The sequence below is a fragment of the Arthrobacter sp. ISL-85 genome (genome assembly GCF_018613675.1).
Lineage (GTDB): Bacteria > Actinomycetota > Actinomycetes > Actinomycetales > Micrococcaceae > Arthrobacter.
In genome coordinates this window covers 1-113,443 of record NZ_JAGGPQ010000024.1, presented here as the reverse complement: position 1 = coordinate 113,443, position 113,443 = coordinate 1, and the positions used below count along the sequence as shown (strand labels likewise).

The 113,443-nt window shown below is 65.7% G+C and carries 106 protein-coding genes, 7 tRNA genes, 1 other RNA gene, 1 pseudogene and 1 riboswitch (1 of these 116 cut by a window edge); of the genes and pseudogenes, 78 read left to right on the top strand and 37 right to left on the bottom strand.

Translation table 11 applies throughout. The features are described 5' to 3' along the window. The 6 genes from J7I84_RS17760 to aceE form a co-directional block, all read right to left on the bottom strand. On the bottom strand, positions 1-635 hold the 5' portion of the coding sequence (locus J7I84_RS17760; RefSeq protein WP_214945855.1) for a beta-ketoacyl synthase. Its footprint begins 601 nt before the window's first position; only the first 635 of its 1,236 coding nucleotides appear in the window; the start codon lies at positions 633-635; its stop codon lies beyond the left edge, outside the window. A 174-nt stretch (positions 636-809) separates the two neighbouring features. Next, on the bottom strand, positions 810-1,055 hold the full coding sequence (locus J7I84_RS17755) for an acyl carrier protein (protein ID WP_214945854.1): 246 nt from the start codon (positions 1,053-1,055) through the stop codon (positions 810-812). 77 nt (positions 1,056-1,132) lie between these two features. Then, entirely contained in the window at positions 1,133-2,194 is a 1,062-nt protein-coding gene (locus tag J7I84_RS17750) for a beta-ketoacyl-ACP synthase III (protein WP_214945853.1), read from the bottom strand. Beyond that, positions 2,191-3,120, bottom strand: coding sequence for an ACP S-malonyltransferase (locus J7I84_RS17745; RefSeq protein ID WP_214945852.1), 930 nt, complete (start codon positions 3,118-3,120; stop codon positions 2,191-2,193). Before J7I84_RS17745 ends, J7I84_RS17750 begins: the two co-directional genes overlap by 4 nt. An 88-nt stretch (positions 3,121-3,208) precedes the next feature. Next, positions 3,209-4,453, bottom strand: coding sequence for a CdaR family transcriptional regulator (locus J7I84_RS17740; protein ID WP_214945851.1), 1,245 nt, complete (start codon positions 4,451-4,453; stop codon positions 3,209-3,211). Between the two features lie 188 nt (positions 4,454-4,641). After that, positions 4,642-7,383, bottom strand: a complete 2,742-nt coding sequence (aceE, locus tag J7I84_RS17735) for a pyruvate dehydrogenase (acetyl-transferring), homodimeric type (protein WP_214945850.1) — start codon at positions 7,381-7,383, stop codon at positions 4,642-4,644. A 427-nt stretch (positions 7,384-7,810) separates the two neighbouring features. Between aceE and J7I84_RS17730 the strand changes: the two genes are divergently transcribed. From J7I84_RS17730 to J7I84_RS17710, 5 genes are all read left to right on the top strand, one after another. Continuing rightward, positions 7,811-8,230 carry a DUF3052 domain-containing protein gene (locus J7I84_RS17730; RefSeq protein WP_214945932.1) on the top strand — a complete coding sequence of 140 codons (420 nt, stop codon included), beginning with the start codon at positions 7,811-7,813 and terminating at the stop codon, positions 8,228-8,230. After that, positions 8,227-8,721, top strand: coding sequence for a peroxiredoxin (locus tag J7I84_RS17725; protein ID WP_214945849.1), 495 nt, complete (start codon positions 8,227-8,229; stop codon positions 8,719-8,721). The genes J7I84_RS17730 and J7I84_RS17725 overlap by 4 nt, the downstream gene beginning before the upstream one ends. A 6-nt stretch (positions 8,722-8,727) precedes the next feature. Continuing rightward, positions 8,728-9,648, top strand: a complete 921-nt coding sequence (locus J7I84_RS17720) for an NAD-dependent protein deacetylase (RefSeq protein WP_214945848.1) — start codon at positions 8,728-8,730, stop codon at positions 9,646-9,648. Positions 9,649-9,746: 98 nt separating this feature from the next. Then, positions 9,747-9,822 (top strand) — tRNA-Val (locus J7I84_RS17715). 100 nt (positions 9,823-9,922) lie between these two features. Then, positions 9,923-10,213, top strand: coding sequence for a hypothetical protein (locus tag J7I84_RS17710; RefSeq protein ID WP_214945847.1), 291 nt, complete (start codon positions 9,923-9,925; stop codon positions 10,211-10,213). A 190-nt stretch (positions 10,214-10,403) separates the two neighbouring features. Here the strand turns inward: J7I84_RS17710 and J7I84_RS17705 are convergent, their stop codons facing one another. Next, the gene (locus J7I84_RS17705) at positions 10,404-11,129 is read right to left on the bottom strand and encodes a FadR/GntR family transcriptional regulator (protein ID WP_214945846.1); all 726 of its coding nucleotides are present in this window, start codon (positions 11,127-11,129) and stop codon (positions 10,404-10,406) included. A 200-nt stretch (positions 11,130-11,329) separates the two neighbouring features. Here J7I84_RS17705 and gndA point away from each other — a divergent pair, with 200 nt between their 5' ends. After that, the gene (gene gndA / locus J7I84_RS17700; protein WP_214945845.1) at positions 11,330-12,766 is read left to right on the top strand and encodes an NADP-dependent phosphogluconate dehydrogenase; all 1,437 of its coding nucleotides are present in this window, start codon (positions 11,330-11,332) and stop codon (positions 12,764-12,766) included. Between the two features lie 81 nt (positions 12,767-12,847). Here the strand turns inward: gndA and epsC are convergent, their stop codons facing one another. From epsC to msrA, 3 genes are all read right to left on the bottom strand, one after another. After that, a complete protein-coding gene (gene epsC, locus J7I84_RS17695) occupies positions 12,848-13,432 on the bottom strand; it encodes a serine O-acetyltransferase EpsC (protein WP_214945844.1) in 585 nt (194 codons plus the stop codon). Between the two features lie 39 nt (positions 13,433-13,471). Continuing rightward, positions 13,472-14,407: a cysteine synthase A gene (gene cysK / locus J7I84_RS17690; protein ID WP_188572526.1), complete on the bottom strand. Its 936-nt coding sequence runs from the start codon at positions 14,405-14,407 to the stop codon at positions 13,472-13,474. A gap of 65 nt (positions 14,408-14,472) precedes the next feature. Further along, complete coding sequence (gene msrA / locus J7I84_RS17685) at positions 14,473-14,997, bottom strand: peptide-methionine (S)-S-oxide reductase MsrA (protein WP_214945843.1); 525 nt, start codon at positions 14,995-14,997, stop codon at positions 14,473-14,475. 100 nt (positions 14,998-15,097) lie between these two features. On the opposite strand from msrA, the gene J7I84_RS17680 reads away from it, so the two are divergent. Further along, positions 15,098-16,021, top strand: a complete 924-nt coding sequence (locus J7I84_RS17680) for a Nif3-like dinuclear metal center hexameric protein (RefSeq protein WP_214945842.1) — start codon at positions 15,098-15,100, stop codon at positions 16,019-16,021. A 60-nt stretch (positions 16,022-16,081) separates the two neighbouring features. Beyond that, entirely contained in the window at positions 16,082-16,819 is a 738-nt protein-coding gene (locus J7I84_RS17675) for a zinc ribbon domain-containing protein (protein ID WP_214945841.1), read from the top strand. Between the two features lie 27 nt (positions 16,820-16,846). Here J7I84_RS17675 and J7I84_RS17670 read toward each other — a convergent pair whose 3' ends face one another. Further along, entirely contained in the window at positions 16,847-17,611 is a 765-nt protein-coding gene (locus J7I84_RS17670) for a YaaA family protein (protein ID WP_214945840.1), read from the bottom strand. Between the two features lie 57 nt (positions 17,612-17,668). Here J7I84_RS17670 and rnpB point away from each other — a divergent pair. The 5 genes from rnpB (at position 17,669) to J7I84_RS17645 (ending at position 21,593) form a co-directional block, all read left to right on the top strand. Next, an RNA gene (gene rnpB, locus J7I84_RS17665) (RNase P RNA component class A) lies at positions 17,669-18,057 on the top strand. 45 nt (positions 18,058-18,102) lie between these two features. Beyond that, a complete protein-coding gene (locus J7I84_RS17660) occupies positions 18,103-18,636 on the top strand; it encodes a TspO/MBR family protein (RefSeq protein WP_214945839.1) in 534 nt (177 codons plus the stop codon). Positions 18,637-18,906: 270 nt separating this feature from the next. Further along, positions 18,907-20,385 carry a glyceraldehyde-3-phosphate dehydrogenase gene (locus J7I84_RS17655; RefSeq protein ID WP_214945838.1) on the top strand — a complete coding sequence of 493 codons (1,479 nt, stop codon included), beginning with the start codon at positions 18,907-18,909 and terminating at the stop codon, positions 20,383-20,385. Positions 20,386-20,458: 73 nt separating this feature from the next. After that, positions 20,459-20,668 (top strand): hypothetical protein, encoded by a 210-nt coding sequence (locus J7I84_RS17650; RefSeq protein ID WP_214945837.1) that lies wholly within the window; start codon positions 20,459-20,461, stop codon positions 20,666-20,668. 127 nt (positions 20,669-20,795) lie between these two features. Then, on the top strand, positions 20,796-21,593 hold the full coding sequence (locus tag J7I84_RS17645) for an HNH endonuclease family protein (RefSeq protein WP_214945836.1): 798 nt from the start codon (positions 20,796-20,798) through the stop codon (positions 21,591-21,593). Positions 21,594-21,615: 22 nt separating this feature from the next. Here the strand turns inward: J7I84_RS17645 and def are convergent, their stop codons facing one another. The 3 genes from def to orn all read right to left on the bottom strand — a co-directional run bounded on the left by def (position 21,616) and on the right by orn (position 23,148). Then, positions 21,616-22,188 carry a peptide deformylase gene (gene def, locus J7I84_RS17640; protein WP_214945835.1) on the bottom strand — a complete coding sequence of 191 codons (573 nt, stop codon included), beginning with the start codon at positions 22,186-22,188 and terminating at the stop codon, positions 21,616-21,618. A 128-nt stretch (positions 22,189-22,316) separates the two neighbouring features. Next, positions 22,317-22,389: transfer RNA gene (locus J7I84_RS17635), tRNA-His, on the bottom strand. Positions 22,390-22,518: 129 nt separating this feature from the next. Beyond that, entirely contained in the window at positions 22,519-23,148 is a 630-nt protein-coding gene (gene orn / locus J7I84_RS17630; protein WP_214945834.1) for an oligoribonuclease, read from the bottom strand. 156 nt (positions 23,149-23,304) lie between these two features. On the opposite strand from orn, the gene mptB reads away from it, so the two are divergent. Beyond that, on the top strand, positions 23,305-24,861 hold the full coding sequence (gene mptB, locus J7I84_RS17625; RefSeq protein ID WP_214945833.1) for a polyprenol phosphomannose-dependent alpha 1,6 mannosyltransferase MptB: 1,557 nt from the start codon (positions 23,305-23,307) through the stop codon (positions 24,859-24,861). A 6-nt stretch (positions 24,862-24,867) separates the two neighbouring features. On the opposite strand, the gene J7I84_RS17620 is transcribed toward mptB, so the two are convergent. Continuing rightward, on the bottom strand, positions 24,868-25,575 hold the full coding sequence (locus tag J7I84_RS17620) for a DNA alkylation repair protein (RefSeq protein ID WP_214945832.1): 708 nt from the start codon (positions 25,573-25,575) through the stop codon (positions 24,868-24,870). A gap of 80 nt (positions 25,576-25,655) precedes the next feature. Here J7I84_RS17620 and J7I84_RS17615 point away from each other — a divergent pair, with 80 nt between their 5' ends. Then, positions 25,656-26,558 carry an aldose 1-epimerase family protein gene (locus J7I84_RS17615; protein WP_214945831.1) on the top strand — a complete coding sequence of 301 codons (903 nt, stop codon included), beginning with the start codon at positions 25,656-25,658 and terminating at the stop codon, positions 26,556-26,558. Here the strand turns inward: J7I84_RS17615 and J7I84_RS17610 are convergent. Together J7I84_RS17610 and J7I84_RS17605 are read right to left on the bottom strand one after the other, a co-directional pair. Continuing rightward, on the bottom strand, positions 26,555-27,298 hold the full coding sequence (locus J7I84_RS17610; RefSeq protein ID WP_214945830.1) for an alpha/beta hydrolase: 744 nt from the start codon (positions 27,296-27,298) through the stop codon (positions 26,555-26,557). The genes J7I84_RS17615 and J7I84_RS17610 overlap by 4 nt on opposite strands. Further along, complete coding sequence (locus tag J7I84_RS17605; protein ID WP_214945829.1) at positions 27,298-28,392, bottom strand: LacI family DNA-binding transcriptional regulator; 1,095 nt, start codon at positions 28,390-28,392, stop codon at positions 27,298-27,300. The genes J7I84_RS17610 and J7I84_RS17605 overlap by 1 nt, the downstream gene beginning before the upstream one ends. 167 nt (positions 28,393-28,559) lie before the next feature. Here J7I84_RS17605 and J7I84_RS17600 point away from each other — a divergent pair, with 167 nt between their 5' ends. From J7I84_RS17600 to J7I84_RS17590, 3 genes are read left to right on the top strand one after another with little or no spacing between them, the layout of a single operon-like run. Then, positions 28,560-29,729, top strand: a complete 1,170-nt coding sequence (locus J7I84_RS17600) for a Gfo/Idh/MocA family protein (protein ID WP_214945828.1) — start codon at positions 28,560-28,562, stop codon at positions 29,727-29,729. Beyond that, positions 29,729-30,943, top strand: a complete 1,215-nt coding sequence (locus tag J7I84_RS17595; RefSeq protein WP_214945827.1) for a dihydrodipicolinate synthase family protein — start codon at positions 29,729-29,731, stop codon at positions 30,941-30,943. The genes J7I84_RS17600 and J7I84_RS17595 overlap by 1 nt, the downstream gene beginning before the upstream one ends. Then, entirely contained in the window at positions 30,940-31,779 is an 840-nt protein-coding gene (locus J7I84_RS17590; RefSeq protein WP_214945826.1) for a sugar phosphate isomerase/epimerase, read from the top strand. Before J7I84_RS17595 ends, J7I84_RS17590 begins: the two co-directional genes overlap by 4 nt. A 105-nt stretch (positions 31,780-31,884) precedes the next feature. On the opposite strand, the gene xylB is transcribed toward J7I84_RS17590, so the two are convergent. Both xylB and xylA read right to left on the bottom strand, forming a co-directional pair. Further along, positions 31,885-33,303 (bottom strand): xylulokinase, encoded by a 1,419-nt coding sequence (gene xylB, locus J7I84_RS17585; RefSeq protein WP_214945825.1) that lies wholly within the window; start codon positions 33,301-33,303, stop codon positions 31,885-31,887. 3 nt (positions 33,304-33,306) lie between these two features. Beyond that, complete coding sequence (xylA, locus tag J7I84_RS17580) at positions 33,307-34,494, bottom strand: xylose isomerase (RefSeq protein ID WP_214945824.1); 1,188 nt, start codon at positions 34,492-34,494, stop codon at positions 33,307-33,309. Positions 34,495-34,643: 149 nt separating this feature from the next. On the opposite strand from xylA, the gene J7I84_RS17575 reads away from it, so the two are divergent. Continuing rightward, on the top strand, positions 34,644-35,870 hold the full coding sequence (locus tag J7I84_RS17575; protein WP_214945823.1) for an ROK family protein: 1,227 nt from the start codon (positions 34,644-34,646) through the stop codon (positions 35,868-35,870). A gap of 89 nt (positions 35,871-35,959) precedes the next feature. Here the strand turns inward: J7I84_RS17575 and J7I84_RS17570 are convergent. Next, a tRNA-Arg gene (locus J7I84_RS17570) sits at positions 35,960-36,032 on the bottom strand. Positions 36,033-36,239: 207 nt separating this feature from the next. Between J7I84_RS17570 and J7I84_RS17565 the strand changes: the two genes are divergently transcribed. The 3 genes from J7I84_RS17565 (at position 36,240) to ettA (ending at position 39,271) form a co-directional block, all read left to right on the top strand. Beyond that, positions 36,240-36,791: a single-stranded DNA-binding protein gene (locus J7I84_RS17565; RefSeq protein WP_214945822.1), complete on the top strand. Its 552-nt coding sequence runs from the start codon at positions 36,240-36,242 to the stop codon at positions 36,789-36,791. A 175-nt stretch (positions 36,792-36,966) separates the two neighbouring features. Further along, positions 36,967-37,527, top strand: a complete 561-nt coding sequence (locus tag J7I84_RS17560) for a DUF6993 domain-containing protein (protein ID WP_214945821.1) — start codon at positions 36,967-36,969, stop codon at positions 37,525-37,527. 61 nt (positions 37,528-37,588) lie between these two features. Then, the gene (gene ettA, locus J7I84_RS17555; RefSeq protein ID WP_214945820.1) at positions 37,589-39,271 is read left to right on the top strand and encodes an energy-dependent translational throttle protein EttA; all 1,683 of its coding nucleotides are present in this window, start codon (positions 37,589-37,591) and stop codon (positions 39,269-39,271) included. A 90-nt stretch (positions 39,272-39,361) separates the two neighbouring features. On the opposite strand, the gene J7I84_RS17550 is transcribed toward ettA, so the two are convergent. Continuing rightward, positions 39,362-40,282: an acyl-CoA thioesterase II gene (locus tag J7I84_RS17550; protein WP_214945819.1), complete on the bottom strand. Its 921-nt coding sequence runs from the start codon at positions 40,280-40,282 to the stop codon at positions 39,362-39,364. Positions 40,283-40,346: 64 nt separating this feature from the next. Here J7I84_RS17550 and J7I84_RS17545 point away from each other — a divergent pair, with 64 nt between their 5' ends. After that, positions 40,347-41,006, top strand: a complete 660-nt coding sequence (locus tag J7I84_RS17545) for a hypothetical protein (RefSeq protein ID WP_214945818.1) — start codon at positions 40,347-40,349, stop codon at positions 41,004-41,006. Between the two features lie 43 nt (positions 41,007-41,049). Here J7I84_RS17545 and J7I84_RS17540 read toward each other — a convergent pair whose 3' ends face one another. Both J7I84_RS17540 and J7I84_RS17535 read right to left on the bottom strand, forming a co-directional pair. Continuing rightward, positions 41,050-41,508: a globin gene (locus J7I84_RS17540; RefSeq protein WP_285291240.1), complete on the bottom strand. Its 459-nt coding sequence runs from the start codon at positions 41,506-41,508 to the stop codon at positions 41,050-41,052. Position 41,509: 1 nt separating this feature from the next. Further along, positions 41,510-42,193, bottom strand: coding sequence for a mechanosensitive ion channel family protein (locus J7I84_RS17535; protein ID WP_214945817.1), 684 nt, complete (start codon positions 42,191-42,193; stop codon positions 41,510-41,512). A gap of 66 nt (positions 42,194-42,259) precedes the next feature. Here J7I84_RS17535 and J7I84_RS17530 point away from each other — a divergent pair, with 66 nt between their 5' ends. Next, entirely contained in the window at positions 42,260-43,258 is a 999-nt protein-coding gene (locus J7I84_RS17530) for an NAD-dependent epimerase/dehydratase family protein (protein WP_214945816.1), read from the top strand. On the opposite strand, the gene J7I84_RS17525 is transcribed toward J7I84_RS17530, so the two are convergent. Continuing rightward, positions 43,255-43,728 carry an OsmC family protein gene (locus J7I84_RS17525; protein WP_214945815.1) on the bottom strand — a complete coding sequence of 158 codons (474 nt, stop codon included), beginning with the start codon at positions 43,726-43,728 and terminating at the stop codon, positions 43,255-43,257. The genes J7I84_RS17530 and J7I84_RS17525 overlap by 4 nt on opposite strands. Then, complete coding sequence (gene pepN / locus J7I84_RS17520; RefSeq protein ID WP_214945814.1) at positions 43,725-46,298, bottom strand: aminopeptidase N; 2,574 nt, start codon at positions 46,296-46,298, stop codon at positions 43,725-43,727. Before pepN ends, J7I84_RS17525 begins: the two co-directional genes overlap by 4 nt. A gap of 171 nt (positions 46,299-46,469) precedes the next feature. Between pepN and J7I84_RS17515 the strand changes: the two genes are divergently transcribed. From J7I84_RS17515 to J7I84_RS17505, 3 genes are all read left to right on the top strand, one after another. Then, positions 46,470-47,504: a hypothetical protein gene (locus J7I84_RS17515; protein WP_214945813.1), complete on the top strand. Its 1,035-nt coding sequence runs from the start codon at positions 46,470-46,472 to the stop codon at positions 47,502-47,504. Positions 47,505-47,576: 72 nt separating this feature from the next. Next, positions 47,577-48,071: a ribose-5-phosphate isomerase gene (locus tag J7I84_RS17510; RefSeq protein WP_018761584.1), complete on the top strand. Its 495-nt coding sequence runs from the start codon at positions 47,577-47,579 to the stop codon at positions 48,069-48,071. Continuing rightward, complete coding sequence (locus J7I84_RS17505) at positions 48,071-49,030, top strand: DNA-formamidopyrimidine glycosylase family protein (protein ID WP_214945812.1); 960 nt, start codon at positions 48,071-48,073, stop codon at positions 49,028-49,030. Before J7I84_RS17510 ends, J7I84_RS17505 begins: the two co-directional genes overlap by 1 nt. A gap of 159 nt (positions 49,031-49,189) precedes the next feature. On the opposite strand, the gene J7I84_RS17500 is transcribed toward J7I84_RS17505, so the two are convergent. Next, a tRNA-Gly gene (locus J7I84_RS17500) sits at positions 49,190-49,263 on the bottom strand. Positions 49,264-49,394: 131 nt separating this feature from the next. Here J7I84_RS17500 and J7I84_RS17495 point away from each other — a divergent pair. The 6 genes from J7I84_RS17495 (at position 49,395) to J7I84_RS17470 (ending at position 54,598) form a co-directional block, all read left to right on the top strand. After that, positions 49,395-49,469, top strand: a tRNA-Pro gene (locus tag J7I84_RS17495). Between the two features lie 79 nt (positions 49,470-49,548). Further along, the gene (tig, locus tag J7I84_RS17490; protein ID WP_214945811.1) at positions 49,549-50,961 is read left to right on the top strand and encodes a trigger factor; all 1,413 of its coding nucleotides are present in this window, start codon (positions 49,549-49,551) and stop codon (positions 50,959-50,961) included. Positions 50,962-51,194: 233 nt separating this feature from the next. Beyond that, entirely contained in the window at positions 51,195-51,818 is a 624-nt protein-coding gene (locus J7I84_RS17485) for an ATP-dependent Clp protease proteolytic subunit (protein WP_285291241.1), read from the top strand. A 37-nt stretch (positions 51,819-51,855) separates the two neighbouring features. Next, positions 51,856-52,515 carry an ATP-dependent Clp protease proteolytic subunit gene (locus tag J7I84_RS17480; RefSeq protein ID WP_138606612.1) on the top strand — a complete coding sequence of 220 codons (660 nt, stop codon included), beginning with the start codon at positions 51,856-51,858 and terminating at the stop codon, positions 52,513-52,515. 174 nt (positions 52,516-52,689) lie between these two features. Beyond that, positions 52,690-53,970, top strand: coding sequence for an ATP-dependent Clp protease ATP-binding subunit ClpX (clpX, locus tag J7I84_RS17475; RefSeq protein ID WP_214945809.1), 1,281 nt, complete (start codon positions 52,690-52,692; stop codon positions 53,968-53,970). Positions 53,971-53,983: 13 nt separating this feature from the next. After that, positions 53,984-54,598 carry a DsbA family protein gene (locus J7I84_RS17470; protein WP_214945808.1) on the top strand — a complete coding sequence of 205 codons (615 nt, stop codon included), beginning with the start codon at positions 53,984-53,986 and terminating at the stop codon, positions 54,596-54,598. A 357-nt stretch (positions 54,599-54,955) separates the two neighbouring features. On the opposite strand, the gene valS is transcribed toward J7I84_RS17470, so the two are convergent. Beyond that, positions 54,956-57,577, bottom strand: coding sequence for a valine--tRNA ligase (gene valS, locus J7I84_RS17465; RefSeq protein ID WP_214945807.1), 2,622 nt, complete (start codon positions 57,575-57,577; stop codon positions 54,956-54,958). Positions 57,578-57,649: 72 nt separating this feature from the next. On the opposite strand from valS, the gene J7I84_RS17460 reads away from it, so the two are divergent. Further along, complete coding sequence (locus tag J7I84_RS17460; protein WP_214945806.1) at positions 57,650-58,030, top strand: DUF488 domain-containing protein; 381 nt, start codon at positions 57,650-57,652, stop codon at positions 58,028-58,030. Between the two features lie 18 nt (positions 58,031-58,048). After that, positions 58,049-58,807: an SDR family oxidoreductase gene (locus J7I84_RS17455; RefSeq protein ID WP_214945805.1), complete on the top strand. Its 759-nt coding sequence runs from the start codon at positions 58,049-58,051 to the stop codon at positions 58,805-58,807. On the opposite strand, the gene J7I84_RS17450 is transcribed toward J7I84_RS17455, so the two are convergent. Further along, the gene (locus J7I84_RS17450; protein WP_214945804.1) at positions 58,804-59,823 is read right to left on the bottom strand and encodes an endonuclease/exonuclease/phosphatase family protein; all 1,020 of its coding nucleotides are present in this window, start codon (positions 59,821-59,823) and stop codon (positions 58,804-58,806) included. The two genes, J7I84_RS17455 and J7I84_RS17450, sit on opposite strands and share 4 nt — an antisense overlap. Before the next feature lie 373 nt (positions 59,824-60,196). Here J7I84_RS17450 and ileS point away from each other — a divergent pair, with 373 nt between their 5' ends. The 4 genes from ileS to ndk are packed head-to-tail and all read left to right on the top strand — an operon-like array spanning position 60,197 to position 65,877. Then, on the top strand, positions 60,197-63,580 hold the full coding sequence (gene ileS, locus J7I84_RS17445; RefSeq protein WP_214945803.1) for an isoleucine--tRNA ligase: 3,384 nt from the start codon (positions 60,197-60,199) through the stop codon (positions 63,578-63,580). Positions 63,581-63,583: 3 nt separating this feature from the next. Next, positions 63,584-64,942 carry a folylpolyglutamate synthase/dihydrofolate synthase family protein gene (locus J7I84_RS17440; RefSeq protein WP_214945802.1) on the top strand — a complete coding sequence of 453 codons (1,359 nt, stop codon included), beginning with the start codon at positions 63,584-63,586 and terminating at the stop codon, positions 64,940-64,942. Positions 64,943-64,944: 2 nt separating this feature from the next. Next, on the top strand, positions 64,945-65,409 hold the full coding sequence (locus J7I84_RS17435; protein ID WP_214945801.1) for a DUF4233 domain-containing protein: 465 nt from the start codon (positions 64,945-64,947) through the stop codon (positions 65,407-65,409). A gap of 51 nt (positions 65,410-65,460) precedes the next feature. Beyond that, positions 65,461-65,877, top strand: a complete 417-nt coding sequence (gene ndk, locus J7I84_RS17430; RefSeq protein ID WP_159631802.1) for a nucleoside-diphosphate kinase — start codon at positions 65,461-65,463, stop codon at positions 65,875-65,877. Between the two features lie 141 nt (positions 65,878-66,018). Here the strand turns inward: ndk and J7I84_RS17425 are convergent, their stop codons facing one another. Beyond that, complete coding sequence (locus J7I84_RS17425) at positions 66,019-66,687, bottom strand: vitamin K epoxide reductase family protein (protein WP_214945800.1); 669 nt, start codon at positions 66,685-66,687, stop codon at positions 66,019-66,021. Positions 66,688-67,126: 439 nt separating this feature from the next. Here J7I84_RS17425 and J7I84_RS17420 point away from each other — a divergent pair, with 439 nt between their 5' ends. The 15 genes from J7I84_RS17420 (at position 67,127) to mctP (ending at position 82,884) form a co-directional block, all read left to right on the top strand. Continuing rightward, positions 67,127-70,549, top strand: a complete 3,423-nt coding sequence (locus J7I84_RS17420; protein ID WP_214945799.1) for an Rne/Rng family ribonuclease — start codon at positions 67,127-67,129, stop codon at positions 70,547-70,549. 162 nt (positions 70,550-70,711) lie between these two features. Continuing rightward, positions 70,712-70,808, top strand: a riboswitch (TPP riboswitch). Between the two features lie 7 nt (positions 70,809-70,815). Further along, entirely contained in the window at positions 70,816-72,336 is a 1,521-nt protein-coding gene (gene thiD / locus J7I84_RS17415; RefSeq protein WP_214945930.1) for a bifunctional hydroxymethylpyrimidine kinase/phosphomethylpyrimidine kinase, read from the top strand. A 264-nt stretch (positions 72,337-72,600) separates the two neighbouring features. Beyond that, entirely contained in the window at positions 72,601-72,909 is a 309-nt protein-coding gene (gene rplU / locus J7I84_RS17410) for a 50S ribosomal protein L21 (protein ID WP_214945929.1), read from the top strand. Positions 72,910-72,970: 61 nt separating this feature from the next. After that, positions 72,971-73,234 (top strand): 50S ribosomal protein L27, encoded by a 264-nt coding sequence (gene rpmA / locus J7I84_RS17405; RefSeq protein ID WP_009372867.1) that lies wholly within the window; start codon positions 72,971-72,973, stop codon positions 73,232-73,234. A gap of 117 nt (positions 73,235-73,351) precedes the next feature. Beyond that, positions 73,352-74,941: a GTPase ObgE gene (gene obgE, locus J7I84_RS17400; RefSeq protein ID WP_214945798.1), complete on the top strand. Its 1,590-nt coding sequence runs from the start codon at positions 73,352-73,354 to the stop codon at positions 74,939-74,941. Next, positions 74,931-76,076, top strand: coding sequence for a glutamate 5-kinase (gene proB, locus J7I84_RS17395; RefSeq protein WP_214945797.1), 1,146 nt, complete (start codon positions 74,931-74,933; stop codon positions 76,074-76,076). The genes obgE and proB overlap by 11 nt, the downstream gene beginning before the upstream one ends. 26 nt (positions 76,077-76,102) lie before the next feature. Beyond that, positions 76,103-77,485: a glutamate-5-semialdehyde dehydrogenase gene (locus tag J7I84_RS17390; protein WP_214945796.1), complete on the top strand. Its 1,383-nt coding sequence runs from the start codon at positions 76,103-76,105 to the stop codon at positions 77,483-77,485. 79 nt (positions 77,486-77,564) lie between these two features. Beyond that, the gene (locus J7I84_RS17385; RefSeq protein ID WP_214945795.1) at positions 77,565-77,804 is read left to right on the top strand and encodes a hypothetical protein; all 240 of its coding nucleotides are present in this window, start codon (positions 77,565-77,567) and stop codon (positions 77,802-77,804) included. Then, positions 77,749-78,474: a nicotinate-nucleotide adenylyltransferase gene (gene nadD / locus J7I84_RS17380; RefSeq protein ID WP_285291239.1), complete on the top strand. Its 726-nt coding sequence runs from the start codon at positions 77,749-77,751 to the stop codon at positions 78,472-78,474. The genes J7I84_RS17385 and nadD overlap by 56 nt, the downstream gene beginning before the upstream one ends. Positions 78,475-78,481: 7 nt before the next feature. Further along, entirely contained in the window at positions 78,482-79,711 is a 1,230-nt protein-coding gene (locus tag J7I84_RS17375) for a hypothetical protein (RefSeq protein WP_214945794.1), read from the top strand. Between the two features lie 42 nt (positions 79,712-79,753). Then, positions 79,754-80,155, top strand: coding sequence for a ribosome silencing factor (gene rsfS / locus J7I84_RS17370; RefSeq protein ID WP_214945793.1), 402 nt, complete (start codon positions 79,754-79,756; stop codon positions 80,153-80,155). A 114-nt stretch (positions 80,156-80,269) separates the two neighbouring features. Further along, positions 80,270-80,342, top strand: a tRNA-Ala gene (locus tag J7I84_RS17365). A 200-nt stretch (positions 80,343-80,542) separates the two neighbouring features. Next, a tRNA-Ala gene (locus J7I84_RS17360) sits at positions 80,543-80,615 on the top strand. 221 nt (positions 80,616-80,836) lie between these two features. Further along, positions 80,837-81,211, top strand: a complete 375-nt coding sequence (locus J7I84_RS17355) for a DUF3311 domain-containing protein (protein ID WP_214945792.1) — start codon at positions 80,837-80,839, stop codon at positions 81,209-81,211. Further along, on the top strand, positions 81,208-82,884 hold the full coding sequence (gene mctP / locus J7I84_RS17350; RefSeq protein WP_214945791.1) for a monocarboxylate uptake permease MctP: 1,677 nt from the start codon (positions 81,208-81,210) through the stop codon (positions 82,882-82,884). The genes J7I84_RS17355 and mctP overlap by 4 nt, the downstream gene beginning before the upstream one ends. Positions 82,885-82,942: 58 nt before the next feature. Here the strand turns inward: mctP and J7I84_RS17345 are convergent, their stop codons facing one another. Continuing rightward, a complete protein-coding gene (locus tag J7I84_RS17345; RefSeq protein ID WP_214945790.1) occupies positions 82,943-84,304 on the bottom strand; it encodes a class I SAM-dependent methyltransferase in 1,362 nt (453 codons plus the stop codon). Positions 84,305-84,350: 46 nt separating this feature from the next. Between J7I84_RS17345 and J7I84_RS17340 the strand changes: the two are divergent. The 6 genes and pseudogenes from J7I84_RS17340 to J7I84_RS17315 all read left to right on the top strand — a co-directional run bounded on the left by J7I84_RS17340 (position 84,351) and on the right by J7I84_RS17315 (position 91,094). Next, positions 84,351-85,432, top strand: a pseudogene (locus tag J7I84_RS17340) (FAD-dependent oxidoreductase). A gap of 50 nt (positions 85,433-85,482) precedes the next feature. Beyond that, positions 85,483-86,655 carry a class I SAM-dependent methyltransferase gene (locus J7I84_RS17335; protein WP_214945789.1) on the top strand — a complete coding sequence of 391 codons (1,173 nt, stop codon included), beginning with the start codon at positions 85,483-85,485 and terminating at the stop codon, positions 86,653-86,655. Positions 86,656-86,824: 169 nt separating this feature from the next. Then, positions 86,825-88,024, top strand: a complete 1,200-nt coding sequence (locus tag J7I84_RS17330) for an ROK family transcriptional regulator (protein WP_214945788.1) — start codon at positions 86,825-86,827, stop codon at positions 88,022-88,024. 6 nt (positions 88,025-88,030) lie between these two features. Continuing rightward, on the top strand, positions 88,031-89,383 hold the full coding sequence (locus J7I84_RS17325) for an extracellular solute-binding protein (RefSeq protein WP_214945787.1): 1,353 nt from the start codon (positions 88,031-88,033) through the stop codon (positions 89,381-89,383). Between the two features lie 50 nt (positions 89,384-89,433). Then, positions 89,434-90,267: a carbohydrate ABC transporter permease gene (locus tag J7I84_RS17320; RefSeq protein WP_214945927.1), complete on the top strand. Its 834-nt coding sequence runs from the start codon at positions 89,434-89,436 to the stop codon at positions 90,265-90,267. Then, on the top strand, positions 90,264-91,094 hold the full coding sequence (locus tag J7I84_RS17315; RefSeq protein ID WP_214945786.1) for a carbohydrate ABC transporter permease: 831 nt from the start codon (positions 90,264-90,266) through the stop codon (positions 91,092-91,094). Before J7I84_RS17320 ends, J7I84_RS17315 begins: the two co-directional genes overlap by 4 nt. Here J7I84_RS17315 and J7I84_RS17310 read toward each other — a convergent pair. Next, entirely contained in the window at positions 91,091-91,288 is a 198-nt protein-coding gene (locus tag J7I84_RS17310) for a hypothetical protein (protein ID WP_251046755.1), read from the bottom strand. The genes J7I84_RS17315 and J7I84_RS17310 overlap by 4 nt on opposite strands. A 134-nt stretch (positions 91,289-91,422) precedes the next feature. On the opposite strand from J7I84_RS17310, the gene J7I84_RS17305 reads away from it, so the two are divergent. From J7I84_RS17305 to metE, 8 genes are all read left to right on the top strand, one after another. Then, complete coding sequence (locus tag J7I84_RS17305; protein ID WP_214945784.1) at positions 91,423-92,430, top strand: MoxR family ATPase; 1,008 nt, start codon at positions 91,423-91,425, stop codon at positions 92,428-92,430. Between the two features lie 7 nt (positions 92,431-92,437). Continuing rightward, positions 92,438-93,337: a DUF58 domain-containing protein gene (locus J7I84_RS17300; protein ID WP_214945783.1), complete on the top strand. Its 900-nt coding sequence runs from the start codon at positions 92,438-92,440 to the stop codon at positions 93,335-93,337. Beyond that, on the top strand, positions 93,327-93,794 hold the full coding sequence (locus tag J7I84_RS17295; protein ID WP_214945782.1) for a hypothetical protein: 468 nt from the start codon (positions 93,327-93,329) through the stop codon (positions 93,792-93,794). Before J7I84_RS17300 ends, J7I84_RS17295 begins: the two co-directional genes overlap by 11 nt. After that, positions 93,794-94,939, top strand: a complete 1,146-nt coding sequence (locus tag J7I84_RS17290; RefSeq protein WP_251046765.1) for a vWA domain-containing protein — start codon at positions 93,794-93,796, stop codon at positions 94,937-94,939. The genes J7I84_RS17295 and J7I84_RS17290 overlap by 1 nt, the downstream gene beginning before the upstream one ends. Next, the gene (locus tag J7I84_RS21640) at positions 94,936-95,121 is read left to right on the top strand and encodes a hypothetical protein (RefSeq protein ID WP_251046754.1); all 186 of its coding nucleotides are present in this window, start codon (positions 94,936-94,938) and stop codon (positions 95,119-95,121) included. Before J7I84_RS17290 ends, J7I84_RS21640 begins: the two co-directional genes overlap by 4 nt. Further along, positions 95,118-95,855: a hypothetical protein gene (locus J7I84_RS17285; RefSeq protein WP_311381161.1), complete on the top strand. Its 738-nt coding sequence runs from the start codon at positions 95,118-95,120 to the stop codon at positions 95,853-95,855. Before J7I84_RS21640 ends, J7I84_RS17285 begins: the two co-directional genes overlap by 4 nt. Positions 95,856-96,179: 324 nt before the next feature. Further along, positions 96,180-97,136 (top strand): methylenetetrahydrofolate reductase, encoded by a 957-nt coding sequence (locus J7I84_RS17280; RefSeq protein ID WP_214945781.1) that lies wholly within the window; start codon positions 96,180-96,182, stop codon positions 97,134-97,136. A gap of 61 nt (positions 97,137-97,197) precedes the next feature. After that, complete coding sequence (metE, locus tag J7I84_RS17275; protein ID WP_214945780.1) at positions 97,198-99,540, top strand: 5-methyltetrahydropteroyltriglutamate--homocysteine S-methyltransferase; 2,343 nt, start codon at positions 97,198-97,200, stop codon at positions 99,538-99,540. Positions 99,541-99,562: 22 nt separating this feature from the next. Here metE and J7I84_RS17270 read toward each other — a convergent pair whose 3' ends face one another. The 3 genes from J7I84_RS17270 to J7I84_RS17260 are packed head-to-tail and all read right to left on the bottom strand — an operon-like array spanning position 99,563 to position 101,793. Next, entirely contained in the window at positions 99,563-100,279 is a 717-nt protein-coding gene (locus J7I84_RS17270; RefSeq protein WP_214945779.1) for a DUF4386 family protein, read from the bottom strand. A gap of 44 nt (positions 100,280-100,323) precedes the next feature. Continuing rightward, a complete protein-coding gene (locus J7I84_RS17265) occupies positions 100,324-100,830 on the bottom strand; it encodes a DUF2004 domain-containing protein (RefSeq protein WP_214945778.1) in 507 nt (168 codons plus the stop codon). 45 nt (positions 100,831-100,875) lie between these two features. Further along, positions 100,876-101,793, bottom strand: coding sequence for a LysR family transcriptional regulator (locus J7I84_RS17260; RefSeq protein ID WP_214945777.1), 918 nt, complete (start codon positions 101,791-101,793; stop codon positions 100,876-100,878). Positions 101,794-101,890: 97 nt separating this feature from the next. Here J7I84_RS17260 and J7I84_RS17255 point away from each other — a divergent pair, with 97 nt between their 5' ends. The 9 genes from J7I84_RS17255 to J7I84_RS17215 all read left to right on the top strand — a co-directional run bounded on the left by J7I84_RS17255 (position 101,891) and on the right by J7I84_RS17215 (position 111,475). Continuing rightward, positions 101,891-103,288 carry an FAD-dependent oxidoreductase gene (locus J7I84_RS17255; protein ID WP_214945776.1) on the top strand — a complete coding sequence of 466 codons (1,398 nt, stop codon included), beginning with the start codon at positions 101,891-101,893 and terminating at the stop codon, positions 103,286-103,288. Further along, complete coding sequence (locus tag J7I84_RS17250) at positions 103,285-104,016, top strand: DUF1365 domain-containing protein (RefSeq protein ID WP_214945775.1); 732 nt, start codon at positions 103,285-103,287, stop codon at positions 104,014-104,016. Before J7I84_RS17255 ends, J7I84_RS17250 begins: the two co-directional genes overlap by 4 nt. Beyond that, entirely contained in the window at positions 104,013-105,386 is a 1,374-nt protein-coding gene (locus tag J7I84_RS17245; RefSeq protein WP_214945774.1) for a class I SAM-dependent methyltransferase, read from the top strand. Before J7I84_RS17250 ends, J7I84_RS17245 begins: the two co-directional genes overlap by 4 nt. A gap of 517 nt (positions 105,387-105,903) precedes the next feature. After that, positions 105,904-106,149, top strand: coding sequence for a glutaredoxin-like protein NrdH (gene nrdH / locus J7I84_RS17240; protein ID WP_214945773.1), 246 nt, complete (start codon positions 105,904-105,906; stop codon positions 106,147-106,149). A 103-nt stretch (positions 106,150-106,252) separates the two neighbouring features. Continuing rightward, positions 106,253-106,723 carry a class Ib ribonucleoside-diphosphate reductase assembly flavoprotein NrdI gene (nrdI, locus tag J7I84_RS17235; protein ID WP_214945925.1) on the top strand — a complete coding sequence of 157 codons (471 nt, stop codon included), beginning with the start codon at positions 106,253-106,255 and terminating at the stop codon, positions 106,721-106,723. A gap of 20 nt (positions 106,724-106,743) precedes the next feature. Beyond that, positions 106,744-108,864, top strand: a complete 2,121-nt coding sequence (gene nrdE / locus J7I84_RS17230) for a class 1b ribonucleoside-diphosphate reductase subunit alpha (protein ID WP_214945924.1) — start codon at positions 106,744-106,746, stop codon at positions 108,862-108,864. A gap of 97 nt (positions 108,865-108,961) precedes the next feature. Next, positions 108,962-109,936: a class 1b ribonucleoside-diphosphate reductase subunit beta gene (gene nrdF, locus J7I84_RS17225; protein ID WP_214945772.1), complete on the top strand. Its 975-nt coding sequence runs from the start codon at positions 108,962-108,964 to the stop codon at positions 109,934-109,936. Positions 109,937-110,269: 333 nt separating this feature from the next. Then, positions 110,270-110,662, top strand: a complete 393-nt coding sequence (locus J7I84_RS17220; protein WP_251046752.1) for a hypothetical protein — start codon at positions 110,270-110,272, stop codon at positions 110,660-110,662. 84 nt (positions 110,663-110,746) lie between these two features. Continuing rightward, positions 110,747-111,475 (top strand): PspA/IM30 family protein, encoded by a 729-nt coding sequence (locus J7I84_RS17215; RefSeq protein ID WP_214945771.1) that lies wholly within the window; start codon positions 110,747-110,749, stop codon positions 111,473-111,475. A gap of 317 nt (positions 111,476-111,792) precedes the next feature. On the opposite strand, the gene J7I84_RS17210 is transcribed toward J7I84_RS17215, so the two are convergent. The 3 genes from J7I84_RS17210 to J7I84_RS17200 all read right to left on the bottom strand — a co-directional run bounded on the left by J7I84_RS17210 (position 111,793) and on the right by J7I84_RS17200 (position 112,941). Next, positions 111,793-111,951: a hypothetical protein gene (locus tag J7I84_RS17210; protein WP_214945940.1), complete on the bottom strand. Its 159-nt coding sequence runs from the start codon at positions 111,949-111,951 to the stop codon at positions 111,793-111,795. Between the two features lie 491 nt (positions 111,952-112,442). Next, complete coding sequence (locus J7I84_RS17205; RefSeq protein WP_214945770.1) at positions 112,443-112,601, bottom strand: hypothetical protein; 159 nt, start codon at positions 112,599-112,601, stop codon at positions 112,443-112,445. Positions 112,602-112,725: 124 nt separating this feature from the next. Continuing rightward, positions 112,726-112,941, bottom strand: a complete 216-nt coding sequence (locus J7I84_RS17200) for a hypothetical protein (protein WP_214945769.1) — start codon at positions 112,939-112,941, stop codon at positions 112,726-112,728. Between the two features lie 234 nt (positions 112,942-113,175). Here J7I84_RS17200 and J7I84_RS17195 point away from each other — a divergent pair. Further along, positions 113,176-113,443: helix-turn-helix domain-containing protein (locus tag J7I84_RS17195; RefSeq protein WP_311381163.1), on the top strand; the 268-nt coding region annotated here is incomplete at its 3' end.

Sequence of the window (113,443 nt, the reverse complement as noted above, 5' to 3'; positions counted from 1 at the left end):
TCGTTCCGGCGGGACAGTGCCTGCATCGAGGCAAATGCCGCCAGCGGCATAGGGTGGATGGCAGCCTCGGCGCCACCGCACATCACCACGTCTGCCTTGCCGGAGCGGATGAGCTCCAGACCGAGGTGCAAGGCCTCGGTGCCTGAGGCGCAGGCAGAGACTGGGGTGTGGGCGCCGGCGCGGGCACCGAGGTCCAGGCTGACGGCCGCTGCCACGCCGTTGGGCATCAGCATGGGGACAGTCATGGGCAGGACCCGGCGTGGGCCCTTTTCCTTCAGGGTGTCCCAGGCGTCCAGCAGGGTCCAGACACCACCAATGCCGGTTGCAAAAGCAACGGCCAGCCGGTCCTGGTCAAATTCCGTGATGCCGGAATCGGCCCAGGCTTCCCTGGCAGCGATGACGCCGAACTGGGTGGAGGGATCCATCCGCTTGGCTTCTACACGGCTGAGTACATCGAGGGCCGGGGTGCTGCACCGGGCGGCGAAGTGGACGGGGAGTTCGTACTTGGCTACCCAGTCGTCCTCCAGGGTGCGGGCACCGGAGACCCCTTTGAGGGCGTTGTTCCACATAGTGGGTACATCGCCGCCGATGGGTGTGGTGGCACCCAGACCGGTAATGACTACTTTGCGTGTCATGGGATCACTCTTTCTTCGGTGGGGAGTCCGCCTGCGCCTGCCGCGGGGTCCCGCACATCTTGTAATCGGCCAGTCCCGGTCGGGGTTCTGTGCCGGATAAATGCGGCGGGCTGCCGGTCCGGTCAATCCGGACCGGCAGCCCTGCCAAGCCGTGTGACGGCGAAAAGCCTGGGACTAGGACTGTGCTCCGGAGATGAAGCTGACAGCGTCGCCGACAGTCTTGAGGTTTTTGACCTCTTCGTCCGGGATGCGAACGCCAAACTTTTCCTCGGCGTTGACCACGATGGTCATCATGGAGATGGAGTCGATGTCCAGGTCCTCGGTGAAGGACTTGTCCAGCTCGACGGCCTCCGGGGCAAGTCCGGTTTCTTCGTTGACGATTTCAGCCAAGCCGGCCAGGATCTCTTCGTTGCTAGCCATTGGTGGCTCCTTTTCTTGTATTGCCGGCAGGGGCTGCCGGAAACGGTCCGGGCCGCGGTTGCGGCCCTTGGGCGTATCTAGGGAAGGACAATTACCTGTGCGCCGAAGACCAGTCCGGCACCGAAACCGATCTGCAGGGCCAGCCCGCCGCTCAGTCCAGGGTTCTCCTGCAGGAGCCGGTGGGTTGCCAGCGGGATGGAGGCAGCAGAGGTGTTGCCGGCCTCGGCAATGTCCCGTGCCACTGTAACCGTCTCGGGCAGCTTCAGCTTCTTCACCATCTCGTCGATGATGCGCATATTGGCCTGGTGGGGGATGAAGGCCACCAGGTCTTCCGCCTGGATGCCGGCCGCATCGAGAGCCTGCTGGGCCACCTTGGCCATCTCCCATACAGCCCACCGGAACACCGTCTGGCCGTCCTGGCGGAGGGTGGGGTACAGCTCCTGGGCTTCTTCCAGCAGTGCAAGGTCGCCGGTGGAGTCTGACTGCCGGGCGGCCAAACCGAGGTCGCGGACGTCAAGCAGGGACCGCGTCATGCCGATGGCGTCCCACTTGCTGCCGTCCGAGCCCCATACCGACGGTGCGATGCCCGGGGTCTCGGAGGGTCCGATGACGACCGCGCCGGCGCCATCGCCCAGGAGGAAGGAGATGGTGCGTTCCCGGTTGTCGATGACATCGGAGAGCTTCTCCGCTCCAACCACCAGCACATACTTCGCCGCGCCGGACCGGACCAGTGCATCGGCTTGGGCAATGCCGTAGCAGTAACCGGCGCAGGCAGCTGATATGTCGAAGGCGGGCGCCGGGGTGGCGCCGATCCGGTCAGCCAGGCTGGCCGCGGCGGAGGGAGTGGCGTAAGGGTGGGTCACGGTGGAGACAATGACTGCACCGAGCTCCGAGCCGTCAATGCCGGCCTTCTCCATGGCCTCCCGGGCAGCGCCCTCAGCCATGTCGATCACGCTGACGTCGGCCGCGGCGCGGTGGCGGGTCACGATGCCGGTGCGCTGGCGGATCCACTCGTCCGAGGAATCGATCCACTGGCACACATCTTCGTTGGTGACGATGACGTCCGGCCGGTAGGCACCGAGGCCAAGGATACGGGTGTGCTCCTGGATGGGAGCCTGTTTCAGCGTGGGAACGCTCATGCGTTGCCCTCCAGTTCTGCGAAGAGCGCCAGTGCGGCGGACAGGTCATCAGGGGTTTTGACAGCAACGGTTTTGACTCCGGGCATGCCGCGTTTGGCCAGGCCGGCCAACGTGCCGGCCGGTGCCAGTTCGATCACGCCCGTGACTCCCCGCTTCACCATGGCTTCCATGCAGAGGTCCCAGCGGACGGGGCGGGACACCTGGGCGATCAGGCTTTCGACGGCGGCACCGCCGTCGGTGACTTCGCCGCCGTCGTAGTTCGACAGCAGGGGCACCTTGGGGGCAACCGGGTTCAACTGCGGTTCCAGGGCCTTGAGCGCGGTGACGGCGGGCGACATGTGGCTGGTGTGGAACGCGCCGGCCACCTTGAGTGGGATGACCCGGGCCTTGGCGGGCGGGTTCTCGGCCAAGGCCTTCAGTTGCTCGAAGGTTCCCGCAGCCACCGTCTGGCCGGCACCATTGACGTTGGCGGGGGCAGCGCCGGCTGCCTCGATGGCGGCCAGCACCTCGGCTGGATCGCCACCTACAACGGCGCTCATGCCGGTAGGCGTGACAGCTGCCGCGGCGGCCATGCTGTTGGCACGCTCCCGTACGAACGACATGGCTTCCTGTTCGGTCAGCACCCCGGCCAGGGCTGCTGCGGTGATCTCACCCACTGAGTGGCCCGCAAGGATCACCGGGAGGGAGTTGAGCTCGACGTCAAAGAGGGAGGCCGCGGTGACAAGCCCGGCGGCAACAATCAGGGGCTGCGCCACGGCAGTGTCCTTGATGGTCTCCTCGTCGGAAGTGGTTCCGTGGGCAATCAGGTCGATGCCTGCGATGTCGCTCAGGGAGGCCAGCTGGCCTGCCACCGACGGAAGTTCCAGCCAGGGGGCCAGGAAACCCGGGGTCTGTGAGCCCTGTCCAGGGCAGACTATTGCAAGCACTTAACCAGCTTTCCAAATTACTGTGTGATCCAGCGGTGTTTCTCCACACCAAGCTCACGGGGTCAGGTTGTAGGAAGTCTACAATGCCTCACGCCTGGTTCCGGGACGCCTGCCGCTCCGTGGCGGGCTTCGGCGGGGCTGAAAGACGGCCCACCACCAGGGCTGCCTGCAGTACGAACGCTTCCCGGGGCAGCAGGGGATCCCAGCCTGTCACGTCGCAGACCCGCTTCAACCGGTAACGCACCGTGTTGGCGTGGACGAAGAGTTCCCGGGCCGTCGCCTCCAGTGAATGCCCCAGTTCCAGATAGGTGCCCAGAGTTTCCACCAGGCCGTTGGAAGCCGCCAGAAGCGGACGGTAGATGTTCTTCACGAGGGAGCGCCGCGCCGCGTCATCGCCGGATATCACCCGCTCCGGAAGCAGGTCGTCAGCGGCCACGGGGCGCGGTGCGGACGGCCACGCGCGGGCCGCTGTGAGCCCGGCGAACGCCGATTGGGCAGATCCGCTGGCCTCCAGGAGCGAACTGGCCTCGGGGCCGTAGACGACGGGCCCGGGGGCGAACATGTCGCTCAGCTTCACATAAGCGGTTTCGCGGTCCTGGACCCCGCCCAGGATCAGGATCAGCCGGTCGCCCTGGATGCCCACCAGGGCATCCTCGGCGTAACGTCCGGCCATCCGCCGCAGTTCACTGACATAGCTGGCGCTGGGTTCGGACGGTGAATTCCCCACCATCACCGTGAAGCGCTCCTGTGCCTTCCAGCCCAGCGCCGCAATGCGGGAACGCAGGGCGTCAGTGTTTTCGCCGCGCAGGATCGCGTCCACAATCAGGGCTTCGAGCCGGGTGTCCCAGGAACCACGGGACTCGGCTGCGCGCGCGTACACGTCTGCGGCGGCAAAAGCGACTTCCCGCGAGTAGCGCAGCACAGCTTCGCGCAGGGATGGCTGGTCCGCTTCCGGGGCGATGACCGGAACCTGGTCCTCCACCACCTCCACCACGATCCTGATCAGCTGCAACGCCTTTTGCAGGCTGATGGAGCGGGTCAACTCCGTGGGGGCGGTCCCAAAAACGTCAGTGAGTATCCAGGAGGGCGAGCTGGGCCGCTCATACCAGGTGACGAAAGCCGCGATCCCGTTTTGCGCCACCATCCCCAGCGCCGACCGCTCGTCCGCGCTGAGCCGGCTGTACCAGGGCAGCGACTGCTCAAGCTTGCGCATGGTGGTCGTGGAGAGCTGGCCCACGCTGGCGCGGAGATGCTTGAGGGTTTCGGACTTCTCCGGCGTGACCTTCGGCGGGGATGGTTTCCGCTTCGAGGACTGGCTGGCTGGTGCTGGCATTCTTTGAGCATACGGCCACTGCCGCACAAGCTCCATTTGTGCGAAGGCTACAACACGCCTTGTCGCGGATCACAGCGTGCGCACGTCCCGCGTGCTGTCCATTCCCGCACAGGACGACGGCGGCCCTCACCTTGTGGGGTGAGGGCCGCCGTCGTGTAACGCTGCTGGTTCCGCTTACAGCCGGAAGGCTAAGCTTCGCCTCCGGCGTTGCCGGTGGTGCCGGCATTGACGTTGAGCAGCTTGTACTTCTCGATCGCCTTGACCGGGGCGTCAACATCCACCTCGCCGCGGCGCGCCAGCATTTCAAGGGCACGGACCACGATGGAGTGGGTGTCGTTTTTGAAGTAGCGGCGGGCTGCTGCGCGGGTGTCGGAGAAGCCGAAGCCGTCGGCGCCGAGGGTGGCGTATTCGTTGGGGATGAATTGGCGGATCTGGTCGGGGACGGCTTTCATGTAGTCGGAGACGGCGACGATGGGCCCGGTGGCGCCTTCGAGTTGCTGGGTGACGAAGGGGACGCGGGCGGGTTGGCCGGGGTTGAGGAAGGCTTCTTCTTCGGCGGCTAGTCCGTCGCGGCGCAGTTCGTTCCAGGAGGTGACGGACCAGACGTCGGCGGAGACGTTCCAGTCGTCGGCCAGGATCCGTTGGGCTTCGATGGCCCAGGGTACGGAGACGCCGGAGGCGAGGATCTGGGTGCGGGGACCGTCGATCTTTGCCGGGGCGAGCAGGTAGATGCCTTTGATGACGCCTTCGACGTCGAGGTTTTCGGGTTCGGCGGGCTGGATGATGGGTTCGTTGTACACGGTGAGGTAGTACATGACGTTTTTGTCGGTGGAGTTTTCCCCGTACATGCGTTCGAGGCCGGAGCGGACGATGTGTCCGATTTCGTAGCCGTAGGCGGGGTCGTAGGTGAGGACGGCGGGGTTGGTGGAGGCCAGCAGGGGGGAGTGGCCGTCGGCGTGCTGGAGGCCTTCGCCGGTGAGGGTGGTCCGTCCTGCGGTGGCGCCGATGATGAAGCCGCGGGTCATTTGGTCTCCGGCGGCCCAGAACGCGTCGCCGGTGCGTTGGAAGCCGAACATGGAGTAGAACACGTAGACCGGGACCAGGGGGACGCCGTGGGTGGCGTAGGAGGTTCCGGCGGCGGTGAATGCTGCCACGGCGCCGGCTTCGTTGATGCCGGGGTGGATCAGCTGGCCGGCGGGGGATTCCTTGTAGGCCAGGACCAGGTCCCGGTCCACCGACAGGTAGTTCTGGCCCTTGGGGTTGTAGATCTTTGCGGTGGGGAAGAACGCGTCCATGCCGAAGGTGCGGGCTTCGTCCGGGATGATCGGGGCGATGTGCTTGCCGAAGCTCTTATCCCGCATCAGGTCCTTGAGGAGCCTGACGAACGCCATGGTGGTGGCGGCCTGCTGTTTGCCCGAGCCGCGTTTGGCTACCTCGTAGGATTTGGCCTCGGGCAGCGTGATCCCGGCGTGGGTGTCGCGGCGTTCCGGGACGGATCCGCCCAGGGCGGCGCGGCGCTCCATCATGTATTTGATTTCCGGGGCGTCGTTACCGGGGTGGTAGTACGGGGGCCGGTAGGAGTCCTTCTCGAGCTGCTCGTCGGTGACCGGGATCCGCAGGTGGTCGCGGAACTTCTTCAGGTCATCGAGGGTGAGCTTCTTCATTTGGTGGGTGGCGTTGCGGCCCTCGAAGTGCGGGCCCAGGCCGTAGCCCTTGACGGTGTGGGCGAGGATGACGGTGGGTTTGCCCTTGAATTCGGTGGCGGCCTTGTAGGCGGCGTAGACCTTGCGGTAGTCGTGGCCGCCACGTTTGAGGTTCCAGATCTGGTCATCGGTGAGGTCCGCGACGAGGTCTTTGGTCTGCGGGGTTTTCCCGAAGAAGTGTTCGCGGACGAACCCGCCGGATTCGGCCTTGTAGGTCTGGTAGTCCCCGTCGACGGTTTCGTTCATGATCTTCACCAGGGAGCCGTCGGTGTCGCGGGTGAGCAGGTCATCCCATTCCCTGCCCCAGACGACCTTGATCACGTTCCAGCCCGCGCCGCGGAAGAACGCTTCGAGTTCCTGCATGATCTTGCCGTTGCCGCGCACCGGCCCGTCCAGGCGCTGGAGGTTGCAGTTGATCACGAAGTTCAGGTTGTCCAGGTTCTCGTTCGCGGCGAGCTGGAGCAGGCCCCGGGATTCGGGTTCGTCCATTTCGCCGTCGCCCAGGAACGCCCAGACCTGCTGGTCGGAGGTGTCTTTCAGGCCCCGGTTGTGCAGGTAGCGGTTGTTCTGGGCCTGGTAGATCGCGTTCATCGGGCCGATGCCCATGGACACGGTGGGGAATTCCCAGAAGTGCGGCATCAGGCGGGGGTGCGGGTAGGAGGACAGGGCGTGGCCCTGTCGGGACTTTTCCTGCCGGAACCCGTCCAGGTCTTCCTCGGACAGGCGGCCTTCCATGAACGCCCTGGCGTACATGCCGGGGGAGGCGTGGCCCTGGAAGAAGACCTGGTCCCCGCCGCCGGGGTGGTCCTTGCCGCGGAAGAAGTGGTTGAAGCCGACCTCGTACAGGGTCGCGGCCCCGGCGTAGGTGGAGATGTGCCCGCCGACCCCGATATCGGGCCGCTGCGCCCGGTGCACCATGACCGCGGCGTTCCACCGCATGTACGCCCGGTACCGGCGCTCGAATTCCTCGTTGCCGGGGAATTCTGCTTCCTGGTCCACCGGGATCGTGTTCACGTAATCGGTGGTGGTCACCATCGGCACCCCCACGCTCTGCGCGCCCGCGCGCTGCAGCAGGCTCCGCATGATGTATTGGGCACGCTCGGTGCCCTGTTCCCTGATCAACGCATCCAGGGACTCAACCCACTCGGCAGTCTCTTCCGGATCACGATCAGGCAGCTGGTTAGTCAACCCGCTGAGGATATGGGAGGTATCTTCTCCTGCAGCCACGTCCAACCTCTCTTTGCGCGCATGAATCGGCGCACTCAGGCCAGGCAGGGTGACTGCCCGGCGTATATACGCCGTGTGCGACGTATCGGTTACAACAGCCCGGTCATGTGTGCCGGGCAGCTTCCTAGCGCTCCTATGTCTGCACGGAGTCACAAGGTTCTCGTCCCGCAGGCATAGTTGTCACCAGCCACTCTAGCCTTGACGGCAACACGATGCGTAGCTGCGGTCCGGGTGCTGCAGTTGTATTTCGTTCGTCATACTGGTTGTGTGGCGAAAAGCCCCTGCGACCGCCACGCTGCGGCCCGATGTGACGCAGAATATGGGCGGTCCGAGGGGCGGCAGCTTGAAGCGCGGGCACAAAGGGTGTTGGCTTGGGGGTAATGGAAATCACTATGCACACCGCATGTATGAGGTATTGGAGGAACACGTGAGCGAGGCCGACGCCGCCACTTCGGTAAATGTGGCGGAAAAATTGGGTTTCAAAAATGGGGATCTGATTCAGGAGTTCGGTTACGACGACGACGTCGATTTCGACTTGCGTGACGATATTGAGGACTTCACCGGGTCCGAGATGCTTGACGAGGAGGACCATGAGGTGGCGGATGCCGTCATCCTCTGGTGGCGCGACGGTGATGGCGACCTGGTTGACAGCCTGATGGATTCCCTCACTACCCTGAGTGAAACCGGCGTTGTGTGGGTACTCACCCCCAAGTCCGGGCGGAGCGGCTATGTTTCCCCTGCGGAAATCCAGGAGGCTGCTCCCACAGCCGGCCTGCACGTCACCACGTCAGCTGGAGTGTCAAAGGACTGGAGCGCCGTCCGCCTGGTCAGCAGGAAGAACAAGTGACGGCAGCGGTTGATGCCGCCTCCGCTGCTGTTCCCGCGCTGGGCGCTGCGGCGCCTGATTTTGAGCTTGCCAACCAATACGGCGAGCCGGTAACACTGTCGTCCTTCCGGGGGCAGAACGTGGCGCTGGTCTTCTATCCCTTTGCGTTCTCCGGCATCTGTACCGGTGAGCTGTGCGAGATAAGGGACAACCTGGGCATGTTCGAGGATTCGAACGCGGTTGTCCTGGCAGTGTCCGTGGACAGCAAGTTCAGCCTCCGGGCCTACGCGGCGCAGGAAGGCTACACCTTCGACCTCCTGGCCGATTTTTGGCCCCATGGGGCGGTCGCCAGTGCCTACGGCGTGTTCGACGCCGACAGCGGCATGGCAAAGCGGGCCACCTTCATCATCGGTGCTGACGGAAGGATCCGTTACAGCGTGGTGAACCCCCGCGGCCAGGCGCGCGACTTCAGCGAATACCGCACCGCCCTGGCGGACCTGAAGCAGGCCTGAGGAAGCATGGCGGGGCAACGGCGGGGAACAGGCCTTACCGGCTTCGCCAGCATGCCCCCGGTAGCCCCTGCTCCGCCGACAGGCAGTGACCTCGAGGTCCTGCTCCGGATCCGGGACCTTCTGGCCGGCGCCCCCTTCGCCCTGCTGACGGGCGCCGGCCTCAGCACCGACTCGGGTATTCCGGACTACCGTGGTCCGGATTCACCGCCCCGTTCGCCCATGACCTACCAGGAGTTCGTCCGGGACGCAGCCAACCGGCGGCGTTACTGGGCCAGGAATCACATCGGCTGGTCCCACATGCGGCATGCGGAGCCCAACCAAGGCCACTATTCCGCCGCCGAGCTGGAGCGCCGGGGCTACCTCACCGGCCTGATCACCCAGAACGTTGACCGCCTGCACCAGGACGCCGGCAGCTCCAACGTGGTCGATCTTCACGGCAGGTATGACCAGGTGATCTGCCTGGACTGCCGGCGGACGTACTCACGGCGCCTGCTGGCCGGTGTTTTTGAGGAGCTCAACCCGGGCTTCCTGGAGCGGGCAGCGGCCGGCGGGCTGGTGGAAATGGCGCCGGACGCTGACGCCACCGTAGAGGACCAGGAGCTCATTGACAGCTTTGTGGTGGCAATGTGTCCTGCCTGCGGCGGAACCCTCAAGCCGGACTTCGTCTACTTCGGCGAGAATGTGCCCAAGGACCGGGTGGAACGCTCGTATGCAATGGTGGACCAGGCTGCGGCCCTGGTGGTAGCCGGTTCGTCGCTGACTGTCATGAGCGGCCTGCGGTTCGTCAGGCACGCGGCCAAGGAATCCAAGCCCGTGGTCATCATCAACCGCGGAGCCACCCGCGGCGATGAAAAGGCAACCATCAAGCTTGAAGCCGGGGTCAGCCAGGCATTGGACTACCTCGCTGCGGAACTTCCTTCCCTGTAGGTCAAGCCTCCTATTCCATGGATTCGCCTTTCCGGTCCACAGTCGGGTAGAGTCTATGTTCGTTGGTTACGGCGGAACGGCCGGAAACCACGCGATTTGGGTCTTTAGCTCAGCTGGTAGAGCGCCACGTTTACACCGTGGATGTCATCGGTTCGATCCCGGTAGGACCCACCAGGACTAATCCCCGTTGCCCCGTCTTATGGCGGAGGTGGCGGGGATTTTTTGCTGTCCGGCTCCTGGCGTGATTGTCGGTGCCTTGCCTTAGCTTGCAGGAATGGAACACGTCATAGTGCACACAGACAGCGACGGAATGCCGACGGCGGTGCTGAGCCGGGGCAGGGAATGGGCGGTGGGTGCCCAGCCGGTGAGATGGTTCGAGCGCATCAACTGGTGGGAAACCAGCCGCCGGATGCCCAAGGGCGCCAGTGGTGTGGACGTCGAAGTCCTGCAGGTGCAGGTCAGGCTGGGCAACAATGACAGATCTGCCCTGACCACCATGTATCTCCAGCGGGACGGTGTGGGTGGCGGTTGGCGCCTGAGGGAACCTGTGGCGGGTGCAGCCTAGGGGCTGGGCACCGTCCGTTTGCCCGGGCCTTGCGCCCGGCCCCGGAAAACCGGGGCATTGGAAAACCCTCCACCGCGACTATTGGGGGATGCCGCGGTGGAGGGCCTGGGATGAATATACCGTGAACTCCCGGAAACAAAAAGTCATTCGTCGTCACCAGTCCACGCGGCGCCTCAGCTTGAGCTGACGCTCACTGCCGCACGGGAATGAAGACCCGCGGCTGCTCCGTCCAGGTGTCGGCCATCTGCGACATGGTGCGCCGCATGATCCGGTCGGAGGCCTCACGTGCGGACACGGCGTCACCCCGTGCGATCGCTTCGGCCACATCCTCATGCCACTGCAGGGCGGTCTGATGGGGGTGGTCGGGCATCAGGCCATGGACGGTGCGGCCCGTCAGGGTTTCGGCCACCTGCCCCATGAGGTTGGCGAACATCTCGTTTCCGGAGCCCGAGAGCAGCAGCGAGTGGAAGCGGATGTCCAGCTCCAGGAAGCGCGCAACTTCGCCGTTGTTTCCAGCCTCCCGCATGGCACGGGCAACGTCCACGAGCTCCATCCGCAGCGTTGCCGGAGCGTTCTGCGCGGCCAGTTCGGCGGCGGCGGGCTCCACTGCAGCGCGCAGTTCGGCAAGGGAACGCAGCTGGGCGCCGCGTGCGGCGCTGGCCAGCCTCCACCGGATGACCTGGGGATCGAAGGGATTCCAGCGGCTGGCCGGCAGCACCCTGATGCCCACCCGCTTGGTGGTTTCCACCAGGCCCAGGGACTGCAGGACGCGCACCGCTTCCCGGATCACCGAACGGGATACCTGCAGTTCATCCTCCAGCTGCTCCGCGAGCATGACGTGGCCCGCGGGGAGATCCCCCGAGATGATGCGCGTGCCCAAATTGTCGATGGCACGATGGTGGAGGCTGCTGGTCATGCTGCTAAGCCTAGTTCTTGCCACGTGCCTCGTTGGCAGCAGCCCTGCACTGGCACCGACACAAACAGGCCCATTACATGGCCGTTACTTTCGCGTCACACCGAGAATATATATGCTTTATTCCGGACCCCTGATCTGCCCCGGCGACTTCCCGCCCGCCGAAGCCGGCAGCCGGGGCAAACAATGAATTGGAGTAATTGATGTCTGCACACATCGGTGTCACCGGCCTCGCCGTCATGGGCGCCAACCTTGCCCGCAACCTGGCCCGCAACGGATTCACGGTGGCCCTGCACAACCGGTCCGTGGAGAAGACGGACGCGCTGCTGGAAAAGCACGGTTCCGACGGTGACTTCATCCGGACGGAAACCCTGCAGGAACTGGTTGACTCCTTGGAGAAGCCGCGCCGGGTTCTCATCATGGTCAAGGCCGGCAAGCCCGTGGACTCGGTCATCGAGCAGCTCGAGCCGCTGCTGGAACCCGGCGACATCATCATCGACGCCGGCAACTCCCACTATGAGGACACCCGCCGCCGGGAAGCCGCCCTGGCCAAGAAGGACCTGCACTTCGTCGGCGTCGGCGTATCCGGCGGCGAGGAAGGTGCGCTGAACGGTCCGTCCATCATGCCCGGCGGTTCCAAGGAGTCCTACAAGGCCCTCGGTCCGTTGCTGGAAAAGATCTCCGCAAAGGTCGACGGCGAGCCCTGCTGCGCCTGGATCGGCACCGACGGTGCTGGCCACTTCGTCAAGATGGTCCACAACGGCATCGAATACGCCGACATGCAGGTCATCGGCGAGGCCTTCGACCTGCTCCGGTCCGGCGCCGGCATCGAGCCCGCCGAACAGGCAAAGATCTTCTCAGAGTGGAACAAGGGCGAGCTGTCGTCCTTCCTGATCGAGATCTCGGCTGAGGTCCTGGGCCATGTCGACGCCAAGACCGGCAAGCCGTTCGTCGACGTCGTTGTTGACGCCGCGGGCCAGAAGGGCACGGGCCGCTGGACTGTCATCTCCGCCCTGGAACTGGGTTCGCCGGTCTCCGGCATTGCCGAGTCTGTCTTTGCCCGCGCACTCTCTTCCCAGGCCGCACAGCGCAAGCTGGGCCAGGAACTGCTGGCCGGCAACGAGGCAACCGTGGACATCCCGGAGACGTTCGTCGAGGACGTCCGCCAGGCGCTGTACGCCTCCAAGCTGGTCTCCTACGCCCAAGGCCTGGACATGCTCACCTCCGCAGCCAAGGAATACGGCTGGGACCTGAAGCTGGACGAAATCGCGTCCCTGTGGCGCGCCGGTTGCATCATCCGCGCCGAGCTCCTCAAGGACATCACCCAGGCCTACGCCGCCGACGAAAAGCCGGCAAACCTGCTGTTCGCCCCGGCATTCACCAAGGCCATCGCCGACGCCCTGCCGGCCTGGCGCCGCGTCGTAGCCACCGCCGTCCAGCTCGGCATTCCCGTGCCGGTGTTCTCCTCATCGCTGGCGTACTACGACGGCCTGCGCCGCAAGCGCGTGGCTGCCGCCCTGATCCAGGGCCAGCGCGACCTGTTCGGCGCCCACACCTACGGCCGCGTCGATACCGAAGGGACCTTTCACACCCTGTGGGGCGAGGACAAGTCCGAGGTCGAAGCAGTGGACACGCACTAGCACCTGCTGCCGCATAACAAAGGCGGGCAGGTCCCCGGTGCCCCGGGGACCTGCCCGCCTTTTGCTGTTCCTGCTAAACCATCAGATCCGGTACTCGATGTCGTATTCGGCCGGATCCACTGCGGGCTTGGTTTCCCGTTGCGCATCACGGTGCCGCCACTTCGCCGGAACCCCGGTGATGATCGACTCCGGCGGTGCATCCTTGACCACTACGGCGTTGGCCCCCACGGCGCTGTCCCGGCCAATGGTGATGGGTCCCAGGATCTTGGCGCCGGCCCCGATGGTCACACGGTCGCCGATAGTGGGGTGCCGCTTGATCCTGGCCAGTGAGCGGCCGCCGAGCGTCACTCCGTGGTAGATCATCACGTCCTCGCCGATCTCGGCGGTCTCGCCGATCACCACACCCATGCCGTGGTCGATGAAGAAACGGCGGCCAATGGTGGCCCCCGGATGAATCTCAATGCCGGTCCACGACCTGCCCAGCTGCGACAGCAGCCGGGCCGGGAAACGAAGCTGCGGGTTCTGCCACATGCGGTGCGTCAGCCGGTGGATCCAGATGGCATGCAGCCCGGAATAGGCGAAAAAGTTCTCAAAAGAACCTCGAGCCGCCGGGTCATGGGACCGGGCGGCGTCGAGGTCTTCCTTCAGTCTTGCGAAAAAGCCCACAAAGTTCTTTCTACAGGAAACAGGCGGACGGCGGAGTGATCAGCCGCGGATGTCGTCATAGAGCACGGTGGAGATGTAACGCTCACCGAAGTCGCACACTACAGCCACAATCAGCTTGCCTGCGTTTTCCGGGCGCTTGGCCAGCTCAAGGGCCCCCCAGACGATTGCGCCGGATGAGATGCCGCCCAGGATGCCCTCCTTGATGCCGAGTTCGCGGGCTACGCGGACCGAATCCTCGAGGGTGGCGTCCAGCACTTCGTCGTAGACATTGGTGTCCAGCAGTTCGGGGATGAAGTTGGCGCCCAGGCCCTGGATCTTGTGCGGGCCGGGGGCGCCGCCGTTCAGGATGGCGGAGTCCTTGGGCTCCACGGCCACGATCTGGACGCCGGGCTTGCGTTCCTTCAGGACCTGGCCGACGCCGGTGATGGTTCCGCCGGTGCCGATGCCTGCGACGAAGATGTCTACGGCGCCGTCAGTGTCGGCCCAGACCTCCTCAGCAGTGGTCTTGCGGTGGATCTCCGGGTTGGCTTCGTTGGCGAACTGCTGTGCCCAGATGGAGTTCTCGGTGTTGGCAACGATTTCCTGGGCCTTTTCCACTGCGCCGCGCATGCCCTCGGAGCCCGGGGTAAGCACAATCTCGGCGCCAAACGCACGCAGCATGACCCGGCGTTCGGTGGACATGGTCTCGGGCATGGTGAGGATGACCTTGTATCCGCGCGCGGCACCCACCATGGCCAGGGCGATGCCCGTGTTGCCGGAGGTGCCTTCAACGATGGTTCCGCCGGGCTTCAGCGCGCCCGACTTTTCCGCGGCGTCGATAATGGCGACGCCGATGCGGTCCTTGACGCTGTTGGCCGGGTTGTAGAACTCCAGCTTCACCGCAACGGTGGCATCCAGCCCCTCGCTGAGCCGGTTCAACCGAACCAGCGGGGTCCCGCCGACCAGCTGCGTTACATCGTCATAGATCCGTGCCATGTACATACGCCTATCTCTAAGGGGTGGATACTGAGGTCAGCCTAACGAGGCCGCGTAACGGTGGGCTAAGCGTTAAGCCATGCAGAGTAATATTTCCGGGCTTTGGCCAGCTTGGGGTTGATGATCACCTGGCAGTATCCCTGCTCCGGGTGCTTGGCGTAGTAATCCTGATGGAATTCCTCCGCCACATGGAACCGCGGCAGGCGGCTGACCTCGGTAACGATGGGATGCGACCACAGCGCCTGGTTGCGGTCGATCGCCTCCTCAAAGAGGATCTTTTCCTCGGTCGTCTCGTAAAACATGGAGGAACGGTACTGGGTGCCCACGTCGTATCCCTGCCGGTTCAGCGTGGTGGGGTCATGCAGGGCGAAGAACATGTCCAGGACAACTTCCGCCGGGATGATGTCCTCATCGAAGGTCACCGCCACAACTTCGGCGTGGCCGGTGGTTCCGCTGCAGACCGAGTAGTAGTCCGGGTGGGGATCGTGCCCGCCGGTATAGCCGGACACCACCGAGGTGACACCCTTGGTTTTCTGGTAGACCGCGTCGAGGCACCAGAAGCACCCTCCGCCAAGAACAAAAGTTTTCATGACCTCTTCAATGGTTGACGGCGCCGGAAGATTCCCCGGCAGTGCCGCCGCAGTACCGCAAACTGCGGCGGCGGCAAGCCAATGGGGTAAAACTAAGACTATGGAACCTGTGGACACCGACGTTACCGGCCAGGCAGAACACGACGGCGAAGCCTCCTCCGACACGCCGGCTGCGGCCGGTTCCGCCGATGCCCCCACATTGGCCGAACTGCTCCTTGCCGTTGAGGAGCTTTGGCCCGAATCCCTGGCGGAGACCTGGGACGAGGTTGGGCTGGTGGCGGGCCACCCGTCCGCCCCTGTCTCCAAAGTGATGTTTGCGGTGGATCCCACTTTGGAGGTCATTGAGGAAGCGGTCGGGTGGGGAGCAGAATTGCTCATCACCCACCACCCACTGCTGCTGAAGGGCGTCACGTCCGTGGCCGCCACCTCTGCGAAAGGCAGGGCGGTCCACCGGCTCATTGAAGCGGGGACGGCACTGCTGACCGTTCACACCAACGGGGACTCCGCCGTCGGAGGTGTCTCCGATGTCCTGGCCGATGCCCTGGGCCTCCAGAACGTCGCCCCCCTCACCGTTGCGGCGAACGGACTGCCGGAGGAAGGTATTGGGCGCGTGGGCGACCTCGCGGATGCCATGAGCTTGGGCGACTTCGCCGCGCGGGTATTCGGGATTCTTCCGTCCGTCGCGGGAGGCGTGCGTGTCTCCGGCGACAAGGATGGGCTGGTGCGGCGCATTGCGGTGTGCGGCGGCGCCGGGGATTCGTTGTTCAATGAGGTGCGGGCCAGTAACGCCGACGTTTACGTCACCGCGGACCTTCGCCACCACCCCGCGTCGGAAGCGCGTGAGGCCGCCCTCAACGGACGGCCATACCTGGTGGACGTTTCGCACTTTGCCAGCGAATGGCTTTGGCTGCCTGCCGCGGCCGCGGCCTTGGGCAACGTCCTGGCCGACCAGGGCCACGACGTGGAGATCCTGGTCAGCACCACCAACAGCGATCCGTGGGATTTCATCCTCACTCCGGGCTAGAGTGAGGAAGCGCCGGTTCGGTGCCCGGCTCTGGCCGGAAGGGATCTAGCGGAGGTAAAAGTGGCCAAGGCAGCACCGGCGGAACAGTTGAAGTTGCTCGAACTGCAAGGCCTTGATGCCAGGTTGAAGGGCCTCACCAACCGCCGCCGCACGCTGGAGAACGATCCCCGCATCAAGGACCTTGAGGCCGCCCTGTCCGTCGCCAACGGTGAACTGGGCGCAGCCAAGGTGGCCGTGCACGACGCCGAGGCCGCGCTGAAGAGGGCGGAGGCCGACGTCGAACAGGTTGCTTCACGGATCGGACGCGACGAGGCCAGGCTTAACAGCGGCACCGGCCTGTCCAAGGACCTGGTGGCACTGCAAAAGGACATCGCATCGCTGAACAAGCGGCGTTCCGACCTTGAGGACGTGGAACTGGAAGTCATGGAGCGGCTGGACTCGCTGCGGGAGCGGCAGGCGGCCCAGCAGCAGATTGTCGATGACATCCAGGGGTCTTTTGGAACCATCAGGGCGGAACTTGATGCGGCCCTGGCCGAGGTGGAAACGGAAGCATCAGGGCTTCGTACCCAACGCGCCGAGTTCGCCGCCGGGCTGGACTCGGGCATGGTGGCGGTCTACGAAAAGACCCTGGCCAAGCGCGGAGTCGGCGCGGCGCGGCTTTTCCACGGCACCTCGGAAGCCTCGGGCATGAAGCTCAGCCCCGGCGACCTCGCCGAGATCAAAGCGGCCGCTGCCGACGACATCGTCTTTTGCCCGGACTCGGGCGCCATCCTGGTCCGTTCCGACGAATGGGCCTGACTGGCCGTTGGAACACAGGCGTGAAGATCAGCCCGGCAGGATGATGTTGAGGGCGTGTGGCTTGCGGGCGGTGCCCGGCACAAGTTCGGCCTCCCACTTTTCGCGGGCAGCCTTCAAAAGGTCCGACGGCGCGGTCGGGGCTTTTCCGCGGCGCACCAGCAGGTGCCGCGCCAGTTCGCCCCTGGTGTGCTTGGCGAAGTGGCTCACCACTTTGCGCACGCCGCCGGCCTCGGTAAGGACGTTCACGGAAACGGTCTGCTGCGGCGGCGGCGCCCACGCCGCAGCATAGGTGCTGGACCGGCAGTCAACCAGCAGGTGTTCCCGGACAGCGGCACGCAGGGCGTCGCCAAGCTGTGCCTTCCAGAACGAAGCCAGCCGGCCGACGTCGGGCAATGCCGTAGCCATGGACAGCCGGTAGGCGGGGACGCTGTCGCCGAAGCGGATGGCCCCCCACAGTGCCGACACCACCAGAACTGACGCATCCGCCTTGCGCCGCTGGGCCGGCGTGAGGCTCCGGTAACCCAGGGCGTCATACAGGACGCCCGAGTAGATGCTGTGCGCCGGGGCCGCCGGCTCGGCATGCAGGCGGGTATTGCGTTCGACGTCTTCACGCAACGAGGCTCCGACCCCCAGCAGGGCAAGGGCATCCCGGTGTGAGCTGACTGTTCCGAGGGCCTCGAGGACCTTGGCGCGGTACGGGTTGAGCTCAGGGAAGCTCAGGGAGGGCCAGTCGACGGCGGGGCCGCGGAGCGCGGGCGTCTTGCCTTCGGAAGGGGGAAGCAGAATCAGCACCGTCCGATCCTACCGGCGACAAAAGTGGCCGGCAGCGCCGGTAGACTGGGACCCGGATGGGACAGCCAGACGGCCGCGCGCCACGCAAGTGGCTCGAGGAACGTCCGGGCTCCGCAGGGCAGGGTGGTGGGTAACGCCCACTCGGGGTAACCCGCAGGCCAGTGCCACAGAAAACAGACCGCCTGCATTTCCGGCCCCGGGCCGGGAAGGGCAGGTAAGGGTGAAACGGTGGTGTAAGAGACCACCAGCTTCCCGGGTGACCGGGAAGGCTAGGTAAACCCCACCCGGAGCAAGGCCAGACAGGACACGATCGAGGGCTGCCCGCCCGAGTGTCCGGGTAGGCCGCTGGAGGGTGCCGGCAACGGTACTCGTAGATGGATGGCCGTCGCTCCCTTGCCGGTAACGGCGGGGGAGAACAGAACCCGGCGTACCGGCTGTCCCATCCACATACCGCGTTTGACCACCGGGCTTTGCGTCGGGGATCCTGAACCGTGCCCGTAATTCCCGAATCCCGCCCCGCGGCCGCAGCGGGCATTCCCGGCACCCGGTCACAGTGCGTTGCCCTCGCTGGATTCCTGGCTCTCTCCGCCCTTGCGTGGGTGCTCTCCTCGGTACCAATCATCCTTAACTCCGGCGGCTGGTACGCAGGCTCGTTGAAAGCGCCGTGGATGCCGCCGTCGTGGATGTTCCGGACCATCTGGCCGGTGCTGTACGCCGGCGTCGCAGCAGCCGCGTGGCTGGTGTGGCGCAAAGGCCGCCTGTCCGGGGGCGCCCTTGCCGGCTATGTGCTTCAACTGCTGCTTAACACTGCGTGGCCGGTGACCTTCTTCGCCCTCTACCCAATGCTTGGAGTGGTGGCCCTGTGGGCTGCCTTCGCGGTCGTCTGCGCCCTCACCGCAACCCTGGCATTCCTGATCCTGCGGTTCGGTCCGGTGGACACCGCCGCCGGATACCTGGTGCTGCCCTACTTTTCCTGGCTCGTGTTTTCCGCCACACTGAACCTGTATTCCGCAATGCACAACTGACGGGCAGCAGCCTCGGCTAAATGCGTCCGTCCTGGCGTGTGAGTGATTTCACGCACCGCAAGCGTGTTCCCTGCGACCGGCCAAATTAGAATGGATTCCGGACGCAGGAGTTCTACCGCCGAAAGTTGCGTTCGCAGCCGGCGGTTTTTCTTTGCACGCGCTCCAGGCGCCTGGGGGCCATCCCTGCAGGCGCTGGTGCCCCTGGACATCATCAGGTGGCCTACATCTGTGTACGAAGACGTACACGGCTGAACCGAGGAAGGTATTTCTGTGAGCCAGACGTCTGATTCTTGTCTTGATACGTGGATGGGCCGGGAGGCCCTCGCCGAGGCCATGATCCCGGTGATCGGCAGGCTGTACCGCGATAACAACGTGGTGACCAGCATCCACGGCCGGAGCCTGATCAACAAGTCCACCATGAACATCCTCAAGGCGCACCGGTTCGCCCGCCGGATGAGCAAGGACGAACTGCTCCTGGAGGACACAGCGCCCCTGCTGAACACGCTGGCGGGACTGGAGTTGGGTGCCGCGGCGATCGACATCGCCCGCCTGAACCAGAAGTTCAAGGAAGAAGGCAACGGCGCCACCCTGGAGGAATTCCTCCGCGAAGAGCTCGCCGAGATCGTGGGCAAGCGGGGCGGCGATGACCGCACCAGTACCGACGTCGTGCTCTATGGCTTTGGCCGCATCGGACGGCTCCTGGCCCGCATCCTCATCGAAAAGGCCGGCGGTGGCCACGGCCTGCGCCTGCGCGCCATCGTGGTGCGCCGCGGGTCCGACAACGACCTCTCCAAGCGCGCCAGCCTGCTGCGCCGCGACTCCGTCCATGGGTCCTTCGAAGGCACCATCCGGATCGACGAGGCCGCCAACACCATCACGGCCAACGGCGTCCAGATCCAGGTCATCTACTCGAACGACCCCGCCACCATCGACTACACGGCCTATGGCATCAACAACGCCCTGGTGGTGGACAACACTGGCCGCTGGCGCGACGCCGAAGGCCTGTCCCAGCACCTGCAGAGCAAGGGCGTGGCCCGGGTCCTGCTGACCGCACCGGGCAAGGGCGACCTGAAGAACATCGTCCACGGCATCAACCACCGCGACATCGCCGACTCGGACAAGATCGTCTCCGCGGCGTCCTGCACCACCAACGCCATCACCCCGGTCCTGAAGGCTATCAACGACAAGTTCGGCGTGGTCCACGGCCACGTAGAGACCGTCCACTCCTTCACGAACGACCAGAACCTGATCGATAACTTCCACAAGGGCGACCGCCGCGGCCGTTCGGCTGCTCTGAACATGGTCATCACCGAAACCGGTGCCGCCAAGGCAGTGGCGAAGGCCCTGCCCGAACTCCTGGGCAAGCTCACAGGCAGCTCCATCCGCGTCCCTACCCCGGACGTCTCACTGGCCATCCTGAACCTCACCCTTGAAAACGGCACCACCAAGGACGAGGTCAACAACTACCTGCGCGAAATGTCGCTGCACTCGGACCTGCGCAAGCAGATCGACTACATCGACTCGCCAGAAGTGGTCTCGACCGACTTCGTCGGATCCCGCCGTGCCGGCATCGTGGACGGCCTGGCCACGGTGTCCACGGACAAGAACCTGGTCCTCTACGTCTGGTACGACAACGAGTTCGGCTACAGCTGCCAGGTGGTTCGCGTCATGGAGGAGATGGCAGGCGTGAACCCGCCATCGTTCCCTGCCAAGGAAAGCGCCGCCGCCCTGGCCGCTATCGCTGTCTAACGATCCGCGCACGTCCTGCGAATTCCCGGCTGATTCTCTGGAATCAGCCGGGAAACGGGACCACACTGGTGGCATGGACAACGAATCGACCCTTCAGCACGAAACCACTCTCGAGCACGCACTGGACGTGGCCAAGGCCAACCATAAGGAAGCCGTGCGGCTGCTCGAGCGTGCCCGGGCCGCCCACAAAACCGGGGACGTCAGCGATGAGAGGGTGCGCCAGCTCGAGGGACTGCTGGCCATCGCGGAAGAAGACCTTCGAAGGGTTACCCGGGAACAGTAGCCCAACGGCAGCTGTCAGGCCCTTGTGACCCATCACTCGTCCTCAACAGTGTGGATATCAGCGGCCGGGCTTGCCCTTTGTTCTAGGCTCTGGGGGTGCCTGACTTTCCCTTTCCGGCGGCAACCCCGTGACCGTCAGCTGGTCTGCCTACCGCCGCGCACGCCGCCGTTCCCGGCAGGCCTGGGCGCTTCTCATTACGGCCGCCGCATTAATCCTGGCCGCGCTGTTCTGGTTCTTCACCGCGGGGCAGTTCCCGGCAGCAGGACCGGCCGCTGAGGGGCCATCTGAGGCGCCGGTCTTCGACGCCGCCTGGATGAAGCCGGTCCAGGAGCCCAACCCGGTGCCAGCGGGAAGTGCACTCGCGGCCCTGGACGGCCTGGCCATAAAAGGCAGGGCGCCCAGCACCGATTACAGCCGCGAGGCCTTCGGCCAGGCATGGCTCGATGTTGACCGGAACGGCTGCGATACCCGCAACGACATCCTTCGCCGGGATCTCGCCGATGTTGTCTTCTCCGAGGGTTCCACCTGCAAGGTGACGGCCGGGCACTTCCGGGAGCCCTATACGGGCCAGGACGTGGATTTCCGGCGCGGTTCCGACAGCAGCCGCGCAGTCCAGATCGACCATGTCGTGGCCCTCGGCGACGCCTGGCAAAAGGGCGCCCAGCGTTTAGGGCCCAAGGAACGCCAGAGCCTGGCCAATGATCCGCTGAACCTCGTTGCGGCGGACGGCGCAGCAAACCAGCAAAAAAGCGCAGGAGATGCTGCCACCTGGCTGCCGAAGAACACTGCGATCCGCTGCCATTACGTGGCCCGCCAGATCTCCGTGAAAGCCGCGTACGGGCTGTGGGTGACGGCCGCCGAAAAGGACGCCATGAAGCGGGTCCTTGCAGCGTGCCCCAATCAGCCGACCATCACCGCAGGCTGATCGGGGGATCCCCCCGGAAGGGTCAGTGGCCGAACGGATCGGGGTCCACGCCGGGCAGCCACGTCAGCCCAGGCACGCCCCAGCCGTTCTTCTTGGCCTGCTTCATGGCCTTGCGGGAATACCGGTCCATCAGCCGGTTGACGTACAGCTTGCCGTCCAGATGGTCGTACTCGTGCTGGATGACCCTGGCGAACCACCCTGTTGCCTCGAACCTGACCGGTTCTCCGAACCCGTCAAATCCCTCCACCCGGGCCCATTCGGCCCGCTTGAGCGGGTACTGTTCGCCCGGGAAGGACAGGCAGCCCTCTTCCTCCTCGTCGGGGTCGGGAGCAGCACCGGAGATTTTGGACAGGGTCAGGACGGGATTCACCAGAACACCGGCAGGGGGAGCGCCGTCGTCGTTGGCGTACTTATAAACGAAGATCCGTTTGCCCACGCCGATCTGCGGGGCGGCGAGGCCCACACCGTTGGCGGCGTTGTTGGTTTCGACCATGTCCGCAATCAGGGCGCGCAGTTCGTCATCGAATACCTCCACCTCGGCGGCGCGGCGGTGCAGGACAGGCTCGCCCCAGATGGTGATCGGCAGAACGGTCATATCGTTAGTCCTTCGGCTTCGCGGTGTCCCCGGCTGCAATGCACGTGCCCGGATGGGGCACGAAAAAGGAGGCCGCACCGGATATCCGGTGCGGCCTCCTTGTTGGCGGCTGCATGCCGCCCCGTGAGGGTGAGCGACGGGGGTTGAACCCGCGACCTCCTGGACCACAACCAGGCGCTCTGCCAACTGAGCTACGCCCACCATGAGCTTCTAGGGAATTCCGCAGTAGCGGCTCCCTGGAAACGCAACTCAAATAGCTTACCTGCTCGGAAGGTGTGCTTTGTCCACTTTCTCCGATTTCAGCAAAATTTCATCCAAACGTGGCGCAGATTACTCCCCGGCTTGGGCTTCGGCGTCGCCGTTTGCGATTCTGCCGGCAATCTTCTGGGCCTTGGCGCTGTCCGGCCCAGGGGCGGGGACGAAGACTGCTTCCCGGTAGTACCGGAGCTCATCAATGGAATCCTTGATGTCTCCCAGGGCGCGGTGGCCACCTTTCTTCGCCGGTGACTGGAAGTACGCCCGGGCGTACCAGCGGCGCGACAGCTCCTTGATGGTGCTGACGTCGATCACCCGGTAGTGGAGGTGCTCCACCACTGCAGGCATGTCGCGGGACAGGAATACGCGGTCGGTTCCCACCGAGTTGCCCCCCAGCGGCGCTTTGCGCGGATCCGGAACCCAGTTGGAGATGTACTCCATGACCGCGGCCTCTGCTTCTGCCATCGTCTTGCCGTGCGGCAGTTCCGCCAGCAGCCCGGACTTGGTGTGCATGTCCCGGACGAAGTCGGACATCTGGGCCACGGCGGCGTCGTCGGGTTTGATGACGACATCAACCCCGTCCCCCAGGATGTTCAGCTCCGAGTCGGTGACCAGGGCTGCCACCTCGATCAGGGCGTCGTTCTTGATGTCCAGACCGGTCATTTCACAGTCGATCCAGACGATTCGTTCGTTAGATATAGGCACCGGACCAGCCTACCGTTACACCTCCGGGCACCCTGCCGATGCTAGGATTTCGGGTACGCGGCGGGTCGCCCTTCCGCCCTTGAATCGTGTCCCGGCCGGCCTGCGCGGCCCGCCGGGTGAACCGCGGAAAACGCAAGAAGATTGGACGATCCTGAGATGACGGCGCCTGTGCCCGCGACGGGGGAGATGGCGGCGGCCGGCACTGCCGGAACGGGCAGTGCCGAGGTGGACAATCCCCGCTCGCCGCTCCTTGCCGGCTTCCTGGGCTCCATGTTCATGATGATCGGATCCATTGGGGTTGGCTGGCTGGCCCCTGTCTCCGAGCTGCGCCGCATGCCCGTCTTCATCTGGATGCGGACCGAGGCTCCCGGCGTGGCGCTGTCCATCGTCCTGGTGGCTGTGGGGGGCATGCTGCTGGTGCGTGCCTGGCTGCGGCTCGGCCAGAAAGTCCGGTTATGGGGCGAACAGGCGCGGCGGGCAACTCTCACCGCGGTGGTGGCCTGGGGACTTCCCATGATGTTCAGCGTGCCCCTGTTCAGCCGCGATGTCTACGCATACATCGGCCAGGGGCGCCTGATGGTGGAAGGCTTCAACCCATACGAACACGGCATCTCCGCCCTGTCCAACTACTTCCAGCTGGGCGCAGACAAAATGTGGACCGAGGCCCCGGTTCCCTACGGCCAGCTGTTCCTGTGGATCGAGCAACTGGTGGTTTGGGCCACCAGCGTCCAGCCGGAGACGTGCGTCATGCTCTTCCGGCTGGTGGCGCTGGCCGGCGTGGTGCTCTGCGTCGTCTATGTGCCCCGGCTCGCCGAACTCCACGGCGTGAACCCGCACAGGGCCCTGTGGCTGACCGTAGCCAACCCGCTCTTCCTGACCAACTTCATCGCCAGCGTCCACAACGATTCACTGATGATCGGGCTTGCCCTCGCCGGGCTGTACTACTCGGCCACCCGGCGCCAGGTCCGCGGGATCGTCCTGGTGACCCTGTCCATCGCGGTGAAGCCCATCACCATCGTCTTCCTGCCGTTCATCGGCCTCCTCTGGGCGGGCAAACAGGCAGGGTGGCTGCGGAAGATCGCCTTCTGGGCGCTGACTGCCGCCCTGAGCCTGGCGATCCTGACCGCCATGAGCATGGTCAACGGGTTCGGCTTCGGCTGGATCAACGGCCTTTCCGCTCCCGGTAGCATTTCCATTTGGTACGCCCCCGTTGGCTTGATCGGCATGGTGGTGGGGTCCCTGGCCAACGCTTTCGGCTTTGACGGCTCGGTGCCCGCAGGCTGGGTGTTCGACGCCGGGAAGCTGCTTGCCGTGGGCATCGTCGCCTGGCAGATCCTCAGGGGCGACTATGACCGCCTCATGCGCCGCCTTACGCTCGCCCTGGCCGCCGTGGTCCTGCTGGCCCCCATCATCCAGGCCTGGTACGTCGTTTGGCTCATACCGCTGTTTGCCGTGACCGGCATACGCAACGACTGGCAGGTCAAGGCCCTGTACTTCGTAGTGTCCTTCTTCATGATCTACGCCATTTCGGACCAGCTGGACGTCTTCCCCTACCTGCAGACCCAGGACCTCGGCTTCGCCCTTGCCCTGGCCCGTATTGCCGCGGCGCTGACCGCCCTGCTCTTTGCCCTGTACCTGATCTTCTGGGACCCCGGCACCCGCAGGCTGTTCCGCAAAACACATCAGCCCGTCGTCGAACGTCCCGTGATCTAGCAGTCGTTAACGCCGTGCGGCCCCGCTTTCGATCCCGCGCAGCGCCTCCCTCCGCGACAGCGGACTCATGACGTCCCGGTGCCGGGCGGCGAACGCCTCCACCCACTCGGGAGCCGTCTTGGCATACTCGCGCAGCGCCCAGCCGATCGCCTTGCGGATGAAGAACTCCCGGTCCCGAAGGTTCGGTTCGATGACGGCGGCGAGCAGATCCGTGTCCGTGGCCTCCTTGGCGCGAAGCTGGGACGTAATGGAGGCCCTTCGGATCCAAAGCTCCGGGTCCCGGCTCCATTCGCGGAGGACCCCGGACATCTCCCCGGGGTGCGCCTGCAGCAGGTTGCAGATCCGGCCGGACACGCCGTCCGCAAAATCCCACCACGCGCCGGTGCGGATGATCTCCTCGTACACAGGGAGCATGTCCAGGTCTGCGGCTGCCAGGCGGTTTGCCGTCAGGTCGATGGCCGCGTACTTCTCCTCCCGGAACATGGAGGTCCGCCACAGGACCAGCACCGTGGCGCGGAGCTGCGCCGCGGACGCCGGCGGAAACTCCCGCGCAGCCAGGGTTGCGATCCGCCGCACCTCGGGAACCCGAACGCCAAGCGAGGCAATCGGGGACTTCATGTACGCCTGGGCCCCCGCGCCGCGTGCGGGGTCGGCGAGCTCCCGGAGTGCAGCCCTGACGGCGGCGACGAGGTTCTGGTCAGGGGCGGTTTCCATGCAGGAAACCTTATCCAGTACCCGCGAATGTTGGGGTACGCTGGTGAGCGCTAACACGCCCCGCCAACCAGAGGGATCCCATGCCCGGAACCGACGTCCACCTCACTCACGGACCCTACTCCGCCGTCGTCACCCCTCGCGGTGGGGCGCTCCGCGAACTGCGCCACGGGGACAGGGACCTGGTGGTGGGCTTTGGCCCCGAGGGTCCCGTTCCCGACTACCGCGGCGTCATCTGCGCACCGTGGCCCAACCGGCTGGCGGACGGCACCTACTCCTACGCAGGCAAGTCCTATGCGGCCGCCGTCAATGAACCGGAGCGCGGCGCTGCCCTGCACGGTCTGGCCATCCACCGGGAGTGGGAAGTTCTGGAAGCGGGCACCGGCCGGGCCATCCTGGGTTGCCGCATTCCGGCCGGCCCGGGTTACCCCGGGGACCTGGAACTGGCTGTCACCTACTCGCTTTCCGATGACGGGCTCCGTGGCACGGTCCGGGCTGTCAACACCGGCGCCGTTGCAGCCCCGTACGGGGTGTGCCCCCACCCCTACCTGGTAGCCGGCCCGTCCCCCTTGGATGACTGGTCACTGGAACTTCCCGCCGATGCCTACCTGGAGGTAACCCCTGACCGGCTGCTGCCCGTGGGCATGCGGCAGGTGGACGGGGACGCGTTCGACTTCCGTTCGCCCCGGCGGCTGGGGCAGGTCAAGATCGACCATGCCTTCACGGACATTTCCCGGGACGGCGCCGGCCTGGCCCGCGTGCGGGTGCAGGATCCCTCCGGCCTGGGCGTGGAGCTCGAATGGGGGACCGAGTGGCCCTGGGTCCAGGTGCACACCGGGGACAAGCCCGTCGGCCCGGACCGGCTGGGCCTGGCAGTCGAGCCCATGACGTGCCCGCCGGATGCCCTGCATTCCGGTACTGACCTGGTGCACCTGCAGCCGGGAGGGTCCCATTCCGCGAGCTGGACCATCCGGGCGCTGGACTAGCAGCCGGGGGACTCCGCCCAGCCGGCACGCTGCAGCCACGCCGCGCACAGGGAGGTCCACTGCCCGGGGCCGGGCTCGTCCGTGGCAAGCCCCAGCCCGTGCCGTCCCGCGGGGAAGACATGCAACTCCGCCGGTACGCCGGCGGCAAACAGCGCCGCGGCGTAGTTCAGGCTGTTGCTTACGGGGACGGCCTCGTCGTTGGCTGTATGCCAGAGGAACGCCGGCGGTGTCAGGGGCGTGACGTTCAGCTCCGCCGAGAGCGCCGTGAGAAGGTCCGACGGCGGATCGTCGCCAAGGAGGTTCTCCACCGATCCCTGGTGCGTCTGGTGGGTCAGCGATGCAACGGGGTAGCAAAGCACCGAAAGGTCAGGGACTGCTGCGGGGACGTCCAGGTCCAGGTTTCCCGTGGCAGCTGCCGTGCTGAGCGTGGCCGCAAGGTGGCCGCCGGCGGAAAACCCCAGGACGCCAACGCGCCCAGGGTCAACGGCCAGCCCGTGCTGCCCATTCCTGATGTGGAGCATGGCCTCCTTTGCGTCCTCCAGGGGAGCCGGGTGCCGGTCAGGGGCCACCCGGTAGCGGAGTACGAACGCGTGGATCCCCAGGGAGGCCAGCCATTCAGCAACGGGCTCCGCTTCGTGGTCGGCCTGGCGGGCATATCCTCCACCGGGCAGGACCAGGATGGCGGGACGGCCGGCCGCTTCCGTGCGCGCCGGAACTGCCGTGAGGCCGCGTGGCGCCATCAGGCGGCTGCTTCCGTGCTGCGCCGGAGCGTGACCTCGCCGGTGACCTCACCGGGAGAAACGCCTTCTGCCGTATCGCCGTTTTCGCCGGCCGGCCGCGGTCCGGTGGCCCGGGTCGCCAGGCGTCCAATCTCCTCCAGCGGCAGGCGGACCGTGGAAAGGGCCGGCCTGAAGTCGCGGAGGGTTTCAATATCGTCGAACCCAGCAATGGCGGCGTCACGGGGAATGCGGAGCCCTTCGGACCGCAATGCTGCCGCGGCCCCGATGGCCATTACATCGTTGACGGCGAAAATACATAACTTTCCCGCGGCGGCATCGCCGTCCCCGTGCGGGGCAGCCTTGATCCGGGCAGCCAGTTCCAGCCCGGCATCATATCCTCCGGACCGGTTGAACGCGCTCCGGAGTACTTCTGCCGGCCGGCGCCCTGCCCGCTCCAGTCCTTCCTGGAAACCACGGACGCGGTCATCGGAGGTCAGGAGGCCTTCAGGTCCGCCGACAACGACGAAGTCCCCGTCCCAGTTGCCGGCAAGTTCGGTGGCGAGCCGGCCGGCGAGTTCCTGGTTGGGGACCCTTACCACGTGGTAGCCCTCGTCAGCTGTTGCACCAACGACGGGATGTCCCACCACTGCCACCTGGCCGCCATTGCGGCAGTACCGGTCGAGTTCGGCGGCGAGTTCGGCGTTGCCGTCCCGGTCCTCAGCCCGGCAAGAGCGGGAACCGGCGATCACGATGGAGTCTGCCCGGCGTGCCGCGAAGGCAGCCACCGCTTCCCTCTCCTCCGCAGGTCCGCCGCCGGTGGTGGCAAGCAGCACCATCTTGCGCTGTTCCCGCGCGGCTTCCTGCACGCCCCTGGCGATGGCCGCAAAGTAGGGGTCGGCGATGTCGTGGACGATCAGGCCGATCAGGCCGGAACTGGATTTCGCCAGGCCCTGGGCCTGGGCGTTGGGGATGTAGCCGAGGGACTCCGCCGCCTGCCGGACCCGTTCGGCAATGTCCTGGCCCGGCTTGCGGGCGGAGCCGTTCAGGACGCGGGAGGCCGTGGCGGGCGATACGCCGGCAAGGCGGGCCACTTCGGTAAGGGTACTTGCAGCCACTGCATCTCCTGGTCTTGGTACGGGCTAGAAGGCTAAGCACATTATGGCAGTTCAACCTACTTCCGGAAAGCGCTTGCCAACGGGAAGCGCGCCGTGCATCATTGAAGCAGCGGGAACGCGCTTTCCCAGCCAGCTTGAGTACATTGCTCACTCACCGTGGAGGACACATGGGCTTCGAAACAAAGACGATCCGCATCGCCATGAACGGCATCACTGGCCGGATGGGCTACCGCCAGCATCTGCTGCGGTCCATCCTTCCCATCCGCGACGCCGGCGGATTCACCCTTGAGGACGGCACCAAGGTGCAGGTCGAGCCCATCCTGGTGGGCCGCAACGAGGCCAAGATCCGCGAACTGGCGGAAAAGCACAAGGTATCCGAGTGGACCACTGACCTCGACTCCGTAATCAATGACCCCACCGTTGACGTCGTTTTCGATGCCTCCATGACCAGCCTGCGCGCTGCCACCCTGAAGAAGGCCATGCTGGCCGGCAAGCACATCTTCACCGAGAAGCCCACGGCGGAATCGCTGGAGGAGGCCATTGAACTGGCCCGGATCGGCAAAGAAGCCGGGGTCACCGCAGGCGTGGTCCATGACAAGCTCTACCTCCCGGGCCTGGTTAAGCTCCGCCGACTGGTGGACGAGGGCTTCTTCGGCCGCATCCTCTCCATCCGCGGCGAGTTCGGTTACTGGGTCTTCGAAGGGGACATCCAGGCGGCCCAGCGACCGTCGTGGAACTACCGCAAGGAAGACGGCGGCGGAATGACCACGGACATGTTCTGCCACTGGAACTATGTCCTGGAGGGCATCATCGGCAAGGTCAAGAGCGTCAACGCCAAGACCGCCACCCACATCCCTGCCCGGTGGGACGAGGCCGGCAAGGAATACAAGGCCACGGCGGATGACGCCTCCTACGGTATTTTCGAGCTCGAGACCCCCGGCGGCGACCAGGTTGTCGGCCAGATCAACTCCTCCTGGGCAGTGCGCGTCTACCGCGACGAACTCGTGGAATTCCAGGTCGACGGCACGCATGGCTCCGCCGTGGCCGGCCTGAACAAGTGCGTCGCCCAGCAGCGCGCGCACACGCCCAAGCCCGTGTGGAACCCGGACCTGCCCGTCACCGAGTCCTTCCGCGACCAGTGGCAGGAAGTTCCTGCCAACGCCGAACTGGACAACGGCTTCAAACTGCAGTGGGAAGAGTTCCTCCGTGACGTCGTGGGCGGCCGGGAACACCGTTTCGGCTTGCTCTCCGCCGCCCGCGGTGTCCAGCTGGCAGAGCTCGGCCTTCAGTCCAACGACGAACGCCGCACCATCGACATTCCGGAGATCACCCTCTAATGACTTCCCTCATCCTTCCCTCCGAAGATGGCAGCACCAGGGAGTACCGCCTGCAGGGCGGCACCTCCTGGGCCCGGCCCACGGCCCCCCTGACGGCACGCCGTGCCTACGCGGCCGCGCATGTCATTCCCGAAGTCCTCGCCGACAACACTCCCGGCGCCCCTGCCCGGTTGGATTGGGACGCCACCATGGCGTACCGCCACGAACTGTGGTCCTACGGGCTGGGCGTTGCCGATGCCATGGACACCGCCCAGCGCGGCATGGGCCTGGACTGGGCCGCCACCCAGCAGCTCATCAAGCGCACCGGCGTGGAAGCTGCCTCAGTGGTGGCCGCCAACAACACTGCCACCGCCGGCAAATCGGTCCGCGACCTCGTGTCCTGCGGCGCCGGCACCGACCAGCTGGACATCGCCTCCCTGCCCGCCGGTGAAGCCGGGATCAAGGCCGTCCTCGAGGCGTACCGGGAGCAGGTCGGCGTCATCGCCGAGGCCGGGCCCAAGGTCATCCTCATGGCCTCCCGTGCCCTGGCGAAGGTGGCCACGGGACCCGAAGACTACCTGACGGTGTACTCCACCCTGCTGCAGGAAGTGGACCAGCCGGTGATCCTGCACTGGCTTGGCACCATGTTCGATCCCGCACTGGCCGGCTACTGGGGCTCGGATGACGTTCCCGCCGCCACCGAGACCTTCCTGGGCCTCATCAGGGACAATGCGGCCAAGGTGGACGGCGTCAAGGTTTCCCTGCTCGATGCCGGCCACGAGGTGGCCCTGCGCGCAGCCCTGCCCGAGGGCGTCCGTCTGTACACCGGTGACGACTTCAACTACCCCGAGCTCATCGACGGCGACGGTGCCCACCATTCCGACGCACTGTTGGGCATCTTCGCCGCCATCTACCCGGCCGCCTCGGTGGCCCTGCAGAACTACGACGCCGGAAACGCCGCCAAGGCACGGGAAATCCTCGACTCCACCCGTGAACTGGGCAAGCACATTTTCAGCGCCCCCACCTTCTACTACAAGACCGGCATCGCGTTCATGTCCTGGCTCAATGGCAGGCAGCCTGGCTTCCAGATGGTGGGCGGCCTGCACTCCGGCCGCTCAGTCTGCCACCTGTCCAGGACGTTCGAACTGGCGGACCAGGCGGGCCTGCTCAAGGACCCCGCCCTGGCCGCCTTCCGGATGTCCGACTACCTGCGGATCAACGGAGTGGGCGTATGAGCGACTTCCAGCGGCTGTCCATCAACAGCGCCACCACCAAGAAGTGGACGCTGGCCCAGGTCGTGGAGGGCTGCGTCAACGCCGGCATCCCCTCCATTGGCCCCTGGCGGGACCGGGTGGCGGAAGCCGGCCTGGACAAAGCGGCACGGCTGATCAGGGATGCCGGCCTGCGCGTATCCTCGCTTTGCCGCGGCGGATTCCTCACCGCGGCAGACGCCGAAGGCCAGGCCGCCGCGCTCGCGGACAACCGCGCTGCCATCCTTGAGGCCGTGGCGCTGGACACCAAGGAACTGTTCCTGGTGGTCGGCGGACTTGCGCCTGGGGAGAAGGACATCGTGGCCGCCCGGCAGCGCGTGGCGGACCGGCTGGCGGACCTGGTCCCGTTCGCGCAGGAAAATGGCGTCCGTTTGGTGCTGGAACCGCTGCATCCGATGTACGCAGCAGACCGCGCGCTCATCTCCACCCTGGGGCAGGCGCTTGACCTCGCGGCGCCCTTCGACGCCGCGGCGGTGGGCGTCGCCGTCGACACCTTCCACGTCTGGTGGGACCCGGAACTGAAGGCTCAGATCGGGCGGGCGGGGCGGGAAAACCGTATTGCCTCCTACCAGGTGTGCGACTTCAACATGCCCATCGCCGCGGACCCGTTGCTCTCCCGTGGGTACATGGGCGACGGCGTGGTGGACTTCGCCACGATCGGCACCTGGGTCCGCGATGCCGGTTACACCGGCGATATCGAGGTGGAAATTTTCAGTCAGGAGATCTGGGACACGGACGGCAACGCCGTCCTGGCCACGGTCAAGGAGCGGTACGCGGAGCTTGTCCTGCCGTACGCCTGACCTGATCAAAGACCGCGGGCTCCTGCTACGTCACGGCAGGAGCCTGCGCCCCACATACAGAAGACCCGGACCGCTGGCGGTCCGGGTCTTCTGGCAGCTGCTGGCCTAGGTGTAGATCGAGGCGAACCGGCGGTACCGGGCCAGCACGCCGGCGTCGTCCCTCCCTTGCGGAAGGTCGACGGCGTCTGCCGCCCATGCGGGGAAATGTCCGGTGAGTGCCGCCGCGGCCTGGCGGGCGGCGCCGTCGGCTACGTACTCGCCCGGCTGCGGGACCGTGATGCCTGTTCCGAGCAGGCTTGCTGCCACTTCCTGCACTGCTGCGGACTGGGCCCCGCCACCCACCAGGAGGATGCGCCGGGCGGACACGCCTTGGTCCTCCAATGCCGCCAGGCCGTCCGCCAGTGAGCAGACGACGCCTTCGACGGCGGCGCGCGCCAGGTTCGCGGGCGTGTAGTTGGCCCGGGTGATGCCGTGCAGTGAACCCGTGGCATCCGGCAGGTTGGGTGTCCTCTCCCCATCGAAGTAGGGGACCAGGGTGAGCCCGCCGGCGCCGGGCCCGGCGGACAATGCCAGCCGGTTGAACTCCGGCAGGTCCACATCCAGCAAGGCAGCGGTGGCATCGAAGATACGGGTGGCATTCAAGGTGCACACCAGCGGCAGGTAATGCCCGGCGGCGTCGGCGAACCCGGCCACCAGTCCGGACGCATCCGCCGATGGCGTATCCGAGACCGCAAACACGGTGCCTGACGTGCCCAGCGACATCACGACGTCGCCCAGCGCTGCCCCTGCGCCAAGCGCGGCCGCCGCGTTGTCCCCCGCGCCGGCAGCCAATACGCTGCCCGCCGGAGTCCGTCCCGCCGCTTCCAGGGGACCCAGTACCCGCGGAAGGGCCGGCACGTGGCCGAGTGATGCGGAGAGGACTTCAGGGAGGTACTTGCCTTCCGCCGTCGAATAGTAGCCCGTGCCGGACGCGTCCGAGCGGTCTGTGGCCAACGCCTCCAGGCCCTGGCTGCCGCTCCCCGGGCCGAAGCCCGCCAGCCGCCAGGTCAGCCAGTCGTGCGGCAGGCACACGGCGGCTACCCTGGCTGCGTTGTCCGGCTCGTTCCTGGCCAGCCAATGCAGCTTGGTCAGCGTCAGGGACGCTACCGGGACCGTGCCGGTCGCGCGTGCCCAGTACTGGGCACCGGCGGCGGGATCGCCGCCGCCGGCACTTTCGATGAGTTCCAAGGCAGCCCCGGCGCTGCGGGTGTCATTCCACAGCAGCGCCGGCCGGATCACCGCTCCGTCGCTGTCCAGGCAGACCATGCCGTGCTGCTGGCCGCCGACGGACACCGCGTCGACGTCATCCAGCCCGCCGGCGTCGGCAACAGCCTTCTGCAGCGCCGTCCACCAGTGGTCGGGATGGACCTCGGTGCCCTCAGGATGCGTGGCCCGGCCCTGGCGGAGCAGTACCCCGGTATCCGCGTCGCGGATGACCACCTTGCACGACTGGGTGGAGCTGTCGATGCCTGCGACGAGCACCATGGCCTAGTGGGCGCCCAGGAGGTGCTCGATGGCGAGCTGGTTGAGCCGGACGAATGCGAACGACCGCTCGGCTGCCTTGTCGGCGTCGAAGTCTTCGAACGCGGCGGCGTCAGCCAGCAGGTCCCCGGTGGTCTCACCGGCAGCGAGGGTTGTTTCGCCGAGTTCGAAGACGCCGGAGGTCTTGAGGGCTTCCTGCACCTGCGGGTCGGCGCGGAAGGCCAGGGCCCGTTCCTTGAGCAGCAGGTACATCGCCATGTTGGCCTTGGCGGATTCCCACACGCCGTCGTAGCCGTCGGTGCGGGAGGGCTTGTAGTCGAAGTGGCGCGGGCCGTCATACCTCGGGCCGCCGCCCGGGAAGCCGTTCTCCAGCAGGTCCACGGTAAAGAAGGCGCTGGTGAGGTCGCCATGGCCGAAGACGAGGTCCTGGTCATACTTGATGCCGCGCTGGCCGTTAAGGTCGATGTGGAAGAGCTTGCCGGCCCAGAGAGCCTGGGCGATGCCGTGGGTGAAGTTCAGTCCCGCCATCTGCTCATGGCCGGTTTCGGGGTTCAGGCCCACGATGTCGCCGTGTTCCAGCTGGGCGATGAAGGCCAGGCCATGGCCGACGGTGGGCAGGAAGATGTCGCCACGCGGCTCGTTCGGCTTGGGCTCGAGGGCAATGCGGAGGTTGTAGCCCTTTTCCTTGATGTAACCGGCGGCGGTGTCCACGCCTTCCTTCATCCGGTCCAGGGCGGCAGCCAGGTCTTTCGAACCGTCGTACTCGCTGCCTTCACGGCCGCCCCACATCACGAACGTCTCGGCGCCGAGCTCCGCGGCGAGGTCGATGTTGCGCAGGACCTTGGACAGGGCAAAGCGTCGGATGGAGCGGTCGTTGGAGGTGAAACCGCCGTCCTTGAACACCGGGTGGCTGAACAGGTTGGTGGTGACCATGGGAACCTTCAGCCCGGTTTCCGCCAGGGCTGCGCGGAAGTTCTTCAGGATCAGGTCCCGCTCCGAAGCCGAGGCGTCAAAGGGGACAAGGTCGTTGTCGTGGAAGGTAATGCCGTAGGCGCCGAGTTCCGCCAGGCGGTGGACCGCCTCCACGGGATCAAGCGCGGAACGGGTGGCCACGCCAAAGGGATCGGCGCCGGTCCAGCCGACCGTCCACAGGCCAAAGGTGAACTTGTCAGCGGGGGTGGGGGAAAGAGTCATGATGCGTCCTTGCGATCGGGTGCCCCGCGGGATTGCGAAGCTTTAGTTCATTGCCTGAACTATATGAGCGGACGTAGGGTGGGGTCAATAGTCCAGCTCGGAGACAGCTGGAAAAATTTGGCGGAAGCGTCTGACGGAGGAGCTTTGTGATGGTGATGCCGGCGCCTGCATTGGCGGGACCGGGAGGAGCAGCCCCCGGAAGCGTGGGGGATGTCCGGCGCAGCAACCTTGCCCTGGTCCTGGGTGCGATCGCCGAGTTTCCGCCCGGCACTCATCCCAGCCGCGCCCAGGTTGCCGGGGCCACTGGCCTGACCAAGGCATCGGTGTCCAGCCTGGTGCTTGACCTCCTGGACGCCGGGATCATCCGCGAAATCGGCCTGAACCCACAGGGGCGTGGCCGGCCAGGCGTAGGGCTGGAGCTGAGCCCCAGCCGTGCGGTCATGGGAATGGAGATCAACGTCGACTACATCTCCGCGGCAGTGGTTGACCTGGCCGGAACAGTGCTGCTCCGCGAGCTGCAGGAGCGCGACAACCGGAACAGCCAGGACATGCCGGTGCTTGCAGCGCTCGCAGTCCTGGCTGCCAGGGTGCGGAGTACGGCGGGGGAGCAGGGTGTGGAGATCCTGGGCGGCGGCCTGGCGGTGCCTGGGCTGGTGGACCCGGCCGGGGCGCGGGTGCTTACTGCTCCCAACCTGGGCTGGGTCAATGTTTACCTCGACCTCGACGCCCTGTTGCCCGAGGCTGCACTGGGGGTTGAGCTGTTCAACGAGGCCAATGCCGCGGCCCTGGCGGAACTGCGGCACCGGCCGGACGGGGCATCAAACTTCCTCTTCGTCTCCGGGGAGGTGGGCGTCGGCGGCGGGATTGTCATCGGTTCAGAGTTGTTCACGGGACCCGGAGGCCATGCGGGCGAAGTGGGACACATCGTGGTGGACCCTGACGGCGGGCACTGTTCCTGTGGGGGGACGGGCTGCCTGGAGACGGTGGCTGGCCAGGACGCAATTTTCTCCGCTGCAGGCCTGGCCCCGGAAGGGGGTTCACGCTCTGCCACCATGTCCGCGCTCCTGCGGGCGCTGGAGTCCGGGGTACCCAAAGCCGTATCCGCCGTGGAACGTGCGGGCTACTGCCTGGGGATGGCACTCGCCTCAACGGCGCGGGTGGTGGACATCGATTCGGTGGTACTGGGCGGCCACTTCGCGGTCCTTGAGCCGTGGCTGCGTGCCCCGTTGCTGAACAGCCTGCACAAATATGCGCCGGGCAAGTATGCGTCGGAGCACGTAACAGTGTCCGCGGTGGGGGAGTTTGGTGCCCTGCTGGGGGCTGCCGGCAGCGTGATCCGGTCCCTGGTGGAAGCCCCGCACCGGCTGCACGCGTAATTGCGGGAGCGGACGCACCCCGGTCCGAAGACCGGGGTGTTACCGATGACCCGACTCATCCGTGAAGGATGTCTCGACTCACCACAACGTGCCCCAGGAGGGAATCGAACCCCCGACCGGCGGATTAGAAGGCCGCTGCTCTATCCCCTGAGCTACTGAGGCATCGGCTTCCGGCCTGCAGGCCGGCGCCACAAAAAGTTTACATTGCCCGGGATGCCGGCGGCGTCATTCGGACTCCACTGCTCCTCCACACGCGCCGTGCCGGCGCCTGTTGTCCACATACGGAAACCCACGCCTCCTGCCAGGTTGCATCCAGCGCGATGCTGGTCATGCCTGCTACAGGCGACACCATCCAGACAGGACGTAGACATGAGCGAAACGATCACCATCCGGGGCTTCGTAGCCACCGAGATCACGAGTTCCACCACGCCGGGAGGAGTGGCAACAGCCTCCTTCCGGCTCGGATCCACCACCCGCCGCTTCGACCGGGAATCCAAAACCTGGGGTGACGGCCACACCAACTGGTTCACCGTGCAGGGCTACCGCAGCCTTGCCGGAACCCTTGGCTGCAGCATCAGGAAAGGCCAGCCAGTCATCGTGGTTGGCAAGCTGAAGATCCACACCTGGGAAAGAGAGGGGCGGGTCTATCACTCCACCATCATCGATGCCGAAGCCGTGGGGCACGATCTTACCTTTGGGTCGGCCAACTTCATCCGCACCGCGTCCAGGCCTGCCCTTTCCCTCGTGGAGCAGCCGCCGGCCGCCGACGAGGACCCCGGATTGGACCAGGGCCCGGACGATCCCGAGGACCGCCGGGACGAACACCCCGAAGACCACGGCCATGCCGCTGTCGTTATTGAGGACAGCGACGGCGCGCTCGCCTCCCTTGACCTCGAAACGGGGGAACTCGCCGAAGTCTAGGAAACACGCATCAGGTATCAGCGTTCCTGTTCAGTCCCGGGCGGACGGATTGGCGGCACCCCCGGCCGCCCTCCGTCCGTCCGCCAACAGATGTTTGTCCCTTGCCGGGAATGAGTTGACCTGCGCTACCGGTCCTGCAGGGCGCGGCATCCGGGCCCCATGGCAGAATGGCACCATGCCTCCCACCCCTTACCGCCGGCTGAATAACCGTGCCGGTGCAGCGTTGACTTGCGCGTTCCTGGCCACCCTCTTGTCAGGGTGTGCTGCCGGTTCTTCCACTGGCAAACCGGTGGTTGAGGGCAGCGGTGCAGGATCCTTGCCGCCAACAACGGCAGCGCCTTCAACGCCGGAAGCGGCGGCCTGGGCCTCGGATCCAGCCCCGCAAAACAGTGCGCCCGGCGGGGCAACGCCGGCCAACAGCCCAGGCGGTGCAGCGGCAGATGCCGCAGCCACCGAAACCGTGAAGCGGACCGTAACGGACACTCTCGCCAAACTGGCAGCTGGAACACCAAAACCTGCCACGGCCCAGGTCACCGACGCCCTGACAGGCGCGGGCATCGCGCCGGCCGTGCTTCAGGTCTCGCAAAGCCGGACACCCACCGGGCTGGAGGCGGACGCCATCGAGGCTGCAGTGCTGCAGGGCAGGGACTGCGTCATCGGCCAAGTGCGCGAGGGTGCAGTGACCGTCACTGTCCTTCCGGTCCTGGCCAGCGGCAAGTGCTTCGTGGGCTCCTGATCCCGCTGGCGTTCCGGCTGCAAATGTGAGATCTGCCCGCCAACCCACTAGATTTGAGACCATGGCGGAATTTATCTACACAATGACCAAGGCCCGTAAGGCTGTTGGCGAAAAACTCATTCTTGATGACGTAAGCATGTCCTTCTTCCCGGGCGCCAAGATTGGTGTTGTGGGCCCAAACGGTGCCGGTAAGTCCACCATCCTCAAGATCATGGCCGGGCTCGACACGCCCTCCAACGGTGAGGCACGGCTCAGCCCGGGCTACAGCGTGGGCATCCTGCTCCAGGAACCGCCCCTCAATGAGGAAAAGACAGTCCTGGGCAACGTCCAGGAAGGCGTGGGCGAGATCTACGGCAAGATCCAGCGATTCAACGAGATCTCCGAGGAGATGGCCAGCCCCGACGCGGACTACGACACCCTCCTCGACGAAATGGGCAAACTGCAGGAAGCCATTGACGCCGCGGACGCCTGGGACCTTGATTCCCAGTTGGAGCAGGCCATGGACGCCCTTCGCTGCCCGCCGGCCGATGCCGACGTCACCAACCTTTCCGGTGGTGAACGCCGCCGCGTGGCGCTCTGCAAGCTCCTCCTCCAGAAGCCGGACCTGCTGCTCCTGGACGAGCCCACCAACCACCTGGACGCCGAGAGCGTACTGTGGCTCGAGCAGCACCTGTCCAGCTACCCCGGTGCCGTCCTCGCCGTCACCCACGACCGTTACTTCCTGGACCACGTGGCGGAATGGATCGCCGAAGTGGACCGCGGGCACCTGTACCCGTACGAAGGCAACTACTCCACTTACCTGGAGAAGAAGCGCGCGCGCCTCGAGATCCAGGGCAAGAAGGACGCCAAGCAGGCCAAGCGCCTCGCCGAGGAACTCGACTGGGTCCGCTCCAACGCCAAAGGCCGGCAGACCAAATCGAAGGCCCGCCTGGCCCGTTACGAGGAAATGGCAGCGGAAGCGGACCGCACCCGCAAGCTTGATTTTGAGGAAATCCAGATTCCGCCGGGACCGCGCCTCGGTGGCCTGGTCCTGGAGGCCAGGAACCTCCAGAAGGGCTTCGACGAGCGTGTCCTGATCGACGGGCTGTCCTTCACCCTGCCCCGCAACGGCATCGTCGGGGTCATTGGTCCCAACGGTGTGGGCAAGTCCACCCTCTTCAAGACCATCGTGGGCCTGGAACCGCTCGACGGCGGCGAGCTGAAGATCGGTGACTCGGTCAAGATCTCCTACGCCGACCAGAGCCGCGGCGGCATCGATCCCAACAAGACCCTGTGGGAAGTCGTCTCAGACGGGCTCGACTTCATCCAGGTAGGCAACGTTGAGATGCCCTCCCGCGCCTACGTGGCCGCCTTCGGTTTCAAAGGCCCGGACCAGCAGAAGAAGGCGGGCGTCCTCTCCGGCGGCGAGCGGAACCGCCTGAACCTGGCGCTGACCCTCAAACAGGGCGGAAACCTGCTGCTCCTCGACGAACCCACCAACGACCTCGACGTCGAAACCCTCAGCAGCCTGGAAAACGCACTGCTCGAGTTCCCCGGCTGCGCCGTGGTGGTCTCGCACGACCGCTGGTTCCTGGACCGGGTGGCCACCCACATCCTGGCCTATGAAGGCGACGATGAGAACCCCTCCAAGTGGTACTGGTTCGAGGGAAACTTTGAATCCTACGAAGAGAACAAGGTGGAACGCCTGGGCCCTGACGCTGCAAAGCCGCACCGTGTGACCCACCGGCGCCTGACCCGCGACTAACAGCGCGGAACCCGGCCTGAGCTGACAGCACAAAGAAGGCCGGCGCCCCTGGCAATGCCCGGGGTGCCGGCCTTCTGCGTGCCTGTGAAGCTACGGTGCGTCGGGTGCCGTCGGGATACGAACCATTCCCTCCTGTGCAACCGAGGCCACATGCTGGCCCTCGCGGTTGAAGATCTTGCCGGTTGCCAGTCCCCGTGCGCCATGGGCGCTCGGGGACTCCTGGACATAGAGCAGCCATTCATCCACACGCGTGGGCCGGTGCCACCACATGGCGTGGTCGAGGCTGGCAACGTTCATGCCCGGTGTGGTCCAGCTCAGGCCATGACGCCGAAGGATGGATTCGAGCAGCGTGTAATCGCTGGCATAGGCCAGTGCAGCCCGGTGGAGGTTGGGGGTGTCAGGCATCGGACCGAAGGTCTTCATCCAGACGGCGTTGCGGGCCTCCCGCGGCCCTTCCGCCGATACGTACAGCGCCGGTTCGACATGCCTAATGTCGAAGGGCCGCTCATACGCCCAGTGCCGTGCCACGGGATGGTCGAACTTCCCCAGCAGATCAGCCGTGCTGGGGAGGGATTCAGGGTCCGGGATTCCGGCCGGCATGGCCGAGGCGTGGTCAATCCCTTCGTCCTCGCCCTGGAAGGAGGCAATCATGGACAGGATGGGCACGCCGTCCTGGTAAGCGTGGACGCGCCTGGCGGAGAAAGACCGCCCGTCGCGCAGCCGCTGCACGCCGAACGTGATGGGCTTGTTGGCGTCACCAGGCCGCAGGAAGTAGCCGTGCATGGAGTGGACAAACCGCTCCGGCTCCACCGTCCTGGTGGCCGCGACGAGCGACTGTGCCAGCACCTGGCCGCCGAATACCCTGTGGTGCGGCTGCTGCTGCGAGGGGCCAAGGAAAATGTCCTCATCCGTCCGGGCCCCCTCAAGCTCACCAAGGTCCAGCAGTTCGATCAGCGATGAGGTGGGGTCGCCACTTGGCGGTGCCAGCAGTCCGGCTTCGGCTTCAGTCATGGTCCGACTCTAGACGGCGCCCCGGGAACCGCTCAACCGGAGTGCAGCCGGTAGTGTTTTGGATGTGTCTGAACTTCTTACCTCGTCCTTCCGTTTCGCTGATCCCAGGGATCTCGCCGACCTGAGGACGTTTGCCACCCGGGCCAAAGCCATTGACGACGGTGCCATCCGCCTCCAGGCCGCCGGCTCCGTCCTTGCCGCGTACGTTTGCGTGCTGCGGCCCAGGCTGCTGGGCGAATCGACTCCCACAATCCTGGGCCTGCGCACCATGGCGCTGGCGGAACCGTCCGGGACAGACGTCACAGTTGCGTTGTCATCCGTGCTGGACCGGCTGGCACGTGCGGGGGAGGGCGACGTCGAGTTGCCGCTTCCGCCAACCACCGTCACCGAGTCCTGGACCGGAGTAGGCGCCCCACGGGGCGGATGGGAACTGCTGGGGTCCGTCAGCGACGCCCGCTTGCGCGCTGCGGCCGAAGCGGGCATCGCGGAGGTGGCGGGCATCGTGCCGGACAAGCCTGGTGCCCTTATTGTCAACAACGCACGGGCCGCGGTGTGGGGGCGGGAAATGGACGACGCCGGCCTGCCCGCCGGCGCGGCTTTCGCAGCCTTCGCGCTGGGGTTCCTGGGTGACGGCGACCAGAAGCTTTACCGGGCGGGCCGCTGGTTCCGGCTCACGGGACCCCGTGGCCACGTCCTGGCACGGACCGGCAACGGCCTGCTTTAGGAGCAGGGTGCCGCAGCCCCGTTAGCGCCGGCGGGAAAGCGGCTCAGGCCCCGGAAGGGCTGTTCACCATGGACAGGGCGGCCCGCTCCATGTAGTCCCACAATGTTTCCTCGTGGAGCGGCGGCAGTTCCAGGGCGTCCACGGCGGTTCGCATGTGGAACAGCCACCGGTCTTTTGCCTCCGGCGTGACTTTGAAGGGCATGTGCCGGATGCGCAGGCGCGGGTGGCCGCGCTCTTCGCCATAGGTTGTGGGCCCGCCCCAGTACTGCTCGAGGAACATCAGGAAGCGGCGCTTCGCCGGGGCCAGGTCCTCTTCCGGATACATCGGCCGCAGCAGGGGATCGGTGGCCACGCCGTCGTAGAAGACATCGATGAGCTTCACGAAGGTGTCGTGGCCGCCCACAGCGTTGTAGAAGCTGTCGGTGTAGGACGGCTTGCTGAAGGGGTCGTTCTGCATCAACTGGGGCCGCTGCCCGGGGCGCGGCTCAATCGGAAGCGACATGCTAGTCACCGGCTTTCTGGTCAGTCTTCTTGGTCTCGACGTGCGCCGAGCCCTGGTCGGTAGTCCCGTCGCCGGACTCATGCAGCGGAACGTAACGCCCCTGCGACCGGTTGCCCACGCGCAGGATCTCGCCATTGCGCAGGTACCAGATGGCGCCGTCGTCCGAGCGGACGCGGGTGATCCGAAGTCCCATGGACTCCACGACGCCCACCACCTCGCTGGTTTCGATAACGTCGCCGATTCCGTACTGGTCTTCAATGGTGATGAAGATCCCGGCCAGGAAATCACGGATCAGCTGCTGGGCGCCGAAGCCGATGGCCACGCCCAGGATGCCCACGCTGGTCAACAGCGGGGCGATGTTGATGTCCAGGTTCTGCAGGACGTACATGCCGGTGATGATTACCACCAGCACGCCGACCACGCTGTTCAGCAGCGAACCGATGGTCTCCGCACGCTGGACACGCCGTTCGTGGTCCAGGGCGCGGAAAGCCGGAGCCGCCCATTTGAAGGTGGGCTTCTTAAAAAAGTTGCTTCCCGAGGCCACCCGCTTGGTGATGCGGGAAATGATGAAGGTGGCCACGAGCCAGACGGCGACGCCTACGCCGAGGCTGATCACGATGCCCGGGATGCTCACGCCACTCTGCTGGCTGGTGGCAGGGGGAAGGATGGACAACATGTTGACCATGGGTGGAAGTAGCTCCTTGGAATATTGCTCTGTTCTGTTTCAACCCTAGCGCCGTAGCGTGGAGCAATGCGCATCCTCATCCTCGGCGGAACCGCCTTCCTCTCCAAGGAAATTGCCACGCAGGCGGTCGCCGCCGGGCATGACGTCACGTGCCTGGCACGGGGAACGTCCGATGAGCCGCCCCGCGGCGCCACATGGGTCAGGGCGGACCGTTCAACAGGCCAGGCTGCCTACGCGGAGGTAGCCGGCGCCTGGGACGCGGTGATCGAGGTGGCGCGGGACCCTGAACCTGCCCGGCAGGCCCTTGCGGCCCTGGCTGACAGGACCAGGCACTGGACCTTCGTTTCCAGCTGCTCTGCCTACGCGGACCACTCAGTTCCCGATGCGGCGGAGGATGCTGCGCTCCTGCCGGCACTGACCCCCGGAACCGCCTCCACCCCGGAGAACTACGGCGAGTCCAAGGTGGCCATCGAAAAGGCCACCCTGGCTGCCACAAACGGCAACGCCCACCTCTGCCGCGCCGGCCTGGTCAGCGGTCCCGGTGACCCCACCGACCGGTACGGCTACTGGCCCGCCCGCTTCGGCCGGAACTCCGGTCCCGTGCTCATACCGGACACCGGCCGGCACCCCACGCAGGCCATCGACGTCCGGGACCTGGCGGCCTGGATCCTGCTCGCAACGGAGCGGGGGACCACCGGCCCCTTCAACGCCAGCGGGGACCAGGTGGCTTTTGCGGACCTCCTCAGCGCCTGCTGCGAAGCCTCCGCCGCCCACACCTCGACCATCAGCGCCAGTGAAGAATGGCTGGTGGAGCAGGGCATCACCTACTGGTCCGGACCCGGGTCCCTGCCCCTCTGGCTTCCGCCGCACCATGAGGGCTTCATGGCGCGCAGCAACCGGGCAGCCAAAGCGGCAGGGATGGTCCTGCGGCCGTGGCAGGAAACCCTGTCCGACACCTTGGGCGATGAACGCGTCCGCGGGCTGGACCGGCCCCGGAAGGCCGGCCTGCAACCCGCCACCGAGGAGCGCCTCGTGGGCCTGCTCCAAGGCGGCGGTCCAACCTAGGCAGCCACTGTCACCGGCTGGTGCTCCACCGGGAAGTTCACGCTGCGGGCAATGAAGCAGACCTGGTTTGCTTCATGGTGCAGCGAGGCTGCCAGCTCAGCCTGCCCGGCATCCGCCACCGTCACGTGCGGATGCAGGCTGACCTGCTCGAACTGGCCGCTGCCGTCCCGGTTGAGCCGCATCAATCCGGTGGCTTCGTCCCGGTAATCGGTGACCACCACACCGTGCTTCACGGCCACGTGCAGGTAGGAGAGCATATGGCACTGGGCCAGCGCAGCCAGCAGGAGCTGCTCCGGGTTGTAGCGTTCCCGGTCTCCGTGGAATGTCGGATCCGCAGAGCCTTTCAATACCGGCAGGCCCGGAATGAGCACGTCGTGGTCCCGGGAATAGCCCCGGTAGGACGAGGTGCCGTCACCCAGGTTGCCGGTCCACTGGACCGTCAGCGAGTACCGGTGTTCATGGAGGCTCACTCGGGGCTGCCCTCCTGCAGGACATCGGCGGCACGGGCACGCAGGGCGCGGGCAACGCCGTCGCGGTTTTCCAGCATCATCCGCCGCAGCGCAGCGCTTTCCGCCGGCAGCGACGCCAGGAAGCTGTCCGTCCGGTCGATGGTGGCCTGCGTGGTCAGCAGCGCCGGGTAGAGGCCGACGACGATCTGCTGGGCCAGTGCATGCGTGCGGGTTGCCACGATGCCCGGCACAGCCGCGAAGTACTTTTCGGAGTACGGCTCCAGGAGGGAGCGGTCCAGGACCCGCATGAAGCCGGCCACAGCCGATCCCTGCAGCGCGTTGGACAGTTCGCCCTTGACCACGATCGATTCCCACGCCGCGGCCTTCGCCTCCGGGGTGGGGATGGCAGCCTTCGCCAGGGCCGCGGCGTTCTGGCCGCTGGAGGTGTTGTCCCGCTGCAGTTCCGCATCGATGCCGTCCTGCCCCATCCGGCCACCGGCCACCAGCGAAGCCACCAGTTCCCAGCGGAGGTCCTGGTCAACGGCGAGGCCTTCCAGGACCTCCGACCCGTCCAACAGGCCTGATACCCGGTCCAGCTGGGACGCGCTGCGGGCCAGGAGCGAAAAGGACTTGGTGAACTGCAGCTGGGCGTCGGAACCGGCGGGAACCTGCGACGCCAGGTCCCACAACCGGTCCACGGCTGCCACCGCGGTGGCTTCGCGGTGTTCTTCCGCCACATAGAAGTTGAGGTTGGTGGCCAGCTGGCGAAGCTGGACCAGGATGACGGAGGAATCCGTTTCTGACGCCACGTTGGCAAGGATCAATTCCACGTACTTCCGCGCCGGGGTCTCACCGTCCCGTGCAGCATCCCACGCGGAGTTCCAGACAAGGGTCCGGGGCAGGCTCTCGGCGAAATCCTTCAGGTGGGCGGTGGCGGTGGCCAGCGACGCCGGATCCAGCCGCACCTTGGCGTAGGCCAGGTCATCGTCGTTGATCAGGATCAGGTCCGGCCGGGCCAGGCCGGCCAGTGCCGGCACCTCAGTGCGTTCGCCGTCCACATCCAACTCCTCGCGGTGCACCCGCGTGAGCTTGCCGCCGTCGTCCAGGTTGTAGAAGCCCACCGCAAGGCGGTGCGGCCGGATGGTGGGCCACTCGGGAACCGCGGACTGCAGGATGGCAAAGGACCGCAGCTTCCCATCGGAGTCCACGTCCAGCTCGGGAGCCAGCGTGTTCACGCCGGCTGTCTCCAGCCACTGCCGGCCCCAGCCGTCCAGGTCGCGGCCGCTGGCCTTCTCCAGTTCCACCAGCAGGTCCTGGAGCTCGGTGTTGTGCCAGGAGTGCTTGGCGAAATACTCGCGGACGCCCGCCATGAATTGTTCGGGGCCAACCCAGGCCACCAGCTGCCGGAGCACCGAGGCGCCCTTGGCGTAGGTGATCCCGTCGAAGTTGACCTCGACGTCCTGCAGGTCGTTGATCTCAGCGAAAATGGGATGCGTGGTGGGCAGTTGGTCCTGGCGGTAGGCCCAGGACTTCTCCACGGAGGCGAAGGTGGTCCAGGCGCTGGTGAAGGAGGTGGCCTCCACCGCCGCCAGGTGGGACATGTATTCGGCGAAGGACTCGTTGAGCCACAGGTCGTTCCACCAGCGCATGGTCACCAGGTCGCCGAACCACATGTGCGCCAGTTCGTGCAGCACAGTGATGGCGCGCCGCTCGATCTGCGCCCCGGTGACTTTGCTGCGGAATACGTAGCCTTCCAGGATGGTCACCGCCCCGGCGTTCTCCATCGCGCCGGCATTGAACTCCGGCACGAACAGCTGGTCGTACTTTTCGAACGGGTACGGGCAGCCGAACTGCGCCTCGAAGAACCCGAAGCCCTGCCGCGTGAGTTCGAAGATGTTCTCCGAATCCAGGTACTGCATCAGTGACTTCCGGGCGAACACTCCCAGCGGGATAACGCGGCCGTCCGAGCTGGTCACCTCACTGCGGACAGACTCGTACGGACCCGCGATCAGGGCTGTGACGTAGGAGGACAGCCGGGGCGTCGGTGCGAACGTCCACACCGACCTGGCTGCGCCATCGCCCGCCGGCGCCGCTTCCACGGGCGAAGGAGTGGGGGAGTTGGAGATGACGTCCCAGTGGGACGGCGCCGTGACCGTGAAGGCGAAGGTTGCCTTCAGGTCCGGCTGCTCGAAAACGGCAAACATCCTGCGGGAATCGGGAACCTCGAACTGCGTATACAGGTAGACCTCGTTGTCCACCGGGTCCACGAACCGGTGCAGGCCTTCGCCTGTGTTCATGTAGGGCATGTCCGCCACCACGGTCAGTTCGTTGTGCTCCGCCAGGTCCGGCAGCTGGATCCGCACACCGTCGGACACGCTGGCAGGATCAAGGCCGCGGCCGTTCAGCGTCACGCTGTGCACGGTGCGGGTGACGGCGTCGATGAAGCTGGCCGATCCCGGCGACGCAGCAAATTTCACGGTGGTCGTGCTGCCAAAGACCTCTCCGCCGCGGGTCAGGTCCAGGCTGACATCGTAGGACTCGACGGTGATCAATTCGGCGCGCTCACGGGCTTCGGCGCGCGTCAGGTTCATACCTGGCAAAGGAGGGCCTCCAAAAGAGTTTCGGCTGCCGGCCGGTGGTCCCGGTTCCGGCACTGTGATGCATTCTTTCATCCTTGGTGTCCTTGGCAAGTTGCCCAGCTCACAGCCCGCTCCTTACAAGCCGCGCGGTGGCCGGGCGGCTGCAGGGGTAGCGTTTAATGCATGGGAAAGCTGTTGGATTCGGTGGATACCAAAGCCCTGCGCTTCGCCGTCGGGTTCCCCGTCGTCCTGGCCGCCGCCTTTGCCTACTGCGCCTCGCTGCTGCGCCCGGACCTTCCGGATCCGCTCGCCGTCCGCTGGACGGACGGCGGCGGTGCCGCCTTCGCGCCCTTCGGCGCCTACGTAGGGGTTGGCGCCGCGGGAATTGTCGTTGCCGGCTGGCTGGTCCTGCTCCAGGCGGTGCCCCTCGGCAGGCCGGTAATGATGCGTAGGATCATGATGGGTGCCGGGCTCTTCCTCAGCCTGTTCATCACCTCCGCCCTGGCCGCGGGACTGATCGGCCAAACCGGACTGGCTGACGCACGGCAGTCCCACGTGGACATGACGGTCCTCGCCCTGGGCAGCGGCGCCGCGGTTTCACTCGGCGTCTCCATGGCGATGGTGTACAAAGCGGACCGGCAGTGGTCACCGGATGACGACAGGGCCCTGCAGATCGCCATCGCCAAGGAACTGGACCCGGACCTTGCCCGGGACACCATCAGGCTCTGGGTCCACGCGCGGAGTTCGGTCTTCGTCATGATTGCCATCGCTTCCTTGTTCCCGGCCGCCCTCATTGCCGTTGTGGTGCCCTGGCTGGGGATCTTGCTGGTGGTCCTGGCACTGGTCGGCGCCGCGTTCCTCTTTGCCCGCATCAGGGCGGACCGGCGCGGACTGAAGGTCATGCTGGGCGGGGTGGTACCGATCATGGATGTGCCCGCCGGCGCCATTTCCGATGCCAGCGCAGCAGAGGTCAGGGCCGCGGACTATGGCGGGTGGGGCTACCGGCACCACCGTGGAACCGCGGCCATGCTCGTCAGCAGCGGGCCCGCCGTCGTCGTCAGCAAGACTGACGGCCAGCGCCTCGCCGTCAGCGGCGGCAGCCAGGCCTCAGCCGCACAGCTGGCCGAAGTCCTGACCCGGGTGGCCGCCAGGGCCCGCCTGGGCGGAGCCCCGCCGCCCCCGCCGGAGGACCCGAGCCCTGGCGCCGGGCTGCCCTAGTATCCTTATCCGTGTCGTTCCGGCCTCCACCCGGCTGGCCGCCAGCTCCCACAACCGAACGGACTTTTGCACGTGACCACTTCCCCTGCCTTCCCGCGGGTCCACATCGCCACCGACCACGCCGGCATGGAGCTCAGCGCCCATCTGGTGTCCCACCTGACCGGCAAGGGGTACGAGGTGGTGGACCACGGGCCCAAGGTCTACGACGCCCAGGATGACTACCCGTCGTTCTGCATCAACGCCGCCCTTGCCGTGGTCGCCGACCAGCAGGCAGGTGTCCACGCCCTGGGCATCGTGCTGGGCGGCTCCGGAAATGGGGAGCAGATCGCCGCCAACAAGGTCAAGGGCGTCCGCGCCGCCCTGGCCTGGAACCTGTCCACGGCAACGCTTGCCCGCGAGCACAACGATGCGAACGTGGTGGCGGTGGGCGGCCGCCAGCATTCAGTGGAGGAAGCCACCGAACTGATTGAGGCGTTCCTGGCCGAGCCGTTCAGCAATGACGAACGCCACGTCCGCAGGATCGGCAAGATCGCGGCGTATGAGGCAACCGGCGAGGTCATCGAGTAGTGCCTGAAGGCCATTCCGTCCGCAGGCTCGCCCGGCAGTTCGGGGACGTCTTCGCCGGTGAAACGCTCGCCGTGTCCAGCCCCCAGGGCAGGTTCAGCGGGGGAGCGGCGTTGCTGGACGGCCATACCTTGGCCGCTGCCGAGGCGCATGGCAAGCACCTGTTCCTCCACTTCGACAACGCGCTGGTGCTGCACGTCCATCTTGGCCTGTACGGTGCCTGGAGCTTCGGGGGGGACAGTTCGTTCGCCGGCGCTTCCAGCATTGGTGCGCCGCGGCGGGTGGGGGAGCAGGAGGCCTTCGCTGACAAGGACGACGACGGGGGCGCGCCTTACGCGGGTCCGCCGGCGCCCGTTGGGGCCGTGCGTGTCAGGCTCGCCGGCAGCCACGGCTGGGCGGACCTCCGGGGCGCAACCACCTGTGAAACCATCACTGCCGCGGAAGTGGATGGCGTGCTCGCGCGGCTGGGACCCGACCCGCTGCGCAACCTCCGCGGCGACGCCGGCCGGTTCGCGGCCACTGTCCGGGCGCGGAAGACCCCCTTGGCGGCGCTGCTCATGGACCAGAAGGTGGTTGCCGGCGTCGGGAACGTCTACCGCGCCGAAGTCCTGTTCCGCCGACGCCTGGACCCGTGGCTTCCCGGCAGTGCGCTGTTGGACAATGATGCCCGCAAGCTGTGGCGGGACATAGTTGCCGTTATGAATGACGGCGTCGCGGATGGGCGGATCATCACCACCCCACCCAAATACTGGGCCCTTGACGGCACCACTGCGGCCAAGGCAGCCGCCGCGGGGATGCCCGTGCCGCCCAAAGGCCCCCATTTCCCCCACCGCGAGGATGTGCACTTCGTCTATAAACGGCACGGACTGCCCTGCCGGGTATGCCGCGCCATCGTGCTCATCGCGGACCTTGCTGGGCGCAACCTCTACTGGTGCCCGTACTGCCAGCAGCCGCAGGAGTAGCAGCTTCTTTGGCCGGGCCCGAAACGGGGCACTTTGGTGCGGACACGCCGTCGGCTGATCCCGAATACCGCATTTCCGGCCGGAAAGTGCCCCACGACGGTTTTCCAGGTCGGCTTAAACACAAATAGGCCCCTCTACGGAGGGACCTATTTCTTGTGCTGGAGGGGACGACGGGAATCGAACCCGCGTAATCAGTTTGGAAGACTGAGGCTTTACCATTAAGCTACGTCCCCGAAGGAAGATCCGTTTTTCGCGGAAACTCCGGGCTGGCTGTTCAAGCCGGATACAACTAAACCTAATCCATGGCCTACGTGTCAAATGTGCAATCCCGGCGCGTATCACCGTAGACTTGCCTGTGCACTTACGGGGTGTAGCTCAGCTTGGCTAGAGCGCCTGCTTTGGGAGCAGGAAGTCGCAGGTTCAAATCCTGTCACCCCGACTCTGCGGCCAGGACCAGCAGGCCTGGACACACATTGCGTTTGCAGAAACCCATCCCACAACCCAGGAGTACTTAGACCGTGAAGAGCGCTGTCGAGAACCTCACCCCCACGCGGGTCAAGCTCAATGTTGAGGTCCCCTTTGAGGAACTGAAGCCCAGCATCGACTCGGCCTACAAGACTGTTGCGTCGCAGATCCAGGTTCCCGGGTTCCGCAAGGGCAAGGTTCCCGCCAAGCTCATCGACCAGCGCGTAGGCCGTGGCTATGTCCTGGAGACCGCCATCAACGACGGCCTCAACGGCTGGTACCAGGCTGCCGTGCAGGAATCCGGCATCCGCCCCCTGAGCCGTCCCGAGGTGGAGATCACCGAGGTCCCCGATCCCTCCGCAACCGACGGTGGCCTGAAGTTCGCCGCCGAGGTGGATGTCCGCCCCGAAATCGAACTCCCGGACTACGCCGGCATCGAGGTCCAGGTTGCCGCTGCGGAATCCTCCGAGGCCGACGTGGACAAGGCACTCGATGAACTGCGCGGCCGCTTCGGCACCCTGAAGTCCGTCGACCGTCCCGCTGCCGATGGCGACTTCCTGACCATCGACATCACCGCCACGATCGACGGCGAAGAGGTTGACTCCGCTGCGGGCCTGTCCTACCAGGTTGGTGCCGGCACCATGCTTGAAGGCATGGACGAGGCCGTAACCGGCCTCAGCGCCGACGAGGACGCCATCTTCGACACCACCCTGGTGGGCGGAGACCACGCCGGCGAAGCCGCCCAGGTGAAGGTTGTGGTCAAGGCCGTCAAGGAACGCGAACTGCCCGAAGCGAACGACGACTTCGCCCAGCTGGCCTCCGAGTTCGACACCCTCGCCGAGCTCCGCGAAGACCTGGCCAAGCAGGCCGCCGAATCCAAGATCGTGGAGCAGGGCGTTGAAGCCCGCGACAAGGTCCTGGACAAGCTGGTGGAACTCGTTGAGGTACCGGTTCCGGACTCGGTGGTCGAAGAGCAGCTCGAAGCCCACTTCCAGGAGGGCAACGGCCACGGCGACGGCGAGCACGACACCGAAGAGCACCGCGAAGAGGTCCGCGCCAACACGGCCCGCGCCTTCCAGAACGAAGTCATCCTCGACGCCATCGCCGAGAAGGAAGAAGTCGACGTCAGCCAGAACGAGCTGATCGACTACATCGTCACCACCGCCAGCCAGTACGGCATGGATCCCAACCAGTTCGCCCAGATCATCGATCAGAGCGGCCAGGTCCCCATGATGGTTTCCGAGGTCCGCCGCCGCAAGGCTTTGGCCGTCGTCCTCGGCCAGGCCACGGTGACCGACTCCGAGGGCAACACTGTTGACCTGAGCGACTTCGTCCGCCCCGGCGGCGAAGAGGAAGCTCCGGCCGCTGAAGCAGCTGACGCCGACGCAACCGAAGTTGCCGAGGCCGACGTTGTTGAGACCGAAGTCGTCGAAGCCGAAGACACCACTGCAGACGCCAAGGCATAGTCCTCACCGACCCGCAGCAACGGCCCCTGGATCCTTCCGATCCGGGGGCCGTTCGCGTTGGACCGGAAGCAGCCCGCCGCTGATTCGATGATCGTGCGCCGTCAGCGAACAGCCGTCGGTGCGCGAACAAAACACCGGCGAAACCGGTTAGTGTCCAAGTAGTGATTTTCAGTGATGTCACCGTCACCAGTGAGAGGTAAGTAAACATGTCACAGCACTCAGAGGCCCCCCGGATGGCGACCGTCGATCCTGCAGCCCAGGACAACTACATTTACAACCGCCTTCTCAAGGAGCGGATCATCTGGCTGGGCTCGGAGGTGCGTGACGACAACGCCAACGCGATCTGCTCGCAGCTGCTCCTGCTCTCGGCCGAGAACCCGGAAAAGGACATCTACCTCTACATCAACTCGCCCGGCGGCTCTGTCACGGCAGGCATGGCCATTTACGACACCATGCAGTTCATCCCGAACGACGTCGTGACCGTCGCCACGGGCCTGGCCGCCTCCATGGGACAGTTCCTGCTGTCCTCGGGCACCAAGGGCAAGCGGTATGCCACACCCAACGCCCGCGTCCTGATGCACCAGCCCTCCGGCGGCATCGGCGGTACCGCGTCCGATATCAAGATCCAGGCAGAGCTCATCCTGCACATGAAGAAGGTCATGGCGGAACTGACGGCTGACCAGACCGGCCAGACCGTTGAAACCATCCTCAAGGACAACGACCGCGACAAGTGGTTCACTGCCACCGAGGCCCTCGAATACGGCTTCTTCGACAAGATCGCCGCGCACGCCGGCTCCGTGGCAGGCGGCGGCGGAACGTCCAACGATTCCTCGGCCGAATCAGCCTCCCAGAACTAACCGGCATCCAGAACCCCTTCGATCAGGAGCAAACACAATGAACTACAACTTCGGGTGGTCAGCCGGTAATCTTCCGTCCAGCCGCTACGTCCTGCCGCAGTTCGAGGAACGCACCCCCTACGGCTTCAAGCGCCAGGACCCGTACACCAAGCTCTTCGAGGACCGCATTATCTTCCTCGGCGTACAGGTGGATGACGCCTCCGCAGACGACATCATGGCCCAGCTGCTGGTCCTGGAGTCCACGGACCCGGACCGGGACATCACGCTGTACATCAACTCTCCCGGCGGCTCGTTCACGGCCATGACGGCGATCTACGACACCATGCAGTACATCCGCCCCGAGATCCAGACGGTCTGCCTGGGCCAGGCCGCCAGTGCGGCCGCCGTCCTGCTGGCGGCCGGTACTCCCGGCAAGCGGCTGGCACTGCCCAACGCGCGCGTCCTGATCCACCAGCCTGCACTGTCCGGCGGCCAGGGCGGACAGGCCTCCGACCTGGAGATCCAGGCCGCAGAAGTCATGCGCATGCGTTCCTGGCTGGAGGACACGCTGGCCCAGCATTCCGGACGCACGTCCGAGCAGGTCAACAACGATATCGAACGCGACAAGATCCTCACCGCCGACGAGGCCCAGGCGTACGGCCTCATCGACCAGGTGCTTGACTCACGCAAGATCAAGCCCCAGGCGATCACGAGATAGCAGTACCGAAAGCCGGTGCGGCCCAGTTCATTTGGCCGCACCGGCCTTTTCATTCCACCCTTGGCACCGAATGTGACCTAGAGTGGATGGTGTCACAACCCGGCCTCGCTGGCCGGGAAGATTTTCAGCAATGGTGCAGGGCTGCCTGGCAGCAGGATACTAAGGGGTTCATATATGGCTCGGATTGGCGAGAGCACGGATCTGCTGAAGTGCTCTTTCTGCGGAAAGAGCCAAAAGCAGGTGCGCAAGCTCATTGCCGGCCCCGGTGTCTACATCTGCGATGAATGCATCGAGTTGTGCAACGAAATCATCGAAGAGGAGCTCGCGGAGGTCGCTGACCTGGGCAGCTTCGAACTGCCCAAGCCGCGCGAAATCTTCGACTTCCTGCAGGAATATGTCATCGGCCAGGAACCCGCCAAGCGTTCCCTCGCCGTGGCGGTCTACAACCACTACAAGCGGATCCAGGCGGGCCATGCGCCCAAGTCCGGAAACCTGGGGGATGGCGGACACCACGACGACGTCGAAATCGCCAAGTCGAACATCCTCCTCATCGGCCCCACGGGTTGCGGCAAGACCTACCTCGCGCAGACCCTCGCCCGCCGGCTGAACGTGCCGTTCGCAGTGGCGGACGCCACCGCCCTGACCGAGGCCGGTTATGTGGGCGAAGACGTGGAGAACATCCTCCTCAAGCTCATCCAGGCCGCTGACTACGACGTCAAGAAGGCCGAACAGGGCATCATCTACATCGATGAGATCGACAAGATCTCCCGCAAGAGCGAAAACCCTTCCATCACCCGGGACGTGTCCGGCGAGGGCGTGCAGCAGGCCCTCCTGAAGATCCTGGAGGGGACCGTTGCCTCGGTGCCGCCGCAGGGTGGCCGGAAGCACCCGCACCAGGAATTCATCCAGATCGACACCACCAACGTCCTGTTCATCGTCGCCGGTGCCTTCGCGGGCCTGGAAGAGATCATCGGTTCCCGCTCCGGCCGCAAGGGCATCGGCTTCGGCGCCCCCCTGAACGAGGCCAGCAAGAAGGTGGACTCCTACGGTGAGGTCATGCCGGAGGACCTGCTGAAGTTCGGCCTGATCCCCGAATTCATCGGCAGGCTTCCCGTGATCACCACCGTGTCCAACCTGGACCGCGACGCCCTGATCCAGATTCTTTCCACCCCCAAGAACGCCCTGGTGAAGCAGTACCAGAAGATGTTCCAGATTGACGGTGTGGAGCTGGTGTTTGACGACGCCGCACTGGATGCCATTGCCGACCAGGCCCTGGAGCGGGGCACCGGTGCCCGTGGCCTCCGCGCCATCCTGGAGGAGGTCCTGCTTCCCGTGATGTTCGATCTTCCGAGCCGCGAGGACGTAGCCAGCGTGGTGATCACCGAAGACGTGGTCCTGCGGGGCGCCGAGCCCACCATGATTCCGCACGTGGCCAAGCGCCGTAAGTCTGCCTGACCGAGAGGACCCTGTGACTGTACCTGCAAAGAGCAAAGCCGACTTCTGGTTCGACCCCCTGTGCCCGTTCGCCTGGGTGACTTCCCGCTGGATCGGCGAAGTGGAAGCCGTCCGCGACATCGAGACTGAGTGGCACGTCATGAGCCTGGCCGTCCTGAATGAAGGACGTGACCTGGACCCGGGATACCGTGAGTCCATGGACAACGCGTGGGGCATGGTCCGTGTGATCATAGCCGCCCGGGAAGAGCACGGGCCCCAGGTCATCAAGCCGCTGTACGACGCCATGGGAACGCTGATCCACAACCAGGGAGAAAAAGACCGGGCCGGGGTCATCGCCAAAGCCCTCGCTGAGTGCGGCCTTCCCGCCTCCCTGGCCGATGCCGCCACCACCGACGCTTACGACGAACTGCTCCGTGCCAGCCATGGGGAAGGCATATCGCTCGTGGGCCAGGACGTTGGAACCCCCGTGGTCGCTTTCAACGGAACAGCGTTTTTCGGGCCGGTCCTGACCCGCATTCCGCGTGGCGAGGACGCTGGCAGGATCTGGGACGCCACAACGACCATTGCCGCTTATCCGCACTTCTTCGAGTTGAAGCGCAGCCGCACGGAGAGCCCGGAATTCCACTAAGCACCGGTCTGCCGGCAACGGCGTGACACGTCCAAGGGCCCCGGGAAAACTACCGGTATGTAGTTTTCCCGGGGCCCTTGCACGTGGACCGGAGCAGGAGAACAATTGTTCCTACCACTTCGAAAGAAGGGGACGCAGGAACCAAAGATTCAGTGATTTGTAAGTTGACGCAGCCATCGGCAAAGTTGAATGCAAGCTACCAGTGACGGGGTAGTAAGACCTGAAAATCAGCGGATCCTGCCAGACCATCAGAGCACGTCACCGGATGGCCGAAAGAGTCGAAGCCCCACCAACGGCAAAACGCTGATGGGGCTTCCCCTTTGCCTCGAATCAGGCTGACCTGGATCCGTTCCGCTGTCAGGCCTTGGCGGGCTCGTCGCTTGGCGCCAGGGCGACGTCGGTGACCGCGAGGTCGCCGCCGCCCACTGCCAAGGTGATTTCACGGGCATTGGATGCCGCCTTCAGGTCAGCGAGCCCTGCCTCCAGCTGTGCCGTTAGTGCCTCCGGGGCGGTGATGGTTGCGGACAGCACTTCGGTGCGCTGCTTGACCTTGGCCTCGGACTTGGCCTTGCGGACACCGCTGAGGGCCACGCCCACTGTTGCCAGCATCGTGGTGTCCCCGCCCGGGATCTCCAGCGCAGCCGGCCATTCGGCGCGGTGCACGGACCCGTTGCGCCACCAGCTCCAGACTTCCTCGGTGGCAAAGGGCAGGAACGGGGCGAAGAGCCGCAGCAAAGTGTCCAGGGTGGTGGCAAGGGCAGCCAGCACGGAGGCCTGCTCGGTATCGCCGGCGGCCCCGTACGCGCGGTCCTTGATCAGTTCCACGTAGTCGTCAGTGAACTGCCAGAAGAACGATTCGGTGAGCTGGAGGGCGCGGGCGTAGTCGTAGTTGTCGAACGCCTTGGTGGACTGGCTGACGACGTCCGCCAGCTGGGCAAGCAGCGCCCTGTCCAAGGGGTTGGCCAGGACCGAAAGATCACCTGCAAGCACAGAGTTCTCGGTGGCGCCGAGGTTAAGCACGAACTTGGAAGCGTTCAGCAGCTTGATGGTCAGGCGGCGGCCGATCTTCATCTGTGCGATCTCGTAGGCCGTGTCGGCGCCCAGCCGTGCCGAGGCAGCCCAGTAACGGACGGCGTCCGAGCCGTACTCGTTCAGGACGTCCGTGGGTACCACCACGTTCCCCTTCGACTTGGACATCTTCTTTCGGTCCGGGTCCAGGATCCAGCCGGAGATGGCCGCGTGCTTCCACGGTGCGCAGTCCTGGAGGGCATCGGCGCGGACCACGGAGGAGAACAGCCAGGTGCGGATGATGTCGTGGCCCTGGGGGCGGAGGTCGAACGGGTACACCTTCGCGAACAGATCCTCATCCCGGCTCCAGCCGCCCACGATCTGCGGGGTCAGCGAGGAAGTGGCCCACGTGTCCAGGACGTCGGCGTCGCCCGTGAAGCCGTTGGGCTGGTCGCGCTGCTCCTCATCGAAGCCCGGGGCGGCGTCCGCGGCGGGGTCGACGGGGAGCATCTCATCGGCCGGCAGGATGGGGTTGTCGTAGTCGGGGTTTCCCTGCGCATCGAGCGGGTACCAGACGGGGATGGGCACGCCGAAGAACCGCTGGCGGGAGACCAGCCAGTCACCGTTCAGGCCAGCGATCCAGTTCTCGTAGCGCGAGCGCATGAAGGACGGGTGGAAGTCGATGTCCTTGCCCCGGGCAATGAGGCGTTCGCGGCGGTCCTCGTCGCGGCCGCCGTTGCGGATGTACCACTGGCGGGAGGTGACCACTTCCAGGGGCTTGTCGCCCTTTTCGAAGAAGTTCACCGGGTGGCTGATCTTCTTGGGTTCGCCATCGAGCAGGCCGGCTTCCTTCAGCAGTTCAACCACGGCCTCCTTCGCGGAGAAGGCAGTCTTTCCGGCAATGGCGGCGTAGGCTTCCTTGCCGGCCTCGCTGGTGATCCACTCGGGGGTCTCGCCGATGATGCGGCCGTCGCGGCCCATGATGGCGCGCGTGGGAAGCTGCAGCTCGCGCCACCAGGTGACGTCGGTAAGGTCGCCGAAGGTGCACACCATGGCGATGCCGGAACCCTTGTCCGCCTTTGCCAGCGGGTGGGCCTTGACTTCGAGTTCGACGTCAAAAAGCGGGGACTTCACGGTCTTGCCGAACAGCGGCTGGTAGCGCTCGTCGTCGGGGTTTGCCACCAGCGCGGCACACGCGGCCAGCAGCTCGGGACGGGTGGTCTCAATGAAGACCTTGTGCCCGTCTTCGGTGAAGAAGGGGTAGCGGTAGTAAGCGCCGGGAACTTCGCGGTCCTCGAGCTCAGCCTGCGCAACGGCGGTACGGAAGGTGACATCCCACAGGGTGGGGGCCTCGGCCATATAGGCGTCGCCGGCAGCCAGGTTGGCAAGGAAGGCACGCTGGGACACGGCGCGGGAGGTGTCATCGATGGTGCGGTAGGTCAGGTCCCAGTCGACGGACAGGCCCAGGGTCTGGAACAGGTTCTCGAAGACCTTCTCGTCCTCAACGGCCAGTTCCTCGCACAGTTCAATGAAGTTCTGCCGGGACACGACGTCGAAGTCGCGCTGGTTCTTCGCCGGCTGTGCGGGCGGCCGGTAGCCGGCGTTGTACGGGATGGCGGGATCGCAGCGGACACCGTAGTAGTTCTGGACGCGGCGTTCGGTGGGCAGGCCGTTGTCGTCCCAGCCCATGGGGTAAAAGACGTTCCTGCCGGTCATGCGCATGTACCGGGCCTGGACGTCCGTCTGGGTGAAGGAGAACATGTGCCCCACGTGCAGGGATCCCGACGCCGTGGGCGGGGGAGTGTCGATCGAGTAGACCTGCTCCCGGGTGGTGTCGGGGTTGAACTTGTAGGTTCCCTCGGCCAGCCAGCGCTGGGTCAGCGCGGCTTCGAGGCCTTCGAGGGCCGGCTTGTCCGGAACGTTGATGGGGGCGGTGGTGGGCGTGTCTGTACCCTGCGTGTCTTCAGCCATTGGGCAATTCTTTCATGCCCGGTTCCATCCCACCCAACCCGTGCCGCACAGGCGGACGGCAACGCGGGTAGCATGCGGCTCATGGGACAGCTTTGGGGCACCTTCGGCGTGAAGCGCATCTACGAGCCACCGGCGGACGACGACGGCTGCCGGGTGCTGGTGGACCGGCTCTGGCCGCGGGGGATGCCCAAGGAAGGCGCCGCCGTCGACCTCTGGCTCAAGGACGTGGCGCCCTCCACGGAGTTGCGCAAGGAGTTCAACCACCGCCCCGAACGGTTTGCTGACTTCACCGAACACTACCGGCGTGAACTGGACTCCAATCCTGCCGTGGGGACGCTGCTTGAATTGGCCGCCGGCCACCCGCGGATCACCCTTCTCTACGCTGCGCGCAACACGGAGGCCAACAATGCGGTGGTCTTAGCTGATTACCTCCGGGGACGGGCCGCCGGCTGATCCCGCTAGGGTGGTGCCATGACGAAGGATGTGCAGAAAAAAGCAGCATTGGTGACCGGCGCGAGCAGCGGGATCGGGGAGGCAACGGTGCGTGCGCTGCGCGCCGACGGCTGGACGGTCTTCGCCGTGGCACGCCGTGCCGAACGCCTGGCAGCCCTGGAAAGTGAGACGGGCGCCGTCGCGATTCCGGCCGATATCGCAGAGGACGACGACGTGTCCCGGCTTCTCGCCCAGGTCACGGAGGCGGGTGGCATCGACACGCTGATCAACATCGCCGGCGGCGCCCGCGGTGCAGACAAAGTAGGCGACGCCAACACCGCCGACTGGGAGTGGATGTTCCGGGTCAACGTCCTTGGCACCCTGAAGCTCACGCGTGCCTTCCTGCCGATGCTGCGCGCAACAGGCGAGGGCACCGTACTGAACCTCACCTCGACTGCCGGCTTGGACGCCTACGAGGGCGGAGGCGGCTACAACGCCGCCAAGTTCGGCCAGCACGCCATGACCAACGCTCTCCGGCTCGAGGAAGCCGAGCACAACCTCCGCGTCATCGAGGTGGCGCCGGGACTGGTGCAGACCGAGGAGTTCGCGCTCAACCGCCTTGGGAACGCGCAGTCCGCAGAAAAGGTCTACCGGGGGGTGGAGAAGCCCCTGACAGCCGGGGACGTGGCCGATGTGGTGCGTTACGCCGTCAGCGCTCCACACCACGTCAACCTGGACCAGATTGTCATCCGGCCGGTGGCGCAGGCAGCCACGCACAAGCTGATCAGGAAAGGCTAGGACACATGGATTCGGAGGGTGGCCACCACTGCGGCATGGTCCGTCCCCTCAATCCGCTGGACTGAGTACCCGGAGCCCATCACGTCCGGGCTGGTTACCAGGTGGTCCAGCGCAATCCCCGGCAGGCGGTAACCGCGCATAGGCCAGGTGGGCACCAGCCTGCTGCCCAGGGAGGCTGCCACGTCCACCAGCCTTCGGCCGCCCGCGGTGCCGGCCAGCAGCGCCCGGAATTCCCAGTGGTCATACGTTGCATTGAAATCGCCGGCCAGCAGCAGGGGACCTGAACCATTGTCGGCCCTGGCCACTGTGGCCAGGTCGCTGCGCCACTGGTTCAGGCCCTTTCCCACGGGCGCCAGGGCATGGACGGCCACCACACGCAGGTCGGCGCTGCTGTTGTGGCCGAGCTCAAGGTGCGCCACCGGCATGGCGAACCGGGTGTCCGGGAGGACGCCGGCGGCTGTGAGGTTGTAGGAGGAGTAGATGGCGGTGCCTGCGGCGTGGTCACGGGCCTGGGCAACCCGGTGGGGGAGCAGTGAGTCCAGTCCCGCCGCCGTGAGTTTTCGTGACATGTCGGGCGTGTACTCCTCAACCGCCAGCAGGTCCACATGCAGCTCACGGACCAGGGCCACGATGCCGGCGGCATCCGCTCCGCCCAATTCCGCGTTGATGCTCATGGCCACCAGGGAGACAGAGGTGCCGGCAGCCTCGGCCGCAGCCTCGGCGGCAGGCTCGCGGACGTCCAGTGGGAAGAGCCAGAACGCCTGGCCGATCAGCAAAGCCGCGGCCACCCCCTGCTGCCACCTCCGCCGTCCCGCGAAGGCCAGCAACAGGGCTGCTGCCGCAGGCACCGCGAGCCATGGCGTGAACGCCACCAGTTGAACCCCAAGAACGGGCCAGTCTGCGGGGACAGCGCGAATGACCGACACCGCTGCGACCGGCAAGGCAGCCGGAATGAACAACCACCTGCAGGCCACGGTCGTCCGCCGCCGCCATGCGGGGTGCCCGGAAGCTGCCATGAGGAGAGTCTAGGCAATGGGCCGAGCCGCGTCAGCCCCCGTGCCCCGGCCCTCCTGAATGGCACTGGCGCTGCGGCGATAGTAGACTCAGGAATGGCTATGACCCGGCAATCACCGGTGAGCTTCCGGAAGAACGCGCGGTGTGCCCTGTCGGGGCGGCTGCGTCAGTAGAACCGGACGGGTAAGCCCGTCACAGCAGTAATGAGAGGCCGGAGCAGGGTGTGTTCCTCACGGAAGACACGCAGCGCCGGTAAGTGAGGTGGTACCGCGGTGGGCGTGCAGTCTTAGGGACGGCACGGCAGCCGTCCTCGCATCCTGAACGGAACGTCCGGCCGCGCCGGAGGTTCACCGCGCTCAACCCAGGATGTCGAACATGACGTTTTACCCCAAGGCCTCAGCCTCCAGTACCGCTTCCAGCGGCAGAGCCGGCGTTTCCGCCTCCGTGAAGTTTCCGGAGATCGAAGAGCGCATCCTGAAGTACTGGGACCAGGACGGCACCTTCCAGGCAAGCATTGACCAGCGCAGCGCCGACGTTCCCGGCGGCGAGCCCGGCAGCAACGAATTCGTCTTCTACGACGGCCCGCCCTTTGCCAATGGCCTGCCGCACTACGGCCACCTCCTGACCGGCTACGCCAAGGACCTGGTGGGCCGCTACCAGACCCAGCGCGGCAAGCGCGTGGAACGCCGTTTCGGCTGGGACACCCATGGACTGCCCGCCGAGCTTGAAGCCATGAAGCAGCTGGGGATGACGGACAAGACCCAGATCGAAGCCATGGGCATTGACAAGTTCAACGATGCCTGCCGCGCCTCCGTGATGAAGTACGCAGACGAATGGCGCAGCTACGTCACCCGCCAGGCACGCTGGGTGGACTTCGACAACGACTACAAGACGCTCAACGTCGAGTACATGGAGTCTGTGCTCTGGGCATTCAAGCAGCTGCACGACAAAGGCCTGACGTACAACGGCTACCGGGTCCTCCCGTACTGCTGGAAGGACGAAACGCCGCTGTCCAACCATGAACTGCGCATGGACGATGACGTCTACAAGAACCGCCAGGACCAGACCGTCACCGTCACGTTCCCCATCCTCGCGGGCGGGTCGGACCTGTCAAAGGAACTCGCCGGCGTGCAGGCCCTCGCCTGGACCACCACCCCCTGGACGCTGCCCACCAACGCCGCGCTCGCCGTCGGGCCTTCCATCACTTACGCTGTTCTGCCCGCCGGACCCAACGGCATCAAGGCAGCCTCCGCCGACGCCCCGGTGGCGGGCAGCTTCCTGCTCGCAGCGGACCTGCTGGGCAGCTACGCCAAGGACCTGGGCTACGACAGCTTCGAGGACGCGGAAGCCGCAGTCCTGTCCACCCATGCCGGCGCGGAGCTGGAAGGCCTCGAGTACCAGCCACTGTGGAACGACCTTCGCAACTACGCGCTAGGCATGACAGAAGTTGTAGATTACGTCCCTCCGACATCGGCAGGACGCCAGCCGCTATTCAAAACTCGCCATATCGGAAATGCGTTCCGGATCCTCGTGGATGACTTCGTAACAACGACGGACGGCACCGGCATTGTCCATATGGCGCCGGCATTTGGTGAAGATGATCAAAGGATCTGCGAGGCGAATAGCATTCCCGTCATTCTGTCCGTTGACGAAGGGGCGAAATTCTTATCATTCTTCAAGGACGGACGACTTGCGAGCATTGTGGGCTTGCAGGTCTTCGAGGCCAACAGGCCGATCACGCAGGTGCTCCGTGCTGATGGCCGTTTAGTTCGCCAGGCCAGCTACGAACACAGCTACCCGCACTGCTGGCGTTGCCGCAACCCGCTAATCTACCGGGCCGTCTCGTCCTGGTACGTGGAAGTGACCAAGTTCAAGGACCGGATGTCCGAGCTGAACCAGGAGATCAACTGGATCCCCGGCAACGTCAAGGACGGACAGTTCGGCAAATGGCTGGAAAACGCCCGCGACTGGTCCATCAGCCGCAACCGCTACTGGGGCAGCCCTATCCCCGTGTGGGAGTCGGACGATCCGAACTTTCCCCGGACCGACGTCTACGGCTCCCTCGCGGAGATCGAGGCTGACTTCGGCCGGTTGCCGCTGAACAAGGACGGCGAGGTGGACCTGCACCGGCCCTTCATCGACGAGCTGACCCGGCCCAACCCGGACGATCCCCGCACCCCGGAGGAAGGCCAGTCGGTCATGCGCCGCGTCGAGGACGTCCTGGACGTCTGGTTCGACTCCGGCTCCATGCCCTACGGCCAGGTGCACTACCCGTTCGAGAACGAAGCCTGGTTCAACACCCACAACCCGGCCGACTTCATCGTGGAGTACATCGGGCAGACCCGCGGCTGGTTCTACATGCTGCACATCCTGTCGACGGCGCTGTTCGACCGGCCCGCGTTCCGGAACGTCATCAGCCACGGCATCGTGCTGGGCTCCGACGGCCAGAAAATGTCGAAGAGCCTGCGCAACTACCCTGACGTGTCCGAGGTCCTGGACCGTGACGGCTCCGACGCCATGCGCTGGTTCCTGATGTCCAGCCCGATCCTGCGCGGCGGCAACCTGATCGTCACCGAGCAGGGCATCCGCGACGGTGTACGCCAGGTAATCCTGCCGCTCTGGAACGTGTACAGCTTCTTCGCGCTGTACACCAACGCAGCTGCCGCAGGACAGGGCTACGACGCGAAACTCCGCTACGACGGCTATGCCGACACCCTGGACCAGTACCTGCTGGCCAACACCGGCGACCTGGTCCGCGCCATGACCGCGCAGCTGGACACCTATGACATCTCCGGTGCCTGCGACTCGCTGCGCAGCTACCTGGACATGCTCACCAACTGGTACGTCCGCCGTAGCCGGCAGCGGTTCTTCGACGAGGACCAGGACGCCTTCGATGCACTGTTCACCGCACTGGAGACCGTTACCCGGGCCGCCGCGTCGCTGCTGCCCCTGGTCTCCGAGGAGATCTGGCGCGGCCTCACCGGCGGCCGGTCCGTGCACCTGGCCGACTGGCCCGATGCCGACCTCTTCCCCGCGAATCCGTCGCTGGTGGAAGCCATGGACCGGGTACAGCAGATCTGCTCCACCGGTTCCTCGCTCCGCAAGGCAGCCAACCTGCGCGTCCGCCTGCCGCTGCAGGAACTCACCGTGGTGGCACCCGGCGCGGATGTGCTGAAAGGCTTCGCCGCCGTCGTCGCCGATGAACTCAACCTCCGCTCCGTCCGCCTGCTGGACGCCGCCTCCGCTTCCCCGGAGGAGTTTGGCATCCAGCAGAAGCTGGTGGTGAACGCCCGTGCCGCCGGTCCGCGCCTGGGCAAGAACGTCCAGGTGGCCATCAAGGGTTCGAAGTCCGGCGACTGGTCAGTGGACGACGACGGTTTGGTCACGTCCGGGGGGCTCCAGCTGGAGCCCCAGGAATACACGCTGGAGACGGTGGTGGCAGAATCCGAGGGCGGCTCCGCCGCTGTTGCCGTCCTGCCCGGAGGCGGGTTCGTGGTCCTCAATACCGAAGTCACCCCCGAACTGGAGGCCGAAGGCCTGGCACGCGACATGGTCCGTGCCATCCAGCAGGCCAGGAAGGACGCCGGGCTCAACGTTAGTGACCGGATCCGGACCACCGTCACCGCCGCACAGAACGTGGTGGACGCCCTGGCGGCCAATGCTGAACTGGTCAAGGGTGAGACGCTGACTGTAGACCTGAACACTGAGCCGGCCGACGTGGCCGAACCCGCCGTCGCCGTCGAAAAAGTGGAGGCCTAGGACATGACCGACGAATTCTCCGTGGAAAGTGTCTATGCCGAACTGCTGGGTCGGGCACCCGAAAACAAGATGGAACCGCGCTTGGCACCGCTGTTCCGCGCCATGGACGTGCTCGGCGAGCCCAACAAGGCGTTCCCGATCATCCACGTGACCGGAACCAACGGCAAGACATCCACCTCCCGGATGATCGAGTCCGTGCTCCGCGCCCACGGGCTGAGCACGGGCCGCTACACCAGCCCGCACCTGTCCAAGGTCACCGAACGGATCAGCATCGACGGCCATCCGGTCCCGGACGAGACGTTCGTCCGGATCTGGGACGAAATTCGGCCCTACCTGCAGATCGTTGACTCCGAGCTGGAGGCGGAGGGGCAGCCCCGGCTGACCTATTTTGAGTGCCTCACCATCCTGGGCTTTGCCATCTTTGCCGACCAGCCCGTCAACGTGGCCGTGATCGAGGTGGGCCTGGGCGGCATCACCGACGCCACCAACGTGGGTGACGGCCAGGTGTCCGTGGTGACGCCGATTTCGCTGGACCATACGGACCTGCTGGGTGACACCACCGAGGACATCGCCTACGAAAAGGCCGGCATCATCAAGCCCGGCGGCTACCTCATCAGCGCAGCGCAGCCCCTTGACGCTGCCCAGGTGCTGCTGGAGAAGGCCAAGGAGGTGGGCGTGCCGTTCCGCTTTGAGGGCGTGGAGTTTGGCGTCGAGTCCCGGACGGTGGCTGTTGGCGGGCAGATGGTCACCATCCAGGGCATCGCCGGCCGCTACCCGGACCTGCTGGTACCGCTGCACGGCGCCCACCAGGCACAAAACGCTGCGGTGGCCGTGGCCGCCCTCGAAGCGTTCTTCGGCGGCGAAAAGGAACTCGACTTCGACGTGCTGCAGGAAGGCTTCGCCGCAGTGACGTCACCGGGCCGCCTCGAGGTGGTGCGTACGGCGCCCACCATCATCGTGGACGCCGCCCACAACCCCGACGGCATCAAGGCCTCCGCTGCCGCGCTGCAGGAAGCATTCACCTTCACCCGGCTGGTTCCCGTGGTGGGCGTGCTCAAGGAAAAGGATGCGGAGGAGATCCTTCGCGCACTCAAGGAATCCCTGGGCGGAATGGCGGAGGAATACTGCTTCACCCAATCCAACTCCCCCCGCGCGGTCCCGGCTGCTGAACTGGCAGAGCTCGCAATCGATTTGGGCTTCGGCGAGGACAATGTCCATGTCGCTGAAAAACTGGATGACGCGCTGGAATGGGCCGTTGAGCGGGCTGAAGCCAACGAGGACCTCTCCGGGGCCGTGCTGGTTACCGGCTCCATCACCTTGGTGGCCGAAGCGCGGATCCTGCTCGGAAAAACGGAGGCGTGACTATGGCCAGACTGACAAAAGCCCAGCGGGAATGGCGTCCCGGCATGCCGAAGAAGCGCCGGTCCACTAAGGTGATGTTCGCCTCCACCGTGTTGCTCCTGGAAGCGTTCGTCATGTTCTTCGCCACCCTGGTGGTGTTCGGTTTGCGCCGCGGGGAGTTTCCGCCCGCGCTGATCCTCGGCGTGGGTATTGCCCTCAGCGTGGTCATGATCTTCGCCTGCGCCGTCCTCAACAAACCCTGGGGCATCGGTCTGGGCTGGATCCTGCAGCTGGTCCTGATCCTCACCGGTATTTTCGAGCCCGCCATGTTCCTGGTGGGCGCACTCTTTGCGGTGGCCTGGTGGTACGGGATCCGCACCGGCATCCGGCTGGACCGCGAAGCGGCGCAACGCGCACGCGAACAGGCGGAATGGGAAACCGCCCACCCGGACCAGGGCCCCGGTCCCGCCCAGCCGCAAACCCCATAAGCCGGTCCCCGTAGACTTGTCCCGAAACCCCACCAACGCATTGGAGCAGTTGTGACTACAGAGCGCACCCTCGTCCTGATCAAGCCCGACGGCGTCGCCCGCAACCTGACCGGCGCCATCCTGGCCCGGATTGAAGCCAAGGGCTACAGCCTCGTGGAGCTGAAGAAGGTCGACGCCACCCGCGAACTGCTGGAGCAGCACTACGAGGAGCACGTGGGCAAGCCGTTCTACGAGCCCCTGGTGGAATTCATGCTCAGCGGACCCGTCGTCGCGGCCATTTTCGAAGGGCACCGCGTCATCGAAGGCTTCCGGTCGCTGGCGGGCACCACGGACCCCACCACCGCGGCCCCGGGCACCATCCGCGGCGACTTCGGCCGGGACTGGGGCCTGAAGGTGCAGCAGAACCTGGTCCACGGCTCCGACTCAACGGATTCCGCGGACCGCGAGATCAAGATCTGGTTCCAGTAACCACGGTCCGGCCCTAAGCCACCGACACCCCGCGCGGACTTGTGGCCCGCGAACTGACAGATAAGGCCAATGTTCTTCATGAACATTGGCCTTATCTGTCATCTCGCGGGGGAGCGCAAGGGGTTTTGGGAGTGGAACGGTTCAGAAGCCCGAAGTCCCCGCGAAGACCTGGATGAACGCGAAGAAGATTGTGGCGATGACGGCTACATACAGCAGCGCGGTGATGATCCAGCCGGAATCACCCAGGACGCGGGCGGCGCCTGCAGGCATGGGAATGACGCCGGCGGTGATGTTCCGGATGGTGGTCCAGACGAAAAGCGGGATCATTGCAGCCCAGACGATCATGCAGAACGGGCACAGGATGTGGATGGCGTACAGCGCCTGGGACCACAGCCAGACGACGAACGCGAAGCCAAGGGTGACGCCCACTTGCAGTCCCAGCCAGTACCAGCGGGCGAACGTTGCGCCGGAAAGCAGGGCCATGCCCACGGTTATGGTGATGGCAAAGGCCACGATTCCGATGAACATGTTGGGGAAGCCGAACAGCGAGCTCTGCCAGGTTTGCATCACCTGGCCACAGGAGATCCAGGGATTCACATCGCACACGGTGGCGTGGTTGGGGTCCTTGAGCACTGCGAGTTTTTCCAGGACCAGGGTTCCGGAGGCAAGCCAGCCTACGATTCCGGTGATGACCAGCAGCCAGCCGAAGGGCCGGTTCCGGGCCATGCGCGGAACGGCTCCGGCGGCACTGGTTTGCGGATCGGCGGCCCGTTCCTGTTTATGGGCGCTGACGGGGGAGATGCTGGGCATGGGTGTTGCGTCCTTTTCGTCCGGTGCTCCTGTGCCTGATTGTAACGCCGGCGGCTGAAGCCACCACACAGCATCGGGAACAGGAACGCCTGCTTCCGCGGCGATCCAGCGCGGGTATGAGAGAATGAACGTGGCTGGAAGCCGATCCACATTCGGACTCCGGTCCGGTGGTTTGTTCCCAAGACCGCCAATGACGAGCAGGGCAGCTTTCGGATTCTTCCGGCAATCCCGCGACTCCATTGGGCGGCACCTGGTTGTGGCATGCAGAACAACGGGTTTTCAGAACAGCCACCGGCTCCCACGGGCTGCCGCACCCCAATGACGGTGCGAACCTGGGAGTATCCACTTGACTTCTGTCAATGCCTGCGGGTTTTGACAAATATGTGCCCCAATGGGTGCCGGATGTGGCGGTACGTCAGGGGCAGGAGTGTTGCCACATATGGACAATGATCAGGAACTGGCCGTTAACGACGAAGCAGCCGCTGCTGAGGCTGCTGCCCCCAAGAGGGCTCTGCGCACCCGCCGCAAAGCCGCTCCCAGCACCGGGGACGCCCCGGCGGGAGCCGTAACGACGGCGCGGGAAGCTGCAGCCTCCACCCCCAGCGGGGACGCGCCGGCTGAAGACAACGCCGCCGCCGAAACCGGCACGGCGCCCAAAGCCGCCGCCCGGCGCACCCGCGCCCCGCGGAAGAAGGCGGAGGCCGCGGAACCCCTGCCCGCCTTCCCCACTGAAGCGGAGCCAGCCGCGGCGGGCCCCGTCGCTGCCGTTGCCGACCCTGCCACCGCACCGGAGGTGGCTGATGGAAGCTCCGCCACCGTCCCGGCGCCGGACGCAGCCGCAACCGCCGAAACCAAGCCCGTGCGCCGCCGTCGGGTAGCCACCCGCAAGGCGGCTTCCCCGGCCGCCGCACCCGAAGCGGACTCCGCGGCCGCAGCTGAAGTGGCGCCGGAATCAGTGGTGCCGCAGGCAGTGGTGCCGGAAGCCGCGGACCAGGTCGCGGCCCAGAACGCGGAACAGGCGCAGGAGCCCGCTGCCGCACCGGAAACCGCTGCCGTACCGGCGCCCGCTGCCGCCCCGGCGCAGGAACAGGCGCCGGAAGCCCCTCAAGTGAAAGACGGTGAGCCCGCCGCGGCCGCCAGCCCCTTTGGCTCCCTTTTCCTGGAACCTGCTTCCCCCACGTCTGTGCTCTTCCAGGCGCCGGACCTCAGCACTGTGGTCCGTCCCGTTGCCCCCGTCGCAGAGGAGCCTGACGAGGAAGAAACCGAAGACACCGACGATTCCGCTGGCCGCCGCCGGCGCCGCAGCCGTGGCCGCAGGGGCCGCAGCCGCATCGGCGACACCGCGAACGAGGACAACGAGGGCGGCAACGCCGAGGCCGACGCCGAGGACGAGGCCGACGAGGACAGCGCCGGCCAGCTGGAGGACGGCGTGACCTCCCGCCGACGCCGTCGCCGCCGCCGCGGCGACCAGGACCTGGAGCTCACAGGCGGCGGGGATGACGATCCGCCCAACACGGTGACCAGGGTCCGCGCGCCGCGTGCCGTCACTGAAGCGCCCGTGAACAACCGGGTAACCAGCGTGAAGGGCTCCACCCGCCTGGAAGCCAAGAAGCAGCGCCGCCGCGAATCCCGTGATACCGGCCGCCGCCGCACTGTCATCACCGAGGCCGAGTTCCTGGCGCGCCGCGAATCCGTTGACCGGCAGATGATCGTCCGCCAGCGGGACGACAGAATCCAGATCGCCGTCCTCGAAGACGGCGTCCTGGCCGAACACTTCGTGTCCAAGACCCAGCAGGACTCGCTGATCGGCAACGTGTACCTGGGCAAGGTCCAGAACGTCCTGCCGTCCATGGAAGCCGCGTTCGTGGACATCGGACGCGGGCGCAACGCCGTCCTGTACGCCGGCGAGGTCAACTGGGAAGCCGTCAACCTTGAAGGCAAACAGCGCCGCATCGAAAACGCGCTGAAATCCGGCGACACAGTCCTGGTCCAGGTGACCAAGGATCCCGTGGGCCACAAGGGTGCCCGCCTCACCAGCCAGATTTCGCTGCCGGGCCGGTACCTGGTGTACGTGCCCGGCGGATCCATGACCGGCATCTCCCGCAAGCTGCCCGACGTCGAACGCAACCGGCTCAAGCGCATCCTCAAGGACCGCCTGCCCGAGCACGCCGGTGTTATTGTCCGCACCGCCGCCGAGGGCGCATCCGAGGAAGAGCTGACCCACGACATCAACCGGCTGCGCGCCCAGTGGGAAGGCATCGAAAGCCAGTCCGCGTCAACCAAGATCCTGGCTCCCGAGCTGCTCTATGGCGAACCCGACCTGACCATCAAGGTGGTCCGCGACGTCTTCAACGAGGACTTCTCCAAGCTCATCGTTTCCGGTGAGGAAGCCTGGGACACCATCGAGGCCTATGTCACCTACGTGGCACCGGACCTGGTGGGCCGCCTTGAGAAGTGGACCAAGGACCAGGACATCTTCGCCGCCTGGCGGATCGATGAGCAGATCCACAAGGCCCTTGAACGGAAGGTGTTCCTGCCCTCCGGCGGCTCCCTGGTGATTGACCGCACCGAGGCTATGACCGTGGTGGACGTCAACACCGGCAAGTTCACCGGCAGCGGCGGCAACCTCGAGGAAACCGTCACCAAGAACAACCTGGAAGCCGCTGAGGAAGTGGTGCGCCAGCTAAGGCTCCGCGACATCGGCGGCATCATCGTGATCGACTTTATCGACATGGTGCTTGAATCGAACCGCGACCTTGTCCTGCGCCGGATGGTGGAGTGCCTGGGCCGTGACCGGACCAAGCACCAGGTTGCCGAGGTGACTTCGCTCGGCCTGGTCCAGATGACCCGCAAGCGCATGGGTACCGGACTGCTGGAAGTATTCGGCGAGCAGTGCGAGGCCTGCGCCGGCCGCGGCGTCGTGACCCATGACGATCCCGTGGAGCACCGCCGCGCCAACATCGTCGCGGCCGAGCACCACGTCCAGCGCGCGGACAGCCGGCCCGAAGCCCGCGTGGAAGCCCGTCCGGAGGGGCAGCGGAGTGAGAGTACCCAGCCCGGCGTCCGTTCCGAACGCAAGCGGCGGCGCGGACGCGGCGGCCAGCAGCCCGAAGCGGTCCCAGCGCCTTCCGTCCACGTCCACACTGTCCAGCCGGATCCGTCGGACGCCGAGCGCCACGCCAAGGCAGAGGCAACCCGGCTTGCCTTGGCGAACATCGCCGCTGCCGCCCATGCCGCCCACCTGCATGACGACGAGGTGGCGGCAGCCCGGCAGGTGCCTTCCACCGAGCCTGTGCCGGCCCCCATTGAGGAGAAGCACGACGCCGACGCCCCGGCACGTCCCGCAGCTGTCCTGACGTTCGGCGGTGAGCAAGTCCCGCTTCCGTTCGTGGAGCACGCGGAGGAGCAGCTCCCCAAGCCCGCCCTGACCCTGGACCGGCTTGCGGAAGCATTTGCCCACCTCGGCCAGCCGGCTTCCCCCGTGGAGAACGCGCCTGCCCCAACCACGGAAGCCGTAAAGGCGACGGAACAGGCGGCGCCGGAGCGGCAGCCGGCCGGCGGGGGAGCGGCAGCCCGCGCCGCCACTGACGCTGAAGCTCCCGAAAAGGACTATTCCGACCACACCCTTGAGCAGTCGCGGCAACGCAGGCCGCGGCGCCACCGTGGCGCCAGCCGTGCCCAGGGTGCCGCGAACGAGACGGCCGTCCAGCACCACGAGAACGTCCACGCGGAAGGCGCAGGCCATTCGCACGCAGCCAAGGCCCCCGAACCCGCGAAGCCGCAGACGGCACCGGCGGAACCGGGCAAGTCGGCCGGGGAACCCATCATCCTCGGCGTGGGGGTTCCTGCCTCGGAGCTCTAGGCCCAGGAGTTTCAGGCGAGGAAAGAGCAACGCACCACCAGGAATCCCCGTTTTGCGGACGGTTCCCCCGGGAAGCACAGGGGGAATTGTCCGCATGACGGGGATTTCTGCTTCCGGAAGGCTGTCATTTTCTCCTTCGGATGCGTCCCACGGGCTAGGCTGGAAGCCGACACGGGGTGCCGCGCAAAGGCCGGCTGAGATCCAGACCCGTTGAACCTGTCCGGCTAGTACCGGCGAAGGGATGTCTCTTGTCTTCGACCCTTTCCATGCCCCTGCCAGCTGCCTCCGAGGTTCCCGCCGCGCCGCCCGCCGGCCGGGAGGTCCCGCGCGTCCTTTCCGTAGCGGGCTCCGATCCCTCCGGGGGCGCGGGTATCCAGGCCGACCTCAAAAGCATTGCTGCCCATGGCGGATACGGGATGGCGGTCATTACCGCCCTGACGGCACAGAACACCCGTGGCGTGCAGGCGGTCCACGTTCCTCCAGCCGACTTCCTGGCCCAGCAGCTGGATGCTGTCAGCGACGACATCTCCATCGACGCTGTCAAGATCGGCATGCTGGGGGACGAGGCCGTGATCCGCACTGTCCGCGAGTGGCTCGAGAAGGTCCGTCCCGCCGTCGTGGTCCTGGATCCGGTGATGGTGGCCACCAGCGGTGACCGGCTGCTGCAGGAATCCGCCGAGGCAGCCCTCCGCGAAATGCTGCCGCTGGCCCATCTCATCACTCCGAACCTCCCGGAGCTGGCCATGCTTGTGGGCGGGGACCCTGCGGAGAGCTGGGCCGTTGCACTGGAGCAGGGGAGGCGCCTCGCGGATGCCACGGGGGCCACCGTGCTGGTCAAGGGCGGCCATCTGGCCGGTGCAGACTGCCCGGACGCGCTGGTGAACACCGCGGGCCTGCTGTCGCACGAAGTGGTAGAGGTGCAGGGCAAGCGCGTCGTCACCCGCAACAGCCACGGGACCGGCTGTTCCCTGTCCTCTGCGATGGCCACCGTCCAGGCACGCTCCGGAGACTGGGAGGCGTCGCTCCGGACGGTCAAGCCCTGGCTGGCCGGCGCACTGGAAAACTCCGGTCAGCTTGAGGTGGGCCGGGGAAACGGCCCAGTGCACCATTTCCACCATGTGCGCCAGGCGCTGGCGGAAGGCGGTTTCGCTGCCCGTCTGTGGGCGGAAGCGCAGCAGGACCTCGCTGACATCTACGCCTTGGATTTCATTCACGGCCTCGCTTCCGATGACCTTGCCGAGAAGGAATTTGCCTACTACCTGGCCCAGGATGCCCTGTACCTCAACGGCTACTCCCGGGTGCTTGCCCGGACGAGCGCTCTGGCACCCTCCGAGGCGGAGCAACTGTTCTGGGCCGGGTCCGCACGGCAGTGCCTTGAAGTGGAGTCGGAACTGCACCGTTCATGGCTCAGCACCCGTCCGGCGCAGGGCGGACTGGGCCCGGTCACCAAGGCCTACGTGGACCACCTCACTGCCGCGTCGGCGTCGGGCAGTTACGCGGTCCTCGCCGCCGCAGTCCTGCCCTGCTTCTGGCTCTACGCCGAGGTCGGTGACAAGCTGCACGCCCGGTTCCTTGCCGCCGGCGAGCCTGACGGGCATGCCTACGCGGCCTGGCTCCGCACGTACGCGGACGAAGGCTTTGCCGAAGCCACCCGCCAGGCCGTCGCCATTGTGGACGCAGCAGGCCGGAAGGCCTCCGACCATGAAAGGGAGGCGATGGTAACCGCGTTCAAACAGTCCTGCCGCCTGGAAGTGGAATTCTTCGACGCGCCGAGGCTGCATTCCTGACTCCTGCGGGCAGCGCCACCGCTATTATGGAGAAGCATGGTTGCGGTGCTGCCTGTCGGGGTGTGGTTACTACCACAGCCGGGCCTCCGGAACCAGCCTCATTTGCAGCCGTAGATGGATTTAGCGTATTCTGGATCTTCGGTGCTTACGCCAACACTTGGGTTATGACCCCACGGCGTTGAGGCACAGCGGGAACCCGGCCATTTCTGAGCAGGGTGCCGCACGCAAATTTTGTAATAAACGTCGAGAGAAGTGAGTTCCCAAGTGGTGTACGCGATTGTCCGCGCAGGCGGCCGCCAAGAGAAGGTTTCCGTTGGAGACTTCGTTACCCTGAACCGCGTCGCCGGTGGAGCCGGCAGCACCATTGAGCTGCCCGCACTGCTCCTGGTAGACGGTGACAAGATCACCTCCGCCGCCGCCGACCTTGCCAAGGTAACTGTTACGGCTGAAATCCTCCAGGACCTGCGTGGTCCTAAGATTGTCATCCAGAAGTTCAAGAACAAGACCGGCTACAAGAAGCGCCAGGGTCACCGCCAGGAACTGACCAAGGTCAAGATCACCGGCATCAAGTAACCAGCGGTTACTGTTCAGGTATTTCAACAGATTCCCCAGAATTTAGAGGCAGGCATTTCAGATGGCACATAAAAAGGGCGCGAGCTCCACTCGCAACGGCCGCGATTCCAACGCTCAGTACCTCGGCGTCAAGCGCTTCGGCGGCCAGGTAGTTTCCGCAGGCGAGATCATCGTCCGCCAGCGTGGCACCCACTTCCACCCGGGCGCCGGCGTTGGCCGCGGCGGGGACGACACCCTGTTTGCACTGACCCCGGGCGCCGTTGAATTCGGCACGCGCCGCGGTCGTCGCGTAGTCAACATCGTTGCTGCTGCAGCTGCAGAGTAACAACCAGTTCTGAAGCGGTGGAGCGGGCCTGAGGGTCCGCTCCACTGTTCTTTTAACAGCATTACAATCGATGTGGCGTCCGCGGGCGCTATGTAAACAGCACCTGAGGAGATCCACGTGGCCAGCTTTGTAGACCGGGTAGTACTGCATGTATCCGGCGGAACCGGCGGCCATGGTTGCGTCTCCGTCCACCGCGAGAAGTTCAAGCCGCTGGGAGGGCCCGACGGCGGCAACGGCGGCAACGGCGGTGACGTGATCCTCCGAGTGGACCACCAGACCACTACGCTCCTGGACTACCACCACGCACCCCACCGGCACGCCAGCAACGGGGGCCCCGGCATGGGCGACTGGCGCGGCGGCAAGAACGGCGAGACCCTGGTCCTGCCCGTCCCGGACGGCACCGTGGTCAAGACCAAGGACGGCGAAGTCCTGGCTGACCTCGTCGGCGAGGGCACAGAGTTCGTGGCGGCCGCCGGCGGCCTGGGTGGACTTGGCAACGCTGCCCTTTCGTCACAAAAACGCCGTGCACCGGGCTTCGCGCTGCTGGGGATCGAGGGCGACTCCCGGGACGTCGTCCTGGAATTGAAGTCCATCGCCGATATCGCGCTGGTGGGTTTCCCGTCCGCCGGCAAGTCCAGCCTCATCGCGGCCATGTCGGCTGCCCGCCCCAAGATTGCCGACTACCCGTTCACCACGCTGGTCCCCAACCTGGGCGTCGTACAGGCAGGCGATGTGCGGTTCACCATCGCCGATGTTCCCGGCCTCATCGAAGGCGCCAGCGAGGGACGCGGCCTGGGGCACCACTTCCTGCGCCATGTTGAGCGCTGCGCGGCACTGGTCCACGTGCTTGACTGCGGCACCCTGGAGTCGGACAGGGACCCGCTGGCGGACCTTGCCATCATTGAGGGCGAGCTGGAGAAATACGCCGTTGACATGAGCTACGCAGGCCAGGACGGCGAAGTTGTTCCCTTGAACCACCGCCCGCGGCTGGTTGCACTGAACAAGGTGGACCTGCCGGACGGCAAGGACATGGCTGAATTCGTGCGCCCGGAACTGGAATCGCGCGGCTACCGCGTCTTCGAGGTGTCCGCCACCAGCCATGAGGGCCTGCGCCAGCTCGGCTTCGCCATGGCGGAAATCGTCAAGGCCGCCCGCGACGCCGTAGCGGCCGCCCCGCCCAAGGTGCAGCCTGCTGTGCTGCGGCCGCGTGCCGTCAACGAAGCCGGGTTCAAGATCCGGCGCGAGGAAAAGAACCTGGAGCCGCTGTTCCGCGTTCTGGGCGAAAAGCCCGAGCGCTGGGTCAAGCAAACCGACTTCACCAACGAGGAGGCCATCGGCTACCTGGCGGATCGGCTGGCCCGGCTCGGAGTGGAAGCCGATCTGTTCAAGCAGGGTGCCAAGCCGGGTGACACGGTGGTCATCGGTGAGGATGACGGCGTCGTCTTTGACTGGGAGCCCACCATGATGGCAGGGGCTGAGCTCCTGGCCTCGCCGCGCGGCACCGACGTCAGGTTCGCCGATATCGGTGACCGCCCCACCCGTAGCCAGAAGCGCGAGGAGCAGCAGGAGCGCCGCGATGCCAAGGCTGCCGCCCGCGCCGAGCTAGAGGCAGAGCGCAAAGCCGGCATCTGGACCGAATCCGTCAGCGGCCGCCGTGCCGCCCAGCCCGCCAAGGAAAGCGGACTGGAAGCGGACGATGACCTCTAAAGGCATGACCTCGGTACCGCCTGCCGCGGACCGGAGTGCGCTGGCCGGTGCCCGCCGGATCGTGGTGAAGGTGGGCTCCTCCTCGCTGACCAGCATTAAGGGCGGCATCTCGGAGGAATCGCTGACCGCCCTGGCGGACGCCCTGGCGGCAAAGCGCAACGCGGGGGCCGAGATCATCCTGGTGTCCTCCGGGGCCATCGCCGCCGGCCTGGCGCCGCTGGGGCTGTCCAAGCGTCCCCGCGACCTGGCCACCCAGCAGGCGGCAGCCAGTGTGGGCCAAGGGCTGCTGATGGCCCGGTACACGCAGGCTTTCGGTGCGCATGGCGTCACCGTCAGCCAGGTCCTGCTTACGGCCGAGGACCTGATGCGGAGGAGCCAGCACACCAATGCCCTCCGCGCCATGGACCGGCTGCTGAACCTCGGGGTGGTCCCCGTGGTCAACGAAAACGACACCGTGGCCACCCACGAAATCCGCTTCGGCGACAACGACCGGCTCGCCGCCCTGGTGGCGCACCTGGTGCGCGCCGATGCACTCGTGCTGCTGTCCGACGTCGACTCCCTGTATGACGGGCCGCCCGCCCTGGGTGCCAAGCGCATTGCGCTGGTCACCGGCGCGCACGACCTCGAGGGCGTATCCATCGGCAAAGCGGGCAAGGCCGGCGTGGGCACCGGCGGGATGATGACCAAAGTGGAGGCGGCCAGCATGGCTGCCGGCTCGGGAATCCATGCCCTGGTGACGTCCACACCCAACGCTGCCGCAGCGTTGAACGGCGAGGACGTGGGAACGTGGTTCTCCGTCAACGGCTCCCGCAAACCGGTCCGCCTCCTCTGGCTGGCCCACGTTGCCTCGGTGCAGGGCCGGCTGGTCCTGGACGAAGGAGCAGTGCGTGCCGTGCGCCACCACCGCACGTCCCTCCTGCCGGCGGGCATCTCCGCGATAAGCGGCGACTTCGAAGCAGGCGACGCCGTGGAGCTGGCCGGAGCGGACGGCACCGTTGTCGCCCGCGGACTGGTGAACTATTCCTCGGAGGAACTGCCGCGGATGCTGGGACGGTCCACCCGGGAGCTGGGTGAGGAACTGGGCAACGGCTATGACCGTGAAGTTGTTCATGTTGACGACCTGGTGCTGGTCTGAGCTGCCGCCTCGCCTAAACTTGGATCATGACTGAAGCCCTGATCCATGCTGCTGAACATTCCGGAACCACTGCTGCGCAGGCGCAGCCGGGTCCCTCAGCAGAACCGGCATCGGCTGAGGTGCCGCTGTCCGGTGCAGGGCTGTCCGGTGCAGAGGTGGAAGCGGCTGTCCACGCCATCGCCGACCGGTCCCGCCACGCCGCCCGCCGCATGGCCACCGCCAACCGGGCCTGGAAAGACCGTGCCCTCCGCGCCGTCGGTGCCGCCCTGCACGAGAATGTCCCGGCCATCCTCGCGGCCAATGCGGTTGATGTGCAGCAGGGGAAGGCCAACGGAACTTCTGCCGCCCTCCTGGACCGGCTCACCCTCACCGAAGCCCGCGTTGCCGGGTTGGTGGCGGCCCTGGAGAACCTGGCCAACCTCCCCGACCCCGTGGGCAACGTAGTGCGCGGACAGACCCTCCCCAATGGGCTGCGCCTCCGCCAGGTCAACGTGCCCATGGGCGTGGTGGCGGCCATCTACGAAGCACGGCCCAACGTCACCGTGGACATCGCAGGACTGGCCCTCAAGAGTGGCAACGCCGTTATCCTGCGCGGCGGGAGTGCAGCAGAAGCCACAAACCAGGTGCTGGTACGGATCCTGCGCGAAGCCCTGGAATCTGTGGGTCTCCCGGCCGATGCAGTGCAGACAGTGGACCAGTACGGCCGCGCGGGCGCCAACGTCCTGATGAAGGCCCGCGGCAGGGTGGACGTACTGATTCCCCGCGGCGGACGGGACCTGATCCAGACTGTTGTCACCAACTCCGCCGTGCCGGTCATCGAAACGGGGGAGGGAAACGTCCACATCTTCATCGACGAATCCGCTGACGAAACCATGGCCGTGGAAATCCTGCTCAACGCCAAGACCCAGCGGCCCAGTGTCTGCAACACAGTAGAGACACTCCTGGTCCACTCCGGCTCAACAGTGCTGCCCGCCGTCGCGGCCGCCCTGCGCAGCGCAGGTGTCCGCCTCCATGTGGACACGCGTATCAGCGCCGCACTGCCCGCCGCAATCGAAACCCAGCCGGCGACGGACGCGGACTGGGCAACGGAGTACATGGACCTGGACCTCGCTGTGGCAATGGTGGACAGCCTGGACGAAGCCGTCCAGCACATCAGGACCTGGTCCACCGGGCACACGGAAGCGATCCTCACCAACAGCCTTGCCAATGCCGAGCGCTTTATCGCGGAGGTGGACTCGGCGGCCGTGATCGTCAACGCGTCCACCCGGTTTACCGACGGCGGGGAGCTTGGCCTTGGTGCGGAGGTGGGCATCTCCACCCAGAAGCTCCATGCCCGCGGGCCCATGGGCCTGACCGAGCTCACCACCACCAAGTGGATCGTCCAGGGCGAAGGCCAGGTCCGCGGGTAGCAACGCGGTAACATAGACCAGAACCCGGAAAGCAGCGGAAGGTTCCGCTGCCTGAATATCCTTGAACATAGGGGAGAAAATGCTGCTCCAGCAGATTGCCATGTCCGTCGCCGCCGCAGGTGAAGCAGGCCATGAGGAGCCCGCTCCGCTGTGGGCCGAGCCGTGGGTCTTCGGCTTGTCCATGTTCGGCATCCTGGTGGTGCTGATGCTGATCGCCTGGTCCTACAACAACCTGGGGAACCGGCACGCGGCCACGGACGAGCATGCGGATCCGCACCGCCAGCACCCCAACAAGCACGATCGCGGGCAGGGCCACTAAGATTTCCCACAACCTGCAACGCAATGGGGCCCGGGGGAGGCTGCGGCTGGGCGTGATGGGCGGGACATTCGATCCCATCCACCACGGCCACCTTGTAGCGGCCAGCGAAGTCGCGGCGGAGTTCGACCTCGACGAGGTGGTTTTCGTCCCCACTGGGCAGCCATGGCAAAAGTCCCATAAACAGGTCAGCGAGCCCGAGCACCGCTACCTGATGACCGTCATCGCCACGGCGTCCAATCCGCGCTTCACTGTCAGCCGTGTCGACGTTGACCGTCCGGGTCCCACCTACACCATCGACACCCTGCGCGACCTGAGGGCACAGCGCCCGGACGCCGACCTGTTCTTCATCACCGGCGCGGACGCCCTGGCGCAGATCCTGTCCTGGAAGGACATCGACGAGCTGTGGTCGCTCGCCCACTTCGTGGGAGTCACACGGCCCGGGCACGTCCTTGACGGTATGGGCCGCGAGGACGTCAGCCTGCTGGAGGTGCCGGCCATGGCCATCTCGTCGACAGACTGCCGTGCCCGCGTGGCCGCGAACAACCCCGTCTGGTACCTGGTCCCGGACGGGGTGGTCCAGTACATCGCCAAGTACGGCCTGTATTCGGACGACCCCGCAAGCGTGGATGACACAACTTCCGAAGCACGCGAACCAGCAAGTACTGAATGAGCCCCCAATGAGTCAGGAACAGCCCCCAATCCGCAGCCGCCGGGAACTCCGGAAGGCCAGGGACGCCCAACAGCCCCCCCTGCCTGCCACGGAGCAGCGCCCGCCTGCCGCCATCCGGCCGGCTGTCAGTGTACCTTCGCAGGGGGGACACGACCCAGCGGCCCGCCCCGGTTCCACCGGGGACCCCGCCCCTGCAGCCCGCCCGCAGGAGGCGGGAGACCAGACGGCCACGCAACGCTCCTCCCAGATCCGTGCCCGTGACCGTGCTGCGCTGCGCACCATCAAGGAGCTTGAGGAAAAGGAAGGGCAGCTTGCTGCGGGAGGGCCACCCACGCGGCGCCAGCTGCGGCTTCAGCAACTCAAAGAGCAGGCGCTGACGGCTGCCAATCCCATAGTTCCGCCCGCCGCTTCCCCGGCGCCCAAGGCAACGCCGTCAGGTGACAGGACCAGTAGGGCGGGGGAGAAGGCCGAAGGCCCAAAGCCGGCTCCCGGAAATGCTCCGGACGGCATGACGGTGGAACAGGCCCTTGAGGCGCGCGCACTCCTTGCCGCTCAGGCCCGGAACCAGATCGCCAAGATGGAGCACATCGCGTCCATGGATCCGGAAGCCGTGGATCCGGAGATCCTGGCTGAGCAGATCGCCCTGGCAGAACGCGCCGCTGTCATGAACCGCCGTGCCATGGCCCGGCAGAAACTTGCCGAACAGGCCGGCGGGCCCGCCGGTGGTGGCCTGGGCAGGGATGCCGCACCTACGGACAAGCCCGGTCCATCCACCGCCAGTAACCTGGCCATGGTGACGCCGCTCGAGTTTGTCCAGGTGCCCGGCGTCGAGCGGCCGGTCATGAAGCCGCCCGCCACCTCGCACGTCCCGGTCACCACCCGGCCCGGCACCAAGGTGCCGGGTGCTGGGAAACGGAGGCCCGCCGCCCGTCCCAAGGCGCCGGCCCCGGATACTGCCACCGGCCGTTCCCAGGTCATCGCGCGTGCCGAGGCGGTTGCCAAAGCCGCCAGCCGTCCCCAACCGGCATCGGTCCCGGAAAACCATCCGGAGGACCTCTTTGAGGACCTTCCCCGGGTGCCTGCCCGGTCTGCCTACGGACTCGATCCCCTGGATGCCGCCACCGCGGGCCTGACCAGGGCCCGCCGAAACCGCATCCTCCAGTTCTGCATCCTCGCGTTCGGGATCCTGGCCCTCGTCGCCGGCATCATCCTGATCGTCAGCGGCATGTCCCGCTGACCCGCCAGCCGGCATCAACACTTAAACCAAACAAGGAGTCCCGTGACTGCAACAGAATCATCCATCGCCATAGCCCGTACGGCTGCCAAAGCCGCCGCAGACAAGATCGCCCAGGACATTGTCGCCATGGATGTGAGCGAGCGCCTGGCCCTGGCTGATGTCTTCCTTATCGCGTCGGCGCCCAGCGAACGCCAGGTCAACGCCATTGTGGACGGCATCGAGGAAGAACTTGCCAAGCAGGACCTGCGTCCGGTGCGCCGCGAGGGCCGGTCCGGGGGCCGCTGGGTGCTGTTGGACTACGCCGACGTCGTGATCCATGTCCAGCACGAGGAAGACCGCGTGTTCTACGCCTTGGAACGTCTCTGGAAGGACTGCCCGGTGGTCGACATGCAGCTCGGCGACGACTCATCCGCCAAAGCCAGTGCGGTTTCCGACACCGAGTAGGCCCGGCCCGGCGGTGAATATTCCCGATTTGGAATTTTCGGAATTGCTGTTCTAAGATATTTGAGTTGCTTCGGGGGAGACTCCGGGGAAAGCAGCACAGAGCAGCAACAATCCGGGGCTGTGGCGCAGCTGGTAGCGCACCTGCATGGCATGCAGGGGGTCAGGGGTTCGAGTCCCCTCAGCTCCACCGGCAAGTCCGCCGGAACCATCAAGGTTCCGGCGGACTTTTTGTTTGCAGCCGCAGCCATTGGCTGCAGCTTCCAACTGGTGGCCGCGGAGGCCGGAGCCAGGCGCTTGGCCTGCCGATTACCGATTGGCGTCCAGCGGAAAAGTGCATTACTCTGGTCAGGTTGCTCCGGGGAATTCGGCCGGAAGTGACAACTGTACGGGGCTGTGGCGCAGCTGGTAGCGCACCTGCATGGCATGCAGGGGGTCAGGGGTTCGAGTCCCCTCAGCTCCACCGGTGCAAGGAACAAAGGGAACCATCACTCAGTGATGGTTCCCTTTGTCGTTTGCTGCGGGAAACAGGATCCCGCGGTGAAAACTCCCAGGCAGCGGCCCAAAGACTTCCCGCGCAGGTCAAACGGGGGTACAACTGGAGACTGAGGGCACATCGTCCCGTCGGCCGGCCGCTTTCACCCAAAGCGGGGCCCGCGGGACGCGTTGACGAGGAGGTCACCGATGTCCCACGCAGAAGAGTCCGGCTACCGCCCGAACGGCGAAGCTTCTAACGGATCGCGCCTGACGCGTGATACCGCCATCCGGGGGCCGGCGAGGCCCGCTCCCTACATTGGCGCCGGCATCCTGCTGGCCGCGGCCATTCTCTTTCCCCTGATGCCGCAGCTCTACGCCTTTGATGCGCCGCGCCTTGGCGGCTTGCCGTTCTTCTACTGGTACCAGCTGCTCTGGGTGCCAATCTCCGCCATTCTGACCGGCACCTCGTACTGGTTGGTCACCAGGGAAGACCGACGACGGCGGGCCGAGGCACGTGCAGGCGGACCGCCCCGGGGGGACGCAGCCTCCGCCGATGCCGGGCTGGGAGGGGACAGGCCATGAACGCGCGCGAAATCAACTGGACCGCCCTGGTCATCGTGGTGGTGCTCTTCGTCGTCGTGGCCGTGATGGGTTTCCTCGCCGCCCGGTGGCGCCGCAGCACCAACGTGGAAGGGCTGCACAGCCTGGATGAGTGGGGCCTGGGCGGCCGTGGATTCGGCACTTGGATCACCTGGTTCCTCTTGGGCGGGGACCTCTACACCGCATACACTTTTGTGGCAGTTCCCGCGGCAATGTGGGCCACGGGCGCGGTCACTGGCTTCTTCGCCGTGCCTTACACGATCGTCCTGTATCCAATCATCTTCATCATCATGAGCCGCTTGTGGTCTGTATCCCACCGCCACGGCTACGTCACCTCGGCAGACTTCGTGGGCGGCCGCTACGGCAGCCGCTGGCTCTCCCTGGCTGTTGCCGTCACAGGAATCGTTGCCACCATGCCCTACATTGCGCTGCAGCTGGTGGGGATCAAGGCGGTACTCACAGTCCTTGGCTTGGGGAGCTCCGACAATGTCCTGCTGACCGACCTGCCGCTGATCCTCGCTTTCGTGGTCCTGGCCGCGTACACCTACACCTCTGGCCTGCGCGCCCCGGCGATGATCGCCGTCGTGAAGGACCTGCTGATCTACCTTGCCGTCATCGTGGCGGTCATCTACCTGCCTATCAAGTTCGGCGGCTGGGACAGCATCTTCAGCTCGGCGCAGGCCAAACTCGGCGCGGTGAACCAGGCCACGGGCAAGCCGGCAGGCGTCTTTGTCCCCGGCGCGGCGAACTACTCCGCGTACTGGTCGCTGGCTCTGGGCTCGGCCATGGCGCTGTTCATGTATCCGCACTCGGTAACGGCCGTGCTGGCCTCGAAGGCCCGCAACACCATCCGCCGCAACGCAGCCATCCTGCCGCTGTACTCGCTGATGCTTGGCTTCCTGGCACTGCTGGGTTTCGTGGCCATCAAGGCGGGCACCAAGCCGATTGACCTGGACGGGTCGGTCAATCCGCAGCTGGTGGTTCCACAACTGTTCCTTGACCACTTCCCGGCCTGGTTCGCAGGTATCGCACTGGCTGCCATTGCCATCGGGGCCCTGGTCCCGGCGGCGATCATGTCCATCGCGGCTGCGAACATGTTCACCCGGAACATCTACCGTGACTTCATCCGGCCTGACGTCGACCCCAAGACCGAGGCAAAAGTGTCCAAGATCGTCTCCCTGGTGGTGAAGGTGGGCGCATTGGTCTTCGTGATCGCCATGGACCAGTCGGCGGCCATCAACATGCAGCTGCTGGGCGGCATCTGGATCCTGCAGACCTTCCCTGCCGTGGTGGCCGGCCTCTACACCCGCTGGTTCGACCGCTGGGCCCTCCTGGCCGGCTGGGCGGTCGGCATCATCTTTGGAACCGTCTCCGCCTACAACGTGGTCAATCCGGTGACCAAGGCGCACTTCGGCGGCTCGGTGGCGCCCATTCCGGGGACGGACTTCAGTGTCTACATCGCAGTGTCGGCGTTCGCGCTGAACCTGATTGTGGCTGCCGTGCTGACCCTGGTGCTGCGGGCCCTGAAGGTCAGTACCGGCGAGGACCTCACCCGGTCCACGGACTACGCTGCGGACGAAACGGATCCGAAAGTGGTGCAGATCGAGAAGACCCAGCATTTCACCCAGCCCGGGGGTCCTTCCCCGGTGGCGTAATCCCCGGTGAAGAAGCCGCCCTCCTGCCGGGTTGTGTCCCGGAAGGAGGGCGCTGCCGTCACAGCCAGGCTGTGCGGCGCAGCGGGGGTTCCTCCCCGCCAGGGCGGCGCACCAGGACCTGGTTGACTCCAGTGAGTCCGTTTTCGAACCCCAGGGCGCTGGCCGCCATGTACAGCCGCCATACCCGTGCGCGCCCCGGACCGGCCAGCCGCACGGCTTCCTCCCAGTTTTGTTCCAGCCGGCGGACCCAGGCACGAAGGGTCAGTGCGTAGTGTCGGCGCAGGGCCTCGACGTCGAGGACTTCGAACCGGGCAGTTTCCAGGGCAGCCACCATCTCGCTGAGGCTGATCATTTCACCGTCCGGGAAGACATACCGGGGGATGAACGAGTCCGGATCGGGGCTGGTGGGGCCCGCGTTCCAGGAGATGGCATGGTTCAGCAGCCGCCCGCCGGGTCGGAGCAGCCCGAAGAGCGCGGCGGCGTAGGCAGGAGTCTGTTCGCGTCCCACGTGCTCGGACATCCCGATTGAACTGATGGCGTCGTACGGCCCGTCCTGCACGTCCCGGTAATCCTGGACCCGGATCTCCACCCTGTCCGTGAGGCCGGCATCCGCTGCACGCTTGCGGGCCAGGGAGGCCTGTTCGGTGGACAGTGTCACGCCCACCACGCTGGCGCCGTACCTGCCTGCAGCGTGGAGGGCGAAGCTGCCCCATCCGCATCCGACATCCAGGACCCGCATTCCCGGCTGAAGGCCCAGCTTGCGGCAAACCAGGTCCAGCTTGGCGTCCTGCGCGGCATCGAGGCCATCAGCAGAGGCTGGCTCCGGGGCCGTTCCCGCGGCGGAGCCATCGGCGGCCGCGTCACCGTCGGGCCACACTGCGCAGGAATAGACCATGGACGGTCCCAGCACCAGGGCATAGAAGTCGTTGCCGACGTCGTAATGATGCGAGATGGCCGCCGAGTCCCGGCCCCGGGAGTGCATCCTGCCTTTCTTCGCTACACGTGCCTCTTCTGGCGGCGGAGCCGGGTTGGGCCCGATGGCCCCGAGCCGGACTGCGGTGCGCAGCAGCAGCGACAGCTCACTGGCGGAAGGCGGACGGAACGGTCCGGGTTCGGCGAACTTTCCGGCTGAACTCAAGGCCACGAAGGCTGCGAAGATGTCGCCCGGAGCGTCGATTTCGCCCGCAACGTAGGCCCGGCTCAGCCCCAGCTGCCCGGGGGACCACAGCATGCGGCGCAGGGCTTTCCGGGACTTGAACTCCAGGATGGGCGCGTCCGGGGGGCCGGCCTCAGAGCCGTCCCATGCCCGCAGCCGCAGGGGCGACTGTTCGGTGCCCAGCACCACCCCCAGTGCCTTTTCCAGCCGGGCGGCATGGCCAGTGCTTGTGGTTCCGGTGCGTGCGGCTGCTTCAGTGTCCATGCGCCCAGCCTAAGGCCGGGCTGCCCTCCACGACTATCATGGGGGAGTGATTCCTGACCCAACCGATGTGGTGGTCATCGGGGCCGGCCAGGCTGGCTTGTCGGCCGCGTACCACCTCCAGCGCAAGGGGCTCCACTATGCCGTGCTCGACGCCGAGGATGGCCCCGGGGGTGCGTGGCGGCACCGCTGGAAGAGCCTGCGAATGGCCACGGTCAACGGGATCAGCGACCTGCCCGGCATCGCTAAACCCGACGTGGATCCCGAGGAACCCAGTTCCGAGTTCCTTGCCCGCTATTCGGAAGCTATGAGGCCGGGCTGGGGCTGGCCATCCACCGGCCAGTCAAGGTCCGGGCCGTCCGGCGCGAGGACGGCAATCCAGCGGGGCGGCTCCGGATCGAAACCCCGGACGGTGACTGGAGCGCCAAGGCACTCATCAACGCCACGGGAACGTGGACCCGCCCGTTCTGGCCCATCTATCCCGGCCGGTCCTCATTCCGCGGCCGTCAGCTGCACGTGGCCGATTACGTTTCCGCCGACGAGTTCGTCGGCCAACATGTGATCGTCGTAGGCGGGGGCATCTCCGCCGTCGGCCTGCTCGAGGAAATTTCCCGCGTCACCACCACCAGTTGGTTCACGCGCAGGCACCCGGTCTGGCGCGCTGCGGATTTTGATGCCCGGGCGGGCCATGACGCCGTGGCGCTCGTTGAAGAGCAGGTCCGCAAGGGGCTTCCACCGCAAAGTGTTGTCTCGGTAACGGGCCTGATCTGGACTCCTGCCCTGCGCGCAGCCAGGGAACGCGGCGCCCTTGACCGGCAGCCCATGTTCACTGCCATCGAACCTGAAGGGGTCCGCCGTGCCGACGGCAGCCTGCTGAAGGCCGACGTTATCCTCTGGGCCACGGGTTTCAGGGCGGAGCTGGAACACCTGGCGCCGCTTCACCTGCGGGGACCGGGCGGCGGGATCGCCATGGATGGAACACAAGTGGCAGCCGAGCCGCGCGTCCACCTGGTGGGTTATGGCCCGTCGTCGTCCACCATTGGCGCCAACCGCGCAGGACGCGCGGCAGTGGCCGCGATCCTGAAGCTGCCCGGAATGGCGGCGGCGGAGGAAACGGTAACGTTGGGGTGATGCCCCGGACGCAGGGGCCGGCAAGGGCAACAGAAGGCGGCAGGACACCGGTGGCAGCAAACACCCTGACGGGTATCTTCGACGTGCTGCGCCGGCGCCCCGATGTGGAGGCGCCCAACCTGCAGGCCTGGGACGCCACGGACCGGCTGCTGCTGGAAACCGCGGTACAGCTTGGGCGGTCGGGCAGTAACGTGGCCGTCATCGGCGACCGCTACGGGGCCTTGACCCTGGGCGCCGGAGAGTTACTTGCCCCGGCCTCGCTGCGCGTACACCAGGACCTGGTCACCGGGGAAAGGGCCCTGCGGCTTAACGCCGCCGAACTGTCAGCAATGCGCGAGGCTGCCGGGCTCCCCGCGGACGCCCCAGGGCCCGGTTTCGTCCAGCTGCCCCTGGGGCGCGAGTTGCTGGCCGGGGCGGACACCGTCCTGCTGCAGCTTCCCAAGACCCTGGCGGAGCTGGAGGAAGTCGCTGCCGCCGTGGCCCGGCACGCTGCACCGGGTGTCCGGCTGCTGGCAGGTGGCCGGGTGAAGCATATGTCACTGGGCATGAACGCGGTCCTTGAACGGTACTTCGTCTCCGTGCAGCCCCAGCTCGCGCGGCAAAAATCGCGGATTCTCCTTGCCGCCGGCCCCAAAGGTGCCGCCGCCACCCCGCGCTTCCCTGTCATCGAGCACCTTGACGAGCTGGACCTGGACGTGGCTGCGCATGGCGCTGTCTTTGCCGGCGCCAGGCTGGACATCGGCACACGCTTCCTGCTGACGTTCCTGCCCGCGATGAAGCCGGCACGGCACGCCGTCGACTTGGGCTGCGGCACCGGAATCCTCGCCGCGATGTATGCCAGGCAGTTCCCGTCCGCCGCCGTGACCGCAACGGACCAGTCGTCGGCCGCCGTGCAGTCCGCCCTCGCCACCGCCCGTGCGAACGGGCTGGCGGAGAGGATCACCGTGCTGCAGGACGACGCGCTCAGCACGTTCCCTGATGGCGCAGTTGACGCCGTACTCCTGAACCCGCCCTTCCACGTTGGTGCCGGCGTCCATGCCGGCGCCGGGCAAAAGCTGATCGAGGCGGCGGGACGGGTCCTGGCTCCCGGGGGCGAGTTGTGGACGGTCTACAACCGGCACCTGGCCTATCTGCCGGCCTTGGAGCGGCATGTGGGACCTACCGTGGTGGAAGGCCGGAACCCCAAGTTCACGGTCACCCGCAGCACGCGCAGCTCCCGCTGACCAGGGGAAAGACATCCCGCGCCGCGCCGCTGCCGGTACAGGTGGGCGGGGGCGCACGCTTAAAGTACGATTCAAAGCATCACCACCGCCAGGTAGCCGAAGATGTTTAGGGGAAACAGTGTCTGAGATCCGCCAATCCTCTCCGAGGCGCGGAACCAACTTGCCCAGGATGGGGGACTTCAACCTCACCGTCATCCTCGACGCAATCCGCAGGACGTCCGGCGGACTAAGCCGGGTGGAACTCGCCCAGATCGTAGGCCTGTCGCCCCAGACCATCTCCAACATCTCCCGCCGCCTGCTGGACCAGAACCTGATCGTCGAGGCGGGCAAGGAGGGCAGCGGCCCCGGCAAGCCGCGCACCATCCTCCGCCTCAATCCCGGCGGAATGTACGCCCTCGGGGTGCACCTGGACCCGGCTGTGACAACGTTCGTTGTGCTTGACCTCGTGGGAGCGGTGGTACGGCACTCGCGGATCAAGACCCCCGGCGGAAACGATCCCGCCGCCGTCATCGCCACCATCGCTGCTGAACTGGAACAGCTCGTGGATGCTTCCGGGGTGGACCGCAGCCGCATCGCAGGCCTGGGAGTGGCCGCCCCCGGCCCCATCGACCTGGACAACGGAACCGTGGTGGACCCGCCGCTGCTCCCCGGGTGGGAGAGGGTGGAACTGCGGGACGCCCTGGCCAAGGCCACCGGCTACTCCGTGCTGGTGGACAAGGACGTGACCAGCGCCGCGGTGGCGGAAACGTGGGCGGGCGGCCCCAGCGGAGCCGGCAGCTTCGTCTTCATGTACATGGGTACCGGCATCGGCTGCGGCATCGTCCTGAATGATGAAGTGGTCCGCGGCACCTCCGGCAACGCAGGCGAAATCGGCCACATCATCGTGGACCCGGACGGTCCGCCCTGCGACTGTGGCCAGCGCGGCTGCGTGAAGTCCTCCTGCATCCCGCAGGTGCTGGTGGCGGAAGCTGAGGCCGCCGGAATCCTGGAGGGCTCCCAGGCCAGGAGCGCCGCCGAAATCCAGCAGAGCTTTTCTGAGCTGTGCGCCCGTGCCTACGCAGGGGATGAACAGGCTGCCGCCATCCTGGACAAGTCCGCCGTCCTTGTGGCCCGGGCCGTCTCGGTGGTCACCAACACCTTGGATGTTGAGCGGGTGGTCTTTGGCGGCCCCTTCTGGACCTGCCTGTCGCAGCGTTACCTCGAACTGATCCCGCCGCTGCTGGACGGCGGCAGCGCCGCCCGCCTGATTCATCCCATCGAGGTTGTAGGTACCGGCGTGGGGGAGGACGTGGGAGCCATCGGCGCTGCCTCGCTGGTCCTTGAACATACGCTCGCGCCCCGCGCCCAGCGGCTCCTGCTGGAAAGCTGACCGGGCATGCTTCGCTGGGCATCCAAGACAGTATCCCTGGTGGCCGCCTCGGTCCTGGTCCTCGCAGCCTGCACGCCGGCCGATCCGGCAGGCGGAAACAAGACCATTAAGGTGGCCTACCAGAAGACGGACTCGTTCACCGCCCTGGACAGCGTGTTCCAGGACGCCAAGAAGGAGTTTGAGGCAGCGAACCAGGGCGTCACGGTTGAGCTGGAGCCCATCCAGGCCAACGATGACGACTACGGCACCAAGCTGGCCCTGGCCCTGCGGTCACCCTCCACCGCCCCGGACGTCTTTTACGAAGACACCTTCAAGGTGCGCTCCGACGTGGACGCCGGCTACCTCATGAACCTGGACAGCCGGCTGAAGGGCTGGGGGGACTGGGACAAGTTCGACGCGGGGGCCAAGGAAGCGGGGAAGGCGGACGACGGCGGTACGTACGCGGTGCCGCTGGGCACCGACACGCGCGCCATCTGGTACAACAAGAAGGTTTTTGAGGCTGCCGGCATCGGCCTTCCGTGGCGCCCGTCCAGCTGGCAGGACATCCTGGACACGGCCAGGAAGATCAAAGCCTCCCAGCCGGATGTGATCCCCTTCAACATGTACGCCGGCAAGGGCACCGGCGAAGGAAGCGTGATGCAGGGGTTCTACGAGCTTCTGTACGGCACCGGTTCCAGCCTCTACGACCAGGATTCGAAGAAGTGGGTAGTTGGCTCGGCCGGCTTCAAGGATTCGCTGACCTTCCTCCAAACGCTGTACCGGGAGAACCTGGCCGTCCCTCCGGCCGAGGCGCTGGACCCGAACATCTGGAAGAAGGTGTTCGGCGAATGGTTCCCCAAAGCAAAACTCGGGGCAACCGTGGAGGGGTCCTATGCGCCGTCGTTCTGGCAGGACGGCGGCAGTTACGCCTGGCCGGGCTACGGGCAGGACATGGCCGTGGCCCCGTTTCCCACCCGGAACGGGGGCGCGCCCGGCGCGGTCAGCATGTCCGGCGGCTGGACGTTGGCTGTTGGTGCCGAGACCAAGCAGCCGGACCTTGCTTTCAATTTCCTCACCACGGCCCTCAATGCGAAGAACTCGCTGGCGTTTACCGTGGCAAGTTCGCAGATCGCCGTCCGCACGGACGTCGCCGCCGACCCCGGCTACCAGTCCGCCAACCCGTTCGTGAAGGACGTCTCCGGCCTGGTGTCGGTCACCAGGTACCGGCCCGCTACATCCGACTATCCACGGATTTCCGCTGCCGTGCAGGAGGCCACCGAGGCCGTGATAACCGGCAGCAGGACACCCGCGGAGGCGGCGGCCGACTATGACGCGGCCGTGGCCGGCATTGTGGGCGGCGACAAAACCACCCGGAAGTAGCGGTGCCCGCCAACCACCGCACATGGCACGTGCTCCGTTACCTGCCGGTCATGCCCGCCGTCGTGCTCCTGCTCGTGTTCCTGGCCGGCCCCGTGCTGTGGGCCTTCCAGGCGTCGCTCACCAACGCGGGACTCACCGGCCGCCACGTTAGGAACCCGGAGTGGGTGGGCCTGGACAATTACCAGCGCCTGCTGCAGGACCCGGTCTTCCCGCTTTCGCTGGCGCTGACCGTCCTTTTCGTCGCCGGTTCCGCGATCGTGGGCCAGAACGTGCTGGGACTGGCCCTTGCGGTGCTGATGCGGCGCGCACGTCCGGCCGTATCCGCAACCGTGGGTACCGTCGTCGTGGCCGCCTGGGTCCTGCCGGAAATCGTGGCAGCGTTCGCGGCCTACGCCTTCTTCAGCCGCGACGGGACGCTCAACCAGTTGCTGGGCCGGCTGGGGCTGGCCGAAACGGACTGGCTCTACACTGTTCCCATGGCGGCCGTGGTCCTGGCGAATGTGTGGCGCGGGACCGCCTTCTCCATGCTGGTGTACCGGGCCGCGCTCAATGGCGTCCCCGCCGAGCTGACCGAAGCCGCGCAGATGGACGGCGCCGGCGCCTGGCAGCGGCTGGCGTTCATCACGCTGCCGGTGATCCGGGGGAGCATTGCCACAAACCTGATGCTGGTTACGCTGCAGACCCTGGCCGTCTTCACCCTGATCTGGGTGATGACCGCCGGCGGCCCTTCCAACGGCAGCACCACGTTGCCGGTCCTGGCCTACCAGGAAGCGTTCAAATTCGGAGACATCGGTTACGGCACCGCCGTCGCCACGGTCCTGATCCTCATCGGAGCCGTGTTCGGGGCAGCGTACCTGCGCCTGCTCCGGGAGCAGCGGCCGTGACCGCCCGGCGCACACGCGCCCGCAGCACGTGGGCTGACGTTGTCCTGCTGCTGATTGGCGCCTGCTTCCTGCTGCCCCTGCTCTGGCTGGTCCTCAGTTCCCTGGATCCGGCCGCCGGGCACGCCGTCAAGGTTCCCCGGCAGCCGGGACTGGAGAACTTCGCCGCAGTCCTCACGCCGGAGTTGCTGTTCCGGCCGTTGTGGAACAGCCTCCTGCTGTCCGCGGGTACCGGTATGGTGACGCTGGCGGCGGCCGTGCTTGCCGCGTACCCGCTGTCCCGCTACCGGTCCCGCTTCAATACGCCCTTCATGTACGGCATCCTGTTCGGCACCTGCCTGCCCATCACAGCCATCATGGTGCCGGTCTACGGTCTCTTCGTGCAGCTCCGGCTGCTGGATTCCCTGCCCGCCACCGTGCTGTTCCTGGCCGCCACCAGCTTGCCCATGGCGATCTGGATGACCAGGAACTTCATGGATGCCGTGCCGCTGGCGCTGGAGGAAGCGGCCTGGGTGGACGGCGCCTCCAGGCTGGCCGGCCTGCGTTCAATCGTGCTTCCGCTGATGGGCCCGGGCCTGGGGGTGGTGTTCATCTTCGTGTTCATCCAGGCCTGGGGGAACTTCTTCGTCCCGTTCGTGCTCCTGCTCTCGGAGGGCAGGCAGCCGGCCGCAGTATCGATCTTCAGCTTCTTCGGGCAGCACGGGGCAGTGGCCTACGGCGAGCTGGCCGCATTCTCGATCCTCTATTCGGTTCCGGTCCTGGCCCTTTACGCCATCGTGGCGCGCGGGTCCGGGAACTCGCTGGCCCTGGCGGGAGCTGTGCGGGGCTAGTCGATGTCCTCGAGCACCACGCCGAAGGGCAGGGTGTCGTCCAGGTGTGCCTGGTGGCCGGTGGGGTTGTTGACCACGCGGACGCCGTGCAGCTTTTCGGCCGCGGACTGCATCAGGACCGGCCTGACGGTGTCGATGACCATCTGGCTCTTGTCGGCGAGATATTCCTTGTAGCTGGCTGGAAGCTCGATCATGGCAAAAGGATAGACCTGAAGGCGCCGCAAGGGGAGGGGTCCCCATTGCCGGACGCCGGACCTGCGGCTTGGATAGGATGGCGGCAGGGACACGTCCGGCCCGTGTGCCCAACACCGTCTTCAGGGGGAATCCAGTGCTTTCGACCAGCGTGCCCGCAAGAATCCAGCCTGCGGAGCTGGCCAGGGCGCAACAGGTGGCCGCCAACATTTCACGCAGTTTCGATGCGAAGGTGGTGGGGCAGTCCCGGCTGCGCGAATCGCTGCTGGTGGGCCTGCTGACCGGCGGCCACATACTGCTGGAGAGCGTCCCGGGGCTGGCAAAGACCACCGCCGCGCAAACCCTGGCGGACGCGGTCAGCGGTGAATTCCGCCGGATCCAGTGCACCCCGGACCTGCTGCCCAGCGACATTATGGGAACCCAGATCTACGACGCCGCCAAGGGAAGCTTCCACACCCAGCTGGGCCCGGTCCATGCCAATATCGTGCTGCTGGATGAGATCAACCGTTCCAGCGCCAAGACCCAGAGCGCCATGCTGGAAGCGATGCAGGAACGCCAGACGTCCATCGGCGGGCAGGACTACCGCCTGCCCTCGCCGTTCCTGGTCCTGGCCACCCAGAACCCCATCGAGCAGGAGGGCACGTACCAGTTGCCCGAGGCACAGATGGACCGGTTCATGCTCAAGGACGTGCTGGACTACCCGAGCCCCACGGAAGAGGCCGAGATCATCCGCAGGATCGACGCCGGCGTCTATACCCCTGAGCAGAAACCGGCTGCTGCCGCCTCCCTGGATGCCGTCACAGAAATCCAGGACCTGGCGACGCGCATCTACATCGATCCTGCCATCATCAACTACATCGTGGGACTGGTGTACGTGACCCGGAATGCATCCCAATACATTGATGCCAGGCTTGCCGGATTCATCGAGTTCGGCGCCAGCCCCCGTGCCAGCATCGCCTTCAGCCGGGCAGCCCGCGCGGTGGCGCTCCTGAACGGCAGGGACCATGTGATCCCCGAGGATGTCAGGTCGCTGGCCCACCGTGTGCTGCGCCACCGGCTCATCCTGAACTTTGACGCGGTGGCCGAGCAGGTCCCAGTGGAATCGGTGATCGACGCCGTCGTTGCCGCCGTCCAGACGCCCTGACCCCCGCATGGCCAGCCTCCTCCAGCGTGTGAAGTCGAAGATGGCCATCTTCGCGCACCGCAAAGCCCGCGGCATGCTCGACGGCGAATATGGTTCGGTGTTCAGGGGACGCAGCCTGGACTTCGATGACCTGCGCGCGTACGTGCCCGGCGACGAGGTCCGGGATATCGACTGGAAAGCGTCGGCGCGCCATGGTTCGCCCCTGATCCGGCGGTATGTGGCTGTCCGCCGCCAGACTGTCCTGCTCCTTACCGACACGGGACGGAACATGGCGGCGGAGGCACGGTCCGGGGAAGTGAAGAAGGACATCGCCGTGCTTGCCTTGGGGGTCATGGGCTACCTGGCCCACCGGCACGGCGACGTGGTGGGCCTGGTGTGTGGTGACTCCTCCGCCACCCGTTCACTGCCGGCAAAGAGCGGTGAAGCGCACCTCGAACGGCTCCTTCGGCACGTGGACTCCCACGCGGACCTCGGCGGGGCGCCCAGCAGCATCCAGACCCAGCTCGACTACGTGGCGCACCACATCAAGGGCCGCCACCTGATCTTCGTCGTCGCGGACGAACTGGCCGCAGACGCTGCCACCGCGCAGCTCCTGCGCAGGCTCCGCGCCCAGCACGAGATCCTCTGGCTCACGGTCAGGGATGCGGAGCTGGCGCCCTCCCCCCGGACCGCCCTCCAAGACACCGGTACGGATTCCTACAACGTGGCCGATTCCTCGCTCCTGGCCTGGCAGCCGGCCACGTCTGCCGCGGTGGCGGCAGCCTATGCCAAAGCCGCCGCGAAGCGCGACGCCGGCCGCGCGGCCATGTTCCGCGCCGCCGGGATCACGGAAGGGGAAGTGGCGGGCAGCGGAGACGTCATCACCGGCCTGTTCGCCCTCCTGGAAAGGCACCGGCGTGCCGGCTGATCCAGCATTCTACGGCCCGCTGCAGTACAGCCCCCTCTGGATGTGGTGCGGCGCCGCGCTGTTGGCCCTGGTGGCAGGGTGGTATGTCTTCGTGCTGGCCACCACCCGCCCGGCCATGCGTTCCAACCCCGGCCCCCGACCCGCCCTGACGCAACTGCCTGCCCTCAAAGCGGCGTACCTGCAGCGCATGCGTGATGTGGAGCGGGAGGCGGCGGCGGGCAACCTCGATGCACGCGCTGCCCACCAGGAGATCAGCCTCCTGCTTCGCGGCTTCGTCCGGGACGCAACGGGCGTAGACGCCACCAGGATGACGCACCAGGACCTGGCCCGGCACCCGCTCCCGGCGGCAGCCGATGTCATCGAAGCCCTCTACCCCGCCGAATTCGGCCCCGGCCCGCTGCCGTCCGTGACGGCATCGGCAGCAAAAGCTTTCCAGGCGGTGCGCGCGTGGAGCTGATGTTCTGGTGGATGCTGCCACTGGCCGCCCTTGCCGCGGGGGCGGCAGTATGGGTTGCCTTGCGCAGGAACCGGCGGCCCAACGTACGACGACGGCCGGTGGCGCACGCTGACAGGCTCACCGCGCTGCCGGAATACCAGGCAGCCCTCCGCCGGCACCGCCGTCGGCTGGCACTGGCCGGCACCGGTTCCTACCACGCCCTGGACAGTCCCGACGCCGTGCCCGGGATTGTCACCGGCGTCGAGAAGACCGAAACAGCGGCGATCCACGGCGCGCCACGGGCCGTGTTTTCGGACGTACCTGGCCTGCCGCTGGGTGTTGCACTCCTTTCCGGACTGGTCCTGTGCACAATCCTGTGGCGCCTGCAGCGGAGGCCCCTCCGGAGCAGGGCGTGGCTGCGGAGGGGCGCCGTTATCCTGCTGGTCTTTGCAGCAGCCATGCGGCCCAGCCTGCCCGGCGGCTCCGTGCAGGCTGCCACCGCCGAGCTCAACGTGTTCTTTGTGGTGGACACCACCACCAGCATGGTGGCCGAAGACTACGGCAATGCGGCTCCACGGCTGGAGGGCGTCCGCAAGGACATCAAAGCCATCGCCGAACAGCTGCCCGGCGCCCGCTTTTCCGTCATCACCTTCGACACCACGGCGCACGTCCGGATGCCGCTCAGCACCGACACCCTGGCCCTGGAAACCATCACGGACGTCATCGAACCCCAAGTGACTGCCTATGCCAGGGGCAGCAGCATCACCGCAGCCAGTCAGGTGCTCGCCGAGCGGTTGGCCGCTGCCCGGGACAGCCAGCCCGGCCGGCCCAGACTGGTGTACTACCTCGGGGACGGCGAACAGACCAGTGGCAAGGAGCCGGAGCCAATAAAGGTCGACGGCGGACTGGTGGCCGGGGGAGCGGTGCTGGGTTACGGCACGTCCGGAGGCGGCAGGATGAAGGAGAACACGGGCCGCATTGACGACGACGGCGGCACGGGCGGCGGGGACGTTGCGCCCGCACCGGCAAAGTATGTGCAGGACACCCGGGCCGGCAGCCGCGGGATGCGTCGTCCGTTATCGATGAAGGCCGGCTGCGGAACATCGCCTCCCAGCTGGGCGTGCCCTACGTCCACCGCGCAGCCGGTGATCCGGTGGCGGACATGATGCAGAAAGCGCGTCCCGGCAAGGCGGAACGGGCGGATGAAGTCGGTTCGCTGGCGGCCGCGACCGAGCTCTACTGGATCTTCGCCGCCGGCGCTTTCCTGCTGGCCTTGCCGGAAGCGGCGGGCATCATCCGGCAGCTTCGCAGGCTCCCGCCCAGGACCGGCAAGGAGGGCGTTCGGTGAACACCCGCCGTCCTGCCGGAGATAGGAGGGTCCGCAGGCGGCGCCTGCTGCTGTGGTCCGCGGTGCCGGTGCTCCTGGTGCTGTGCTTGGCTGCCAAGCTCCTCAGCCTGGACATCCTCGCCCAGCGCGCTGCCGCCGGTTTCGAGGCCGGCAACGCCCCCGCGGTGGGCGGTGCCGCCGGAGGCCTTGGAGTGGCCAACGTCGTGGAACCGCACAAGGCGCCGTTCGCCGCTGGTGACGCGGCCGTGCTGGCGGGTGATTACGGGGCTGCAAGGACCCTGTTCGAACAATCGTTGAAGGTGGTGCCCGGCGGCTCGGGTGACGAATGCCTGGTGCGGGTGAATTTGGTCCTGGTGATCGAACGCCTGGGTGACCAGCGTCTCCAAGCCGGGGACCCTGCGTCGGCCGCTCTCCTCTTCAAGGAGGCCGTGGACGTAGCCACCCAAGCGCCGGAAGGGTGTCTCTCGGTAGACGCACAAGCCGGAGCGGACGGACGGCTGGCGGCAGCCAAGGAGCGGCTGGACAACAAACTTGACGCCGTGGGGCAACCAGCGGCCATGTCGCCCGCCCCGTCGGAAGAGCCGTCCCCGGACGGGGCCGGCGGCACCCGGCAGGGCCAACTGGACCAGCTGCAGGACAGTGCGCGGCGGGCAGAACGGGAGCGGAACGGTGGACGGGAACGTGAGGAGTATTTGGACAGCAGCGATGGGACGAGGCCGGAGCGCCCCTGGTAGGAACGCCTGTGGACGAAGGAAATTCTGTTGGCGGAAGAAACAAGCTGTAAAACTGCGTCTTAATTCGGCGCCCGGCTTGTGCCTGTCCCGCCAGCCCAATAGAGTCTTAGACAAGTTACCGCGGTAACGTGTCAGCGATCCTCCGTTCCGGAGGGTGTGGGTGCCCCCATGTGGGCCTGACATTTGCTCACGGACTACTTCATTCGAGGCGTAACAGTCGCGGCTGCGTCCTCGTGGAGTCCCTCCGTGTTCCCCAAACTCAAATCATTGCCGGTTACCTGTCTTTTGCGGCAGGCACCCAATGGACCAAAGCCAAGGACGCAAATGTCACCACCAAGCCTTATTGACGCACATCCGCACCTCTCCGACACCGCTCCGGTGGCGCTCTCCTACGAGCTGTTCCCGCCGCGTTCACCCGCAGCTGCAGAGACCCTCTGGACCACCATCCGCGAGTTGGAGACCACTGAGCCGGACTACGTCTCCGTGACGTACGGTGCCAGCGGATCAAACCGGGACACAGCCCTTGAGCTCATCAACCGGCTCCTGGTCGAGACCACGCTGAGGCCGCTGGCCCACCTGACCTGTGTAGGAAACACCCCGCAGGAACTCGCTGCGGTCATCGGTGAACTGCTGGACATCGGGGTGCGGGGCATCCTTGCCCTGCGCGGCGATCTGCCGAAGGACGGCGGCAGGCCGGCGGCCGGGTCGCTGCGGTACGCCCAGGACCTGATCGACCTCATCCGGCGGGTGGAGCAGCGGCGTTCCGCGCTGCTGTGCGCCGGAAAGATCGCGGTTGGGGTGGCCGCGTACCCCGCCCGTCATCCTGAGTCACCCAGCGAGGAGCACGACGTCGAGGTGCTGCTCGCGAAACAACGTTCCGGCGCCGACTTCGCCATCACCCAGGTGTTCTTTGAAGCTGCGGAGTACGAGGACCTGCTCACTCGTGCACGCCGTGCCGGCGTGACCATTCCCATCATTCCCGGCGTGATGCCGTTCACCAGCCTCCGCCGCCTCACCCGGCTGGGCGAGCTGGCGGGCGTCGAGCCGGCACCCCAGCTGATGGAACGCCTGGCGGCCGCCGACGATGACATGGAACGGCTCCACATCGGCGTCGACGCCACGGTTGAGCTGGCCAACGCTGCCCTGGACGCCGGAGCTCCCGGCATCCACCTCTACACCTTCAACGAGCACCAAAGCGCGCTGGAAGTGCTGGACAAGCTGGCCCTGCCGCGCCACAGCCGCACGCGAAGTGCCATTCCCAGGCCCCAACTGGCCAGCTGAGCACCCGCTCAGAATTTTCAACAGACCATCTTCACAAGCTCCCCATTCCTAGGAGATTTCCATGCCTGAATTGACCGCGCCCAAAAACACCCCCTTCCCGTCCGCATCACTCCTCGGGTACCCCCGGATCGGCCGCCGCCGCGAACTCAAGAAGGCCGTCGAGGCGTACTGGGCCGGCCGGATCGACGCCGCCGCCCTGGACGCCGCGGCCAAGGACATCCAGCTGTCCACCGCCCGGCGCCTCCAGGAACTCGGCCTCACCGAAGCCGCGGCAGTCCCGGGCACCTTCTCCTACTACGACCAGGTCCTGGACACCACCGCCCACCTGGGCGCAGTGCCCGCCCGCTTCGGCAAGCTCCTGGGCGCTGACGGGCAACTGGACATCGACGGCTACTTCACCCTGGCCCGCGGCACCAAGGAACAGCAGCCGCTGGAGATGACCAAATGGTTCGACACCAACTACCACTACCTGGTGCCGGAAATTGGCCCTGAAACCGTATTCACCCTTGCCTCCACTGCCAAGGTTGACGAGTTTACGTTCGCCCTGGACAACGGCATCGAAACCCGTCCGTACATCGTTGGCCCTGTCACCTACCTGCTGCTGTCCAAGGCTTCCGACGACGCTCCGGCCGGCTTCGCGCCGTTGTCCCGCCTCGACGACATCCTCCCCATCTACGTCCAACTGCTCGAAAAGCTCGCCGCCGCCGGCGCCGGCTGGATCCAGCTCGATGAACCCGCCCTGGTGGTTGACCAGGACACCCCGGCCGCCGAAATCGACGCCGCCGTTGCCCGGGCCTACGAGGTGCTGACCGCTGCGGCCAACCGCCCGCAGATCCTCGTTTCCACTCCGTACGGTTCACTCGGCGCCCAGCTGGGCACCCTCGCCGCCACCAACATCGACGCCCTCCACCTCGATGTCTTCAAGGGCGCCGTTCCCACAGCAGCCGCACTCGCGGGCCTGGGCAACAAAACCCTCGTCGCCGGCGTCGTGGACGGCCACAACATCTGGCGCAACGACCTCGCCGGCTCCGCCTCGAAGCTGGACGAACTGAAGGCCGCCGCCGGAAGGGTGGCAGTCTCCACGTCCACCTCCACCCAGCACGTCCCGTATGACGTGGTGGAGGAAACCCAACTGCCCGCGCAGCTCCGCAGCTGGCTGGCGTTCGCTGACCAAAAGGCCGTCGAGGTCACAACGCTTGCCTCCTACCTGGCGGACCCTGCCTCAACCAAGGCAGCCATCGACGAAGCCACCGCCGTCATCGCTTCCCGCACTACGGCAGAAGGAGTCCGCCGCGCCGATGTCCGGGCCCGAACCGGAGCCCTCACCGCAGCGGACTTCGCCCGCTCCGACTACACGGTGCGTGAAGCGGCCCAGGAAGAGGCCCTGCACCTGCCGCCACTGCCCACCACCACCATCGGGTCGTTCCCGCAGACTGCAGAAATCCGCTCAGCCCGCGCCCGCAACACCAAGGGCGAGCTGAGCGATGAGCAGTACCAGCAGCTCATGAAGGACGAGATCAAGCGCGTCGTGGACCTGCAGGAGGAGCTGGGCTACGACGTCCTGGTGCACGGCGAACCCGAGCGAAACGACATGGTCCAGTACTTCGCCGAGAACCTTGAAGGCTTCGACGTCACCGTCCACGGCTGGGTCCAGTCCTACGGTTCCCGCTGCACCCGCCCGTCCATCCTCTGGGGCGACGTCACCCGGAGCGCACCGATTACTGTCAAATGGGCTGAATACGCGCAGTCCCTCACCAGCAAGCCGATGAAAGGCATGCTCACCGGGCCGGTCACCATCCTGGCCTGGTCCTTCGTCCGGGACGACCAGCCGCTGGGTGAAACCGCAAACCAGGTTGGCCTGGCCCTGCGCGACGAGATTGCCGACCTCGAAGCCGCCGGCATCAAGGTCATCCAGGTGGACGAGCCTGCCCTGCGCGAACTGCTGCCGCTGCGCAAGGCAGACCAGGCCGCTTACCTGAAGTGGTCCGTCGACTCGTTCCGCCTGGCCACTGCCGGTGCCGCCGATTCAACGCAGATCCACACCCACCTCTGCTACTCGGAGTTCGGCGTGATCATCGACGCGATCGACGGACTGGACGCGGATGTCACCTCCATCGAGGCCGCCCGCTCCCGGATGGAAGTTGTCCACGACCTTGAATCCCATGGCTTTGGCCGCGGGGTGGGCCCGGGCGTCTACGACATCCACTCACCACGCGTCCCCGGCGAGCAGGAGGTCACCGAGCTGCTCAGCACCGCCGTCAAGCACGTCCCGTCCCGCCAGCTCTGGGTCAACCCGGACTGCGGCCTGAAGACCCGCGGCTACGCGGAGACTGAGGAGTCCCTGCGAAACCTGGTCAAGGCCACGCAGACGGTCCGCGCGGGCCTCCTGGAAACAGCGAAATAGAGCAGCGGGCGACGTCGGCTGGTCACCTCGGGTGACCCGCCGGCGTCGCCTCCTTCATTCTTAGCGCGCTGAAAAACAGCCAAACGGTCCACGCGACGATTGCCACGATGCCCACCAGGGTGGGCAGCGAGTTGGCCGCCGAAAATCCGGACACACCGATGATCCATCCCTGCGCCAGATAGGCCAGCCCCGACAGCGCCATGAGGTAACCGATCATCCGGGAAACCTGGTGCGTTGCTGCCACCACCACACCGAAAAGCACCAGCGCGACGCCCAGCAGGAAGTTTTGGTAGCTCCGCATTCCCCACTCCAGCCACCGGATGCCCTCCGCGGTGGCGAACCGCGCCGCCTTTTCCGGCTCCGGTGCAGCGGCCCAGGCGTCCACCGCGTGCTTAAGCGCCACACCGTCCACTGCCTGCAGGGCCGCGTAAAGGGCAATGGCTGCGGCGGCGGAGAGAACGCCAAAGCGTGCAATCCAGGCCAGTGCGTGCCGCGGGACATCAACGGCGGCCCAGAGGGACACCAGTCCTGCGCACACCAGGGCCATGCCTACGAACTGGCCCAGGTGCACACCGGTCCAGGGGCCGCTGTCGGCGTAGGCGGTGAACGATGCAACGTGGTCGTTTGCGTCGTGGGACTCGGCGTGGAATACGCCCGCGATGATGGAAATCGCTACGCCGGCAAGGAGGAGCGAGGAGGCCAGCCGCCAGGTTTTGCGCCTTTCCTGGATCCCATCCATGGACGCCCACCATCCTTAGTACCGGGCACTCGTTGGAGCCGGTTTCAGGACTCCCAGACGATTTCGTCGTCCACCACGCCGTCCTGGTCCGCGGACGCCACCAGGACTTCGTCGGTAAAGTGCTCACCGAGGGTGAAATCCAAAACGAAGTAACGTTCCGGCTGGCCGGGATAGATGGCCACATGGCCCAGCTTCAGCGACTTGAGGAACACCTCGTTGGTGAGCTGGCTCCGGTCCTGGACGCCGAACACCTTGCGCAGTTGCTCGTCCTTGAGCGCGTTGCAGTGGAAGTGCAGGTACTCCTGCGGACTGGTGCCCTCCTGCTCCAGCTCTTCGGCAATCATTTCCCGGACCTCGTCAACCAGCTCGGGCAGGAAGCGCAGCCGGTACTCGACTTTGCGCAGCGCGGCTTCATCGAAGTGGTCGTGGGCGTTGATGTTCAGGTCGAGTTCCAGCGGGTGGCCGCCAAGCTCATGTTTGGCGGCGAAGAGATGATCCCTCCCGTGGTTGAGCTCAATCTCCCCAAAGTGCTGGCTCGCTACCTTGTTCATAGTCTCAACATAGACCCGAAGGGCAGCCCATTCCAGCGTTCGCGCCTAATTCACCGCGGTACGCATCCCGGCAAGGGTCTCCGCCAGCAGATCCACGAAAAGCTGCACCCTGGCGGTCTTCCGGTCATTGATCAGCAGCGCAAAGACATTCCGTGCCAGCCGGATTTCCGGCACGTCCAGGACCACCACACCGGCCGGTTTGTTCCGCAGCGCCAGTTCAGGAACCAGGGCTGCGCCCAGGCCGGCAGCTGCCATCTCCAGGCTGGCATGGAAATCGTCGCTGTGCGCCACCACCCGGGGGTGCAGGCTGCAGCCGGCGAAGAGGCGCTCGATCACCATGGCGTCGCTGGTACCGGGGTGATGCATGATCCACGGCATCTCCGAAAGGTGGTCCGCCGCCACCTTCGCATCGGCGCGGAACCCCCAGCCGGCAGGCAGCACCACCCGGAAGTCGTCGTCCCCAATCCACTGCCGGTTGATGGTGTTGGGCCAGGCGAAACCGGTCTGGCCCACCTGGAACACCACGGCCAGGTCCAGGTCCCCGCCGGTGCGCAGCCCCTGGATGGTCTGCCCCGGTTCGGCCACGGAGACCCGCAGGTCGATCCCGAGCTTCTTCCACGCCGGATTCTTGAGGATCCGCGGCAGGACGTAGGTGGCCAGGCTGGGAAAGATGCCCAGCCGCAGCTCCTGGCTTTCGGTGTCCTGCGTCCGCGAGGCGGCGGCCATCAGCGCTTCGATGTCCGTGAGCACCTTCGCGGCGTGCCGGGTCATGACGACGGCGGCTTCCGTAGGAACCACGGCCCGCGCCGACCGCTGGAACAGGGTTACGCCCGTTTCCCGCTCCAAAGCGGATATCTGCTGTGACACGGCCGAGGCTGTGTAGCCCAGTGTTGCGGCTGCCGCAGCGAACGAGCCCAGCCGCGTGACCTCCAGGAGGGTCTTCAGGTGCACGGGATTTACCACCAGTTCACAGTACTGCACCCATCCACCGCCGTAACCGCGCCGAATTGCCGTCTGTATAACCCCGCACAGCGGTAAATGTTCAGCAGAGGAGCATGAAGTGTCACTTGACCCAGCAGTAAGCGCCGGCGGCCGGCGGCGCGTAGCCGTGATCGGCAGCGGCGTGGCCGGATTGACGGCAGCCTATGTACTGAACAGGCAGGACCACGTCACCCTGTTCGAGGCGGACTCGCGGCTGGGCGGCCATGCGCACACCCACGACATGCCGCAGGCCGACGGGAGCGCTATTGGCGTGGACACCGGGTTCATCGTGCACAACGAACGGACCTATCCCACCCTGCTGCGGCTGTTCGCCGAGCTTGGCGTCGAAACCCAGGACTCCGAGATGAGCATGTCCATCCGCTGCGACGGCTGCGGACTGGAATACGCCGGGGCCCGCGACGGCGCCCGCGGAATCATTGCCAGGCCCTCCAGCCTGCTGCGCGGCCGCTACCTGCTGATGCTGCTGGAGGTCACCCGCTTTTACCGGAAGGCCAGGGAGTTGCTCAGGACGGCGCCGCCGTCGGCCGTCAGCGACGAGGTGGAGGTGCCGGAACTGACGCTTGGCGAGTTCCTGGTGCGGGAGAAGTTCAGTCCCTATTTCATTTCCCACTTCATGACCCCGGTGGTCAGCGCCGTCTGGTCCTGCGATCCCACCACCGCCCTGGCCTATCCTGCGCGGTACCTCTTCACGTTCCTGGGCCACCACGGCATGCTGGGCATCAAGGGCTCACCGCAGTGGAGGACCGTGACCGGCGGCTCGGCACGGTATGTCGAAAAGCTGGCCGCGACGCTCCCTGACGTCCGCCTCAGCACTCCCGTCACCGCCATCCGGCGCCTGCCCGGTGGTGTGGAGATCGCAACGGCCAGCGGGCTGGAAGACTTCGACGCCGTCGTGATCGCCTCGCATCCTGCGCAGGCCCTTGGCTTCCTGGCCGACGCCACCCCGGAGGAGAAAGAGGCGTTGGGCGGGATGCCCTACTCGGTCAACCACACCGTGTTCCACCAGGACCCCGCGGTCCTGCCTGCGGCGGACAACGCGAGGGCGTCCTGGAACTACCGGCTCCCGGCCTGCGACGCACGCCCGGACAAGGTCCTGGTGAGCTACGACCTCACCCGGCTGCAGCGGCTCGAGCCTGCAGATGGCCGTCCGTACCTGGTGAGCCTGGGAGAGTCCGGGCTGATCTCCGACAGCGCGGTGCTGGAACGGATGGTGTACGAACACCCGCAGTACACGCCGGAATCCCTGAAGGCCCAGAAGGCCATCGCGGCGCTGAGCGACAGCCGGATCGCCTACGCCGGCGCGTACCTCGGCTGGGGCTTCCACGAGGATGGTGCCCTCTCAGGGGTGCGGGCCGCCGAAAAGCTCGGCCGCACCTGGCCGGTGGTGCGGGCCGCTGGCTTCAGGGACTCCGCCGGGGAAGGGGAGCGGGAACTGCTGGCCGCGGAGCCTGCATGACCATGGAAGCCTCGATCTACCGCACGTCCATATCCCATGTACGACGCACGCCCTTGAAGAATGCGTTCACCTACCGGAGCTACAGCTGGTTCGTGGACGTGGACAGCCTTCCCCGGCTGCCGTTCCTCCTGCGGCCCCTCGCCGTGTTCCGCGCCGGAGACCACCTGGGCGACCCGGACGCCGGCATCCGGTCCAACGTGGAGCGGTACCTGCGGACGCAGGGCATTGAGCCCGACGGCGGCGCCATCCACATGCTGACCAGCGCCAGGGTTTTTGGCTACGTGTTCAATCCGCTCACCCTGTTCTGGTGCTACCGCTCCAGCGGAGAACTGCAATGTGTGGTGGCAGAGGTCCACAACACCTACGGGGAGCGGCACTGCTACCTCCTGCGGACCGACCCTGCCGGGCGCGCCTCAGTCCCCAAGGCGTTTTACGTGTCACCCTTCAACGACGTCGACGGGCAGTACCGGATGAAGCTTCCGGCGCCGGGGGGCCAGCTGGCGGTGTCCATTGTGCTGGAGCGTGAAGGGCAGCGCCCCTTCGTGGCAAGCATGGACGGCCGCCGCAAACCAGCCACTATTTCCAACATCCTTTCGGCGGCCCTTACGGTGCCTGCCGCGCCGCTGCTGGTCTCCGTGCTGATCCGGGTCCAGGGCATTAAACTCTGGGCAAGACGCCTGCCCGTGGTTGCCAGACCACATCACCCCTCACAGGAGGCAGTTCAATGACAATGACTGACGACAACGGAACTGCTGCAGCTTCCGTCCGCGGCAAGGCCCACGGTCCGGCCACCCACGCCCGCGAATCCTGGACCGCGGAAGGTGTGCCGGCTGCGCCCGCCACCATCGATCCCGGCCTGTGGCCCGGTGTTGCCGCACCGCCGTCGGGCCTTAAAGCTGATGTGGCCGGTAAAGCCGCCGGACTGCTGTTCAGGGGCGCGGTTAAGCGACTCCCGCTGCGCGTTGAATACCCGGACGGTTCGGTCCTGGGAACGGGCGGACCCCAAGCTCCCGTGATGACCATGGTGCGGCCCGCTGCATTTGAGGCCCGGATCGGCGACAACGGGCTGATCGGACTGGGTGAGTCCTTCATGGCAGGGGACTGGGAGGCATCGGACCTGGCCGCGGTGCTCGAGGTCTTCGCCGCCTCCGTGGACACTCTCATCCCCGTGCCGCTGCAGAAACTGCGCTCGCTGTACCTGCCACGGACGCCCCGCCAGGAACGCAACGCCGAACAGAACACCCGCAGCAACATTTCCCGGCACTACGACCTGTCCAATGCGTTGTTTACCAACTTCCTGGACTCCACCATGAGCTATTCATCGGCTCTGTTTCCTGACGCCGCCGGGCCGCTGGCCTCCGTCACGTGGGAATTCCTGGCGGAGGCCCAGCAGGCCAAAATCGACCGGCTGCTGGACAAGGCCGGCGTAGGCGAAGGCACCCGGCTGCTGGAGATCGGCACCGGCTGGGGTGAGCTTGCCCTGCGGGCCGCTGCCCGCGGCGCCACCGTCTACAGCGTTACACTGTCCAGCGAGCAGCAGGCCCTGGCGCAGGAACGCATCGCGGAGGCCGGGTTCGCGGACCGGGTGACGGTGGCCCTGCAGGACTATCGGGCAGTGGAGGGGGAGTACGACGCCGTGGTGTCGGTCGAGATGATCGAGGCCGTGGGATACGAGTACTGGCCCATCTACTTCCAGACTATTGACCGCGTCCTGGCCCCGGGCGGAAAGGTGGCCATCCAGGCGATCACCATGCCGCACGGGCGCATGCTGGCCACCCGCAACGCGTATACCTGGGTCCACAAATACATCTTCCCCGGCGGCTTCCTGCCGTCCGTCCGGGCCATCGAGGGTGTCACGCAGCAGCACACCACCCTGCGGGTGCGGGAGCGGATGGGGATGGGCGACCACTACGCCGCCACCCTGCGGCTGTGGGAAGAACGGTTCCTGTCCCGCTCCCGGGAGGTAGGGAAGCTGGGGTTCGACGCTGTGTTCCAGCGGATGTGGCTGTTCTACCTTTGCTACTCGCGCGCCGGCTTCCAGTCCGGCTACCTGGACGTTCAGCAAATTGTGCTGGACCGCCGGGAGGCGCAGCTGTAGTTTGCTCCAGGTTGCGGCGGACGTACCGGCTGAACGGGACCGCCGGAGCATCGCTCGCTCCGCGTACGGCGTGGTGCTGCTTCGCCACGGTGCTGTCCACCGCCGTCGCCCGGCTTAACCCCACGCGGGCTAATCCTGCCAGGGCTTAGGGGCCGGGGCCGGGGCCGCAGTCCCGGGGGCCCGGAATGACTCATGGGGTCCGTGACCACTACATGTAGTGGTCACGGACCCCTTTTGTATGGCCGGGGAACATGCGGCGACACGCCGAGGATCACGACACGCTGACTGTGCATATGTGTTCAACCCCATCCACAGGGTGTGGATCCAGTCCCCAAAAAACCCGGGATCGCGGGCAATATTCGGGCCCCTGCCTGTGGATTAACGGTGCATTAAATGACATACTTGTAATACATCATCTTGGGGTTCCAAAGAGGCGTCTGCACTACATGTAGTATCTACATACAGCTGGACGGGGGACACCGAACCAGCAAAGATTTCAACTAAGGGGACAGGGACAATGACCGTAACGGTTTACACGAAGCCTGCTTGTGTTCAGTGCAACGCCACTTACCGCGCGCTCGACAAGAAGGGCATCACCTACCAGAGCGTTGACATCTCCCAGGACGCTGAGGCACTCGAGCGCCTGAAGGCATTGGGCTACATGCAGGCTCCCGTTGTGGTCACCGACCAGGACCACTGGTCAGGCTTCCGCCCCGACAAGATCGAGGAACTCGCACTGTTGGCCGTTTCCTCCGTGGCCTAGGAGTTCCACTTTTCCTGCCGGCAACCATCAATCAGCTGAGGTGACTCCCATGGCAGCACCAACAGCAGAGCGAAGCGCTTCCCAACACCACGCGGCTCAGCGCGTGGAGGTATCCCCGCCGGCCACTTCGCACCACCAGCCGCAGCAGGTTGTCACGGACAGCCAGCTCATCTACTTTTCCTCGGCATCCGAGAACACCAGCCGCTTCGTCGCAAAGCTTGGCCGCGAGGCCGCCCGGATCCCGTTGCACGCAAAGGACTCACCCCTCCTCGCCACCCGGCCGTTCGTGCTGGTGGTGCCCACATATGGAGGCACCGGGGGAGAAGGGTCCGTTCCCAAGCAGGTCATCCGGTTCCTGAACAACCCGCTGAACAGGCAACTGCTCCGCGGCGTGATCGGCGCCGGCAACACAAACTTCGGGGACAACTACTGCATGGCCGCGGACATCATCGCCGCCAAATGCCAGGTACCCCACCTTTATCGATTCGAACTTATGGGAACGCCGGAAGACGTCACCCGGGTAAACCAAGGATTGGACACGTTTTGGACACGACTGTCGCAGACACAGAAGTAGCCAGGGCCCAGGAGCCCGAAATGCCGGCCGCCTACAAGGGGCTGGGCTATCACGAGCTGAACGCCATGCTGAACCTCTATGGTCCCAACGGCGAAATCCAGTTCGGCGCCGACCGCGAGGCCGCGCACCAGTACTTCCTGCAGCACGTAAACAACAACACGGTGTTCTTCCATGACCTGGAGGAGAAGCTCGACTACCTGGTGAAGAACCAGTACTACGAGCGCGAGACGCTGGACCAGTACACGATGAACTTCATCCGTGAGCTGTTCACCCGCGCCTACAAGAAGAAGTTCCGCTTCGAGACCTTCCTGGGCGCCTTCAAGTTCTACACGTCCTACACGCTGAAGACGTTCGACGGCAAGCGTTTCCTGGAGCGCTACGAGGATCGCGTCTGCATGGTGGCCCTGCACCTTGCCCGCGGCAACGAGCAGCTCGCCCTGCAGATGGTGGACGAGATCATTGACGGCCGGTTCCAGCCGGCCACCCCCACGTTCCTGAATGCCGGCAAGAAGCAGCGCGGCGAGCTGGTCTCCTGCTTCCTGCTGCGCATCGAAGACAACATGGAGTCGATCGGCCGCTCCATCAACTCCGCACTGCAGCTGTCCAAGCGCGGCGGCGGCGTGGCGTTCGCCCTGACCAACATCCGCGAGGTGGGCGCGCCCATCAAGCAGATCGAGAACCAGTCCTCCGGCGTCATCCCCGTGATGAAACTTCTCGAAGACAGCTTCTCCTACGCCAACCAGCTCGGTGCCCGCCAGGGTGCCGGTGCCGTGTACCTGCACGCGCACCACCCGGACATCTACCGTTTCCTGGACACCAAGCGCGAGAACGCGGATGAGAAGATCCGCATCAAGACCCTTTCGCTGGGCGTCGTCATCCCGGACATCACGTTTGAGCTGGCCAAGAAGGACGAGGACATGTATCTGTTCTCGCCCTACGATGTGGAACGCGTCTACGGCATGCCGTTCTCCGACGTCTCGGTCACCGAGAAGTACTACGAGATGGTGGACGACTCCCGGATCAAGAAGACCAAGATCAAGGCCCGCGAGTTCTTCCAGACCCTCGCCGAGATCCAGTTCGAATCCGGCTACCCGTACATCATGTTCGAGGACACCGTGAACCGGGCCAACCCGATCGACGGCAAGATCATCATGTCCAACCTGTGCTCGGAGATCCTCCAGGTTTCCCAGCCCACCACGTACAACGATGACCTCTCCTACGCCGACACCGGCAAAGACATCTCCTGCAACCTGGGCTCGCTGAACATCGCCAAGACCATGGACTCGCCGGACTTCGGGCTCACCATCGAGACGGCCATCCGCTCCCTCTCGACAGTCTCGGACATGTCCAACATCACCTCGGTGCCGTCCATTGCCAAGGGCAACGACCAGAGCCACGCCATCGGCCTGGGCCAGATGAACCTGCACGGCTACCTTGCCCGTGAGAGGGTCCACTACGGCTCGGAAGAGGGCCTGGACTTCACCAACATCTACTTCTATTCGGTGGTGTACCACGCGGTCCGCGCCTCCAACCTGCTGGCCATCGAGACCGGCCAGACGTTCGGCGGCTTCGAGAAGTCCAAGTACGCCTCGGGCGAGTTCTTCGACAAGTACACGGAGCAGGAGTGGGTGCCGCAGACCGAAAAGGTCCGCGAGTTGTTCAAGAATGTGCACATCCCCACCCAGGCTGACTGGCTGGCGCTGAAGGCTTCCGTCATGGAGCACGGCATCTACAACCAGAACCTCCAGGCGGTGCCGCCCACCGGTTCGATCTCCTACATCAACAACTCCACCTCCTCGATTCACCCGGTGGCGTCCAAGATCGAGATCCGCAAGGAAGGCAAGCTGGGCCGCGTGTACTACCCGGCGCCGTACCTGACCAACGACAACCTGGAGTATTACCAGGACGCGTACGAGATCGGCTACGAAAAGGTCATCGACACCTACGCGGCTGCTACCCAGCACGTGGACCAAGGCCTGTCCCTGACGCTGTTCTTCAAGGACACGGCCACCACGCGCGACATCAACAAGGCCCAGATCTACGCCTGGAAGAAGGGCATCAAGACCATCTACTACATCCGTCTCCGCCAGCTCGCGCTGGAGGGAACTGAGGTGGAGGGCTGCGTCAGCTGCATGCTTTAGTTGTATCTCCAACTAATGCCTGAAGTACGACGGCGGGTGCCCGCCCGCCGTCGTACGCTTTAACTTAGTGAAACCCACCCAACGCTTAGGGGATGACATGACCGAGAAGGTCAAGCTGCTTAGCCACGTCGAGGCCATCAACTGGAACCGGATCCAGGACGACAAGGACGTCGACGTCTGGAACCGACTGGTCAACAACTTCTGGCTCCCGGAGAAGGTGCCGCTGTCCAACGACGTCCAGTCGTGGAACACGCTGACCCCGGTTGAGCAGCAGCTGACCATGCGCGTGTTCACCGGCCTGACCCTGCTGGACACAGTGCAGGCAACTGTCGGCGCCGTCAGCCTCATCCCTGATGCCCTGACCCCGCACGAAGAGGCTGTCTACACGAACATCGCCTTCATGGAGTCGGTGCACGCCAAGAGCTATTCCTCCATCTTCTCCACGCTGGCTTCCACCAAGGAGATCGACGAGGCGTTCCGCTGGTCCACCGAGAACGAGAACCTTCAGAAGAAGGCGCAGATCGTCATGGACTACTACCAGGGCGACGATCCCCTGAAGCGCAAGGTTGCCTCCACGCTGCTGGAGAGCTTCCTGTTCTACTCGGGCTTCTACCTGCCCATGTACTGGTCCTCACGCGCCAAGCTGACGAACACGGCTGACCTGATCCGCCTGATCATCCGCGACGAAGCCGTACACGGCTACTACATCGGCTACAAGTTCCAGCGCGCCCTGGAGACTGTCTCCGAGGAGCGCCGCCAGGAGATCAAGGACTACACGTTCGAGCTGCTCTTCGAGCTCTACGAGAATGAGGTCCAGTACACCCACGACCTTTACGACGGCGTGGGTCTGGCCGAGGACGTCAAGAAGTTCCTGCACTACAACGCGAACAAGGCCCTGATGAACCTGGGCTACGAGGCGATGTTCCCGGCCTCCGTCACCGACGTGAACCCGGCCATCCTCTCGGCACTGTCCCCGAACGCCGACGAGAACCACGACTTCTTCAGTGGCTCCGGTTCTTCTTACGTGATCGGCAAGGCCGTGAACACCGAAGACGAGGACTGGGACTTCTAGTCCTTCTTCTTCCTTCCTCCTTCGGATGTGTGGTTGGAAGCTAGTTGGCGGTTACGAATTAACGTCTTAGGTGGATGATGGTCCGAAGCAGGGGCAAAAGCACGCCCTCAAAGTAGCCTTGCGGATTATGGATTCGCCAGCCACGTCGGACGGTACTTCCCATTAACCCGTTTCGAACCCTCCGCTTCGGACCTCGGATCCTAATGCAAGATCCCGAGCAAGAGTGCCAGCAAACGGACCCCCACCTACCTGCCCCGCGGAGCATGACCTGGCCACGTGGCGGGATCCTGCAGCGGCGCGGCTTGCGGGCCGCACGGAGAGGCCTCGAGCGTGATGATGTCTGAAGCAGGCCGCCGTTGGACAAGAACAGTCGCCTGGATACTGCTCGTGCAGAGCTCGATGGTCCTGATTGGCTACGGGATTATGCGCGCCGGCTGGCACCTCTGGCTGCCAAATCCGGTCGAGCAGCGGGAATCCTCGATTGGCAGCCGATACGTCGACGCCGGCTGCGTGCTGTCCCTCGCAGCCGCTGTCTGGTCACACTTCCGCGGAAACCCCGTGTGGGTAAGCGTGTGCGTGGCGCTGCCCGGGGTTCTTGTGGGCTGGGCAGCCTGGTCAGATCCCTACAGCCTGCTGCGACATTTGGCCGCGGTCGTGACATTCCCACTCGCCCTGGCCGGGGTGGCCGAAGTAATCTGGGCCCGTGGGCACCGGCAGCGGGCGTAACGGCCAGGCGCCGTCTCCCGTGCCTGGTCCACGGCCGTGCCGTGCACGTAACATGCGAACTCGACCACAGATAGAAAGACCCCAGTGAAGCAGAGTATTTTCGCCCGCGTCGCCCAGCTCGCGAAGGCCAACCTGAACGCCCTCCTGGACTCCGCGGAAGACCCGCAGAAGATGTTGGACCAGATGGTCCGCGACTACTCGAACAACATTGCCGAAGCAGAGGCTGCCGTCGCCCAGACCATCGGCAACCTGCGCATGGCCGAGGACGACCACAACCGGGCCGTGGATGACGCCAACACCTGGGGCCGCAAGGCGATCGCCGCGTCCCGCAAGGCCGACGAGTTCCGTGCCGCCGGGAACAGCGTGGATGCCGATAGGTTCGATGCCTTGGCCAGGGTCGCCATCGGACGACAGATGACCGCCGAATCAACGGCCAAGGCCCAGGAACCGAACCTCGCCGCGCAGAACCAGGTCGTCGACCAGCTCAAGAACGGCCTGGACAAGATGCGCGGCAAGCTCGGGGAGCTGACCGCCAAGCGCAACGAGCTGGTCAACCGCTCCCGCGTCGCCGCGGCGCAGTCCCAGGTCAATGACGCTCTCAAGTCGCTGGATGCCGGTGACCCGACCTCGGCCATTGGCCGGTACGAGGAGAACATCCGCCGCCAGGAAGCCAGTGTCCGCGGCCAGCAGGAACTCGCCGCCTCATCCTTGGACGCCCAGTTCGCGTCCCTCGAAGACCTCGACGAGCAGACTGAAGTGGAAGCCCGTCTCGCTGCACTGAAGTCCATCGACCGGAAAGCCATCGACTACTAGGACGGCGCCGTCGTCGAACATGCGGGGCGCACGGGCAACTCGACCTAATAAGGCCATGCGAGCACGTATCTAGCAGACGGAGCGTGACGAGGTTGACGCACAATCGAGATTACTGCCGGCATGCCGGAGCGGCTGCTTGATGCGCGGCCCGCAGGCCCGGATCCTGCTTGGCGGCGATGGCCGGGTGGTACCGCACGTTGGTCTCGGCCGCTGGCGGCCGTGGCGATCTTCCGTGTCGGGATGCCCTGCCGGTACATCTGTACCCACTCCGGGTTCGGGGCTGGCCGCTTGATCTGGGTCATCCGCTGCTGCCGGCATCAGGGCAGCGGGCGGCGCGCGGCCCGCTTGAGTCCGGCGATGCGCAGCCGGAGGAAGATGATGGCCAGGATCAGGGCGTAGACGGCCAGGCCGGCCAGGACGAACGTGAAGACCGCGGACAGGATGCCCATGATGCTGAAGCCCGGGCTTGGATTCACAGCTACCCCCAAATAGTCGTTGCCCCTGAGCTACGTGAACCGACGAGGGGACTAAAGCTTGACGACATCCGGGGCTGCCTGGCTGCAGGGTGAGCACTGTGGACCTCAAGGGTAAAGGAACGTTGGAGCGGTCCGGCGGGGTCCTGCACTTGCGCTGGAAGCCCGGGGCGTACATCGGCATCGACGTCGCCAGGGCGGCGCTTGAGGCCATCACCACCCTAACCCAGGGCGCCCGGTTGCCGATGTTGGTCGAGATTCAAGGAGTTACTCACTCCGCGGCCGCCCGGAAGCTCTTCCCTGACGCATCCAGTATCTCGCGGATGGCGCTTCTGGGATCGTCCCCTGTTGACCGGGTGATCGCCATGTTCCGCTTGCCTCGGCTGCACCGGATTCCCAATCAGGTACTTCACGTCAGAGGAAAAAGCCATAGTGTGGCTGCTTGGGCCCTCGGACGAGAATGGCACTGAGTTGGGGGACGAGTAGCCCCATCTTCATCTGACTGGCAACTGGGTCTCGGCGTCGTGAACTGTTCCGGCAGTGCGTCTGCGCACACTGCCGCTCCTGGCCAGGGCAATCAGCAGGGTCACGATGGTACCCATCCAGGCAAGCCCGGCGAGGAACACCAGGCCGATCGCCATTAAAGGATGCATGGCGAAAGTCTAAGACCGGGGGGCTGGCAGGCCCGGGTGAAACTCCGCACCCTAAGAGCCTGAGTTTTCAGCAGCAGGTAGCTCCGGGCTCAGGAACACAAAGCCCCTAAGGGAGCCTCTGCCTCTAGCGAATCGATGTGGGCGGGAGCACGGTGTACCGGGCAGCGTCTTCCGCAAGGAACATCCGCCGCGGTTCGGCTGCGCCGAAGAGGATCCAGACGATGGAGCCGTCCCCGGTCAGGTCGTCAACGAAGCCGGTGCCCAGATCGCGGCCACCGGCGCGGACGCGGACTTCCTGGCCCCGCCACAGGGCGGTGCCATCCACGGTCGTTTCGGTCATCTCGTCAGTGTTCATGCGTCCTGGTCCCGTTCCTTGGCTTGTTCCCCAAAGATACGGTCCCCAGATGAAGCGCCAGTAAACAGCAGCTAAGTCGAACCAGCGTCCACGTAGCTGCAAAGGCCCTGCCCCCGCGATCAGTCGGCATGTGGGCGTGTCGGTGACGGTCGAAAACTGAGCCATTGTGATGGTTGAAAACTGAGCCACCCGTTCCAAACGATTGGGTGGGTGATCACAGTGGAGGATTGGGCGCTTATTCGGCGGTTGCATCTTGCCGAGGGTGAGTCGATGAGATCGATAGCAGCGCGGCTGGGGATCTCCAGGAATACAGTCGCGAAGGCCGTCAGTGCTGACGGTCCGCCTACGTATGTTCGGGCGCCGCGGGACTCCGGGATCAAGGCTGTGGAACCGGCGATTCGTGCGCTGCTGGTGGAGAACCCGCGGATGCCGGCGACGGTGTTGGCTGAGCGGGTGGGCTGGTCTGGGTCTCCGGCCTGGTTCCGGG

What these genes read in the sequence shown, in the direction of transcription:
- J7I84_RS17440 (WP_214945802.1), top strand. Translation starts at nt 63,584, where the DNA reads ATGACCGACGAATTCTCCGTGGAAAGTGTCTATGCCGAACTGCTGGGT.
- J7I84_RS17330 (WP_214945788.1), top strand. Translation starts at nt 86,825, where the DNA reads ATGGGGGACTTCAACCTCACCGTCATCCTCGACGCAATCCGCAGGACG.
- J7I84_RS17620 (WP_214945832.1), bottom strand. Translation starts at nt 25,575, where the DNA reads ATGGAAACCGCCCCTGACCAGAACCTCGTCGCCGCCGTCAGGGCTGCA.
- J7I84_RS17575 (WP_214945823.1), top strand. Translation starts at nt 34,644, where the DNA reads ATGGTGATGCCGGCGCCTGCATTGGCGGGACCGGGAGGAGCAGCCCCC.
- J7I84_RS17320 (WP_214945927.1), top strand. Translation starts at nt 89,434, where the DNA reads ATGCCCGCCGTCGTGCTCCTGCTCGTGTTCCTGGCCGGCCCCGTGCTG.
- J7I84_RS17325 (WP_214945787.1), top strand. Translation starts at nt 88,031, where the DNA reads ATGCTTCGCTGGGCATCCAAGACAGTATCCCTGGTGGCCGCCTCGGTC.
- thiD (WP_214945930.1), top strand. Translation starts at nt 70,816, where the DNA reads ATGCCCCTGCCAGCTGCCTCCGAGGTTCCCGCCGCGCCGCCCGCCGGC.
- J7I84_RS17290 (WP_251046765.1), top strand. Translation starts at nt 93,794, where the DNA reads ATGTTCTGGTGGATGCTGCCACTGGCCGCCCTTGCCGCGGGGGCGGCA.
- clpX (WP_214945809.1), top strand. Translation starts at nt 52,690, where the DNA reads ATGGCTCGGATTGGCGAGAGCACGGATCTGCTGAAGTGCTCTTTCTGC.
- ettA (WP_214945820.1), top strand. Translation starts at nt 37,589, where the DNA reads ATGGCGGAATTTATCTACACAATGACCAAGGCCCGTAAGGCTGTTGGC.
- J7I84_RS17310 (WP_251046755.1), bottom strand. Translation starts at nt 91,288, where the DNA reads ATGATCGAGCTTCCAGCCAGCTACAAGGAATATCTCGCCGACAAGAGC.
- J7I84_RS17455 (WP_214945805.1), top strand. Translation starts at nt 58,049, where the DNA reads ATGACGAAGGATGTGCAGAAAAAAGCAGCATTGGTGACCGGCGCGAGC.
- J7I84_RS17425 (WP_214945800.1), bottom strand. Translation starts at nt 66,687, where the DNA reads ATGCCCAGCATCTCCCCCGTCAGCGCCCATAAACAGGAACGGGCCGCC.
- metE (WP_214945780.1), top strand. Translation starts at nt 97,198, where the DNA reads ATGCCTGAATTGACCGCGCCCAAAAACACCCCCTTCCCGTCCGCATCA.
- ileS (WP_214945803.1), top strand. Translation starts at nt 60,197, where the DNA reads ATGACGTTTTACCCCAAGGCCTCAGCCTCCAGTACCGCTTCCAGCGGC.
- xylA (WP_214945824.1), bottom strand. Translation starts at nt 34,494, where the DNA reads ATGACTCTTTCCCCCACCCCCGCTGACAAGTTCACCTTTGGCCTGTGG.
- J7I84_RS17300 (WP_214945783.1), top strand. Translation starts at nt 92,438, where the DNA reads ATGGCCAGCCTCCTCCAGCGTGTGAAGTCGAAGATGGCCATCTTCGCG.
- J7I84_RS17650 (WP_214945837.1), top strand. Translation starts at nt 20,459, where the DNA reads ATGGACAACGAATCGACCCTTCAGCACGAAACCACTCTCGAGCACGCA.
- J7I84_RS17245 (WP_214945774.1), top strand. Translation starts at nt 104,013, where the DNA reads ATGACAATGACTGACGACAACGGAACTGCTGCAGCTTCCGTCCGCGGC.
- xylB (WP_214945825.1), bottom strand. Translation starts at nt 33,303, where the DNA reads ATGGTGCTCGTCGCAGGCATCGACAGCTCCACCCAGTCGTGCAAGGTG.
- J7I84_RS17680 (WP_214945842.1), top strand. Translation starts at nt 15,098, where the DNA reads ATGGAACCTGTGGACACCGACGTTACCGGCCAGGCAGAACACGACGGC.
- J7I84_RS17355 (WP_214945792.1), top strand. Translation starts at nt 80,837, where the DNA reads ATGTCCCACGCAGAAGAGTCCGGCTACCGCCCGAACGGCGAAGCTTCT.
- nrdF (WP_214945772.1), top strand. Translation starts at nt 108,962, where the DNA reads ATGACCGAGAAGGTCAAGCTGCTTAGCCACGTCGAGGCCATCAACTGG.
- J7I84_RS17515 (WP_214945813.1), top strand. Translation starts at nt 46,470, where the DNA reads ATGGGAAAGCTGTTGGATTCGGTGGATACCAAAGCCCTGCGCTTCGCC.
- J7I84_RS17720 (WP_214945848.1), top strand. Translation starts at nt 8,728, where the DNA reads ATGGCGGGGCAACGGCGGGGAACAGGCCTTACCGGCTTCGCCAGCATG.
- pepN (WP_214945814.1), bottom strand. Translation starts at nt 46,298, where the DNA reads ATGAACCTGACGCGCGCCGAAGCCCGTGAGCGCGCCGAATTGATCACC.
- J7I84_RS17560 (WP_214945821.1), top strand. Translation starts at nt 36,967, where the DNA reads ATGCCTCCCACCCCTTACCGCCGGCTGAATAACCGTGCCGGTGCAGCG.
- J7I84_RS17710 (WP_214945847.1), top strand. Translation starts at nt 9,923, where the DNA reads ATGGAACACGTCATAGTGCACACAGACAGCGACGGAATGCCGACGGCG.
- J7I84_RS17590 (WP_214945826.1), top strand. Translation starts at nt 30,940, where the DNA reads ATGAGCGACTTCCAGCGGCTGTCCATCAACAGCGCCACCACCAAGAAG.
- J7I84_RS17540 (WP_285291240.1), bottom strand. Translation starts at nt 41,508, where the DNA reads ATGTCGCTTCCGATTGAGCCGCGCCCCGGGCAGCGGCCCCAGTTGATG.
- J7I84_RS17250 (WP_214945775.1), top strand. Translation starts at nt 103,285, where the DNA reads ATGACCATGGAAGCCTCGATCTACCGCACGTCCATATCCCATGTACGA.
- nrdH (WP_214945773.1), top strand. Translation starts at nt 105,904, where the DNA reads ATGACCGTAACGGTTTACACGAAGCCTGCTTGTGTTCAGTGCAACGCC.
- J7I84_RS17265 (WP_214945778.1), bottom strand. Translation starts at nt 100,830, where the DNA reads ATGAACAAGGTAGCGAGCCAGCACTTTGGGGAGATTGAGCTCAACCAC.
- proB (WP_214945797.1), top strand. Translation starts at nt 74,931, where the DNA reads ATGACCTCTAAAGGCATGACCTCGGTACCGCCTGCCGCGGACCGGAGT.
- nrdE (WP_214945924.1), top strand. Translation starts at nt 106,744, where the DNA reads ATGCCGGCCGCCTACAAGGGGCTGGGCTATCACGAGCTGAACGCCATG.
- J7I84_RS17450 (WP_214945804.1), bottom strand. Translation starts at nt 59,823, where the DNA reads ATGGCAGCTTCCGGGCACCCCGCATGGCGGCGGCGGACGACCGTGGCC.
- J7I84_RS17200 (WP_214945769.1), bottom strand. Translation starts at nt 112,941, where the DNA reads ATGACCGAAACGACCGTGGATGGCACCGCCCTGTGGCGGGGCCAGGAA.
- J7I84_RS17420 (WP_214945799.1), top strand. Translation starts at nt 67,127, where the DNA reads ATGGACAATGATCAGGAACTGGCCGTTAACGACGAAGCAGCCGCTGCT.
- J7I84_RS17740 (WP_214945851.1), bottom strand. Translation starts at nt 4,453, where the DNA reads ATGCCAGCACCAGCCAGCCAGTCCTCGAAGCGGAAACCATCCCCGCCG.
- def (WP_214945835.1), bottom strand. Translation starts at nt 22,188, where the DNA reads ATGACCGTTCTGCCGATCACCATCTGGGGCGAGCCTGTCCTGCACCGC.
- J7I84_RS17280 (WP_214945781.1), top strand. Translation starts at nt 96,180, where the DNA reads ATGTCACCACCAAGCCTTATTGACGCACATCCGCACCTCTCCGACACC.
- valS (WP_214945807.1), bottom strand. Translation starts at nt 57,577, where the DNA reads ATGGCTGAAGACACGCAGGGTACAGACACGCCCACCACCGCCCCCATC.
- rpmA (WP_009372867.1), top strand. Translation starts at nt 72,971, where the DNA reads ATGGCACATAAAAAGGGCGCGAGCTCCACTCGCAACGGCCGCGATTCC.
- J7I84_RS17375 (WP_214945794.1), top strand. Translation starts at nt 78,482, where the DNA reads ATGAGTCAGGAACAGCCCCCAATCCGCAGCCGCCGGGAACTCCGGAAG.
- J7I84_RS17345 (WP_214945790.1), bottom strand. Translation starts at nt 84,304, where the DNA reads ATGGACACTGAAGCAGCCGCACGCACCGGAACCACAAGCACTGGCCAT.
- J7I84_RS17615 (WP_214945831.1), top strand. Translation starts at nt 25,656, where the DNA reads ATGCCCGGAACCGACGTCCACCTCACTCACGGACCCTACTCCGCCGTC.
- J7I84_RS17480 (WP_138606612.1), top strand. Translation starts at nt 51,856, where the DNA reads ATGAACTACAACTTCGGGTGGTCAGCCGGTAATCTTCCGTCCAGCCGC.
- J7I84_RS17750 (WP_214945853.1), bottom strand. Translation starts at nt 2,194, where the DNA reads ATGAGCGTTCCCACGCTGAAACAGGCTCCCATCCAGGAGCACACCCGT.
- J7I84_RS17270 (WP_214945779.1), bottom strand. Translation starts at nt 100,279, where the DNA reads ATGGATGGGATCCAGGAAAGGCGCAAAACCTGGCGGCTGGCCTCCTCG.
- J7I84_RS21640 (WP_251046754.1), top strand. Translation starts at nt 94,936, where the DNA reads ATGATGCAGAAAGCGCGTCCCGGCAAGGCGGAACGGGCGGATGAAGTC.
- J7I84_RS17220 (WP_251046752.1), top strand. Translation starts at nt 110,270, where the DNA reads ATGATGTCTGAAGCAGGCCGCCGTTGGACAAGAACAGTCGCCTGGATA.
- J7I84_RS17600 (WP_214945828.1), top strand. Translation starts at nt 28,560, where the DNA reads ATGGGCTTCGAAACAAAGACGATCCGCATCGCCATGAACGGCATCACT.
- J7I84_RS17755 (WP_214945854.1), bottom strand. Translation starts at nt 1,055, where the DNA reads ATGGCTAGCAACGAAGAGATCCTGGCCGGCTTGGCTGAAATCGTCAAC.
- cysK (WP_188572526.1), bottom strand. Translation starts at nt 14,407, where the DNA reads ATGGCACGGATCTATGACGATGTAACGCAGCTGGTCGGCGGGACCCCG.
- gndA (WP_214945845.1), top strand. Translation starts at nt 11,330, where the DNA reads ATGTCTGCACACATCGGTGTCACCGGCCTCGCCGTCATGGGCGCCAAC.
- J7I84_RS17530 (WP_214945816.1), top strand. Translation starts at nt 42,260, where the DNA reads ATGCGCATCCTCATCCTCGGCGGAACCGCCTTCCTCTCCAAGGAAATT.
- J7I84_RS17205 (WP_214945770.1), bottom strand. Translation starts at nt 112,601, where the DNA reads ATGCATCCTTTAATGGCGATCGGCCTGGTGTTCCTCGCCGGGCTTGCC.
- J7I84_RS17435 (WP_214945801.1), top strand. Translation starts at nt 64,945, where the DNA reads ATGGCCAGACTGACAAAAGCCCAGCGGGAATGGCGTCCCGGCATGCCG.
- J7I84_RS17610 (WP_214945830.1), bottom strand. Translation starts at nt 27,298, where the DNA reads ATGGCGCCACGCGGCCTCACGGCAGTTCCGGCGCGCACGGAAGCGGCC.
- J7I84_RS17705 (WP_214945846.1), bottom strand. Translation starts at nt 11,129, where the DNA reads ATGACCAGCAGCCTCCACCATCGTGCCATCGACAATTTGGGCACGCGC.
- J7I84_RS17535 (WP_214945817.1), bottom strand. Translation starts at nt 42,193, where the DNA reads ATGGTCAACATGTTGTCCATCCTTCCCCCTGCCACCAGCCAGCAGAGT.
- J7I84_RS17595 (WP_214945827.1), top strand. Translation starts at nt 29,729, where the DNA reads ATGACTTCCCTCATCCTTCCCTCCGAAGATGGCAGCACCAGGGAGTAC.
- msrA (WP_214945843.1), bottom strand. Translation starts at nt 14,997, where the DNA reads ATGAAAACTTTTGTTCTTGGCGGAGGGTGCTTCTGGTGCCTCGACGCG.
- J7I84_RS17550 (WP_214945819.1), bottom strand. Translation starts at nt 40,282, where the DNA reads ATGACTGAAGCCGAAGCCGGACTGCTGGCACCGCCAAGTGGCGACCCC.
- J7I84_RS17485 (WP_285291241.1), top strand. Translation starts at nt 51,195, where the DNA reads ATGGCGACCGTCGATCCTGCAGCCCAGGACAACTACATTTACAACCGC.
- J7I84_RS17385 (WP_214945795.1), top strand. Translation starts at nt 77,565, where the DNA reads ATGCTGCTCCAGCAGATTGCCATGTCCGTCGCCGCCGCAGGTGAAGCA.
- J7I84_RS17390 (WP_214945796.1), top strand. Translation starts at nt 76,103, where the DNA reads ATGACTGAAGCCCTGATCCATGCTGCTGAACATTCCGGAACCACTGCT.
- mctP (WP_214945791.1), top strand. Translation starts at nt 81,208, where the DNA reads ATGAACGCGCGCGAAATCAACTGGACCGCCCTGGTCATCGTGGTGGTG.
- J7I84_RS17565 (WP_214945822.1), top strand. Translation starts at nt 36,240, where the DNA reads ATGAGCGAAACGATCACCATCCGGGGCTTCGTAGCCACCGAGATCACG.
- J7I84_RS17460 (WP_214945806.1), top strand. Translation starts at nt 57,650, where the DNA reads ATGCGGCTCATGGGACAGCTTTGGGGCACCTTCGGCGTGAAGCGCATC.
- mptB (WP_214945833.1), top strand. Translation starts at nt 23,305, where the DNA reads ATGACGGCGCCTGTGCCCGCGACGGGGGAGATGGCGGCGGCCGGCACT.
- nadD (WP_285291239.1), top strand. Translation starts at nt 77,749, where the DNA reads ATGCGGATCCGCACCGCCAGCACCCCAACAAGCACGATCGCGGGCAGG.